This window comes from Nocardia vulneris (assembly GCF_001613425.1).
Classification (GTDB): Bacteria; Actinomycetota; Actinomycetes; order Mycobacteriales; family Mycobacteriaceae; genus Nocardia; species Nocardia vulneris.
The window spans coordinates 227,820-343,162 of the sequence record NZ_BDCI01000017.1; the positions used below are offsets into that span (position 1 = coordinate 227,820).

Sequence of the window (115,343 nt, forward strand, 5' to 3'; positions counted from 1 at the left end):
CCTTCGGCCGGGTACTGCACACGCTGGCGGCCGGCGGGCGGTCCGGCTACCTCTACCACTGCAATTCCGGCACCTACGTCACGGGTTGGACCACCGCCACCCTCATGACCCTGCTCGGTGTCCCCCGCCCCGCCGTCGACAGCGAATTCCTGCTGTCCAACGAGGCATACGGCGCGATCGTCGCGCGCACCGAATACCTCGACGCCGCCTTCGACCAAATCCGCGTCACCTACCAGAGTTTCGACAACTACGTCACCGACGGACTGGGCGTGCCCGGCGCCACGGTATCGCGCCTGCGCGACGTGCTACTCACCCGTTGACGGTCTCATGACCGCCTACCTGCATGAGCAATCCGTTCGCCGAGCCATCGCTATCGGCAGCCGAGATCCGACTCCGGGAGAACACCGTCGCGGAGGTATCCGTCGGCGATATCCCGGACGCAGCGAAGCTGGGCGTTGTCGACGGTGCCGTTATCGAACAGATCGGTGACGATTGCGTTCAGGAGGACGTGCGCCCGCATACCCGCCACCGTGAGCAAGCGGGTGCCGGGCATCGCCTTACGCAGCGCCTCGGCGCCCGCATACGGGGTGCGTGGGTCGCCGGTCGAGTGCACGATCAATGCCGGTATCGCGTTGTGCACCACCGTCGGAGGCTCGGCCGGCGCGGGCCAGAACGCGCAGGGCGTGATGTTGTTCGCCAGTGCACCGAAGATTGGCTGGGTAGGTCGAGCGCGCTCGATATTGGCCCAGTACCAGTGCGGATCGCGGGGTACCGGTGCGTCTCCGCATTCGATGACCGCCTCGGCGGAGGTGTTCACCTCCGTGTCGGTGTTCTCCAAATACCCGCTCAGCCAATCGCCGGGCCCGAGGGTGACCGAGCGGCCGTCCGCGGCGTCGAGCAATTGCCGGACCAGCACCGCATAGGCGTCGTCGACGTAGTAGCTGTGCAGTGGCAGGAACAGCAGCAGGGGCAGCCGGCTGCCGTCGATGGTGTGACCGGCCACGACGATCGGTTGTTCGGCCACTCGGCGCACCAGGCGCTCGATGCGCGATCGCACCTCGGATGCCGTCGTACCGAGGTGATAGCGGGCATCCTGCCCCGCGGCCCACACCGCCCAATCATCCAGCGCCGCTTCGTTGCTCGCGCCCCGTGTGAGTGATTGACCGGAGCCGTAGGTGCCGGGATCGATGGCGCTGTCCAATACCAGCCGGTCGATGTGTGCCGGGAACATCTGCGCGAATACCGCTCCGAGATAGGTCCCATAAGACATGCCGTAGTAGTTGATGGACGGTTCGCCGAGCGCTGCACGGATAATGTCCATATCGCGTGCGGTGTTGCGGGTGGTGTAGGCGGATATCGTGTCGCCGAGCGCGGCGGCGCACCGGGCCGCAAGCTCGGCCTGCAGTACTACCTCGGCGGCGAACCCCGCCATGCCGGGTGCGGGTGCCCGCCGGAACCGATCGACCGGCCAGCGACAATCGACCGGTGACGAACGGCCGACGCCGCGCGGGTCCATGCCGATCAGGTCGTACTGGGCAAGGACCTCGGGCGACAGCACCGCGCCTACCGCCAGTCCCTGGATCAAGCCGGTGCCGCCGGGGCCGCCCGGATTGGTGAGCAGAACGCCACGCCTTCGGGCCGGATCGGTGGCCGCCATCCGCGAGATCGCCACTGTGATCGTGCGTCCCGCGGGCCGCGAGTAGTCCAATGGCACCGTGATGTCAGCGCACTGCACCCCGCCGGCATCGAGCACCTTGCTGTCGCAGCCTCGCCACTCGACCGCCTGCCCTGCGAAGCGCGCCAGCGGTCCGGGTTCGGCGGTGGTACTTCCGGCAACTACGGTGGTACTCAACAGTGCCGCGACGATACCGATCATCACCTGACAGAACAGATTGCTGCGCAACAGATCCCCCTTCCGCGTCACTGTACAGCAGACGCGGACCGAGCGATTTCGGCACACAGGTGAGCCCCGATGGACGGACCCGGGGAGTGCTGTGATGGGGCAGGTGGGAGTGGGCGCTCTCGGCGGGACAGCCAGGCGCGGTGGTCGCGGCGTTGCCGGGTGTCGCGGTCGTGGAGGTGGGCGAGGGCTTGGGCGAGGAGTTCGCCGGGGTGGTGGCGGTGGTTGACGCGTGGGGTGCGGGTCGGGTCGATGTGGGCCGGGGCGATCCAGGCGGTACGGCCCGCGTATGGCGAATCGCTGCCCAGGACAACAGTTTTCCAGCCGTTGGGGCCGTCGTTGACCATGGCGTGGCAGCGGTCGCAGGCGAGCGTGAGGTTTTCGATGTCGGTCGCGCCGCCTTTGGCGTATTCGGTGACGTGGTGGATGGCGCACAGCGAGGCGGGCGCGTCACAGCCGGGGCGGGAGCAGCCGCGTACGGACGCGATCAGGGCCATCCGTTGTGCCGGTGTCGCAAGGCGTTTCGCGCGGCCCACGTGCAGTGGCATTCCCTTGTGGTCGAACACCATCAGGAATGGTTGTGCTTGTTCGGCCAGTGCGAGCGCCTCCGACATCGGAACGATGCCGCCTGTGGCCGTGGTCGCCACTCCGGCGGCCTTTTCGACGTCGTCGACGCTCATGGTCAGGATCGCCGCGACGGGCAGACCGCGGTGCGCGCCGAGCGCGTCGACTCGCACGCCGGGGCTGAGCAGGGCGAGCAGACCGTCGTGGGTGCGTTGCGCGGCGGTTCGGGTGTCCCGCGCCGCGGCGGCGACCATCGCGTTCCGGTCGACGTATTCGCAGTCACCGAACGGGCTTTCGGGATCTTCGGGGTTGTTCATGCCGGGGCGGGCACACTTGGCCAGGACGGCGTCGAGGAGTCCGCGCAGGGTCGGTGTGATTTCACCGTGGATGGTGGACATGCCGTCTGGGCGCTGCGATCCTATGGTGAGGCCGCGCATGCGCTGGCGGTCGCGGTCGGCGGTAAGGTTTCCGTCGGGGTCGAGGTGCGCGAGAATCGCTTCACCTACTGCGGGGATATCGTCGGGGGAACCGGTGCGTGCGAAATCTGCCAGAATCTTTTCTGCCGCTTCCCGTTCCGTGCCCGTAGCGCCGTAGGGAACACGCTTCATCACGGCTGCGATACGCGTGGCATGCTCACTGGAAATCTCGCCGTCGGATTGCGCTGCCGCAGTATGGAACAGTTGCGGGTCATACGAACCGCCATTGAGATCGTGCCAAGTGCCGAGGCTACGTGCCGCGGCGTAACGGCGTGCAGCCTCTCGACTGGACAGCCGTAGGGTCTGCATCAAGAATCGCTTCGTATCTCCCGCACCGACATTCGCGGGTATCGACCGCTCGGTAGTCTCGACGATAACCCGATTCTGCACCGCCGCGAGCTTGCGCGTCACACACTCGAGACCACCCAGCAAATCAGTAATCTCGTTGTCACTCAACGCCGTAAAACGCACGCTAAGCAAATCGGAAACGGCATCCAGCAGCGGCTGCACCACCCGCGTCGCCGGAACTTCCCCCTCCGATTTCATAACCGAATTCTACCCCATCCCACCCTGCCCCTCATCCCAAATCTCTGCCAAATCCGCCCACCTCCAAAACATCCTCACATACGTATTCTTCAGCGCCACAACAAATACCGACGAAGTAACTCAGCACCTTCCATCGAGCCCGGCCCACCAGCCCCGGCCCACCACCAGAGCCGTCCCCCAACTCAGTACCATGCACCGCATGCCCATCAAACTCGAGAACATCGGCATCACCGTTCGCGACCTCGAAGCAGCAATCGCCTTCTTCACCGACCTAGGCCTCACGGTCGTCCACCGCGACACCGTCAGCGGCGAGTGGACCGACACCGCCGTCGACCTCGACAACAACCACGCCAACATCGCCATGCTCCAAACCCCCGACGGCAACGGCCGCCTCGAACTCTTCGAGTACCTACACCCCGAAGCCATCGAAACCCAGCCCACCCGCCCCAACGAAATCGGCATGCACCGCGTCGCCTTCTCGGTAGACGACATCGACAAAGCCCTCGAGACTGCCGCAAAACACGGCTGCCATCCACTCCGCGGCATAGCAACCTACGAGGACCTCTACAAACTCACCTACCTCCGCGGCCCCAGCGGCATCATCGTGATGCTCGCCGAGGAACTGAAGAAGAACTGACGTGCGACCCTCGCCGATCAATTCTTCACGGTGATCGGAACAAGACGCTCGTTGACAAACCACTCACAAGCCGACTCACCACACTGCTTGGCTTTGATCTTCGTCGACCCGGGATACTGTGGACTCCAGACGATATCCGCAACATATCGCCCACCATTAGGGCCGATCCGCGCGCCTCCGCCACCGATTTCCTGCCCATAGGTACTGTCGAACATATTGAAGAAGAACACGAACCCATAGGTGGTCAGCTGCCCACCCATTACCGCCCTGACGATGTAATTCCCACCCACTCGAAGGTCGTTGGGATCAACCGCGTTCCCCGCAAAGTCCGAGAATTCGATCCCCTGTACCTCCGCCTGTGCAACAGGCGTCCCGACCGATAGGGCCGCCGCTATCGAGATCCCCAAGATTCCCAGAGCACGCAGCACCTTCTTCATCGAATACCCCCTAAGACTCGGCACACAACCATGCAAGGAACGAATCGCCCTCGCGGACAGTTGATTTCACCTGCCAATGACGGTACCGAAACGCCGGTCTTTCAGTCAAGGACCGGAGGCGGATGCCGCACAGACCGAGCGCACCTACGCCGCTTGCCCACTGCTTCCCATCGCCGCGCGGATGTCGGAACCGTTGGCGGCGATGAAACTCAGTAGGTCGCAGATGCGGGTGATGTCGTGGGGGTCGAGGTCGGTGCCGGTGGGGAGGACGAAGGTGTCGCGGGCGACGCGGTCGGTGCCGGGGAAGGCGCGGTCGGTTCGGTACGGTGCCATGCGGTGGCAGCCGGGGTAGAAATACCTTCTGGTGTAGACGTTTTCGGCGGCCAGGAGGGCCAGGATGTCGTCTCGGGTCACGCCGATGCGTGCGGTATCGCAGTCGACCACGAGGTACTGGTAGTTGCTGCGTTGCGACTCGTCGATGTCCAGCAGGGTCAGCCCGTCGACGCCGTGTAACCCCTGCCGGTACCGGTGGTAGTTCTCCCGGTTCCGGGCGACGAAGTAGTCCATCGAGTCCAGCGAGGTCAACCCCATCGCCGCCGCCGCTTCGCTCAACTTCGCGTTGGTGCCGACCGACACCACGTTGTCACCACTGGAGATACCGAAATTCCTTAGACGACCCGCCTTTTCGGCTATCTCCGGATCATCGGTGACCAGTGCCCCGCCCTCGAAGGTGTTCACGAACTTGGTCGAATGGAAGGAGAACACCTCGGCGGTGCCGAAACCACCGATCGGCTTGCCCGCGTAACCGCAGCCGAACGCGTGCGCCGAGTCGTAGATGAGCGCGAGCCCGTGCCGGTCGGCGACGTCCTGCATCGCCTCCAGCGCCCTGGGCCTGCCCCAGATGTGCACGCCCAGAATGCCGGTGGTGTCCGCGGTGATCAGTTCTTCGACGCTGCGCGCGTCGGCGCTGCCGGTCCACGGGTCCACATCGCAGAACACCGGCGTCACCCCGAGCCAGGCGGCGGCATGTGCGGTGGCGGCGAAGGTGAAGGCGGGCACGATCACCTCGCCGCGCAATCCCGCTGCCTGCACGGCCAATTGGAGCGCGGAGGTGGCGTTGCAGGTGGCGACGCAGTAGCGCGTGCCGGCGAGTTCGGCGACGCGGCGTTCGAATTCGCGGCTGAGTTCGCCGCCGTTGGACAGCCATTTGGCGTCGAGCATCCGATCGAAACGATCGAACAGCACGGCCCGGTTGCCGATATTGGGCCTGCCGAACACTACGGGCGATTCGAAAGCCGGTGTGCCGCCGAATATCGCGAGGTCGGCGCGGCGCTGTTTGGTCGTCACAGCAGGGCCTCCAGATCGTCGAGCAACACGTCGACCCCGGGCAGGGCATGGATCTGACGTTGCAGGCGGCGCGCCGAGCGGCGAAAGCCCGGCTCGGTCAGTGTTCGAGTGCAGGCCAGCGCTATCGCGTCGACCGAGAGTTGGTCCAGGGGAACCACGGTCGTGGTCCCCGTGGCCGCCGCCTGCCCGGCATTGTGGCGATGGTCGTCGAGCACCGGGATGTTCACCATCGGCACGCCGAGCCGCATCGCTTCTTTCATGCTGTTCAGTCCGCCGTGCGTGACGAACAGGTCGGCGCCTTCGAGCATCAGCGGCTGATCCACGAATTCCACCAGCCGGACGTTCGACGGCAGCGCACCGAAGGCCTCGGTCTTGCCGCCCGCGCCGACGGCGAGGACCGCGGTGCAGTCGACCCGCCCCAGGGCCTCGATCACCGTGCGGACGAACGCATCCGCGCCGGGCAGGCCGTAGACGATGGTGCCGAACCCGGCGAACACGAACGGGCGATCCAGGTCGAGTTCGGCGAGCCAGCCGGGCAGCCGGTCGCTCTGGAATCCCGCATTGGGATGCCGATAGCACCGGGTGTTGGGCAGGATCATCTCGGCGGCAGAGTATTCCGGCGGCAGGAAGTTGGCGTGCAGGTAGTGGTAGAGCCGCGCGCCGCCGGGGTCGGGCGGCAGACCGAACCGAATCCGCCCCTCGTCCAGCGGCGCGGCCGATTCGGCACCGGTCATCGCCTCGACGCCGCCGAACGAGGCGATCGAAACATGGGGGATGCCCAGTACTTCCGCGGCCAGGTAGCCGCCGAGTTCGTCCAATTCGCGGATCACCAGATCCGGTTTCCACTGCTCGGCGAGGGACAGCAGATCCGCACAGGTGGCCTGCCCCATATGGCCCGCGAAGCCCGCGGACATGCGGCGGCCGAGGACCCGGAACACGTCGGCGGCTGCCGCGAAGTCCAGTTCGCTCAGGTTCGCGGGCAGCCAGCTCGCCACCTCCGCGCGCCAGTCGTAGCCGCCGACCAGCTGGGGCAGCCCGTAGGCGGCGATCTCGGCGGCCTGCGGTTGCGGCGCGAGCACGGCCACCTCGTGGCCCCGGACGCGCGCGGCCCTGGCGATCGGCACCAAGGGGCGCAGGTGCCCACTGGCCGGTTGGGTGGTGAAGACGATGCGTGCCATCAGCGGACTCCGGCCAGCTCGGCCAGTGCGTCGACCACGTGCGCGACCGGCGGCTGCGCCCGCATCTCGTCGCGCAGCCGCTCGGACCGCACCCGGAAATCCTTGTCCTCCAGCAACTGTCGCACCTCCTTGCGTACCGCGTCCGGTTCGAGAGCGCCGCCGAACAGCCACCGGCAGGCCCCGGCCGCGGCGAGCTGCTCGGCATTGGCCACATGGTCGGTGAACAGCGGCGTGAGCAGTTGCGGCAGCCCGTAGTGCAGCGTGGTCATCAGCGCACCGCCGCCACCCTGATGGATGACCAGGGCGCAGTCGGCGAGCAGCAGATGCAGCGGGGTGGGGCCGAGGAAGGTGACCGTCTCGCCGTCCTCGGTGAACGCCGGTGCGGCAGTGGGATTCGCCAAGACCAACGTCTCCACCCCGAGTCCCGTCAACCCGGGCAAGACCTGGTCGACGAACGGAATTGCCCGTCCGGCAAGCTGTTCGACCGCGCTGCTGCCCAGCACACAGACTCGGGGCCGCCGAGGTTGCGGCAGACCGACATCCGCGGCCGCGACCGGTCCGTTGAAGGGGGCGAACCGAATCGGTAGTGTCCGCACCCCGGTGTCGTATTGCAGCGATGCCGGGCACGGATCGACGGTGGCCGCGCCCAGCGTCTCCACGGTGTCCAGGCCGAGCTCGGCGCACAGTTCGCGCAGCGCCTCCGGCTCGAATTCCCGGGTCCGATAGGTGTAGTCGATCCCCCAGATATGCCGGACGGCCGGGATGCCGAGCACCGCGGCCACCAGGGGTCCCGCGTAGGTGGTCGGATCGAACACGATCAGATCCGGCTGCCAGCGCCGGGCGAAGGCCAGCAGCGGCCCGACCGCGCGCTGCGCGATCACCCGGTAGGTAGCGACGTTGCCCGCCCCCCAGTGCCGAATATCGTGCCAGCGCACCGGCCCGTCCTGATCGACCAGCCAGCTGAAGTACTTTCCGGCCTGGGCGTGCAGGTCGACATCCTCGCCGACGACGACAGCGGTCAGCCCGCTCTCACCGATCGCGGTCGCCAATCCGGCGGAGCTGGCCACCACCACCTCGTGCCCGCTCGCACGCAGCGCCCAGCCGAGTTGCACCAGCGGAGTCAGATGGGACCGCCACGCCCACGTGCAGATGATGACGCGCATCCACTCCCCTTTCAGGCTTCGGCGACCGAGTCGCGTTCCACCGCAACCGAAGTCCGCGCGAAACTGAGTTCGCGCACCGGTGCGTCGACACTGCCGACCGGCTGCCGGTGCAACGCCGCACGCAGCGGCCCGGACAACCGCACCGTCGTGAAGATGAGGACCGGCAGCGTGATCAACGTCGGCAGTTGCCCGGCGAAGACGGCGACATCCAGCGGCGTGCTGTAGATGATGACCACCCTGGCGATCGCCGAGCTGATGAAGCCGACGCCCCAGAGCAGATTGATCAGCCGCAGCCGGCCGCGGAACTGCGCGTCGTGCGCCCAGCCGCCTTCCCATGCCGCCACCAGCCGCGGGTCGCCCTTGGTCACGAAGGGTGCCACCACATCGAAAACCACTGCGCGCCCGACATAGTTGGTGACCAGCCCGTACACGCCGCCGACGAACGGCATCACCGCCGACTTGGCCAGCACCAGCCGCGGATCGCCGGTGATGAACACCAGCAGCAGCGTGGCGAGCAGCATCACCAGGATCATCACCGAGAACGCGTTCACCCGGCGTTCGGTGAGCACCCGCCACACGGTGCGCAATCCGGCCACGACCGCGCCGATCGAGAGCGCGATGACCGGCGAGACACCGAACACGAGGTGCAGCACCACGAAACTGACCACGGGCGCGGCCATGTCGAGTGCCATCGGCGCGGCCGCGGCGAGCGCGGGGTAGCGCTTCTTCACTGTCGGGCTCATCGGGCACCGCCTTCCACCAGAGGTCCGGTCCGGAACAGTTGTTCGGATCCGTGCAGCGAATTGCGCACGGCCGCATAGCCGTAGTCCCGCATCTCCGCCTCGTATCGGCCGATCGCGGCGACCGGGTCCACCCCGTCGACGAGTGCCAGCGCGAGATGTTCGGTCAAGCCCGCCGCGTCGCGCAGCGCGGTGTTGGCGCCGATCCCGCCCACCGGTGCGGTCGCGTGGATGGCGTCGCCGAGCAGGGTCACCCGGCTGGGTGACCAGTGCACGCCGGGCTCGGTGACCCGGATGGAGAGGGGAAAGACCTCCTCCACCAACGATTCCGCCATGATCCGGCGCAGCAGCGGACTCCAGTCGGTGGTGTGTTCGAGCGCCAGCGCGTGCAGCTGTGCGGGTGTGAGCGCGAAGAAAGCCGGCTCGTCGACCCCGAACACTTCCCGCGGTGCGACCAAGGTCCACTTCAGGTAGCTGCGCACCGGATCGATCGCGCTGCCGGGCGCGAACCGGCGCACCGCCTCGCCGATCTCGGTCTGCGGTTGAAAGATGCCGCACGCCAACGTCTTCGGTCCCGGCGCCAGCACCGGGCGCGATCCGCCGAACAGCACGGGCGGCACCCAGGAAAGGTTGTCCAGGTCCAGGTTCATCTGGCCGTAGATCGCGCGCAGCCCCGTGTCGAGCAAGCCGATCTCGGGGAGCAGTTGCCCGCGCACCGCGGATCCGATGCCGTCCGCGCCGACCAGCACGTCGGCCACCCAGGTGGTTCCGTCGGCAGTGTGCACGCGCACCCGCTCGCCGGTCTCGTATCCGATTACGGCGGTGTCGAAGTGGACGTGGTCGCCGAGCCCGGTCAGCAGGATCTGACGCAAGGTCTTGCGATTCACGACGGTGCTGGCGCGCGCGGGATCGACGGGCCCCCCGGGATGCGCCACCGAGAAGATCTCGCGCAGTTGCTCGTCCAGGCCGATGCCGCGGGACATGTAGAGCGGGTTGGCGGTGGCCATGGCCAGCTCGTAGAGATTATCGGGCAGGCAGGCCGCCAGTGCCGCGCGCCCGTGCGCGTCGATGCGCAGCCGCAGGCCTTGGAACCGCGCGTGCGCGGACGGGTCGCGCTCGAGCACGGTGGCCTCGATCCCGTTCTTGCGCAGCCCCTGGGCCAGGCACAGTCCGCCGACGCCGGCGCCCGCGATCACCACATGCATCAGCTTCCAGTTCCCTTCGCTCGGCCGGACATGGTCATACGGTGCCCGCTACTGTTCGGACATCACTGGATCCGGACTCGGAGCCGCACCGGCGGCCCAGCCGGTGAACAGCCGCCGGGCGGTCCGCTCCCCCGCTGCCGCCGCGCCGGGCAACCGCGCGTACTGCTCTTCCAGGGCGCGACCCGCGGCGGTGACGGCGGCGTGCGGCGCGGCGCACCAGTCGGTCCCGAACAGAATCCGGTCGGGCGGCACCGTGGCGAACAGGCCGGGCAGCGCCGACGGACCGGCCAGCGCGGTGTCGTAATAGAAGCGCCCCAGCTGCTCGCGGATCCGGACCGGATCGGCGCCGAAGAAGCCGTGCGCCAGCGCTTCCACCCGGAACGCCGCGTACGGCAGGAACCCGCCCGCGTGCGCGAGCACGAACGAGATGTTCGGATAGCGGTCCAGGGCCTCCGAGAGCACCAACCCGATCGCGCCCCGCGTCGTGTCGAGCAGGAAGTCGGCGAGCACAGCGGGCACCGACGAGCCGGCCGAGTCCGGCGGCATCATCGGATGCACGAGGACCACCGCACCGCGGCGGTCGAGTTCGGCGAGCACCGGCTCGAACAGCGCGTCCCCGAGGTAGTCGGACCCGGAGTGCGGGATCAGCACGAACCCGTCGGCGCCCAGCGTCTCGCGCGCGTACTCGATCTCGGCCAGTGCGGCGTCGATGTGCGGGATCGGCAGCGCGGCAAGCAAACCGAACCGCCCGGGGTGCGCGGCGGCGAACTCGGCGACGGCCTCGTTGGCTTCCCGGCAGAAGAACTTCGCGGTGGCCGCGTCCGGAAGGTACTCCACCGGAATGGGATTGGAGATCACGGCGTAGTCGATGCGTTGTTCGGCGAGCACCTCGAAGGTCTCGGCGAGAGTCCACGGAATCTTGAACGGCGCACCCATGCGGCGCATCAGCGCGGCGACCCGCGGCACGATGGCGTGATGGTGGACGTCGATGCGCCCCGGTGTCATCGCACGACTCCGCCGTCGGCGTCGAGCACCCGCACCACTCCGGCGGTGCCGTCGACCTCGACCAGTTGTCCGTCCCGCAGCCGCTCGGTCGCGCCCGCAGCCGCCACGACGGCCGGAATGCCGTACTCGCGGGCGATGATCGCCGGATGCGAGAGCAGGCTGCCGTTGTCGGCGATCAACGCGCCGAGGCTGGGGAACACCACCGACCACTGGGCGGTGGTTTCCGGGCAAACCAGCACGTCACCGGCGCGAATCTTGCCGAAGTCCGCGGCTCCCAGCACTATTCGGGCCGGTCCGCGATACTTGCCCGCGGCGGCCGCGACCCCGGCCAGCGTGCCGTCGGCGGCGTCCGCGGCGCCGCGCTGCGCGCCGAACAGGCTCATCGACCAGGTCGCGATGTCCATGACATGGGACGCGGCCGCGGAGGGCGGCGTCATCCCGGGTTCGAGCACGAGCGGGCGTGGCGGCGTCCCATAGTGTTCCGGCCCGGGGTGCGTGGCCGCCCACAGGTGCCTGCCGCGTCCGTCGCGCACGCTCGCGATGCGATCGCCTGGCTCGGTGAGCGAGGCCAGCGCGGTGTGGTGGTCCAAGTAGAAGACGTCGTCGACACACTCGATCGCGCTGCGCGCGATTAATCTTCGGCCCAGGTCCAAGACGGCGTAGCGGACCAGCGCCCACGCGGATACCGCGAGATAGACCTTCTCGTCGCGCACCGGCGCCACCGCTTCGGCCGCCGCCACGGCTCGGTGGAACTGCTCGCGCTGCTCGGCCGGGGCGTCGGCGAGACCCGCTGCTGCCGCGTCCAGCGTCTTGTCGATCCGCGCGCGCAAAGCCGCCTGCTCGCGCTCGAGGTCGAACGGCGCGTCGATCTGCGCGAGTACCAGGTTCAGCAGTATCTCGGGCTGTTCGGCGAAGGTCGGCTCGGTGAGATCGAAGCCGAGCGTGCGATGGCCGTGCGCACGGACATAGTCGGCGAAGGCCGCCGCGAACTCGCTGTCGATCTGTGGCAGCCGGACGGCAGCCTCCCGGGTGCCCGCCGTGAGTGCTTCGCGCACAGCGGGTTTCGCGGCGGCCAGCCGAGCGAGCGCACCGAGCCCCACCGCCGCCGCCATATGCGCGCCGGTCAACCCGCCACGCAGAGACAGGGTTTCGGCAGCCGACCAGCCGAGCAGCTCCCCGGCGAGCACGCCCAGCTGCCCGTTGAGGCAGACACCCGCGCCGGTGAGCCGGAAGTAGGCCATGTGCAACTCGGTGAACAGCTCCAGGAGCGCGGCGAAATGTGTGCGGAACGCGGCGTCGTCCAGCTCCGGCAGGGTGAACGACACCGCGCGCAGTGCCGCGATCCGCTCGGTGAACTCGCGTCGCTGCGTCGAATGCCACTGGGCGACAAGTTGTTCCGGCGCACCGGCGGCGAGATCGCCCGCGATGCGTTCCAGCCGCTCGATCAACGCGGGCATGGTGTCCGGCGGCGTCGTGGTGTAGATCCAGCCGCCGATCGCGTGCACCGACAACTGGTTTCCGGTGGTGAAGGCGAACACACCGGGTGCGGCGGCGGCGAACACCGGCAGGAAGACGGACTCCTGCACGGGCGTCCACGGCGCGCTCACCCGCGCGTCGCGCACCGAGAACCCCTCGGGCACCACCACCGGGATCGGCACCGGTGCGACCGCCGCGGCCAGGGTGGTGATCGGCCGCGCCTGCACGAGCCACAGCCCGGTCTCGTCGAGCGCCCATTCGATGTCCTGGGGCGCTTCGAATTCGGCCGCCACCCTGGTGGCCAGCGCGGCGACCTCGGTGGCCGCGTCGGGAGTCAGACCGGCTGCGCCGGTGCCGGAACGCAATGTGGCCCGTCCGTCCCGCACCGCCCATTCGTCGGCGACGGCGGAGCCGTCCATCAACTGTTCGGCCAGACCGGACACCGCGCTCACCACGGCCTCGTCCGGATCACCGGTCACCGGGTTCACGCTGAACGCCGCGCCCGCCGCGCGCGCCTCGACCATGCGCTGCACCAGCACGCCCATCCGCGGTGTCTGCGCGTCGGCGGCGGCCGACCCGCGGTACACGGCGACCCGTTGTGCGCGCGCCGAGCGCCAGCAGGTGTCCACGGCGGCCAGCACGGCATCGATCCCTTTGACGCCGAGCACCGACTCGTACTGTCCCGCAAACGATTTACCGGCGAGATCCTCTTCGATGCCGGAGGACCGCACGGCGACGCCGACCCCGTTCGCGTCCAGCTCCGCCAGCGCGGTCGCGATCTCCGCGACGAGTTCGGGCACCGCCGCGGCACTCTCCCCTGCCGTCGCCGCCTGCCAGTCGATCGCGAAGCCATCCGGCACCGGATAGCCCGCCCGCCGTAACCGGGCCAGCACGGCGGCTTTCCGGCCGACGCGCTCGGTGTCGCCGAGATCCAGCTGCGCGAAGGCGATGACGTGGCCCACGGCTACTCCGCTCCCGGTGCGCGATGCGCGGCGGCCACCTCGAACACCTCGAACACCTTGCCGCGCGAGCCATCCTGATAGGGCCGCAGCGGCGAGGTGGCGCCGCGATGCGACATCCCGAGCTCCCAGGTGCGGAAGGCCGCGAAGGACTCCCACTCGCTCAGCACCGCGCCGCTGTCGCCCGCGCCGCGCAGCAGTTCGTTGCCGAGCAGCCCCGGCGTGCCCGCCAATTCGGTGCTGATCCGGTGGTAGGCGTCGGTGACCGCCGCGGCGTCGGCCTCGGTGATGGTGAGGTACACCAGCACTCGAACGTGTCCGGTCACGGCGCGGTCCCCTGCCGGGCGGACGCGGCGCCGGTCAGGGCGTGCAGCACCGTGGCCACCGCCATGGAACCCTTGCTGCGGTACGGATGCAGCCGGGCGCGGTGGTGCAGGTGCTGTTCACTGCGCTCGTAGACCCGGAACGAGGCCTCGTCCACCCAGTCGCTGACGATGTAGTACACCGCCGTCTCCTCGGTGCTGCGGGACAGCCACTGCCCCAGGTTGGCCGGTTGATCGGTGATGATCGAGGCGCCGTCGAGCCAGGCCTGCTCGAAGGCGGCCTCCTGCCCGGGGATCACCTCCATGCGCAGCATCACCCGGAACACCGTGCCCGCGATGGTGTCGGTCATCAGATCCCTCCGTCGACGTGGATGGTCTCGCCCGTGACGTACGCGGCGCCGTCACCGGCGAGGAAGGCGACCACGGCCGCGATATCGTCGGTCGTGCCGAGCCGGCGCAGGGCGGTCATCCCTTCGTAGCGCGCGGTGACCTCGGCAGGTAGTTCGACCTCGGTGGCGGTGACGCCGGGCGCCACCACGTTCACCCGGATACCTTGCGGCCCCAGCTCTTTCGCCAGCGACCGGGTCAACCCGATCAGCCCGGCCTTGGCCGCGGTGTAATGCGCGCGCAGCGGGATGCCGACGGTGGCGACGCGGGAGCCGATATTGATCACCGACGCACCCCGGTCCAGCAGCGGCAGCACCTGCTGGGTGACGTGGAAGGCGGCGGTCAGACCCGTGTCGAGCACCCGATGCCATTCCGCCAGCGGCAGTTCCGCGAACGGCACGTGGCTGATCGCGCCCGCGTTGTTGACCACCACGTCGAGTCGGCCGTAACGCTCCCGGCAGGTCTGTGCCAGCGCGACCACCTGATCGGGATCGGTCACGTCGGTCAGCACCAGGTGATGGTCACCGCCGATCGCGGCGAGTTCCTTGGCCAGCAGGTCGACGTGGTCGCCTGGCGTGTGATAGCAGGCGATGACCTGCGCCCCGGCCTCGGCCAAGGTCTTGGTGATCGACGCGCCGATACCGCGCACGCCGCCGGTCACCAGCGCGGTCTTGTTCGCCAGTGCTTGCCCCATCTCGACTCCTCTTGAACTCGGGCCGGTTTCACCCGGCGAGCGCGGTGGTCAGCACCGCGACGACGAAAGCGGTCAGGGCCGACCCGGTACGCACGACGTTCCAGCGCCGCCAGCGCCTGCGCGGGTCGCGATCGGCCCAGTCCACGGGTTGATGCGCCGGATCCAGGCTCGCCACATAGCGATTCACCGGCAGGTTCTTCGTCACGGAGATACCGACGGTGCACAACAGCAGTGCCGAGGAGGTCGCGAAACCGAAACGCGCCGTGGCGGACTCGTCCAGCACGACCGCGTGCACCAGATACGCCAGCAACGCGGTGATGTTCAGCAGCGGCATGGCCGGATCGAAACGCGGCCACATGAATCGCACCCCGCTGACGTACTCCCGGTAGGACTGCACGCCCTGATAGGGCGCGACACCGATCACCGTGGCGAGCATGATCCCGGTCCCCAGCCCGTTCGCGGCGAGCCCCGCCGCCAGCAGCAACGCCCCCGCCGGGCCCGTGGCCGCGGACATCAGCCCGCGCCGCCCGCGGTATGGCGTGCCTCCAGGATCTGCTTGATCCGGCGCATCTCCCGCGGCGAGTTGACGTTGATCCGCTCGGCCATCTGCTCGTCGCTGATCGGCGCGGTCGGCTTCAGGCGGAAGCGCTGGCTCCAGCGCATCCGCACACCCTCCGCGTCCGGCGTGTACTCCCAACGCAGGTACATGAATTCGAACGGCCCGGTCTCCACCCGCCGGGCGTGTACGACACCGCCGTCGGCGTCGAGCAGCCGTTCGGAGACCCAGCTCCAGACCGCGCCGTTCGGGTCCGGGTGCATGGTGAGCCGGAAGCGCACGTAATCCGGTCGCTGCTCCAGTATTTCGACCGCCGCGTACTCGCTGAACAGTCCGGGCCACGCGGACACGTCGTTGGTGTCGGCCCAGACCCGGTCCAGCGGCGCGTTGATCACCACCGCGTTCTCGGTGACCAGACCGCCGGTGGCCGCGTCCGCGAAGACCGCGCCGATCTCGACGCCGTCGGCGCTCATTGCGGCCGCGCCGGGACGAGTTCGGCGGCGAGCTGGGCGTTGACCGCCGCCACCAGGTCCGCCGGGGTGCTGGTGCCGACGACCTGGCCGTCCTCCAGCCGCACCCCGAACCGGCGCCGGATCAGCGCCTGGGTTTCGATCAGCGCCAGCGAATCCAGGCCGAGTTCCTCGAACCCGATATCCGCGATGTCGCCGGTGGTGTCGAACTCCTCGTCCAGTTCGCCGAAGGCCTGGACCAGGATCGGTCTCAGATCGTCGATCGTGAACTCTGCCATCGTCGTCCCTCCTGTTACCTGTGCAACGAGATATGTTGCGGCCGGGCCGTTCATGACGGCCCGGCCAGCACGAGCGCGGCGGCGAAGCCACCGTGGCCGCGGGCGAGCACCACCGCGTGCCGCAGCGGACGCGATCGTGGTCCGTCCACCACCAGGTCGAGTTCGGGATGGGCCGAACTGATCGCCCCCGGTGTCGGCGGGATCGTCTGGTACCGCAGGGCGAGTAGCGCGGTCGCCACGTCGAGCGCCGAACCGCCCGCGTACAGCCGCCCGGTCAGGGTTTTGGGCGCGGTCACCGGCACCGCGCGCCGGCCGAACACCGCGGTGAGCACCGCCGCCTCGGCCGCGTCCAGTTCCGGCACGGCCATCGCGTCGGCGAACACCACGTCCACCTCGTCCGGCGCGCAACCGGCATCGGCCATGGCGCGCACCAGCACTCGATGCAGCCCGGTACCGGTCGCGGGCGTCGTATCGAAGGCGGCGGCGTAGCCGGCGATCCGGCCGTAGCTTTTCGCGCCGCGCGCGGCGGCCGCGGCGGCGGGCTCCACCGTGAACATCGCGCCGCCTTCACCCGGGACGTATCCCGCGGCCGCCGCGTCGAACGGCAGATAGCCCCGCTCGGGATCGGTTGCCGTACTGAGCAATCCGCTCGCGAGCTGGCAGGAATAGGCATAGGGGGACAGTGGTGCCTCGGTGCCGCCGGCGAGCATCAGCCCGGTGCCGCGGCGCAACTCCCGGCGGGCCTGACCGAGCGCGTCCAGCCCGGCCGCCTGCTCGGTCACCACGACCGAACACGGTCCCTTCGCACCGTTGCGGATCGAGACCTGTCCGGTGGTGGCCGCGTAGAACCAAGCGATCGACTGGTACGCACTCACCTCCGCGGGCCCGCCGGACCACAGGCTCGCGATCTCCCGCTGACCGAATTCGTTGCCGCCGGAGGAACTTCCGGTGACCACGCCGACGGATTCGCCTGCCGCCGCGGCCGGTTCGATACCGGCGTCGGCGAGGGCCGCCGCCGTGGCGGCGAGCCCGAAGCCGGTCCAGCGGTCGGTCTGCACCGACAGTCGTCGTGGAATATGGTGCTTGGCAATGAATTCGGGGACCGGTGCATGCAGCACGCTGGGGTAACCGGCGTCGCGATACTGTGCGCTGACCTGGATCCCGCTGGTGCCCGACAAGCAGGCTCGCCAGTGCGCGTCCGCGCCGATCCCGGTCGGCGCGATGACACCGATCCCGGTCACCACCGCGTCCGCGGTACGCGGGCGCGCAACGGCCAGTTCGACACTCATGCCAGCGCCGCCACATCCGAGAGCACCATCGCGGACTGGAAGCCGCCGAAACCGCTGCCGACGGTGAGCACCGAGCGCAGCCGTACGTCGCGCGCGGTGCGCGGCACATAGTCCAGGTCGCAGAACGGGTCCGGTTCGGCCAGATTCGCCGTCGGCGGCACCACCTGATGCCGCAAAGCCAAAGCGCAGGCGGCGATCTCGATCGAGCCGATGGCGCCGAGCGAATGCCCCACCATCGATTTGATCGAGCTGACCGGTACCCGGTACGCGTGCGGCCCGAGCGCGCGCTTGAGCGCCATGGTCTCGTGCCGATCGTTCTGCTGGGTACCCGAACCGTGCGCGCTCACATAGTCGACGGCGGTCGGGTCCAACCGGGCGTCGTCGAGCGCCGCGCGGATCGCGCCGGCCAGCTCCAGCCCGTCCGGGCGTAACCCGGTCATATGAAAAGCGTTGGCCCGCCGCGCTTCTCCGGGCAACGCACAGTAGATGCCGGCACCGCGGCGCCGGGCCCGCCCGGCGGTCTCCAGCACGAACATCGCCGCGCCCTCGGCCAGCACGAAGCCGCTGCGGCGCCGATCGAACGGCCGCGAGGCGCTCGCGGGATCGGCGTCGTCGGCGGTGGTGGCCAGGATCGCGTCGAACGATGCGGACGAGATCGGCGAAATCGGGGCCTCGGTCGCACCGGCCACCGCGACCTCCGCCGAGCCCTCCCTGATCAGTTCCGCGGCATGGGCGACCGCGTCGATACCCGCGGTGCAGCCGGTCGAGATCAGCGCGCTCGGTCCACCCGCGCCGACCGCGCGGGCGACCTCGGCGACCGTCGCCGACGGCACGAGATAGGAATAGCCGTGCGGGGAGAGCGTCCGGGGATCGACCACCCAGCTCGTGCCGGACTCGCTGATCCCGACGAACTCACGTTCCAGGCTGGTGGTCGCGCCCACCGCGCTGCCGATCACCACGGCGGTCTCCGCCGCGCATTCGGCGAATTCCAGTCCACTGTCCGCGACCGCCTCCGCGGCACTGACCAGCGCGAACTGGGTCATCCGGTCCAGTTCCGCGGCCCGGCGCGGGTCCAGGCCGTGCGCCGCGGGATCGAAATCGACCTCGGCCGCGATCCGCGAACGGAAGCCCGAGGCGTCGAACAGGGTGATCGGCCGGGTCGCGGTGCGCCCGTCGACCAGCAGTTGCCAGAAGTCCTTGCTGCCGATACCGCCGGGTGCCACCACCCCGAGTCCGGTGATCACCGGCGTGCGCTCGTCCATGACTAGCCGGACACTTTCGGCTGCGCGGCGTCCGGATCCGGCAGCGGCTCGGTATCGACATGGCCGAGTGCGGGTTCCGGGGCCAGCGGCGCCAACTGGAACACGGCCTCGGCCGGCGCCGAGCCGTCGTTCTGCACCCGATGCCGGACGCCGATCGGGACGAAAACCGCACTGCCCTGGGCCACCTCGACCGGCGCGCCGTCGAGCAGCACGGTCAGCGAACCCGCGACGACATAGAGGAACTCTTCCGAATACGGGTGATAGTGCTCGCTGACGAACTCGCCCGGCGCGAGCCGCAGCACCCCGAGAAAGCCGGAGGTCGACTCGACCGTGCGCGGGCTGAGCAGCACCCGCAGGTCGCCGCCGCGCCGGGCGTTCGGCGCGATATCGGCCGCCGCCACCACCCGCGTCACGGCCGGGTCCACTGGTAGAAGGACCGGGCCATCGCATCGGCCGGGCTGCGCCAGCTCGGTGAATAGGGCTGGATGAAGGGCAGCAGCCCCTCGTTGATCTCCTGGAACAGCGGATGGGTCCGCACCTCGGCGACCCGCTCGGCCACCGCCGCGTCGGCCTCGATCAAATGGAAATACAGGTCGTGGAAGGTGAACAGGGTGCGCCGCCGCACGCCCACCAGGGCGGGGAGTTCGGTCTGGTCCGAGCGCGCGAACAACTCGGCGACCTGCTCGCTGTCCCCCGGTCGCATCCGCGCCACGATCAGACTGAGCTCCGACATCTCGACCTCTCCTCATGTTGCTCAACTGGCCCAATGAGATTCGTGGACTCTGGCACCCCGTGATCGAGGCGCACTGTGGGAGCGATCGAGGACACCCCGTGCGCAGCGCGATCGAGGACGGCACCAGTGATCGTGGAGCGCGCGAACCGACGATCGCTCGCATGTCGACCGAGATCACCGCGCGTGGGCAGGCGCAGCAGCAGCTGCTCGGATTGCTGGCCGGGAAGATGGTCTCCGCGACCATCTGCACGCTGGCGCGGATCGGCCTCGCCGATCACCTCACCGAGGGGCCCCGCCCGGTGTCCGAGCTGGCCACGGCCACCGGCACCGACCCGGACATGCTCTACCGCTTCCTGCGCACCGCCGCCGGCGTCGGCCTGTTCAGCGAGCACGCGGACCGGTCGTTCGGACTCACCGAGACCGGCGCGCTGCTGCGCTCGGACGTGGATGGTTCGCTGCGCTACCTGGCCTACCTCTACGGCGAGGAGAGCGTCTGGAACTGCTTCGCCTACGCCGCCGACACCCTGCGCACCGGCAAACCCGCGGGCCCGGCCTTGCGCGGCGGGCGCGGCTGGTTCGAGTACATGGCCGACAGCCCCGAGTACGCGGAGGTCTTCCACCGCGCGATGACCGGCGTGAGCAACCGGGCGCCGGAGGTGGCCGCGAGCTACGATTTCGGCCGGTACCGGACGATCGCCGATATCGGCGGCGGGCAGGGCCGGCTGCTCTCGGCTATTCTCGCCGCCAACCCGCAGCAGCGCGGCGTGCTCTTCGACACCGAATCCGCCATCGGCGGCGCGGATTCCGTGCTCACCGAGTTCGGGGTGCGCGATCGGGTCGAGTGCGTGGTCGGCGATTTCTTCGACAGCGTGCCCGCCGGGGCGGACGCGTACCTACTCAAGGCGATCCTGCACGATTGGAACGACGCCGACTCGATCCGCATCCTGCGCAACATCCGCGCGGTCAGCACCGCGGACACCCGGGTCTACGTGATCGAGGCGGTGGTGCCCGGCGCCGGCGAATGGCATTTCAGCAAGGCGATGGACATCGCCATGGCGGTGAGCCTGGGCGGCAAGGAGCGCGAGCTCGCCGAGTGGCGAGACCTGTTCGCGCAGGCCGATTTCGAGCTGGTCGACACGGTGCGCACCGCACCGCCGCACTGGTTGATCAAAGCCAGGCCGATACCGCGGACGCAGCGATGAGCGGCTGCCCGTTCCCGTTCGCCTGGCCCGCAGGCCCGGCCCAGCCGGAGGCGCTGCTGCAGGCACACCGCGACCCGTTCCGCACGGTCACCCTGCCCAGCGGCGACGACGCGATGCTGGCCACCCGTTACCAGACCATCCGGGCCTTGCTCGCCGACCCGCGAATCAGCAAGGACCGCAACCGGTCCGGCGTGGCGAAAATGACCACCCGGCCGCAGAAGGTATTTCAGCGCCGGGTCGACATGTCCCCGCCCGCGCATGCCCGGATGCGGCGGCTGATCGCGCGCGAATTCACCGCCGCCCGAGTCGAAACCCTGCGCCCGCGGATCGCGGCCATCGTCGCGGAGTTGCTCGACCGGATGGCGGCCGGTGGCGCGGCGGAGCCGGTGGATCTGAATACCGCCTTCGCGTTTCCGCTGTCGATCCAGGTGATCTGCGAGCTGCTCGGCGTCCCCGCGCAGGACCGTCATCATTTCGGCGACACCAGCAATCCGCCGTGGGACTACATCCGCGAACTCATCGAACGCAAACGGCGGCAACCCGATTCGGATCTGATCAGCGCCCTCATCGCGGTGACCGACGCCGAGGACGGCCGCCTCACCCCCGACGAACTACACTTCTGGTCGACTCTGCTGCTGCTCGCCGGCTACGAGACGACGGCGAACCAGCTCGCGGGCGGTGTCGTGCTGCTGCTGCACCATCGCGACCAATTGGCGCTGCTGCGAGCGGATCCGGCGTTGATCACCGGTGCGGTGGAGGAACTGCTGCGCTGCCAGGTGGTCGGCACCTCGCTGTCCATGCTGCGCTACGTCACCGAGGACGTCACCGTCGACGATCGTGTTATTCCGCAGGGCACCAGCATCATTCCCGCGCTCGAATGCGCCAATCACGATCCGGCGGTGTTCGCCGACCCAGGGCGGATCGACCTCACCCGGCGCGACGCGCAGCAGCTCACGTTCAGCGTCGGGCGGCACTTCTGCCCCGGCGCGCCGCTGGCACGCGCCCAGCTGCAGATCGGTATCGGCGCATTGATCGAACGCTTCCCGACGCTGCGACTCGCGGTCGCGCCCGAGCGCCTCGACCGCGTCGACGACCATTTCTTCCAGGGCTTCCGCACGGTTCCCGTGCGCTGGTGAACAGCAGGAAGGTGCGCATGACCGCCGCAGAACCCGTCCCCTATCCGTTCACCCGGCCAGCCGCGCTGGAACCGCCGCGCGAGCTGTTCGGCCTGTCCGGCTGCCCGATGGTGCCGGTCCGGCTGCCGAGCGGCGACGACGCGGTGCTGGTCACCCGGCACGCCGACATCCGCGCGCTGCTCGTGCATCCGGCGGTGAGCCGCAACCTGAACCGGCCCGACGCCGCGCGCATCAGCAAGCACAACAGCATGTTCCAGGATTCGAAAATGGATCCCGACCCGCCCGAGCACACCCGGGTGCGCCGGCTGGTCATGCAGGCATTCAGTCCGGCCCGGGTCGCGGCGCTGGAACCGTTCGTCGCCGAGGTGGTCGACGAACTGCTCGACGCGATGGAAAACCACGGCGGGCCGGTCGATCTCAATCAGGCGCTGGCGTTCCCGCTGCCGATCCGGGTGCTGTGCCGGCTGCTCGGCGTACCGGAGCAGGACCAGGCGCGCTTCCGCGGCTGGACCGAGCATTTCCTGTCGGTCAGCCAATTCAGCGGTCCCGAGATCGGCGCGGCGATGCGCGAGCTGAACGAGTACATCGTGGCGTTGATCGAAGCCAAACGTGTTGCGCCCGGCGACGATCTGGTCAGCGATATGATCGCCGCGCACGACGCCGACGACGGCACGCTCACCGGTTACGAACTGCACTGGTGGTGCCGGCTGCTGCTGCTCGTCGGCTACGAGACCACCGCGAGTCAGCTGGGCGGCACGGTGGCGCTGCTGCTTTCGCGCCCCGATCAGCTCGCGCTGGTGCGCGACGATCCGAGCCTGGTGCCGCGCGCGGTCGAGGAGGCGTTGCGCTGGAAACTCGTCGGCTCCTCGGTGTCGATGCTGCGCTACACCACCGCCGACATCGACCTGGACGGCTACACCATCGCGGCGGGCACCAGCGTGATTCCCGCCGTCGACGCCGGAAACTTCGACCCCGCGGTGTTCGATCACCCCGAACGCTTCGACATCACCCGCACCGACAACGACCACCTCACATTGAGCCGGGGCCCGCACTTCTGTATCGGCGCCGGACTCGCCCGCGCCGAACTCACCACGGCGATCGGCCGGCTGCTCGCCCGCTTCCCGACGCTGCGACTCGCGGTGCCCGCCACCGAGTTACGCAGACAAGAGGGCGCGCTGCTGGAGGGCTTTCTCGGTATCCCGGTGGAGTGGTGAGATGCGCGTTCTCTGTGTGAACTGGGCGTGGCCGTCGCATTTCATGCCGCTGGTGCCGGTGCTGTCGGCGCTGCGGGCCGCGGGCGCGGAGGTCCGGGTGGCGAGTCAGCCGCTGCTGCAACGGATCGTCACCGACGCCGGGTTGCCCTTCACCCCGGCCGGCGCCGACGTCGACCACTCCGCGATCCGGGCTCGCACGGCCGCCGCCGCGCCGCCGGTGGCCGATATCTGGAACGTCGACGAAAACGCCAGAATGACACAGGTTTTCGCGGTCTTCGCCGAGCGTGCCCGGCTGATGCTGGACGACACCGTGGCCCTCGCCGAACGCTGGCAACCCGATCTGGTCTTCTTCGAGCCGACCAGTTTCGCGGGACCGCTGGTCGCCGCGCTGCTCGGGGTGCCCGCGATCCGGCACATCCACGGCGTGGACATGACCTACCGGGCCAGGGGCGCGACCCCGGCCTTGGTGGCGCCGCTGGCCGAGCAACTCGGCATCGCGCTGCCGAACCTGCTCGGCAGTCACACCGTCGATCCGTGCCCGCCGTCGCTGCAGATCGCGACCGACACCACCTCGACCGCCGTGCGCTACATCCCGTACAACGGGCCCGCGACCATTCCGGCCTGGCTCGCCGAACCGCCCACCGTGCCCCGCATCTGCCTGACCTGGGGCACCACGGTGACCGCGCAGGGCGGGGAATTCCTGCTGCCCGAGGTACTCGCCGCACTGGACGGGCTCGAGCTGGACGTGGTCGTCACGGTGCGGCCCGCCGAGATCGAACACCTCGGCCCGCTGCCGAGCAATGTGCGAGCCGTGTCCGGGCTCGCCCTGCACCTACTAATGCCCTCGTGTGCGCTGGTGATCCATCAGGGCGGTTTCGGCACCATGCTCACCGCGGTCGATGCCGGTGTGCCGCAACTGTTGCTGCCGCAGTTCCCCCATCACATGCTGCCCGCCGAGCAGTTGCGCGGGACCGGCGCGGCAGCGGTGCTGCCGGTCGCCGACTTCGATCGTGCCGTGGTGCGCGACCTGGTGGTCCGCCTCGTCGGAGACAGCCCCGAACGCGCCGCGACGCAGGTGCTGCGCGCCGAGCTACGGGCCCAGCCGACCCCCGCGCAGATCGCGCCCGACCTGCTGGCACTCGGAAAGGGAACACGGTGAGACAAGCAGCCCCGCGCGCACTGACCGACCGCAAAGAGCATGTCCTGGAGTTGCTTGCCGGACCGGGACACCTGTGGCTCGCGACCGCGGCCGAATCGCTCCCGCACCTGGTGCCGCTGGCCTTCGCCTATGGCGAGGGCGACCTGCTGATGGTGACGAAACCCGGCACCAGGACCGTGCGCAGCCTGCGCGACGCGGGCCGGGCCAGGGCCGCGCTCGGCGACACCCGGGACGTGGTGCTCATCGACGGCACCACCACCCTCTTCGATCCGCAGTCGGTCACCGGGCAGCTCGGGGCTCTGCTGGACACGCTGCCGATGGGCCGGCGGGTGCCCGGCAGCGTCGGTCTGCGGCTGCGGCCCGACCGAATCCAGGCGTGGCAATCGATGGCCGAGATCGGCGACCGCACCCTGATGTCGGGTGGTCGCTGGCTGGTCTGAGACCGCCCGCACAGGAGATAACTCCTGGCCGAATCGGCGGTTTCGTCTCTACAGCGCGCCGAGGGCGGCCAATAGCCTGAAATCGCCACCGACCCCACCGATCAGGAGACCTCGATGACGGCACCGACGCCGAAGAAGACGAGCCGGTTCAAGGCGCTGTTGCCGCTGTTCGGCAACGTGATCGTGTCGACCGTGCTGTATTTCGTGCTGCGCGCGATCGGCTTCAGCGAGATCTGGTCGCTGGCCATCCCCGGCATCGTGGTCGCCGTCACCACCACGGTCGGCAGCATCCGGCGGCGCTCGCTGGACGTCATCGGCGCGCTGGTGCTGGTGGAGCTCGTCGTCTCGCTCGGGCTGGCCTTCGTCACCGACGATCCGCGCATCGCCGCGATCCGGCCCGCGCTCTACATGCTGACCACCGGTGGTTTCTTCCTCTTCACCTGTGTGGTCGGCAAACCGGTCATGTATCTACTCGCCACGCCGATGGCGACCAATGGCGGCGAACCCCGCCGCACCGAGGCCTACCACCGCGCGTGGGACGAGGAACCGCGGTTCCGCAAACTGGAACGGCTGATGACCCTCGGCGTCGGCCTCACCATGTTCCTCGATTCGGGTCTGCGCATCGGCATCGTCTACAGCTCCCCCGCCAGCGACCTGGACCGTTCCTTCCTGGTCTCCAACGGCGCCGCCATCATCATGGTCGTCCTGGTCATCGTCATCATGGTCGCCTTCATCCCCCGCCTCTCCAAGATCGTCGACCAGGTCCAGCAGCGCATCCCGGCACCCGCCCCCGCCCCCGAAGTCCGCACGCACTGAAGACCGGTGGTGCTGTCGCCCACCACGGACATCGCGACCTCGGCGTGGCGGCAGCCGGCCAACCCTGGTGGAGTTCCTGCAACCACTCATCGACCAGTGGCGCGACCTGCCGTTCGCGGGCGGACTGGACGGGTTCGTCACCAAGTGACCGGTAGCTCGTGCAGGCCGAACAGCACCGCGTCGTATTTGACTGCCGTATCGGGTAATTCACCGGCCAGTCGTAGTTCGGGTAAACGAGCCAGTACGGTGCTGAACACGATGTCCAGCTCGAGCTGGGCCAGCGCCGCGCCCATGCAGGCGTGCGCGCCGTAGCCGAAAGCCAAGTGTCGCTGCGCGTCTCGGTGGATGTCGAGCGCCTCGGGATTCGGGAACACCGTGGGATCCCGGTTGGCGGCGGCGGCCAAGGGGATGACGCCCGTACCAGCCGGGATGGTGGTGCCCGCGACCTCGATATCCCGGGTGGCGGCGCGGCAGGTGGCCAACTCGGCGACCGAGGTGTAGCGCAGCAGTTCCGCGATGGCGCCCGGCATCGCGGCCGGGTCGGCCCGCAGCGCGGCCAACTGGTCCGGATGACGCAGCAGCGCGAGCAGGCCGACCGAGATGGTGTTCGCCGTCGTCTCGTATCCGGCCAGCAGGATCAGGATGAGCACGATGGTCAGCGCGCGCAGTTCCAGGTGGCCCGGCGCGACGTGCTCGCGTAGCACGCGGGAGATCAGGTCGTCCGCGGTCGATCCGTGTTTACCGCGTACCAGGTGCTTCACGTAGTCGACCAGCGCTTCGAAAGGCGCCGCGCCGCCGTGCGTGATCACGCGCACGGTGAGTTCCTCGAACGACGCGGTATCCGCTTCGGGCACACCGAGAATGCGGCCGATGGCCAGGGCCGGTACCGGCAGCGCGATCGTGCGGACCAGATCCGCGGGCGGCCCTGCGTCGAGCAATCGGTCCAGGCGTTCGTCCACGCAGCGCTGGATGTAGGGACGTAGCGCGGCCACCTTCCGTGCGCTGAACTCGGGGGTGAACATCCGCCGGTGCGCACCGTGCTCCGCGCCGTCCATGCCCACGAAAACCTTTATCCGGCGCAGGTATTCCGACTCGGCGGTCAAGAACGGGAAGCCGGGAGCGCAGCGATCGGCGCTGAGGCCGGGGTCGGTGAGCACGGCCCGGACGTCGGCGTAGCGGGTCACCAGCCGGACCGGCCTGCCGTCGCGCAGGGTGGCCCGCCCGACCGGACATTCTTCGCGCAGGGCGCGATATTCGGCGGGGAGATCGAACGGGTTCGGCCGGCGCATCGGGAATGCCGGATCCGCCGCGTTCATCCGGGGCTCCCCTGCTCGACCAGCGCGGACACCGGCCCGGCACGACGTGGCAGCGGCTCGAGCGCCGCGATGAATTCCGCGAAAGTCGGGTGCTCGTAGAGCAATCCGACCGGCACGCGGCGGCCGAGCAGTGCGCCGAGGGTGGCCACACACCGCACCGCCGCCATCGAGGTGCCGCCCGCGGCGAAGAACGAGGTGGCCGGGCGGGGCGGGTCGCCGAGCAGATCGGTCCACACCTCGGATACCTTCGCGGCCAGTGGATCTCGGCGGCGCACGAGCGAGACACGGCGGCGCACCGTCGTTTCCGGATGCAGCGCCCGGTGCCCGGCACGCAGGCGTGCCCGCTGGATCTTGCCGGTCGCCGTCCGCGGAAAATCGGCGGTCGACAGGACGCGGACCTCGTCGACGGCGAAGCCGAACCGCAGCGCGACCCGTTCCCGAATCGCATCCGCCACCTCGGCATCGGGGCGCACACTCACGAACACCGCCCGCCGTGGCGGCCCGTCCGGGTGTTCGAGCACGGTGAACGCCGCGTAGCCGTCCAGCACGCCCTCGACCTGCGCTACCACCGCTTCGATCTCCTGGCACGGGATATTGCCGCCGTTGATGACCACCACATCGTCGTCGCGTCCCGTCACGACCAGTGCACCACCGGTGACGAAACCTTGGTCACCGGTGGTGAACCAGCCGTCGCGCAGCGCCGCGTCCGCGCCGAGGTAGCCCGTGAACAGCGTCGCACCGGCCACCTGTACCGCGCCGAGTTGATCTTCGTCGCAGACCGAACCATCGGGCCGCACCACCCGAATCCGCACGCCCGGCACCGGCGCACCGGTCACCGCCAGCTCCAGCGCCCCGGCCGCACCCGGTGCCTCGTGCCGCACGCGTTCGTCGGCCGTCATCCGCACCCGCACCGCCGGGATACCCGGATCATCCAGGGACGGTCGCGAATAGACCACGCCGGAACCGGTTTCCGACATGCCCCACGCGGGCCGGAACACGGCACGGGAAAGCCCGTGCGGCGCAAGCAGTTCGATGAACTCGTCGGCGACCGCCGCCACCACCGCCTCGCCACCGTCGAGCACATGCCGCAGCCGGTGCAGCCGCCACCGCCGCTGCGGCGCGCGCCGCAGCGCCGAACAGACCAGCGCGAAACCGAAATTCGGCGCCCAGGTGGTGCCGGCCCGGTGCGCTTCGAGCAGGTCCAGCCACGCAAGCGGATCGGCGAGCACCCGCGCGGTGTCCACCTGCACGAGTGAGCAGCCGAGGAAGACCGCCTGCGTCGCCCACATCACGATGCCGCCGACATGATCGAGGGGCATCCAGTTCAAGGCCACGTCCGAGGCGCGCAGATCGTTGTATTCGGCTGCCGCCCAAGCACGGTGGGCCAGGGCGGCGTGAGTCAGCAGCACGCATTTGGGCCGTCCCGTGCTGCCGGAGGTCAACAGTCCGAGGGCGATGCCGGCTGCCATCGGTGGTGCGGCGGGCCGGTCCGCAGGCCGACCGCCGAGCGGTCTCGCCGTACCATCCGCGCCGACGGTGATCTGAAAATCGACCGGAACGGCGGCCACCGGGTCGTCCACGAGAACCACTGGCTGACCGAGCAATTCGTGTGCCGCGCGAATCCGTTCGCCGACCGCGCTCACCGTACCCAGCGCGCCTGTCCGCCCCACCGGGACCGGCACCGCGCCCGCGAGCACGCAACCCCAGAACGCGGTCAGCTGCACCCGGGCGTCGACGGCGGCGATCAAGACCGGCGTCCCGGGCGGCAGCTGCTCCGCCAGATATTCGCCCAGCGTCCCGGCCGCGCGACGCAGATGCCGATAGTTCTGAAACCGTTCCAGCCCTTCGTCGTCGACGTAGGTGATGCCCCGGCCGAGGTCCTGCGCCGCTCGGTCGAGCGCCGCGGGGAGAGTGCGGGGCCAGTCGGCGGGCGGTTCGGTCGAAGCACCGATCAACAACGCGCGATTCGTTCGGGTCACCGGCTGACCCCCGGTGCGAGATCCAGTGCCTGTGCGGCGGTGCGCAGTACGTCGAGCTGGTCGTCGAGATCGGCGGCGAGCACGGTCAAGCCGAGGGTGGTCACCCCGGCCGCCGCGTACTCCGACATTCGCGCGCCGATGCTGTGCGCGTCGCCGAGCAGTGCGGTGCGCCGGATCAGGTCCAGCGGTACCGCCGCTGCGGCACCGGTCCGGTCACCGGCCGCCACCAGCTGATGGACCCGCTGGACCTGCTCGCCGTAACCCATGTCGGTCGCCACGCCCGCGTAGACGCCCGTACCACGCCCGAGCGCAAGGAAATTCGCGTAGTAGGGCCGCAACGCGACCGCGGCGGATTCGGCATCGGGTCCGACGCCGATGGGGATCGAGGGCAGCACCCGGAAGCCGTCGAGGCTCACGCCGGCCTGGGATCGGCCGATCCGGATGTGGTCGAGCGCCCACGAGACGCGTTCGGGTGCGCAGAACGCGCCGATCCAGCCGTCGGCGATCGCACCGGCCAGCTCGAGCGCGCGCGGGCCGACACCGCCCAGAAGTATGGGCAGGTCGGGGCGTGGTTCGAAGGCGCGCAGCTGCGCGACGGCCGCGGTGCCGTCCGGATCGTCCGGTGGCAGCCGCCAATGCGCACCCGAGTAGCGCACCGGTGCGCCGGACAGCGCGCAGCGCACCACTTCCACGTATTCGCGCAGCCAGGCCAAAGGCCGGCGGATGTCCGCCCCGTACCAGCCACGCGCCACCTCCGCGGCCGATACGCCGAGCCCGAGTTCGAACCGCCCGCCGGACAGTTCGTCGAGGGTCAGCGCGGTCAACGCGGTCAGCACCGGGCTGCGGGCGGGCGCCTGGAGCAGCCCGGAGGCGAGGGTGAGCCGCGAGGTGACCGCGGCGGCGGCGCCGAGCACGCTCACGCCGTCACCGCGAAACCCTTCGGGTGCGAGCGCGTACTCGAGCCCGAGTCGTTCGGCGGCGGGAGCGAGGCGAAGGGCGTGTCGTGGGGTCAGGAACACCGCGAGCCGCATCGTTTCTCCTCGTCGTGCCGGGTACTGCGAGGTCGAACGATCCGCCGCGGCACTCGAGGATCAACCGTGCCGTACTCGACGAGGCCGCTGCCGGTCTCGTACCGCCGCACCCGCACAGCGGTGCTGGAGTGATCTTCGAGCGGGCCCGTGGACGCTGTGCGCACCGACTCTCTCTCGGACGGAGGCGAAGGATGCGCGTCCTGCTGGCGACGTGGAACATGCCGGGCCATCTGTACCCGATGGTGCCGCTCGGCTGGGCGTTACGCGCCAGCGGTCACGACGTCGTGGTGGTGAGCAACCCGGATCTGGTGCCCGCGATCGTCGGCGCCGGTCTGCCCGCCCTGGGCGCGGGCCCGGAGTTCGACTCCTACGCCCGGCTGCGGGACGAACTCGCACGCCGCTCCTGGAAGCCCGCCGCGCCCGAGCCGACCTCGGATCCGGTCGCCGCCGCGGAGCGGGCCCGGCGCCGCCGGCTCAACGGATTCCGGCTCGCCGCGGCCGCCGCGCAGGCGCAGGCGCCCGAAGCGGTCGCGTTCGCGCGGCGCTGGCAGCCGGATCTGATCGTCTTCGAGCCCGCCGGTTTCGTCGGCCCGCTGATCGGGACCTTGCTCGACGTGCCGACCGTGCGACACCTGTGGAGCATCGACTTCACCGCGCCCATCGCGGAATTCGAAGAGGACCTCATCGGCGAACTCGCCGCACCCTACGGGCTGACCCGCATCGGGGTGAACGGCGACAGCACCCTCGATCCCGCGCCGACGCGCCTGCAGGTCACGGATCGTCAAGTGCGCGAACCGATTCGCTTCGTCCCCTACAACGGCCCCGCCGTCCTCGAACCCTGGCTGCTCGAACCGCCCGCCCGGCCGCGGGTGGGCATCACGTGGGGTACTTCGCAGAGCCGCCTCGGTTTCGACCACATGGTGCTCGCGCCCCGCGTGGTGCGGGCGCTCGCGCGGCACGACGTCGAACTGGCCGTCGCGGTCACCGCGGACCAGCGCAAGCTGTTCGACCACATCCCCGACAATGTGGTGCACCTGGGCCCGGCACCGTTGCATCAGCTCGCCTCGACCTGTTCGATACTGGTCGACCAGGGCGGCGCGGGCGGCGTGCTGACCGCACTGGTGAACGGTCTACCGCAGCTGGTCATTTCGCAGATGCCGGACGAGGTCTTCCACGGTCATCACGTGCGCGACAGCGGGGCCGGGTTGAACCTGCCCGGCGGTGATCTCACCGACGCCGAGATCGCGGCCGCGGTGGATCGGCTGTTCGAGGACGAATTCCACACCGCGGCAGGCGAGTTGCGCGACGATATGCTGGCCCGCCCGACACCGCTGGCCGTGGTCGAGCGGCTCGAGCGGCTGGCGCGCGCGGGTGCGCCTCAGCGAGCGGACGCCCCTCGATGACCGACACCTCGGGCATTCGCTGGCTGGCCGGGCTTCCCGTGCCGCAGTGGCGGTTCTGGTATCGCGAGCAGAAGCAGCCCGGCTATCGCGACGGCATCGATACCTTCGCCTTCCGGATCGGCGGCGCAGTGTCCGCCGACGCACTGGATCGGGCATTGCGCTGGGTGCTCGCGAGCCATAGCGCGTTGCGCACCAAGATAATCCGGGTCGGCGCTCGAGACACCCGGGTCGAGGTGATCGCACCGGAAGCGACGCCTTCGGTGCTGACGGTGCGCCGGGGCGAACCCGAAGCCGATTCGGCGGCCGTGCGCGCCTTCGCGGCCACGCCCTTCCGACTGGATGCCGAACTGCCGATCCGCGCACTGCTGTGCACCGACGACAAGGACCGGCACCTGCTCGTCGTGAGCGTGCACCACACCGCGTTCGACGGCTGGTCGGCGATCATCCTGTTCGACGCGCTCGGCGCGGCATACGCCCGTGCGCTCGCGGGACAACCTGATCCGGTTCCGGCACCCACCGACTTCCGTGCCAGTTGGGCCGAACAGGAGCGCTCGGCGGGCCCGGACGAACAGGAGGAACTGTTGCGATGGGGGCGCCAGCTCGTCGGGGTGCCGGATCTGCCGCTCCCGCACCCGGACTCGCCGGGCACCGAACTCAGCAGCGGAGCCGTGGACGAGTTGTGGTTCGCCTTGCCGAGCACGGCGTTTCGCAATATCGGCAGCACCACACCGAGCATGATCATGCTCGCCGCGTGGGCGCGAGCATTGCGAACATTCACCGGCGCAGCCGATTTCGCGATCGGTGTGCCGGTGAACGGCCGGGCGGCCGAGTCGAGCATCAACGCGGTCGGCTGCTTCGCCTCGGCGATCGCGCTGCGGTTCCGGCACGCCGGTGCCGACGATCCGCGCATCGACCTCGCCGCCGCGACCACCGGTCTGCTGCACGCGATGGACTACCAGTTCATGCCGCTCGAACAGATCATCCGGCTCGACCCGCAGCGCGATCCGCGCCGGATGCCGTTCTGCCAGGCCGGGTTCGTGGTGCAGACCGGTGCGAGCGTCACCCTCGCGCTCGCCGGCACCGAGGTCGAGTACCTGCACCGGCCCAAACAGGAGTCGTCGTACGAGTTGACGCTCGAGGTGTGGTCCGGCGCGGAGCCGAAGGGCCGCCTCTGGTACCGCACCGACATCCTGACCCGCGATCGCGTCGAGTCGCTGCGCGAGCTGTGGCTCACCGAATTGTCCCGCTGCACGAGCGCGTTACGGGAGGTGGAGCATGTCCGCAGCCACTGACGACCCACGAGTGGGCGCCTACCTGCGCAGGCTCGGATTCGACGGGGTCCCCGAGCGGTCGGTCGCGGCGCTCGCCGAACTGCACGCCGCCCACGCCGCCCGGGTGCCGTTCGAAACACTCTGGCACACACCGTCGATCGCGGTCGGCGACGCCGTCGAGCGCATCGTCGGCCAGGGCCTGGGCGGCATCTGCTACCACCTCAACGGGGCGTTCGGCTGGTTGCTCGACCAGCTCGGCTACGACGCACGACTGCGTCCGGCGGCCACCCAGAGCCGGTTCGCCCCGAGCGCGCAGCCACCCACCGGCACGCACGTCGTGCTCACCGTCGACAACCTGCCCGCAGCGGACAATCCGGCCGGGCGCTGGCTGCTCGATGTCGGTGCGGGCGAGGGTTTTTCGCGACCGATTCCGCTGATCCCGGGCGAGTACGCGCGCGGCGACTTCCGCTATCGGCTGCGTCCGTCCGATCTCGACCCGCACTGGTGGCGCTTCGACTACGACCGGCACGAGTCCTGCCGCGGCGTCGATTTCGCGCTGACCGAGGTGGCCTACGCCGAACTGGTAGAGATCTATACCCGGATGGCGGAGACCGATATGGCGATCTTCTTCCGCTACGGGTGGGTGAAGCGGCACGACGAGTCCGGTTTCGACGAGTTGATCGGCACGCAGCTGTCGAAGGTCACCGCGGCGGGCCGCGCTGTCCGCACAATCGCTGACCAGGACGACTATTTCGACATCCTGGCCACCGTCTTCCAGCTGACAGTCCCCGAGGCGCGCGCCGAGCGGGCAGCGTTGTGGCAGCGCGTGGTCACCGAATGGTCGGCGCAACGCTTCCGGGACGACTGGGCGCCGGCCCGCGCCGGAGCCGACGCCGACGCGACCCGATGAGTACCGCCTTCGTCCAGCAGATCTTCGCCAGGCCGGATGTGCTGGACTGCCTTGCGATTCCCGCCGAGGTACCCGGTGAATACCGCGTCTACGTCGTGCCCTCGGCCGACGCCGATCCGATCGAAGTGCAGCGCGAGCTGAGCCGGACACCGAAGATCGCGGTCCGCGTAGTGCGCCGGATTCCACGGCGGCCCGACGGCGCGCCCGACCTCGCGGCCCTACCGGAGGCGCAGGCGGCCGAGGACTGGGTGTCGGTGCGCTATCCGCTCGGCCACCGCCGGGTCGGGGTCCACCGCCCCGCGCAGCACCATGCGTCATCCACGGTCCGGCGCCTCGCGCAGGCGGCAGGTCCCGAACTCGTTGTCACCCGGACCGATCCGCGCACTCTCCCGGAGGCGCTGCGCGCGGCGTCGGCCACCGCGCACTCGGTGGTGACCGTCGGGCCGGACGGCGAGACCCGCATGCCCTACGACCGATTGCTCGAGCGCGGACTGCGGCTCGCCGCCGGGCTGTCCGGGCGGGGGTTGCCGCCCGGTGCGAAAGTCGTACTGGCGCTGAGTGATCTCGCCGACTACGTGGTGGCCGTCTGGGGTTGTCTTCTGGGCGGCTTCGTGCCGGTCACCACGGTCGAGCCGAAGCGTGACGACGTGGGTGTGCTCGTCGCGCTGTCGCAACGGTTGTCGGATGCGCCGATACTGACCTCCCCCGCGCTCGCCGAAGCGCTGGAACCGGCCGTCACCGTCGGCGAATTGTGCACGGCGGCAGCGCTGCCCGTGGCCGACGTGCACGCGCCCGACCCTGACGATGTCGCGGTGCTCGTGCTCTCCTCCGGTAGCACCGGGCGCCCCAAGCTGATTCAGCTCACCCATCGCGCGATCGTGGAGAACGCGCTGGCGGCCCGCCAGGTCGACCTGATCCGCGCCGGTGAGACCAGCCTCAATTGGCTGCCCTTCGACCATGCCCCGGCCCTGGTGATGTATCTGCTGCGGGACGCGGTGCTCGGCTGCACGAGCGTGCACGCGAGCACGAGCTACATCACCGCAGCACCGCTGCGCTGGCTCGACTTGCTGGAGCGGCACCGAGTGGCGCACACCTGGTCGGCCAACTTCGGCTACCGGATGCTCACCGCGGCCCTCGAACAGGCGCCGCAGCGGCAGTGGGATCTCTCGGCCCTGCGCACCCTGCTCAATGCCGGGGAACAGTGCATCCCGTCTGTGGTCGAGGGATTCCTCCGGGAACTGGGGCGTTTCGGCGTCACGGCGGCCAACTTCGTGCACATGTGGGGCATGGCGGAAACCGCGACGGCCGCCTCGTGCGCGTACTTCGACGCCGCGGACAATATCGTGACCCACGCCGGCATCGACTACATCAGCATGGGGGCACCCGCGCCGGGCAGCCGGTTGCGGATCGTCGACGAAAACCTGCTTCCGCAGGACGAATACACGATCGGCCGGTTACAGGTGCGGGGCAGCCGAGTGACGCCCGGGTATCTCGACAGTCCGGCGGCCAACGCCGCCGCGTTCACCGTCGACGGCTGGCTCGACACCGGCGACCTGGCGTTCCTGGCCGACGGCAAGCTCGTGATCACCGGTCGCGCCAAGGACGTGGTGGTGGTCAACGGGGCCAAGTATCACAGCCACACCATCGAAGAGCTGGTGCACGAGATCGAGGGCGTCCGGCGCGGGTACGTCGCCGCGGTGGGCATCGCCGATCCCGATCTGGGCACCGAGCTGCTCGGGATTTGTTATGTACCAACAGATTCCGGTGACCAACAGCGGACCGCGGCGCGGATCACCGCGACGGTCGGCGAGCGGCTCGGCCTGCCGGTCGGCGTGATCGCCGCGATCACCGCGGCCGAATTCCCGCGTACCACCGGCGGAAAGATCCAGCGGGCGGTCCTGGCGCGACGGCTGGCCGACGGCGAACTCGCGGACCGCGTCGTCGGCGGGGTCGGCGGTGCGTCCGGAACGACGCCCGACTGCGTCTATGTCACCCGGTGGCAGCCGGTCCCGCCGTCGCCGCGGCACGCCGGCGGTTTGCGTGGACCCATCGTGCTGTTCGCCGACAAGTCCGGTGTCGCCGAGGAATTCATGAGGCAGGTGCCGGGTGAGTACCTGGTTGTCCGGAAGGGCGCCGGGTTCCGGCGTACCGGGGACGGCTACGTCATCGATCCGGACCTCGATGAGCATTGGGCGGCGGTCCGGCCGACACTCGGCACACCGCAGACAGTCGTTTATCTGTGGAGTCTTGCCGCCGAAACCGATTCGTGTGCAGAGCATCTCGTCCGCGCCATCCAGTGCTGCACACATGACGGCGCCGGCCCGAGATTGATCACGGTGAGCCGGGGTGCGCGCGTGCTCACCGGAACCGAGTCCGGCATCGTCGCGGCCGCGGCCACCGCGGCCGTCACCGCCGTGTACCGGCAGGAGTATCCCGGTAGCGAGGCGGTGCACATCGATCTGGCCGAGAGTGCACCGCAACGCACCGCCCGGGATCTGGCCATCGCGCTCGCCGATCACAGCACCGCGTACCCGGAAGTCGCCTGGCGGCAGGGGCGTCCGCATCTCCCCGCCCTGACCGCGGTCGACGCGCCCGTCATCGAACCGAGCCCGCTGCGTGCGAATGGACGCTACGTCGTGCTGGGCGGCGCGGGCGGTATCGGCACCGAGCTGGTGCGTAATCTTGCCGCCACCTCGCGCGCCCAGTTCCTGATCATCGGCAGGCGGGCGCTCGACGCACCGGACAGCACAGCGTTGCAGGATAATTGGCGCAGGCTCTGCGACGCATCCGCACAGGCCGATTACGCGGCCGTCGATCTTCGCGACGAGGCCGCCGTGCGCGCGGCGGTGACGACCGCCGAAAACCGGTGGGGTGCACCGCTGGACGGCGTGATCCACCTGGCAGGCGAGTATCGGCTGCGCCCGCTGCGTGCCGAGCGGCCCGCCGACTGGGATCTCACCGCCACCGGTCACCTGCGCGGCCTGCTGGTGGCCGCGGAACTCGTCCGGGAGCGCCCCGGCTCCCGACTGATCGTCGGCTCCTCACTGATGGGTGAGTTCCCCGCGGCGGGCTGCGCGGCGTACGCCGCCACGAACGCGCTGTCGCGTGCGCTCACCGCGGAACTGCGCCGGCGCGACGGCACGCCGATCACCCGGCTCGCCTGGAGCCTCTGGCGCGAGACCGGCGTCAACGCCGGGAACCGGTACGAAGCCGCCGCGGCCGCACGGGGTTTCCTCGCGCTGCGGCCCGACGACGCGGTCCGCTTGACCGTGGAGACGCTGGGCCGCCCGCCCGGCGACTATCAGATCGGCATCGACCGGCGCGGCACCGATGTGCGCGCCCTCGTCGACGACGCCCGCGACCTCGCGCTGACCGAACCGGCCGGGGCGGCACCGCCGGTGGACCTGACACCGGTGGCCGTGACGACCCTCGGGCACATGATCCGGGCGCTGGACGGATTCACCGGCCTGCCGCTGTCGGCGCACACGCCCCTCAGCGCGCTGGGCCGCACCTCGGTACAGATGGTGCAGGTACACGCCCGCCTGGAGGGCGCGCTCGACACCGCGATCCCGCATGAGATGTTCTTCGCGGCAACCACACTCGGCGCCCTGGCGGGCGCGTTGCACGAGTCGGGTCAACAAGCCTCGGTGTTCGGGCCCGCCACCTCGGCCACATAGCAGGCGACGAGGTCCGGGATGTCGAAGCTGTCCACCCCGACGACACCCCAGTTACAGCGCACCAGCCCGTTCTGGAGCAGCTGCTCGATGGCGTTGTCCGCCGACCACTGCCCCGGCGCGCACAGCTGTTCCGCGCGGGTCATGGTCAGCGTGCGCGAACCCGCGGCGACCGCGGCGTTCAGCAGTGCACGCGCGGGCGCGGCCAGCTCGCGATAGCCCGCCGACACCGTGCGGGTCATGCTCCAGTCGAGGAACTCCAGCTGGTGCAGCCGCCGCCGCGGATCCGCGAGCCGGTCGGCGAGCATGGACAACGACAGCAGTCGATTGGTCACCAGTTTCGCGCCGACGATGCGCAATGCCAGCGGATTTCGATCGCAGTAGGCGATGATGCGTTCCGCGGCATCGGTTTCCGCGCTCATCCGATCCGGACCGATGATCGCGGAAAGTATCTCGTTGCTCTGGCCCGCGTCCGGCGCTTCCAGTTCGATCGGCGCCGCGCCTTCGATACCCGCGACCGCGCGGAAGGTGCCGGTGATCAGCACCGCGCTCCCGGGACCGCCCGCGAGCAGTTGCCGCACCTGGCCACGGGTGGTGACATTGTCGAGCACGATGAGCACCCGGCGGCCCGCGGCCCAACTGCGGAACAATTCCGCCCGCTCGTCGAGTTCATCGGGCAAATGTCCGGCGGCGAAACCCACCGCGCGCAGGAACCGGCCGAGAATACGGAACGAACCGTGCGTGCCTTCCCGAAAATCGACATAGAGCTGACCGTCCGGGAAATGGCCGCGTACCGAATGTCCCGCGTGGATCGCCAACGCCGATTTGCCGACGCCGGGCCCGCCGGTGACGGTGACCACGGCGGCCGTGACGGCCACGTCACTGGTCAGCAGTTCGGTGAGTCGTTTCTTTTCGTCGGCGCGACCGGAGAAATCGGACAGGTCCCGCGGCAATTGCGCGGGCGCCACCGCGGTGCGCACCTCGGCGGTGGCCTGTTCCGGTGCGCCGTCGAGCAATCCGCGCTGCAACTCCTGGATGGCCGAGGACGGTTCGATGCCCAGCTCGGCACTCAGGTTGGACCGCAGCAGGTGGTACACCTCGAGCGCCTCGGACCTGCGGCCGCAGCGATGCAGGCACGTCATCAGGTTGCCGTGCAGCCCTTCGTGATAGGGGTGCTCGCCACACAGGAGTTTCAGCTCACCGATCAGATCCCGGTGATGGCCCAGACGCATCCGCGCCTCCACCCGCAACTGCGTGACCTGCAACAACGACTCACGCAACCGGTTGATCTCCGGTTCCAGAATCGGGCCGGCACAGATGTCGTACAGCGGCGTGCCGGTGCACAGCGCGGCCGCGTTCGAGGCGGACTGCAAGGCTTCCACCACCGCGCCGTCGGACAGCTGATCGCGCGCCCGCTCGGCGAGCTGCTCGAACGCGGCGATATCGAGTTCGTGGTCGGCCAGCCGGATTTCATAACCCAGCGGATGCCAGCGCAACACGTCACGTCCGTTGGCGCCGTGCGCCTGCAACAGTTTCCGCAGTTGATAGACGTAGGTCTGCAAAGTCGCGAGCGCACTGATCGGCGCTTCGTCGTTCCACAGTTCTTCGACCAGAACTCCGGTGGGCACGATTCGGTTTCGCCGCACCGCGAGCAGCGCGAGCAGGCTGCGCAACTTCGGCGCCGTCGGTGTAATCTCACCATCGTCCACGGTGACTTGCAGTCTGCCGAGCGTTGAGACGAACATCCAATCTCCTGGATCTTCCGGCAAATCCCACTGAAACCTGATACTTAGCCCCGCTCAGCACATTCGAACATGGCGGCAACCGGACGACTACCAGCAAATCGGACAATGTGACGCGGATTACAGCTCGGATTCCGTAATTTTGCTAACGCGATGACAATCGAATTAGAAGAACATATAAGCGGTTTCGCGCACGCCCAGGATAAATCAGACAATCCATACAACCGCGACGTTCAGCGCCATCGCTCAGGGCAACGATTCCCCGCAAGCCGCACCCGCTCCCCTAACGACCACACCGATCCCGCCACCACACCTCCTACGAAAGGGTGGCGATCGACGGGTGTCAGGCGCCGACGCCTCGGGTGAGGGTTCGGGTGACTGTGGTGGATAGGCGGGTGCGGAAGGCGGTGGGGGTGAAGGTGGTGGCGTGGGTGCGGATGGTGGCGGGGTCGTAGGTGGTGGGATCGAAATCGCGCAGGTGGCGGGCGAGGCTGTCGATGACGGACTGGTCGTCGCCGGGGGCGAGATACTCGCCGGTGGTGCCGGGGCGGACGGTGTCGAGGGCGCCGCCCGCGCCGACGGCGAGGACCGGGGTGCCGCAGGCCATCGCCTCCACCGGGACGATGCCGAAATCCTCGACCCCGGGCATGAGCAGGGCCTGGCAGCGGCGATAGCTGTCCAGCAGGACCGCGTCGGAGGCGGCGCCGAGAAACGTGGTCTCCGGTCCGGCGATGGACTCGAGGTAGGGGCGGTGCCTACCGTCGCCGAGCACGACCAGCCGGCGACCCGCCTGCTGCGCCGCCCTGATCGCGAGGTCTGCCCGCTTGTAGGGCACGAGACGGCCGGCGAACAGGAAGAAATCCTCGCGCGGCAGCGCCGGGTCGGGAGTGAACCGATCTATCCGCACCGGCGGATTGATCACGGTGGCGGGCAGACCCCACCAATCACGCACGCGGGCCGCGACCGCGTGCGAGTTGGCGATCACCTGTGCCAGCCGCGGCGCGGCCCGCAATTCGGCACGGCGGGCGACATGACCGAGGGCTGCCAAGGCGAGCTGACCGGACCGCCCACCGGCCTCCTGGGCACGAAAAGCGCTGTCCCACGCCCAGCGTGCCGGGCTGTGCACATACGCGATCACCGGTGCGTCCGTGGCGAATACGGCCTGGGTGGCGAACGCGTGATGGCTGACGATCACCGCGTCGAACCGCCCGGCCAGCGGGAGGCGACGCAGCGCCCGGGGCACGAAAGGCAGCAACGGGGCGTGCGCGCGAGTGCCCAGCGCGGCATGCACCCCGCTGAGCCAGCTGTCCTGAATCGAATCCAGTTCTCCCGCACCACATTGCGCCGCGAGCGCGGCCTGCCCCGCACGACTGACGATCGGTGCGAACACCGCGGCTCCCGGCCAGGTGCGGAGGAACTCCGCGACCACCGCTTCGGACCCGCCGTATTCGGTGAATCGCTCATGCACGAGCCCGATGCGCGGTGCGGTCACGAGTGCTGCGCTCCGCCTGGCGAGGCGGCGGCGATCCGGCGTGGCGCGGCGGTCCGCCGGAGCGCCGGGGCGACCGGCCTTCCCACCAAAAGCCCTGTGACACTGCCCTGTTCGAGCGCGCGCCGGTAGACGAGCGCCGCCTCCCGGCACGCGGAGACCGTCGCGTCGATAGCGTCGTCGGTGTGCGCCGCCGAGGTGACGAACGATTGCCCCAGTACCCCGCGGGCCAGCAGTTCCTGCAGGAACAGCGTCCGGAACGCTTGCGACGGCCTGCCGCGCGGATCTCTGGTGAGATAGACCAGGCACGACGGCCGCCCGGCGACCTGGAGGAAATCGGCGATACCCAGCTCGGCGGCAATGGCATTCACCGCGTCGGCGAGCCGTCGGCCGGCTCGTTCCATCCGGCCGATCGGGTCGGTGTCCGCGTAGGCGCGGACCACCGCGCGGAACGCGGCCAGTCCCGCGGATTCCGGCCCGTGCGTGGTCGAGAGCAGGAACACCCGGTCCCGGTCGGTCCGCAGCCCGCCCAGCTCCAGGTAGTCGCGCTTGCCCGCCAACGCCGAGATCGGGAACCCGTTGCCCATCGCCTTCCCCCAGCAGGACAGATCCGGGCGCACACCGTACACCTGTTGCGCCCCACCGGCCGCCCAGCGGAACCCGGTGATCATCTCGTCGAACACCAGCAACGCCCCGTACCGATCACACAGGGCGCGAACACCGTTCAGATACCCGCTGCCGGGCTCGGCCAGGGCGGTCGCCGCCTCCATGACCACGCATGCCACCGGCACCGCGGCCAGTACGTCGGCCAGTGCGCCGAGATCGTTGTACGGGAACTTCACCGTGGCGGTGTCGTCGGTGCCGCTGTCCATCTCGGTGGTGCCGATGAACCAGTCGTCCACCGAGAAGAACGGTTGATCGCACACCGCGACCACCACCCGGCCGGTGGCGGCGCGGGCCAGCCGGACCGCCGCGGTGGTGGCGTCCGAACCGTTTTTGGCGAACTTGACCATGTCGGCCCCGGGGACCAGGGACAGGAAGTCCTCGGCGGCAAGCAGTTCCAGCTCGGTGGGCCGGGAGAAGTTCACACCGTCGGCGATGGCGGCGGTCACCGCCTCGACCACCGGCCGATAGCCGTGCCCGAGCGTCACCGAGCGCAGGCCCATGCCGTACTCGACGTACTCGTTTCCGTCGCAGTCCCAGACCCGGCAGCCGTTGCCGCGCACCAGGATCGGGGCCATGTGTTCGGGGTACTGGTCGGCGCCGCGCGCATAGGTGTGCGCGCCACCGGGTATCAGGTCGTGCAACCGCGCTTGGATGCCGTTGCTACGAGCGAAATCACGTCGGCTGTCGAGACTCGTCACGCGCGTTCCTCATTCCTTCAACACCCGCGTTCGGTGAACGCTTTGAGATAGCCCGCCGATTGGCGCAGGTACATCCACGACCAGAACACCGGCCCCGACGGACTGGGGCTGGCAACCATCGTCACTGCACCGGCGAAGCACTTCTGCACGATGTACCGCGCGCGCGACACATGCGGGGTGAAGGTCACCACGATGATGTGCCGCCAGCCGTATTGCCGTGCCCTGCGGCCGATTTCCTGTGCTTCGCCCTGGGTGGTCCACGGGTCGGGGACGAAACAGCTGACCTGGAAATCGAAGTGCCCGGCGCAATACTTGTCCATGGCGGGGTCGTCGGCGCCGGTGGAGCGCGAGATCAGCAGTTGCCGGGCGTAGCCACGCCGCGCGAGATCCAGTCCCACGTCGAAGCGTTCGTACGGCGTGCCGCCGAGCACGACGATGGCGTCGGCGGGCCGCAGCGGATCCACCTGCGGTCGCACGTACACCGGCCGGCCCAGCGCCGCCATCGCGGCCACGACGGCGATCAGCGCGACGACGCCGAGCAGCGCACGCCGGATCCGGCGCGGCGGCCGCAGCGCATCGGGTGCGGCGGCGACTGCGTTGTTCACGGCCTCACCTCGCCGGCCTGTCCCGGCCGAGCGGCACCGCGCTCACCGCACCGGTGGGTGCGACCACCAGCCGCCAGTACCCGCCGTCCGCGTCCTTGAGCACGATGCCGCCCTCGGCGCGATCGGAAAGCCAAGCGCCGCTGGACAGCACCGCCGCCGCCACCGCGCCGTCGGCGGCTTGGACCTGGAGGATGTCGGTGTCCGGGCGGCCCGCCTGCGCGACCGTGGTCCCGGCGAACCGCGCCCCCAGCATCCGATCCCGGCCGATCACATGCCATCCGGTGGGGAAGGTCGCGGGATCGATATCGCGGGCGGAGCTCGAAATGAGGCTCACCGCAGTGCCTTCCGGACACCCCTGCCAGTCGATCCGCAGTTCGGTGGGCGGCTTGTCCAGATCCGCGTCGAACTGCACGTTCGCCAGATACGGTTGGCGGCAATAGGTCAGGTCCACGCAGAGGGTCCGGGCCGCGATCTTGCAATTGACGAGTCCGAACTGTGCGGGTCCGCCGCGCTCCCGGTGCCCGATCGACAGTGCCGTATCGGCGCCCTCGAACCAGACGTTGGTCAGCCACCAGGCGTTGGCCGCGCCGTCCACCACCAGGTGCCGGTCGGTGGTGCGCGGGTCGGTATCGGAGACGAATTCGACGTTGCTCAAGGCCAATCCGGCGTTGTGGTCGCCGCCGGTGCCGAGCACGCTGATCCGGTTGTTGGTGAATTTCGACGAGGTCACGTAATTCTGGATGCACGAGGTCACCAGCCCGTACCCGAAATTGTTGATATCGCAGTTGACGAACGCGGTGCCGCCCGTGTTCTGATCGAGCACGACGCCGCGCTGTTCGGCATAGCGCGGAAAGTTCTCGCTGAGGTGATTACCGCGCAGCACCACCGATTCGAACGAACACCGGAAGCATTCGGACAACGACACGGCGGTCACCGCCGGGTCGGAGACGAAGATGCCGAGCCGGGCGAAGCGCACGCGCTGCCGCTTGCGCAGGGCGATCAGCGTGCCACCGCCCTCGTAGTTGATCATGCTGACGTCGCCGCCGTCGCCGAGCACCGTGGCATAGTCGGGCAATGGTGGCCAGGACGTCACCCGGTACTGCCCGGCGGGCAGATACAGCACCAGCGGTCCGTCGCCCACCGCGGCGGCTTGCGCGAGCGCGGCGGTGTCGTCGGCCTTCCCGTCGCCCACCGCGCCGAAATCGCGGATGTTGCGGGCGGCGGGTGCGTCGGTGACCCGCGGCGAGCGGAACTCCTCGTCGGCGTCGGACCGGGCCGCACACGCGGCCAAGGGCAGTGCGGCGGCCGCGCCGAGCGAACCGGCGAGCAGGCGACGACGATTCACCGAGTCTTCGCTCATAGGCGCAACCTCTGACTCAGGCGCGGCCGGTCGCCGGGCCGGGATACCGCGATGACGCCCACCAGTGCCGCGCCCGCGGCGCCGAAGGTCGCCAGCGCGCCGCGGAGCTGGGCCGCGTCGGTGGTACCGAGCTCCACGACGCCGATCGTCGTGTCCCCGCGCGGGGCAACCGACAGCGCGTCCGCGGCGGCGGTGACCGGTGCCACCTCGACCACCACATGGTCGAAATCGCATCGCAGGTCGGCCAGCAGCGCCCCGAAACGCTCGGTGGTCAACGCATCCGGCGTCCCGGGATCGGGCGCGCCGAGTGGCAGCAGGTCGATACCGTCGTCGGGTAGCCGCACCACCGCATCGCTCAGTCTCGGTCCGCCGCGCAGGACTTCGGCGAGCCCGGGACCGGTGTGCGCCAGCAGTCGACCGGAGCTGCCCGCACCCGTGGTGTCCGCGTCCACGAGCACCACCCGGGCACCGGTGGCGGCCAGCGATCGGGCCAGCCGCGCCGCGATGTCAGGGGCCGACCGCGCGGAAAGACTGGTCAGCACAATCGTTTTCGGACTCTTCCCGGCGGCGGCGTCGGCGAGGCGGGCCCGTAGCCGCCGCGTCTCCCCCAGCTCGCCCGGTAGGCCGATGTCGAGTATCGCCAGAATCGGCACAGTCGGCCGCTCGGGTGCGCCGGACCCACCGACCCGAACCGGTTCCGCCAGTGCCGATTCCAGCTCGTTGGAGGTGCGCAACCGACGGTCCAGCCGATCGCGGAGCAGGGCCGCCGCGAAGCCCAGCGCGAGGCCGGCGCACAGACCGAGTGCGAGCAGGCGCGTTCGGCGCGGGCCGCTCGGCGCGGCGGGCAGCTCGGCCCGGTCCACCACCGCGACCCGGGTGGCGGGTGCCGCGCCGAGCTCGGTGGTCTCCAATTCGTCCACCAGCCGCCGGAATTGGGCCACCACGGCATCGGCGAGATCGCGCGCCTCCGCGGCTGTGGGCGCGGACACGGTGGCGACGAGCACGGCGGTCGCGGGCGGCGAACTCGCCGAGATCCGGCTGCGCAGTTCGCCGACGCTCAGCCGTAACCCGCGATCGTCGATCACGCGCTGGGCGACGGTGGCGCTGGCGAGCAGGTCCAGATACGACCGGACCCGCTGTTGCGCCGCCAAACCGCCCTGGTATGAGTCGTTCACCGACGTTCCCGTGGACATCGACACGTACATGCTGCTCGAGGCTTTGTACGTCACCGGAATCGTCTGCGCGTAACCCGCGGCGGCGAGCAGGCAGACCAGCACCGCCGCGGTGACGACGAGCCAACGGCGCCGCAGGACGTGCCAGTACTCGATCAAACCCATTGCCCAGTCCTTTGTGTAACGGGGACAACGGATTCGGCCCGCTCCCACGATCGACGCGCCGATAACTGCCCGCGCGAACCGCGGTACAAACCCACCAGCAGATAGATGAACCACACCAGTACGACGGCCTGGAGATATTTGCCGAGCATCTCCATGCTGCCGAGAATGCCGCGCTCGAAGATCACCGGTATCTCGATGAGCGCCAGCCCCAGCACGACGAGGGCGATATACCGCGAGTACAGCGCCCGCGCCCAGGAGGCCAACAGCGCGAATGTGAATGCGGCGCCCACCATGATTCCGGTGTATCCGCCGAGCAGATAGCCTTCGCTGATCCCGCCCTCGGCCAGCGACACCGACACCTGGCTCATGTCCACCGAGGCGCCACGGACGTCGGCGGCCCACGCGGTGCCGGAGCGCAGCTTCTCCGTGCCGAGCAGTTGCGCGGGAATCAGACTGCGCGCAGCGTTTTCGGCCGCCTCGCCCGGGGACAACCAGGACCCGGGCGGGGTGTAGTACACGTCGGTCGCCGCCTCCAGCAGGTCGAACCGGCGCAGCACGCTCAGCACGGGCCGGACCGCGGCGGGATACGCGGCATCGGTGACCGCGGCATCGGCCTGCGTCTGCCCGGTGGCTTTGAGCGACTGCAACCAGCCGAAGCCGCCCATGCCGAGGATCGAGACGAGCAGAATGGCAACGATTTTCGGCCGCGTCCAGCCGCCGAGCGCGAAGCGCACGCCGATCGCCAGCGCGGCGCCCATGATCGGGGTCTTGGATTCGACGGCGACGGTCCAGAGCAGTTCACCGGCCAGCAGCAGGCCGACCGCGGCCACCGTGGCCCGGGCGCTTGCCAACCGCACGAAGACGATGAGCCCGATCGCGCCGATCGTGCCCAGCATCGTCACGAAGGTCAATGCCGGACTGGACGTTTCGACCTCGCCCGCCTTGCCCGCGGTGCCCGTGGCGACCATCGCCGAGCGTCCGAGGGCGCCCAGGAAATACAGCACGCACAGGGTCGGCACGAAGTTCGGATCGTCGGTGATCGTCGCTCGCTGAGGCGCGCGGCGACGGCGCAGCCAGATCGCGAAGGCGACAACCAGGCCCGCGTATACCCACAACCCGAACACCACCGGACGCAGCACCATGGCGATGCCGTGGTCGTATCCGAGGGCGGCGAGGCGCGGATCGGCCACATTGTCGCCGAAACGCGGTTCGGGCCGCACCCACAGCAGCACAACGGGTCTGGCGAGATAGGACATCGCCCAGTACACGGCCTGCGCGATGAGCAGCACCCTGGCCACGCCGGGGACGGTCAGCGCCGCGACCACCATCGTCGCGAGCGCAGCGGCGATCATGATCAGTGCGGTGCCGGCGGCGGTCATCGGTGGCCTCCGGCGGCCGCGCCGGGGCCGGGGAATTCAGGTGAGCGCATCGATGATCTCCTCCGCCCGGTCGACGTAGCGGTGCCGCTCGGCGGTGATCCGCCGGTGGCCGGCCGCCGCGACCCGCTCGACCGCCTCCGGTCGCCGCGCGCATCGAGTGAGGATCTCGCGCAACTCGTTTCGATCGGAGAACAGGAAGCACTCGGTGCCCTCGTCGAGCAGCTCGGCATGTTCGGCCGTCCGCTCGCCGACGAAAAGCCCGCCGGCGGCCGGTATCTCGAACGACCGGCAGGTGTGGGTGTCCCGGTTGTCGGAATTGAGCAGCACCAGGTTCGCGGTGATCGAGGCGACGGCGGCGGCGAAGCGCTCGCCGTACACTCCCCCGCCGAGTTCGGCGGCGGTGCCACGCAATCGGCGCACCCGTCGCCAGCCCGGCCCGTGCACCAGGAAATCGGGACCGTACTCCCGAGCCAGGTCGACGAGCAGCGGCGTGCGGTCGGGGCGGCGAGCGCCGATGAACCCCGCCAGAAATCGCCGGGCGCCCCGGCGGGCGCAGGGATGGTGCCACGCCGGGTCGTAGGCGCTGCGCACGAACCGCACGCCGCGTGCGCCGCGCGCGTGCAGTTCTGGCACATTGTGGCGCTTGGTGGTGACCACCAGATCCCACTCCGACTCGTACGCCAGGTAATCCGCGCTGGTGTTCGCCGGATTCGAGACGTCGTCGGGGCTGTAGTGCACCCGCAGGTCGGCGGGCGTGCTCAACAGGCGTTGCTGGTCCAGATGCACGGCTTTGAACGCGAACAGCAGGTCCGGCCCGAATGCCGCGGCGGCACGGTCGATTCGGTCGTGCAACGCGGTGGTCGTCCAGCCGGCCCGCCGACCGGCGGCCTTGGCGTACAGCCAGCTCGGTGACAGCCGCGCGGGCAGCGTGACCGGGGTGGAATCGATCACCACCACCTCGTGTCCGGCCTGGCGGAATCCGTCGGCCAGCGAGCGCGCGTTGCTGCCGATCCAGTCGTCGCCGACGTACAGAATTTTCATCGCACCGGCTCCTGCGCGACGGGCACCGCGGCGACGCGCTCGCGCACGATCAGCTGCCGGACCCGGACGAGATACCAGAGCGCTACCGCGATCTCGGTGAGCACGGTGCCGTAGACGAGCGCCCACACCGAGTTGTTCCGGAAGGCGACGGCCAGGGCGGACGCCGCCACACAGGTGCCGATGAGCGCGCCGACCAGCACGCCGACCGTGTCCTGTCGCACCGGCAGCAGCGCGGTGGTGATGAAGGAGGTCACCGTCATCGCGGGCAGGATCAGCACCTCCACCCGCAACAGCGGTACCGTGCCGTCGAATCCGCTGCCGAAGATCAGCTGGATCAGCGTCGGCGCCAAGAACCACACGCCTGCCGCGGCCGCGCCCGCGAGACCGGCGCACCCGATCAGCACCTGTATCGCGTTGCGCCAGAACCGGTCGTGCGCGCTGCGCCGGGCCATCCGCGGCAGGAACGCGAATCCGACCGTGTCCAGCAGTGATTGGATGGCGCGCACCAAACGGTCGCCGGCCGAATACAACCCGAGGGAGGCGGCGTCGAGCACCGCCGCGTAGACCACCGGCGCACCCTGGCCGTAGCCGGTCACCAGCAGCCGGGACGCGAAAACCGGTGCGCCGAGCCGCAGGATCGCGCGGACCGCGCGCGGTCGGGCCGGCGGCCCGAAGCGACGCCACGCGTCCGCCCAGGTCCCCGCGACCGTGACGACGGCCGAGATCAGCAGGCACAGCAGCGCCACCGACGCGCTGGGCCAGCGGGGCAACAGCAGCACGAGCAGCAGCAGATAGACGATCCGCCCGGCGCCCTGGTACACCGCCGAGGCCCCGAACCGGCCCTGCCCGATCAGCAGCCAGTCTTCCGAGATCGACCAGACACCACCGGCGAACAACCCCAGCAGGACCATGTGCAAGCGAGCGGGTGCTCCGGCCGCTGTGCCGATCATGAGTAGTACGCCGAGGCAACCGAGAATCGTCAGCCTGATGGCCAGGTAGTCGCCGCGCAGCTGTCCTATCCGTCTTGTGTCCGTGCGTGTTTCGTGCACCCGGGCAGCCAGGAAGGACGTGATCCCCAGATCCACCACCAGCGAGCCGATGAAATAGGCCGACATACCGATCGCCAGCAGGCCGAGTCCCTCGGCGCCGAGCACCCTGGCGATGATCGGCAGGGTCACCACCGTGATCAGGTACTGCCCGTATTTGCCGAAGCTGACGAAACCGATATCGCGCAGCACCACGGCGGCCCCGCGCCAGCGGCGCGGCGCAGCTCGTGCGGCGGTACCGGTCTCAGCCACGGCGCACCCGTGCCACGGTGGTCAGGAAATCCGCTGCGACGTGGGCGGATTCGACGATATCGAACGCACGGGCGCGCAGCACGCCCGCGGCCGCGAGCTTGGTGCGCAACGCGGGATCGGTCATCAGCAGGTCCAGCGCGGAGGTGAGCTGGGCGGTGTCACCGCCCTCGACCAGCACGCCGTTCACGCCGGGTTCGATGATCTCGGCGGGGCCGCCGGGCCGGGACGCGATCACCGCGCAGCCCGCCTGCAGTCCCTCCACGACGACCTGTCCGAACGGCTCGGCCAGCACCGAGCAGTGCACCAGAATGTCGGCCTGGCGCAGGTGGTTTCGCGGATCGTCCACATGCCCGGTGAAGGTCACGGGCAGCCGCAGTGCGCGCGCCGAGCGCTCGAGTTCGCGCCGATAGGGCTCCTCGTCGAACAGCGTGCCGCCGATCAGGAATACCTGGCGCGGCGGCACTTTCACGTCCGCCAGCGCCCGCAGCAGCACGTCCTGCCCCTTCCACGGCGTCAAGCGACCGACCATCGCGACGACCACCTCGGCGGGCGCGCGCTGCGGTGCCCGGTCGGCCGACGGCACCGGATCGGGTTCGATGCCGGGGTACACCACCGCCACGGGTCTGCGCCAGGTGATCAGCGAACTCGCGGTCGAGCGGCTGTTCACCAGGTACCCGTCGCTGACTGCCCAGCCGAGCAGGCGAATACCCCAGGCCAGCCACCGGCCGAAATATTCGCTCGACACCCGGTCGTGCACCGACCAGATCAGGGGGACGCGGGCGCGCCGCGCCGCGACGGCACCCATCAGCATGGCCTTGGTGCTCCCGGCGACCAGCACCTGCACGTCGAGCCGCCGGGTTTTCGTCCCGAGCCTGCGCCCCAACCGGATCAGGGCGAACGCGCCGACGAGCACCTTGCGCAGGCCTGCCGCGTCGATCGTCAGCGATCGGCTGTCGAATCCGTTGGGCAGCACCAGGGTCCGGATGCCGCGGGACCGGACCCGGCGCACCATGGGACCGTTCTCGGTGAACAGCATCACCGGTTCGACGGCGGTGCGCTCGCTCAGCGCGGACAACAACCGCATGGTGGCGAGTTCGGCCCCCGACGGCGCCGCGGTGTGTGCGAGGAACAGCGCCCGGATCATCCGCGTAGCTCCGTGTACAGCGCGTGATGCCGGGCGGCGGCTACCGTCCAGGAGAACGATTCCGCGTGCGCGCGACAGCGGTGCGGCGCGGGTACCGCCCCCGCGAGAGCGGCGACGATACGCGCCGCGAGCGCCTCGGCATCGCCCGCGGCCACGATCAACGACGGATCGAGCCCGCGTACCGCGTCGGGCAGGCCGCCGCAGTCGGTGACGATCGGGGCGCGCCCGCATGCCAGGGATTCGAGGGCGATCAGCCCGAAACCTTCGAGCGCAACCGACGGCACCACGGTGCAGTGCGCCCGTGCGTATTGGGCCGCCAACTGATCGTCCGGGAGCTGCCCGGTGAAAGTGACCGAGCGCGCCAGACCGCTCGACACCACCTGATCCCGCAATTCCCGCTCGGCGCTACCGGTTCCGACGATCACCAACCGGGTACCGGGGTGCGCGGACAGCACCGCGGGCCAGGCTCGAATCAACCGGTCGATACCCATCCGGCGTTCCAGCCGCCGAATGCACAGCACGACAGGCGCTTCGGCCACGCCCGGCGGCGGCGTCACCGCGAATCTCGCGAGATCGACACCGGGAGCGATGACCTCGACACGGTCGGCGGCCACTCGATAGTCGGTCATCAGTACCTGCCGGAACTGCTCGGACAGCACCACGAAGCGCTCGGCGCCCGCATAGCGCATCCGCTCCACGAGATACTTTGCCCGCGCGGTGAATTCGGAGGCACCCGCGACCCGGCTCTCCGCGGCCCACGGCCCGTGGAAGTGCACGACGAGTCGCGGACCGCGGGCGCGACCGACCACCGGCGGCCCGTACAAACAGAAATGCCGATCGAGCACGGCGGGACGACGCGGCGCGGGCCGCACGGCGACGGAGCGACTCGCACGGTGCAGCGTGGAGCCGCCGAGCCCGCCCCAGGACCAGCCACCCGCGGGCGGATCGCCGAAAGCGGCCGCCGACACCTCGGTATCCGGATGCCGCCGAAGGGCGCCGAACAGATCGGTGAAGTACCGGTTGAGTCCACCCGCCGCGGAACCGAACCACTCGGCACCGGTCATATGCACCGTCACCGGTGCGGAGCGCGCGGTCATGTCCGCGTCCTTCGCGCGCGGGCCACCAGGTCCCCGGTCACCGCTCGCGCACGGACCTGCGCCCGGTGCAGGGCCGTCCGCACGAGCCGGCCGTCGGCGGCCAGGACGTCCCGGTGGCCCACGTGCTGGGGATACTCGCCCGCGATCCGGTGGTGGAAGCGCAACAGCTCCACCAGTTTGCTCACCGTCGAGGTCTGGCTGCACAGGTTGAACGTCGAATTACGCCACGCGGCAAGCACTCCCGGCATCCCGAAGAAGTGACCGAGCGAGGCGATCCGGCCGAACAGATCGACGTCCATCGGGAACACCAGATCGCCGCGCAGGCCGCCGACCTGATCGAAGTGCGCCCGCCGGAACATCGCCGCGGCCGTCGGGCCGAATTCGGCCGGGCCTGCTCGCACGATCGTGCGCAGGACCGGGCCCGCCGGATGCGGGCCCAGCAAGCCGGGCAGTCCGAGTCCCGTCTCGAGGACCGCGCCGCCCTCGTCGATCACCTGGAATTTGGCCGAGCTGATCGAGATCGCCGGATCGGCCATGACCGCCAGCTGGGCCGCGAGCGATCCCGGCAGCAGCACGTCGTCGGCGCAGACCACTTTCACCAGCCGCCCGGTGGAGTGCCGGATGGCGGCGTTCCAGTTGGCACCGATCGGCAGCACCCGCTCGTTGCGGAACACCCGAACCCGTGCGTCATCGAACGACCTTGCGATAGCGGGTGTTTCGTCCGAGCTCGCGTTGTCGAGCACGACGAGTTCGCACTCCACGTCCTGCGCCAGGATCGACCGCATGGTCGCCGCCAGGGTCCGGCCCGCGTTGTAGGCGGGTACGCAGATGGACAGCTCGGTCATCACTCGGTTTCCTCATTCGTCGGGGCGTATTCGGCGTCGATCCAGCGGCCGGCCAAGGCCGGGAAACGGGCCTCCAGCTCGGGCCGCAGATCCGGCAGGGTCAGCAGCACCCGGTCGGGCGCGGCGCGCACCAGCTGCGCCGGCGAGATGATCGGCACGTCGGTGCCCGGCATCCGTCTGCCCTGTTTGGCGGGCGAGGCGTCCGCGACCGCCCGCACCAGGCCGCGATGAATCCCGGCCAGGCCGAACAGCGCCACCGCGCGCGAGGCCGCACCGTAGGCGTAAACGGCACGGCCCGCGGCGATTTCGGCCGTCAGGCGACGGTGCAGCGCCCGCGCGTGCGCATCGGCCGCCGACTGCAGCCCGCCGACCACCGCGGGATCGGTGATCCCGGCCTCCGCGGCGAGCATGCCCCGCACCGTGGCATCCGGCGCACGCACCCCGTGCACGGCCGCCACCAGTACGGTGCCGCCGTACAGCGCGAATTCCCACGCCGTGGCCACGCTCATCCCCGCGCGACGCAGCAGCTCGCGCAGCGCGGTCAGCGAGTAGTAGGCGAAGTGGCCGTGGCGCAGCGCATTCCACTGGTGCTGCCGGACGATCGTGCGCAGCGAATGGAACTGCACCAGCAGCACCCCGTCCGGCGCAGTGGCTTTCGCGCGTTCGACGAAGGCACCGTGCTGGTCGGCCTCGTGCATGATGCCGAAGCAGTCGAGTACCACCTCGGCCTCGTCCGCGACCTGTGCGAAGCCGTGCGCCGCCAGGTGCGGCAACCAACTGCCACCGTGCGGGCTGCCGAACTCACGCACCGTCGCACCGCGCAACCAGCCGTCCGCCCGGACCCGGGCGACCGCCGCGGCCGCCTGGTCCCGCAGCGCCTGCGGCTCCACCCCGCGCGGTTCGGCGGTCCGCGTGTCGTCCGCGGCGAGCTGGGCGAGGCCGCAGCTCGGGCACAGCTGCATCGCGAGCGGGTGCGCCGCCTCGTCCGGCCGCACCGGTGCGTCGGCGCGGGGGAAGTGATCGGCGGCGGGCATGCGTCCCAAGTCCAGCACCCGGTGCAACCCGGTCCCCGCGCACGCACGGCACTCGTTCATCGCGGTCCTCCGGCGGGCGGGCGAATCGGCGCGCGCGATGGCGCGCCGTGCGACCGGTCGGGCACCATGGCCTGGTGCGCATCGAGCAGAGCGACCTCGCCGACGTCCTGGTGCTCGTCCCGGAACCGTTCCGGGACGAGCGGGGCCTGTTCACCCGGACCTTCGACGCCGTCGAGTTCGACGACCACCTGGGTACGCCGGGCAAGGCCGCGACGTTCGTCCAGGATTCGCAGTCCCGCTCGGCGCACGGCGTGATCCGCGGTATGCACGGGCGCGCCGGGCGCGGCGAGGCCAAGCTGGTGCGCTGCGCACACGGGGCGGTGCACGACGTGCTGGTCGACATCCGCCCGCAGTCCCCGACGTTCGGACAGCAGCAAGCGTTCCTGTTGGACGACAACGACTTCCGGCACCTGTACGTACCGCCGGGGTTCCTGCACGGCTTCCAGGCGCTCACCGCGGTCGCCGACGTGTGCTACCGGATCGACCGTCCGCACGATCCGGCCGAAGACCTCGCGGTGGCACACGACGATCCGGACCTGGCCATCGCGTGGCCGCACCCGGTGACGGTGGTCTCGGCCCGGGACGCGGCCGCGGGCAGCTGGCAGGCGTTGCTCGCGACGCTGGCGCACGCTACGCCCCGATCCTGACCCGGCACAGCGAGTCGTCCAGCACGCCATCGTCTTTCAGCGCGGTCAGCCGCGCGAGCCGGGTGAACCGCTGGAAGAACCCGTCCGCGGTGAGGCCGCGGGCCAGGTACTCCCGGTACAGCTCCGCGGCGCCGTCCGGAACGCTCCACTCGGCCTGGAAAGCCAGCTTCTCGCGCGCTTTCGTGAAATCGACGCGATAGGACCGCGCGTCGGAACCGGAGGTACCGGCGATCACCAGCCGGGCGCCGGGCACCACCTCGACGACGGCACGGGCGATCTCGGCCACGGTCAGGTTGTTGACCTCGGTGCCGATGTTGTAGGCCGCGCCGTGCACCGCCTCGAGCGGGGCGACCAGGCAGCGGGCGAAAGCGCGGGCGATGTCCTGCGCGTGCACCAGCGGCCGCCACGGCGTCCCGTCGGAGAGCACCTTGACCTCGCCGGTCAGCACCGCGTAGCCGACCAGGTTGTTCAGCACGATATCCGCGCGCAGGCGCGGCGAGAAGCCGAAAGCCGTTGCGTTGCGCAGGAATACCGGCGCGAATCCGGAGTCGGCGAGCGCGAGCAGATCGTCTTCTACCCGGACCTTGCTCTCGGCGTACGGCGTCAACGGCCGCAGCGGCGCGTCCTCGGTGACCAGTTCGTCGCCCGCCGCACCGTAGACCGAACAGGTCGAGGCATACAGGAATCGGCGCACCCCGGCCGCTTTGGCCAGGCGGGCGAGCCGCACCGAGGCGTGATGGTTGATGTCGTGGGTGATCCGGGGCGCGAGCGCGCCCAGGGGATCGTTGGACAGCGCGGCCAGATGCACCACCGCGTCGAACCCGGTGAGCTGATCCACCGTGACGTCGCGCAGGTCCACCGCGAGCCCGGGCGGATCCGCCGGTGCCGCGCCGAGCACACAATCGGCGAAATAGCCGACGTCCAGCCCGGTCACGTCATGCCCCGCGGCGCGCAGGACCGGCACCATGACCGTGCCCAGATAGCCCTGATGTCCGGTGACGAGCACACGCATCTTCACATACCTCCGAAACTGACGACGGTCTTCTCGGCCACGAAGGCCTCGGCGTATTCGGCATGGCACTGCACCCCGCGCACCCGGGCCGCGGCGAGGAAGGCGTCCTCGGCGAACCAGTCCCGATCATGTTGCGAGGGATAATGTTTCACCAGCAGTCGCGCCTTCTCCGCGGCGACGCCGGCGGGCAGCGGATGGAACAGGGTGGGGCGCGGGGTGTCGGTCTCCCACTTGAGGATCTCGTAGCCGAGCGTCAGGTGATCCCGGAATTCGGTGGGCACCAGTTCGGCGAGCAGGCGGTGATCCTGGTGCGCATCGGCACGATTGGGCGCGAACACGAGATCCGGCTCGCCACGGCGGCGCAGCGCGGCCACCGCGTCTTTGACCCGGTCCCAATGCGCGGGTGCGCGTCCGTCGGGCACGTCCAGCACGGTCAGCTCTACCGTCGCGCCCGCGCAGATCGCCGCGAGCGCGGCGCGCTCCTCGGCCTCTCTGACGGTGCCGCCGCCACTGAGCACCAGCGCCCGAACCGCTAGTCCGGGAGCGTTTTTCACCAGCGTGAGCAAGGTGCCACCCACGCCTATGGCGATATCGTCGCAGTGCGCTCCCAGCACCGCGATCTCGGTGATCCGCTGCGGGCGTAGCACATTCACGAAACGCCCTCGAGGCTCTCGCTGCCCTCCCAGATCATCCACGGCCGATCGCCGCGGTGGTAGCCCTCGTCTAGTTCCGCGCGTTCCTTGAACGTATCGGCGGGCTTCCAGAATCCGAGATGCTGATAGCCGAACAGCCGGCCCTGGCTCGCCAACGCGCCGCAGGCGTCCTCGACCAGATCGCCGCCCGGCGGTAGCAGGTCGAGCACCTCCTTGGTCAGCACGAAGTAGCCGCCGTTCTCCCAGATGGGCAGTCGCGCAACCGGTGTGATGTTCTTGATCTCGCCCGCGGCGTTGATGTCCACGCAGTGGAACGACGACTGCGGCGGGACGATCAGCATCGACGCGGCGGCCCCGGACGCGGTGAACTTCTCGATCATCTGGTCCAGGGGCGCATCGGTGAGCACGTCGGCGTAGTTGGCGAGGAAGTACCGCTCGTCGTCCAGGTGCCCGCGGACCCGGCGCAGTCGTTCGCCGATGGCCGAGTCGACGCCGGTATCGACGAAGGTGATGGTCCAGTCGCTGATATCGGACTGCAGCAGTTCGACCTGCCCGTCCCGGATGACGAAATCGTTGGACACCGACTCCTGATAGGTCAGGAAGTAGTTCTTGATGTGGTTGGCGCCGTAGCCGAGGCACAGGATGAAGTCCTTGTGGCCGTAGTGCGCGTAATACCGCATGACGTGCCAGATCAGCGGGCGTGGACCGACCATCTGCATGGGCTTGGGGATGACATCGTCGGTGCCGTTGCGCATGCGCATGCCGTAGCCACCACAGAACAGGACAACCTTCATGAGAGCTCCGCGCGACGCAGGGTGGGCAGTGGGTAGACGAGTTCGCCGCCCCAGTCGCCGATATGGCGGAGCTGCGCGGTGATCTCGGTTTCGAGATTCCAGGGCAGGACGACCACGACATCGGGCCGGTCGTGCTCGATCCGCTCGGGCGGGTGGATCGGGATCCGGGTGCCCGGGGTGAATCGCCCGTGTTTGTACGGGTTTCGATCCACGGTGTACTCGAGCAGGTCGGGCCGGATACCGCAGTAGTTGAGCAGGGTGTTGCCCTTGCCCGGCGCACCGTAGCCGACCACCCGTTTGCCCTGCCCGCGCGCGTCGAGCAGATAGCGCAGCAGGTCGTGCCGGACCGCCTCGGTGCGCGGACGCAGGGCGGCGTACCCGCCGACCTCGTGCAGGCCGGCCTCGGCTTCGACCGCGAGCGCCTCGGCCACCCGCCGGCCGGGAACCGCGACCGCATCGGGCCGGGCCCAGATCCGCAGCGAACCCCCGTGGGTGGCCAGATGTTCGACGTCGACCACCGTCAATCCCGCGGTGGCGAGCGCCCGTTGCGCCGAGAGCACCGTGTAGTACTGGAAATGCTCGTGGTAGATGGTGTCGAACTGCCCGAGCCGCACCAGGTTCAACGCGTGGTGCACCTCGATGGCCAGCCAGCCGTCGTCGGTCAGCAGCTCGCGCAGCGAGCGGGTGAAGCCGAGCAGATCGGGGATGTGGGCATACACATTGTTGGCCACCACCAGGTCCGCGGGACCGTACTCGGCGCGGACCTTCGCCGCCGTCTCCTCGTTCAGGAACGCCGACATCGTCGGCACGCCGCGGGCCAGCGCGGCCGCGCCGACGTTCACCGACGGTTCGATGCCCAGGCACGGCACGCCGGCCGCGACCGCGTGCTGCAGCAGGTAGCCGTCGTTGCTGGCCACCTCGACCACGAACGATCGCGAGCCGAGCTCGAAGCGGGTGATCGCTTGATCCACAAAGGCTTTCGCGTGCCGCACCCAGCTGTCGGAGTAGGACGAGAAGTACGCGTACTCGGTGAAGGTGTCCTGCGGCGTGATCAGGGCGGGGATCTGCAACAACAGGCAGTTCGCGCACAATCGCAGATGCAGCGGATAGTTCACTTCGGGGTGGTCGAGTTCCGCCGCGGTCAAGAATTTCTCGCAAGGTGGACAAGCGCCCAGATCGAGCACGCTTACCAGCGGGGATTCACAAAGCCGACAAATCACGCATGCTCCCACTCGGATCGACCAGCACCTGAAGCGGCGGCAACGCCACAACAAATCGGGTGGAACAATACCAATAACCGCCATTCTCCCCGAGCTAGCATACTCACAGCAACGCTCGCGTATTTTTGGGCTTCTGCACACCGCGCGAGCTCGGCGCAACCATAACCTCATCGAAACCAGCAGGCAATAGGAACCTTTCATACCTGCTAGAACCCGACAGTAGCACCGGGGCGCGGGCCGTTCCGCCCCGTTAAGCCCCACCTGAAATCAACGCTTCAATAGTCACAGCTTCACTGAACCCATAAACCAATGGCCAGCGAGTTTTCGCAAAGATATAGCTATCATCTCTCCCTGTGATGTGCGTCGCACTGGATTGTGCGCCCGTTCTCATCCAGCGATCGATCTGCAACACTCGCTTCGCGGTTCTGTTCGGAAGCAATTCCCCGGCGGTTTCAGGGGAATCGCTTCAGCGTTTATCGCCACGCTCGTCGATGAAATAGGAACGTCTCCATGCGTTTAGATATGTGCGGGTCAGGGGTTGCTGTGGATCCGCCGTCGGCCGCGCGGCGAGGACTGCGCGCCGGCCGGGTCCGAGCCTCGGGCACAACAGAGTTCGCGACCGTCTGGCCGGCGTTGCTCTACCTGTTCGCCCTGGTCGCGCTCGCCGCACTGCTGTTGCCACTCGATACCACCCGCGACTTGCTGGCGCTCGCGCTGCCGGTCGGCCTGCTCGGTCTGCTCGGCAGCCGGACGCTGTTGCGCCGCCGCGCCGAACGCGCCGGCGCCGATCGCCCGCACCCCACTTCCGTCCTCGTGGTCGGCAATCCCGCAGCCGCACAGGCGGTCACCGCCGCCTTGACCGCCGATCCGGCCTCGAACTACCGGGTGATCGGCGTGTGCACCCCGGCACCGGTCTGCGCCTGTTCCCACGGAATCGGCGCCGCCGGTCGGCCGGCGCCGATCGTCGGCGACCTCCGATCGGTGACCGAGGCGGCCTACCGGACCCGCGCCGACGCCGTCGTGCTGACCGGCGGCGACGTCTGCGCGCCCGACGAATTCCGCAGGCTCGCTTGGGACCTCGAAGCGCTCGGCGCCGAACTGCTGCTGGCGACCGGTTTGATCGACGTCGCCGCGGACCGGGTGACCAGGCACTCGGTGTCGAACATGACGGTCCTGCACATCGCGAAACCCCGCCATCCCCTGGCCAGATCGCGGTCCAAGGCCGCCTTCGACCTGTGCTTCGCGTCCCTGGCACTGCTGGCCACCGCGCCGACGCTGCTCGTCATCGCGCTGCTGATCAAACTCACCAGCCCGGGCCCGGTGTTCTACCGTTCCGAGCGGATCGGCATGCACGGCAAGCCTTTCGCCATGATCAAATTCCGCAGCATGTACCTCGACGCCGACGACCACGTAGGGGCGCTGATCGATGAGGCGGGCGGCAACCCGGTGTTCTTCAAGCTCGAACACGACCCGCGCGTGACACCGGTCGGCCGGATCCTGCGCAAGTACAGCCTCGACGAGCTGCCGCAGTTCCTCAATGTCCTGCGGCGGGAGATGAGCGTGGTCGGTCCGCGCCCGCAGGTGCAGCGCGAGGTCGACGCCTACGACGACGCCATGCGGCGCAGGCTCCTGGTCAAACCCGGGATCACCGGGCTGTGGCAGGTGAGCGGGCGGTCCGATCTATCACTCGAGCAGTCCATGCGGTTGGACGTCAGTTACGTCGACAACTGGTCGATGCGGCTCGACCTGACGATCCTCGCCAGAACGATCACCACCGTTGCCAGCGGCGACGGAGCGTACTGACCGTGCCGGGCGGCGGCCCGATCCGGGTGCTGGTCGAGAACGGCGAGTACGCCCTGCGCAATCGGGGTGATCTCGCGATGATGGCGATCACCGTGCGGCGGCTGCGGGAACGCTGGCCGGACGCGCGCATCGGGATGCTGACCGACCAGCCGCGGGTACTGCGGGCGCTGCTGCCCGAGGCGGAACCGGTGTGCGCCGCGTCCGGCGGACGGTGGGCGCGTTCGGGTTTCGCGAGCGAGGTCGGCCGAGCGACGGGCACGAAATTCACCGGCCCCGCCGCATTGCACTGGCGAGCGGCGTCGGATGTGCCGAAAGAACGACTGCGCCGGCTCCGCGCGGCGGCGATGCCGATGATCCGGCGCGGCGACGCCCTTGCGCCGGATCTCGAAGCGGCGCAACGCCCGGCGGCGCTCGCCGACGCGTCCCTGGTGATCGCGCAGGGCGGCGGCTACCTGACCGATGTCGACCGGTACCAAGCCCACCGCGCCCTGGATCTGCTGGAACAGGCTGCCGCCCTGGGGATTCCCACCGTCATGCTCGGCCAGGGCATCGGCCCGATGCGGGATGCGGCGCTGCTGAAACACGCGGGCGCGGTCCTTCCCGGTGTCGACGTCATCGCACTGCGCGAGGGGCGGCGCGGCCCCGGCCTGCTCGCCGACCTCGGCGTTGCTCCTGGGCGCATCCTGGTAACCGGTGACGACGCGGTCGAATTCGGTTACGGGCTGCGACGCGCCGGTCTGGGCACCGATCTCGGTGTGTGCCTGCGGGTGGCGGACTACTCGCGGGTGGGCGATGCGGCCCGCGCCGTGCTCACCACCGTGTTGCGTTCTTGTGCCACAGAATTCGATGCGGCACTGGCTCCGTTGATCGTCAGCGAGTACGACTCCGAGGACCGTCGCGCCACGCTGCCGCTGCTCACCGGCGCCGATCGCGTCCGTCCCCCGGTGCGCCGGTCCGGGACGGCCACCGATGTGGTGCGTCAGGTCGCCGGGTGCCGCGTTCTGGTGACCAGCACCTATCATCTCGCGGTTTTCGCGCTGTCCCAAGGGATTCCGGCCGTCGCACTCTCGGCGTCGCAGTACTACGACGACAAGTTCCACGGTCTGGCGGGCATGTTCGGCACCGGCTTGCGCATCGTCCGGCTCGACGACAGCGCCCTCAAGCAGCAGCTGACCGACGGCGTCCGGGAACTGTGGCGGGCAGCGCCCGAATTGCGTGATCGCCTGCAGGACAAGGCGACCGAACAGATCGCCGCCGGACGGATGGCGCTGGAGCGGGTGTTCCGGCTGGTCGAGGGAGGCACGCCCGCGCCGGTCTCGAACCGGTCACCCTGAGCGCAGCGCGCTCACTGCTGCGCGCGAGCCTGGATCTCCGCCAGGTTGGCACGCATGCCCGCCGACCACTCCTCCAGCCGGCGCGCGACGATGCGCCCCTCGAGCTGCGGCGTCGCGGTGATCGCCACGACCAGCCCGGACGGCGCGGGCCCCATCCGCGCCCACTGCCGCACGATCACGCCCTCCCGCGCGGAGTCGATTTCGAAACCCCAGGTGGCACTGATGCCGTCCGGGCCGACCACGTTCCACACCCAGCGGCGTTCGGGTTCGACCTCGACGACCTCGCACATGGTTTCCCAGGCCCCTAGCGCGGGATGACGGCTGTGTCCACGGAACCGCGCGCCGAGGGCGACCCGGTCGGCGTCGCCTTCCCAGCGCACCGCTTCCAACTCGGGCGAGCAGCGCACCGGCAGCTCGATGTCGGTGACCAGGGCCCACGCCGTCGCCGCGTCGCAGGAAATCCGTTCCGCCACTTCGATAGTGGGACAGTCGCGATACCGCACCGCACCCCTTCCCGCCTGCTCCGCGCCGGCTTCCTTATACGCTATTGCATAGAACATAGAGGAGGGACCGGACTCCGGTCCACCAAGCCGAGGAGGCGCATTGCGTATCGGGGTGCTGATCGAACCGCGGTTACCCGGTGCGGTGGAGTTCGCGGTCGCGGCCGAGGCGGCAGGGGCCTCGTCGCTGTGGGTCGCGGAGGTATGGAGCTACGACGCGTTGACCGGGTTGGCCTATCTCGCGGCCCGGACCTCCTCGATCCGGCTGGGCACGTTCGTCGTTCAGCTCGGGTCGCGCACTCCCGCGCTCCTGGCGACGTCGGCACTGAGCCTGCACGAGCTCTCCGGTGGCCGGTTCGACCTCGGCATCGGCGTGTCCGGGCCGCGGGTGATGGAGGGGTGGCACGGCGTCCGGTTCCGCCGCCCCGTGCGCACCACCCGCGAAACCATCGAGATCATCCGGACGGTGAGCCGCGGCGAACGGCTCGCGCACACCGGCGAGATCTACCCGCTGCCGTTGCCGGACGGGCCCGGCCGGGCGTTGCAGCCCATGGTCCGCCCTGCGCACGTACCGATCTACAACGCGGCCATGGGACCACAAAACCTGCGACTGACCGGCGAACTGGGCGATGGCTGGCTGGGCAACGCCTTCATTCCCGAAGCCGCCGAGGTGTTCCTGGAGCCGTTGCGCGAGGGCGCGATTCGAGGCGGTCGCGAGCTGACCGACCTCGATCTGGTGGCGCCGGTCGCGGTCGAGATCACCGGGGACGAGCAGGCGACCGCGCGCATGGTCGACAAGCACGCCGAAGGTTACGCGTTCACCATCGGCGCGATGGGCGTCGGCGGCCGGAACTTCTACAACGACGCCTTCACCCGGCTCGGCTTCGGTAAGGAGATCGAGCAGGTCGCCCGGCTCTGGCAGGCCAGCGACAAGGAGTCCGCCCGGCGCGCGGTGCCCCGCGAGCTCGGCGCGCTGACCAACCTGATCGGCACGCCCGCCGATATCACCGAACGGCTGCGGCGCTACCGGGCCGCCGGCATCACCGGCCTGCTGGCCAAGCTCGACGGCGACTACGCACAGCAACTCTCGACCTTGCGGACCTTGCTCGCACTCGCCTCCCGGCTCACGGACTGACCGGGCCCCGCGCTCCGGGGTGCGCCGGTGCGTCGAACACCCGCACCGACGGGTGTTCGGCACTGTCCTGCGGCCAGCCCGGGTCGCCGGTGCACGCGAAAGCGACCCAGGCGGCGTGCATCTCGTCCGCGACCGACTGTGCGGGATTCGGCCCGACCAGCGCGGGCACCGCGTCGAGCGTGTCGAACACGAACGGGAGCTCCAGGGCGTGGAACGCGCCGAAATCCTGATCGACTCGGCGCCAAGCGAATTCGAAGGCGAACACCGGCGTGCCGGTGGCTGCCTGGGCATGCGCCAATTGCCTTGCCGGGAAACGGAACGCGCGATCGGTGAGGACCGCGGCCAGCAGGTCACCCGCCGAAGCCCCGGGCTGTCGCGCGATATAGGGCTCGAGGCAGGACGCGTCGAGTCGATACCGCGCCAGCACGAAGGGCAGCGCGTCCATGGTCAGCGCGGCGGCGACGCCGGTCGGGACGATGAAGAGCCGGAACTCCTCGCTGGTGTGCCCGATGAGCAACGGGATCCCGCGGGCCGACCCGGCGGCGACCGCGTCGATCGGCCGCTCGTGCAGCACGACGCCGTCCAGCACCGGGAACAGGCTCATCGAGGCGAGTCCACCGGTGATCACCGATGCGCCCCAGCGCGCCGGATCGGTATCCGCGATCAGGTCCGCGACCGTCTTCTCCTGCGCGGCGATCAAGGCTTCCGGCTGCACCGCCGCGAAGTCCGCCGCGGTGGGCGCGATCGCGAGCGTCGCGGCGATCTCGGCGGACACCTTGCGCGCGTCGGCCTCGGACGCCACGACCTCGCCGTTGCCGCTCTGCATGATCGCCTTGGCGAACAGTCCGGCCGAACGGGGGGACGCGAGCAGCGCGGCGATGCTCATCGCACCGGCCGATTCGCCGAAGACCGTCACGTTGTCCGGATCGCCGCCGAAACCACGGATGTTCTCCTGCACCCAGGCGAGCGCGTACTGCTGATCGAGCAGACCCCGATTGGACGGCGCGCCGTCGAGCACCGCGAAACCCGCCGCGCCGAGCCGGTAGTTGAGCGACACCAGCACCACGCCGTCGCGCGCGAACGCGGCACCGTCGTAGGCGGGCAACGCATTCGAGCCACGGGTGAACGCACCGCCGTGGATCCACACCATGACCGGCAGTCCGGACCCGCCCGGATCCGGTGTCCACACATTGACATTGAGCGCCTCCGCGCCCGGCACCGTCTGGATCCCGAAGATCGCGGCGAGTGCCGGCGGGTACGGCGCCTGCGGGCAGCTGCCGCCGAATTCGACCGCCTCGCGCACCCCGTCCCACGGCACCGGCGGCTGTGGCGCCTGGAACAGCGCCGCCCCCACCGGCGGCGCCGCGTACGGCACACCCAGGAAAGCGCTGATCCCGTTGACAGTCCGGCCGCTGATCTTGCCGCCCGTCACCGCGACGACAGGTTCCATCGTCACTCCTCACTTCGCGTCGCGCACGTCGCCGTCCCTTGCGGGCGATGAATACCCTGTCTACCGCGTCCCGCCGCGGCGCGATACGGAACGCGCGTATCCGGTGCGTCCTAGCGGGTGGTGCGCGGATTTCCCGCGATCGGCACCCCGTTGCGCTCGGCCTGCGCCACCGAGGCCGGTGAATCCACACTGCGCGCGGCAGTGCGCGGCAGCACCGGCGGCCGTTCGACCACGGAAAGTCCGTCCGGCGGTTGATAATCGGCGAGCACGGCGGTCCCCCACACGTACGGGTCGGCCTGCGGGCTGCCGAACGGCGACCAGGCCAAGCGCGTGTGCCCGGTCTTGTCCGCGGTATCGGAGTCGTAGACGAGGATGTTCAGCGCGAACTTGCCGGGATCGACCGGCGCGGGTAGTTCGGCCAGCGGAATCTTCACCTCCACCGTGTAGCCGCGATACGGTTCGCTCACCCGGGCGGCGACCCGCATGCCCGGTGCCGTCGCGCCCGCCGCGCCCTGATCGTTGTCGGCGTCGCGCTCGGCGGCCGGGCCACCCCCGCTCGCGGTGTAGGGCAGGATGCCGGTCTTGAACGTGGTCGACGTGTCGTCGGAGTCGCCCCGGGGATCGAGCGCGATTTCCACCGCGTCGGTGCGCCAGTGCCGCTTGACGTCGTCGGCCGCCAACTCCGCGCCCTTGCGGTCGTCGGTGACCTCGACCAGCACGTACAGGTCGTCGGCGTGCCTGGACAGTTTCGCCGTCGCCGTGCTGTCGCCGCCGCCCTGCCAGACCGCCAGCGGCAGTGCCGGACCCGGGTATTCGCCCGGACCCTCGACGCCGTCCAGCACGGGCGCGACCGGTACCGCGGGGATGACCGTGCGCGGGTTCGGCGGATAGCCGGGCTGGGCGTGATTGGCCAACCAGGGCAACTCGATTCGCTCGGCCCAGTCGCGGAACTCGGCGTACAGCGGCCGCAGTCCGGTTTGCCGCAGCACCGGCACCTCGACGAAACGGCCGTCCTCGGCCAGCACGGTGAACCAATCCGAACCGAGCTGCCGCGGATCCGCGGGCACCCGCGGCGGCATCGCCGCGAAACCCTGGGTCAGATAAAGACGGGCCGCATCGCGCTCGACCTGCGCCCAGCTCGTGCCGTGCGCCCGCGACAGCCCACCGGACCAGACGCCCAGGACCGGAAGGCCGCTGGCCGGATCGATCTGCCGACGCTCGGCCGCGTCCGGCCCGAGCAGTGTGTCGAATCCATAGTTCTGCGCCAGCAAGCTCCTCGGCTGCCACACGCGCAGTCCTTCGGCGGCGAGCTGGCCCGGAAAGGCGCGCGGGTCGCCGGCGGCGCGGAACGCCTCGATGCCGAGGCGGGCCGAAAGCTGGTGACCGCCATGCTGGTTGAACGGCCGCGGGTCCATCACCACGATGGTGTGCGGGGTGGTCGCGCGGACCAGTCGCACGAGGCGCGCCAGAGTGTCCTCGGCATCCCAGACGCGCGCGGTCAGCGGCGCGGAGAGGGTGTACCAGAAGTCAGGTTTGTCGAGGTAGAAGATGTTCTCGATGCCGACCGACGCGGTGGCCCGGCGTTCCTCGACTTCCCGGAGCAGACCCAGTTCGGGCCCCTCCTCGAGGCCTGCCGCGTTGCCGCCGCCTTCGCCCCGGGTGATCGTCACGACGCCGGTGCGCCAGCCCAGTTCTTCGCGCCAGCGCCCGAAGGTGGACAGGTTGCTCGACTCGTCGTCGGGGTGCGCACCGATGAACAGCACGTCGGTGTGGGCCGGATCGGTCTCGGCACGCCGTGGCGCGGCGGCGGACGCGTCGGCGACGAACCACGTCGCGGCGACCCCCGCCGCCAGCACGGCCCGCCTGCTCAGCCGGGCCCCACAGCCCGCACCTGCGCGCCCCATCCAAGCCTCCCGTCCGCCGCACCGTACGAAACCAGAGATAGTAGAGCAGCCGGTTCCCCCCGACCCTGGTCCGCCGCACGCTGATCGGAACTCCGGTCGCCCGGCACGGAGATGACGTGACGCACTCCACAATTCACCGGTTGAAACCTCGACGACCCTCTCCGGCCAGCAGGACTCCGATATCGGACCGGTCAACAGAAGGTCACGAGCATCGCCCGCGCCCCAGAAAATGTTGCCAGAAGTTTGCCTATGCGTTTTCCTTTATCTGAAGGGGAACCCATATTTGCCGGGTTCGAAGCCACACTACGACCCGACAAGGATTGAATACGAATGAAAATGGTTGCCTTCCGGCGCGGACACGCCGCCGCCGCGGCATGCACGAGTGCGATAGCAGTCGGATTGCTCATCGGCGCGCAGGGGATCGCCGGAGCCGACGCCATCACCGACAAATCCCGGGTCGTCACCACCGCCTACGGCGACCCCATCTGGCTCTGACGCCCGCAGCCCGCGCCATGAGGGCACCGACCGCGCGGACAGCGAACCGCATGGCATGACGGCCTGTTCGACCAGAAAGGTGCGTGATCGACCATGGATGTTCTCGCGGCCCTCCCTGCGGTACGTACACCGACCTGATGACGTTGCCTTCCAGAGATCTTCGGCCGCGGCGGTGGGCGGGGTGGGTTGTCGCGGTCGCGGGGGTGCTGAGTTTGGTTGCGGCGCAATCGACGCTCGCAGTCACCTGGTTGGTGCCGGTCGCCGACTCGGTGCGGGGCGGTGACCGGCTCCGATTCGACAGCAGTCGCACGCTGCCGGAGGTCGATGTGACTCCGTGGTGGGCGCCGAGCGGCTATCCGTACGGGCTCGATCACCTAGGGGTCGTGCTGGTCGTCGTCGGGGGCTCGGGTGTCCTCGTCGCGCCGGCGCTGCTCACGCGATTCGCAGCCACGGCGGTGGGGCGGGCCGCGGGGCCGATCGTCGCGGCGGCACTGCTGTTCAGTTCGGCGACCTCGGTGTACCTGGTCCTGCGGTTGCGCAACTTCTGGCAGGACCGGATCGCCACCGGCGGCGGATTCCGTTTCGGCCCGGCCTTCTGGACACTCTCGGCGACCGCCGCCCTGGCCGCCATCGCCCTCGGTCTGTACGCGTCCACACGGACAGACGAGTGAGTGCGCTCAGGACGCGCTTCGCTCGGTGGTGCGGGTGGCCAGCAGCGTACGGGTGATGTCGACGAGGCGCGATTCGGGAATCTCCTGGGCGCCTTCGGCGTCGACGATCACCGCGCGAGGGTAGATGCCGCGGACCACGTCGGGTCCACCGGTGGCGGTGTCGTCATCGGCGGCGTCGAACAGGGCTTCGACCGCGATGTGCAGGGCGCGGTCCGCATCGATGTCGCGGGTGTGGGTCTTCTTCAGCGACGACTTCGCGAACAGCGAACCGGAGCCGACCGCGGCGTAACCGAACCGTTCCTCGCTGCGGCCGCCGACGACGTCGTAGGAGAAGATCCGGCCGGCCCGGTCGGGGTCGGTGGCATCCAGGTCGAAGCCGACGAGCAGCGGGACGACCGCCAGATCCTGCATGGCCGCGGGCAGGTTGTCGCGCACCATCTTCGACAGCCGGTTGGCCTTGCCCTCGAAGGTCAGCGGCGCGCCCTCGATCTTCTCGTAGTGTTCGAGCTCGACCGCGAACAACCGGATCATCTCGACGGCCGTGCCGACGGTGCCCGCGAAGCCGGCCGCCGAATAGGTGTCGGTGATGAAGACCTTCTCCATGTCCCGGGTGGCCAGCAGGTGGCCCATGGTGCCCCGGCGGTCGCCGGCGAGCAGCACCCCGCCGCGATAGGTGACCGCGACGATCGTGGTGCCGTGCGGCGCGATGTCCTGCGCCGTGCTCGCGCGGCCGAACCGGTGCGACGGCAACAGTTCCGGTGCGTTCCGCTGCAGGTATTCGGAGAACGAGGACGATGCGTGCCCTTCGTCGAACCAATCCGCCATCGCAGCCCTCCTCGATACCCAACGCCGAACCCGGGTATCGACCCTACCCGTTGCGCGCGCACCGCACGCATCGTGCACGCATCGTGCGCGCACCGGAAGCGCCCGGTGCTCAACCTGATTCGTACCGGAGGTGACCGAGCCGGCACACCCGCCGCCCGGATCGCGTCGACCTGCGGCGTTACCGAACACCCCCGGACTCGTGTCGGGGTCCCGTACACCGTCAGGTATGACGCACGCGCAGCCGTGTCCTCCCAAATGACGACCCCGCCAGCGACCCGCGGGCGATGTCCGGAGCGGGCCTGACCACGCAGAATCTGTGGTGCCGGTCGTGATCACAAGCATTCTGTAGGAAAACTGTTAGGCGCAGCGGATTTGATACAGGTGCGACAGATGCGGGTGCCCACCACGACCCGCCCCAGAGTTCTCGAGCCACCTGATGAATGGAGAAGACAGTGCCTGCGACGTTCCAGAGTCCCGTCACCGTGGCCACCGTGAACGCAGCGCACGACTACTGCGACCGTGGCTGGACCGTCACCGAAACCGCCAACGGCGTCTGCCTGATCACCGACGAGCACGTCGCCGCCGTCGAGTTGACCGGCGCGCTCGCCGGTGAGGTCTCCCGCTTCCTGCACGCGAACAACCTGCTCGGCCCGGTGGTCGAACTGCCGGGCGCGCAGCGTCGCGAATTCCATCTGGTCGTCGGCGCCGCGAAGGCGGCGCTGGCCATCGCCGCGCTGCGCGACGCCGGCGCCGTCGTGCACACCGACGGCGCGAGCATCCCGCTGCCGCCGACCCGGCTCGCCCACGGCGCCGCGTGCTGGAAGATCGCCCCCGACGAGGCCCGCTGGGTTCCGCCGGTGGTAGCGATCGCCGCCGCGGCCCGCGCCAGCGCCACCCACCGCGCGCGCCGGCTCACCACCGTGGCCTGCTGAGCGGCTTACGCCGCGCAGAAGCGGGTTCGAGGCCCGGGTGACAGTCCTCACATCTCTCCGCATCAACGGTTCCATCCACGGCAAATGCTCAGTTACTGTGCAGGACAGGAGACGGGCACGAATCTTGTCGGGGTGCACAAACAGACCGGAGACTCTCTTGCCGACGTGAGGGCGGTGGCTTTGGTGACCAGCAGCCGATCGATGGTGCGCTCCTGGTGGCGGTACCGGGTCGATTACCGATGGCTGATCGAGACGTTCGAGGCGCACTCGGCGCTCGGGCCGTTGAAGTTCATGATGGGCTGGGGCGGCATCGTGATGGGGTCGATCACCCTGCTGGCGCTGGCCTCCCAGGGCGGCCAGCGCGGCGTCGCGGGTGATATCCAAGCCGTGGTCGTCGCCATCACCGCCGCACTGTGGACCCTGCGCTGGTGGCTGTTCGCGTGGCCGCGCGAAGCCGAATCGCTCATGTGGGTCGCCGTGGTCGATATCGCCGTGACCGCGAACAATGTGATGGTCCAGGACCGGTTGCTCGGGGCGATGGGCTGCGTGCTGCTGGTGACGACCGGCGGGTACATCACGATCTTCCACGGTCCACCGGTGCTGGCCCTGCACGTCGGCTTCGCCGTGCTGTCGATCCTTGCCCTGGCCGCCATGATGGTCGCCGGCGGGCCGGGCGGCAGCGGGCACGGCCGGGGCGATCTGGCCCTGGGCGCGGTGGTCGTGCTGGTCATTCTCGTGGTGACCGGCGTGGTGCTGCCGGTCGTCCAGTTCTGCAACTGGCTGCTGCGCCTGGACGCGCTGTCCGATCCGCTGACCAAGGTGCTGAACCGGCGCGGCCTCGACTCGCACCTGACCAGGTTGTTCCGCGCGCGGGGCCGCGATCACGGCGTCTACGTCGTGACGCTGGACCTCGATCGGTTCAAGTCCGTCAACGACACCTTCGGTCATTCGTTCGGTGACGAAGTGCTGGTGCGCACGGCCGAATGCCTGCGCGCCGCCGCACCGCCCGGCGCCGTCGTCGTGCGCACGGGCGGCGAGGAATTCGTGGTCGTCGGCCGGTTGCACGGCGCCGACCTCGGCGCCGTCGCCGAACGCCTGCGGCAGGCGGTCGAGTCCATGCCGCGGCTGCCGCAGACCATCACCGCCAGTGTGGGCGCCGCCCGGATCGATCCGGTCCGCACCGGAGACCATCGGCGCGTCCCGATCGACCGCACCGTGTTCCACACCGCCGACTCGGCGATGTACCGCGCAAAACAGTTGGGCGGTAACGCGGTCGTGATCGCCGAACCGGTGCCGCGGCCGGAACCGGTGCGCCGGGAGACGCGGGAACGACGGTGAGCGGGCAGGTTCACGTATTGCCAGAATTCGCACAGTCACATTGAGTCAATTGTCAATAGCGCGGTGTGTGCGCGATGCATTGGGATTGACCCATGGAACGAGTGCACCTGCCGTTTTCCCGAGGCGCCCGCACGTTGCCGACCCAGCTCCGGCAGGTCGCGGTGCTGCAGCGGGCCGGGGTGATCGACCTGCGCCGCCCCGATCAGATAGTCCGGACGAGCCGGTCGGTGCGGACGCTGGGGCCGATCGCGGGGACGGTGGAGATCGCGGCGCTGCGCTACCCGGACCGGATCGCACTCATCGATGAATCGGGTCTGCTGACCTATCGCGAACTCGCCTACAGCACCAACGCGCTGGCCCAGGCCTGGCTGACCCAGGGCGTGTCCGCGCGCACGCCGATCGGCGTGCTGTGCCGCGATCACCGGGGCATGGTGCAGGCGTTGATCGCCGGGGCGAAGATCGGTGCCCGGGTCGTGCTGCTGAACACCGGCTTCGGCGCGACCCAGCTCGCGGACGTGGTCGCCAGGGAGGGCGTCGGGGCCATCCTCGCCGACGATGAATTCGCCTCGGCCACAGCGGCTCTCGGCCCTGAGGTGCGGCGTCTCGACTTACGTGCCGCGAAGAACAGCGTCGTCACCCGGCCGCCTGCTCCGGCCACGCAGGGCGGCTTCGTGATCCTTACCGGCGGCACCACGGGTACCCCCAAAGGTGTGCCGCGCAAGGTCGAAACCCCCTTGGCCGCAGCGCAATTCCTGGATCGGGTGCCATATCGCAGCGGGGGTGTCACCCTGCTGTGCGCTCCCCTGTTCCACGGGACGGCGTTGACGCAGTTCATCATGTCGCTCTCGCTGGGCTGCACGGTGGTGTTGCACGGCCGGTTCGACGCCCGTCGCGCTTTGGCGCAGATCCAGGAATACCGCTGTACCGCAGTCGTTCTGGTGCCGACGATGTTGCGCCGGATACTCGATCTCGGTGCCGAGGAGATCCGCGGCTACGACACGAGCAGCCTGCGCATCGTCTTCTCCGCCGGCGCCGCGCTGCCTTCGGCGCTCGGGTCCCGGGCCATCGAGCTGTTCGGTCCGGTGATCTACAACTTCTACGGCTGCACCGAGACCGGAACCGCGACCATCGCGACCCCGCAGGACTGGATCGCGGCGCCGGGCACCGTCGGCAAACCGCCGGTCGGCATCGTCGTGCGGTTGTACGACAACGGCCGGCCGGTGACCGAACCGGGCGCCAAAGGCACTGTGTACGTCGGCAATTCGATCGCCTTCACCGGTTACTCCGGAGGCGGCGGCAAGAACATCATCGACGGCTTGATGAGCACCGGCGACGTCGGGCATTTCGACGCGGACGGCCGGCTGTTCATCGACGGCCGCGACGACGACATGATCGTCTCCGGCGGCGAGAACGTCTTCCCCGGTGAGGTCGAGGATCTGCTCTACCGGCACCCGAAGATCACCGAAGCGGCCGTGATCGGCGTGCCGGACGAGGAATTCGGCCAGCGCCTGGCCGCCTTCCTGATCGCGCACGGCGATCTCAGCGGCGACGAGGTCCGTGCCTATGTCCGGGACCACCTCGCCCGCTTCAAGGTCCCCCGCGACGTCCGATTCGTCGAGGATCTGCCCCGCACGCCCACCGGCAAGATCAACCGCAGCGCCCTCGCCGCCCTGGCCTTGACCTGAGCACTCATCGGACGCGCTCCGACCGGGCGAGATCTCGGCCGTGTCACACTTTCCTGCGCTCATTCGTCAATGCGGTGCCGGGCAACGAACAGCCCGTTTCCCCGGCGCGGACCGCTACCGCGCCACCGAACGCATTCCGGAAAGTCAGGACCCAACATGACATTCGCCGATCTTCGCAACGCCGTGCAGGGCCGGGTACTGGTTCCCGGTGACGCGGACTTCGCCGCTACCGCACAACCCTGGAATCTCACCGTCACCCAACCGGTAGCAGCGGTGGTCGAGGCCGCCGACGCGGCCGATATCGCAGCAGTGGTGCGCCACGCCCGCACCGCGAACATCCCCGTCCTCACCCAGCCCACCGGCCACAGCGCGACCGGCGGCGCCGAGGACGCAATCCTGATCCGTACCGGCCGCCTCGACAGCGTGGTGATCGACGCCACGCAGCGCATCGCGCGCGTCGGCGCGGGCGCGAAGTGGGGCCAAGTACAGGTCGCGGCCGGCGCACACGGACTCACCGGACTCGCAGGCAGCAACCCAGTCGTCGGGGTCACCGGTTACACACTCGGCGGCGGGCTCAGCTGGTTCAGCCGCAAACACGGCTGGGCCTCGGATGCGGTACGCGCCTTCGAGATCGTCACCGCCGAGGGCACCCGCGCCCGGATCACCGCCGACACCGATCCCGCACTGTTCTGGGCACTGCGCGGCGGCGGCGGCGATTTCGCCGTCGTGACCGGACTCGAATTCGACCTGTTCCCCGCACCCGGCCTCTACGGCGGCCGGACAATGTGGCCGGACACCCACACCGCCGAAGTCTTCGAGGCGTTCCAGACACTCACCGCCGGTGCGCCCGACGAACTCTCGGTGTGGTTCCACCGCTTCCAGTTCCCCGACGCACCACCCATGGTCGCGCTCGATGCCGCCTACCTCGGCGACCCCGAGGTCGGTCGCGCCCTGCTCGCCCCGCTGGACGCGATCGGCGGCGCCGTGGCAGACAAGCGCGGCCCGCTCCCGGTGGCGCGACTGGGCGAGATCACCACCGAGCCCACCGATCCCAGCCCGTCACTGTCACACGGTGAACTGCTCACCGATCTGGGCGACGCCGTGGTCAAGACCCTGCTCGACCAGCCCGTCGCACCACTGGTGAACATCCAGGTCCGCCACCTCGGCGGCGCGCTCGCCACCACCCGCCCCGGGAACGGTGCGCGCGGGCCGGTAGCCGAACCGTATCTGCTGTATCTGCTCGGGCTCGGCCTGCCACACCTCGCGGATGCCGTGCGCGCCAAACGATCCGAAATCGTGGCAGCGATCGGCGGGCACCTCGGCGGACGCAAGCCCTACACCTTCCTCGGCTCCGACGAGTCCGCCGCCGCGGCCTTCGACGAATCCACGTTGGCCCGATTGCGCGAGATCAAGCAGACGCGCGATCCGCACTCGGTGATCCGCGCGAACTACCCGGTACTCGGTTAGGTTCCGTCTCGAAGTCCCATCCGCGCCTGCCCAGTTCGGTATACCTGCCGCAGGAGTTACCGGGATAGTGCTGAGCACGTCGTGTGCCGTACCCGGCTTTAGGCGCACGTCAGGTGCGCGGAGTGGGTTTCCGGCGTGGTCATCTGGCTGCGGTTGCGTCTCGAGCGGCTTGGGAAAAAGAGGACGGTTCGGGGAGCGGACCGGTTGGTCTGGACCAAGCGACAGATAGGTTGAGGGTCACAGAGGCTTCGTACGGTTCACAGGGTCTATAGCTGCTGTGAACCGTATAGAAGGTCTGTGGCCCCACGACTCGCCCAGCAAACACGCCGAGCCACAACCCGACCCACTCGAAACCGCTGATACTTCGTCAAGGAACTCTCGAAAACAGCACCACAGCCAGACGACCACGCCGGAACCCCACCTCCACGCACCTGACGTGCACCTAAAGCCGGGAACCCCACCTGACGCGCCCAGCATTATCCCTGCAACTCCCGCGGCAGGCACACCAATCTGAGCAGGTCACACTTCGGCAGCCAGCCAACAAGCCCAAACGCAAGCAAACCAAGCGACAGTTAGCCCCGTGTCGACACGCGAAAGCCACACACCTGCACCACTTCTCGGGATTCACACCCCTTCTGGCCGCCCAGAAAAGGTGTAAATCCCGAGAAGCGGTGCAGATGCCAAGAAGCGGGCGGAGCCGGTGCCCTGTTGGAAGAAGGCGGGACGCCCGCCGAAGTGGACGGAAAACATCAGCTCATCGATGGGATCCGGTGCCGCACGCGAGTGGGGTCACCGTGGCGCGAAGCGTCGGTCGCGTACGGGCCACCCGCTTCGGCAAACTCGCCGTCCGATACCAAGCCACGATCGATATCGCCGTCATCAACCAATGGATTCGGCACCGGTGAGGAGGGCCGCAGGCCCGCCTAACCACCTCGATACAGAACCTAGGCCACTGCCCAGCCCGCACCACGCGACGGGGCATTAAGTTATCGATGCTTCCTCTGCTACTACTGCATCGCCACCACCCTGCCCATGGTCGGCATTCGGCAAGTGTTCAACTCTCGCATCGATTTTATCCAATGTCCCGGAAGCCTACCCAGTATCGGTCGAGCCTTGCTAAGTTAATGACTATTCTTCCACTCGATGCGCGGCTCGGCGCGACGCGACCGGCCCTGCGCGGCAGGGTGGCGTCAGCTCAGTGAGGAGTATCGCCATGAGTCGAATCAGTAGGCGAAACGCGTTGAAGGTCGGTGCGACGCTGGGCGCGGCCGGCGCGATCGCGCGGGTGGCACCGGCGCGGGCACAACCGTGGAGCTGGTCACCGGACGGCTCGGTGGCGGGCAGCGGGGCCGGCGCGGACCCCCTGACCGTGTGGGATCCCGAGGCCGATCCGGTGGTCGCGGCACTGCTGGAACGCAACGAGGTGGGCCGGGTGAACGAGCTGTTGCGGACGTGGACTCGCAACGGCCAGCCGCTGCCCGCCGGATTGCCCACGGAGCTACGCGATTTCATGGAGTACGCCCGCCGGCTCCCGCAGTGGACCGATCCGGGCAAGCTCGGCACCGCGGTCGAGTTCAACAAGAAGCGGGGGCTGTATCTCGGTGTGCTGTATGGCTTGGCCAGCGGCATGATGAGCACCGTCATTCCCAAAGAGGCGCGGGCGGTCTACTACTCCAAGGGGGGTCACGATCTGAAGGACCGGATCTCCAAGACCGCGAAGCTCGGCTACGACATCGGCACCGCGAATGCCTATGCGCCCGACGGCGAAATGATCGTGACGTGTGTCAAGACCCGGCTGGTGCACGCCGCCGTGCGGCACCTGCTGCCGCAGTCCCCGCACTGGGTGCATGCGGCCGAGGAAGACATTCCGATCAGCCAGAACGACCTGATGGTGACCTGGCACAGCCTGCCGACCACCGTCATGAAACACCTGCGGGCATGGCAGGTGCCCATACCGGCGCACGAATCGGACGCCTTCCTGCATTCGTGGCAGGTCTGTGCGCATATGCTCGGCGTCCGCGACGAGTACATACCCAACTCGTGGGCGGAGTCGAATTCCCAAGCGGCACAGGTACTCGACCCGATTATCGCGGCGACTCCCGAAGGCGCGGCGCTGGCCGACCGGCTGTTGCGACTGGGCGTGAACCTCGATCTCGCGATCCTCAGCAAGCCCGTGCTCGGCGCGTTCACCCGATTCCTGCTCGGCGACAAGATCGCCGACGGTTTGGCCATCCCCCGGGAACCGGTCTGGGATCCGCTGCTCCGGGTGAGCTGGGGACCGTTCATCGCGGTGCGCGAAGGGTTGCTTCCGGTGGTGCCGCTCGCGCCGGACGCCTACTGGCTCTTCGACGAATTCCTGCGCCAGGCGGCCCTGATCTACCTGGCCGAACTCCGGCTGCCGATCAGCATCGAAATACCGCAGATGAATCGGGACATGAATCAACCGCCACGCTGAATTTGCGGCTGATTCGCTCGAATAAACGGCGGGCCGATTCCCGTATCGCGATAATCCAGTTCAACACCTGCGGCGTACCGCGCCGTCCGCACAAGGAGAAGGTAATGAGCTGGAGTAAGAACAACCGGCAGCTGCATCGTTGGATGTCGATGACTTTCACGGCGACCGTCGTCATAGCATTCGTCGCGGCCGCCCTCGGCTTGACCGAATCCGCGGAATGGATTTTCTACCTCCCGCTTCCGCCGCTTTTCCTGCTTTTGGGCACCGGCTGGTACATGTTCGTCCAGCCGTACCGGGCCAAGCGCCGTCTGGCCCGACAGCGCTGAGTGCCCGAACGCATACAACGGAGTGCAGGTGGTAGTTCCTCCGCAAAGGGCGCGGCAGTCGCCATCGGCCTCGGGTCGCGCCATCGGCGTCACCGACTGAGGAGGATCACCATGCTCTACGCACCCCGCCGTCCCGGCTCCGTCCTGCGCAAACTCACCATCGGTGCGGCCATGGCCGTCGCGCTGATCGGTGGCGGCGGCGCGGTGGCCGGCGCGGAACCCGCCGTCACCGAGCAGGAAGCGCTGGACGCGGCTCGCAACGCGCTGATGGGCGCGACCGTGCAGTCCATCGAATTCGACACCTCGGACGGCACGCCCAAGTGGGAGATCGACGTCAAGACCCGGGACGGCGGCGGCTACGAGGTGGCGGTCGACGCCCGCACCGGCACGATCGTTTCCATCGACGAGGACAACGACTGACCGCTCCCGCTGGAGCAGCCGAACGACGCCGGGTTACTTTGTAGCGATCACCCCGCACGGGGTGTCGGACAAGCGAGGTAGCCCGGCGACACGGGCGGCAGGAGGCCGGGGTGCGACGGTGGCAGGGCACCGCGCTGCTCCGACCCGGCACCCTCGCCTTCGCCGGTGCCATCGGGACCACCGCCGCGCACGCGCACCACGCGGTGCAGCTGATGACCGCCCCGACCGAGTTGCTCGTCGTGGACGGAAACGGCAAGCAGCACAGCGGAACTCATTTCATCATCCCGGCCGATGCGGTACACCGCATCGAAACGGGCGCGGCCATCGGCACCGCCGTGTTCCTGGACCCCGACAGCGAGCCCGGCCGCGCGGCGCACCAGCGAGCCCGCATCGACGGCTGGAACGCGGGTTTCGGCTTCCCCGCCCACACCGTAGGCGAACACGGGCTCGACACCTTCGTCACCGCCGTGACGACCGCACTGCTGCCCGCCGAGCACCGGACCGACCGCCACCCCGCCGTCGAGGCGGCGATGGCACTGCTGCCCGACCTGGTCGCCGCCGGCACGGTCAGCACCCGCGACCTCGCCGGACACATCGGTCTCTCCGCGACCCGATTGACCCACCTGTTCACCGAGCAGGTCGGAATTCCGTTGCGCCGCTTCATTCTCTGGCTCCGGCTCGGCCGCGCCATCGCCACGGCCGCGGCGGGCGCGGACCTCACCACCGCCGCGCATGCCGCCGGGTTCGCCGACAGCGCCCATCTCACGCGCACCTGCCGCGAGATCTTCGGCCTGCCGCCGTCGGCGCTGAGCCGGAACCTGCGCTGGGACATCGCGTATACGCCGTAGCCGAAACGTTCAAGCCGGCACCGGCCGGCCGCCGCCACGATCGTCACCATGACCAGCACGACCCGCACGCCCACCGCGTGGCAACAGCTCACTCGATACGCCTACGTCCCCTTCATGTTGCTCGGCCTCAACGGGGTCGGCATTGCGCTCGCTGCCGCGCACACTCCCGAATACTGGCTGCTGTCGGTACTCGCGGTGGCCGTCGCCGCCTCGTTCCTGGTGGAACGGATCATCCCGTACGAGCCTGAGTGGAACGGTGAACAGAGGGACAGTCGTCGTGACCGCATCCACACCGTGGTCAACGAAAGCCTGCTCCTCGTCAGTGTCGCCGCGATTCCCGCGCTTGCGGCGATCGTGCCCGCGCCCGACCTCTGGCCGAGCGGTCTGCCGTTCGTGCTGCAGGTGCTCCTCGCGGTGCTGATCGCCGATTTCGGCATCACGCTGGTGCACCTGGCCAGCCACAAGATCGGCCTGCTCTGGCGGTTCCACGCCGTCCATCACAGCGTCACCCGCTTCTACGGGTTGAACGGTCTGATGAAGCATCCGCTGCATCAGACCGTCGAAATGGCCGCCGGCGTCGCGCCTTTGCTCCTCGTCGGATTGCCGGTCCAGGTCGCCGCCGCGCTCGCCCTCGCCGTCGCAATCCAGTTGCTACTGCAACACTCCAATGCGGACTATCGAGTCGGACCATTCAAATATGTGCTGGCGCTCAACGAAGGTCATCGCTTCCACCATCTGAAATGGGCAGGTATCGGTGACGTCAACTTCGGCCTGTTCACCCTGCTGTGGGACCACCTGTTCCGCACGTTCTCCTACGACCCGGACCGCCGCTTCACCAGCACCCACCTCGGCATGGCCGCCAAACCCGACTACCCGATCGACTACCTCGCCCAACTCACCTACCCCTTCACCCCCGCGGGCGGCTGCGCGACCTCGGCAACCCGCGCAATCGCCGGACGGGGGCAACGGCGGTCGGGATAATCGGGGGAATGCCTGGTGCGGGCATGCTGGTCGAGAGGGGACGCCGGTGGCGGAGGCACGATCGTTCGCAGTGGGCACGATGGCCGGGGTCAATCCGCCGCTGAGCGCCGGGCGCTTCGTGGTGCGGATGGCCCGGCTGGGCAAGCTCGATTCGGTGCTCACCCCGGATCATCTGATCAGCATCTTCCCGCGGGCCATCTGGGATACCGACTTCACCCCGCAGGCGAAGGCGATCGCCAGCCCGGACGAGCAGTTCGATTACGCGCCGCTGCTGGCGCATCTGGCGGCCGGGGCCGGGCGGGTGCAGTTGGGTGTCGGGGTGGTGGACCCGCACCGCCGGCATCCCGTGCTGCTGGCGCAGACCTTCGCCACGCTCGCGCACATGACCAAGGCCCCGCCCATCCTCGGCATCGGGTCGGGCGAACGGGAAAACCTCGACCCGTACGGGTTCACCTGGAATCGCCCGGTCGACCGCCTCGAGGAGGCGCTCCAGGTGATCCGCGCGGCACTCACCTCGACCGGCCCGCTCGAGTTCGCCGGGAAGTATTACCGAATCGACCGGGCCCCAATGGATCTGAAACCGCCGCCGGGCCGGATGCCGCAGATCTGGATCGGCGCGCACGGCCCCCGGATGCTCGAGCTGACCGGACGGTACGCCGACGGCTGGTATCCGTGGGAGACCCAGTCCCCGCCGGAGTACGAGCGAAGGCTGCGACTGGTGCATGCCGCCGCCCGGGCCGCCGGACGCGACCCGGAGGCGATCGTGCCCGCGCAGATGATCCAAATGCTCACCGCGCGAACTCCTTCGGGACTCGAGCGGCTGCTGCGCGCACCCGCGGTCCGCTATCTCGGCTTGCTCGCGCCGGACGCCGTGTGGGCGCGCTGCGGCGCGAAACATCCATTCGGCGAAGGTTTCCGCGGGCTCCTGGATCTGATGCCGCACCAGCTGACCCGGGCCGAGGTCCAGGCGGCGATCGCGGAGGTACCGGACGAGGTGCTGCACGAGTGGCTCATGATCGGCACTCCCCCGGAGATTCTGCGCCGTATCCGCGCCCTGTCCGACGCGGGTCTGCGACATGCCATCGTGTTTCCCACGGCCGCTTTGGTTTCCGGCGCGGACGCGGCCTTCGGTTACGGCGTCGTGCTGTGGCTGGCGGCGCGCCTGCGGCGTCAGGCGGGGTGAGCGGGCGGATCGACCCGGCCGACCTTGGTCCACCCGGTCCAGCCGCGCTCCCGAAGCAACTCGACCAGTCGCCGCGCAGGCGGCGCGGCCGCGAAGGCGAAAGCGTCCAGTAGCTCGGCCAAACCGGGCGCGATGTCGAGGTCGTCGACGTGCGCCGCACCCTGGGTGTCGGCGATCCGGGCGAGGTATCCCGCCATCTCGTCGGCCGATTCGATCAGCCCCGGATCGTCGGTCACGTCGAGCGCCCGGCCCAAAGTCAGGTAGAAGTCGAGGAACTCCGGGTCGTCGAGTTGTTCCTGCTTGCGCGCCAACCACTCCGGGATCCGCTCGGGCGCCTGGGCCGCCAGGGGAATCCACCCGTCTCGTTCGACCGCGACGATCCGTTCGTCCACGCCCAGTGCCCGCAACCGGTCGAGGTACTCGACCACCTCGGCGGGCAGCGCCAAACCGTCCCCGGCGGCGAGGCGGGCGATCTGCCGCCGATGCCGTTCACGCTCCCGGATCTCCGCGCGCAACCGCGCGTCGATCTGCGCGACGGCCGCGGCGAACTCCGCGGGTTCGGCCTGCACCAGCTCCGCGACGCGGGCCAGCGGCACCCCGGCCGCGGCGAGGGTCCGGATCTTGATCAACGCGATCACGGCGGCCGCGTCGTAGCGCCGGTAGCCGGAGTGGTCGCGCCCGGGTTCCGGCAGCAATCCTTTCGCGTGATAGTGCCGCACCGCGCGCACCGTGACACCCGCGTGCGCGGCCAGTTCGCCAATGGTCAGCATCGGACCAGTCTCTCGGTCCGGGCGCATCGCGTCATCCGGTCGCTGTCGCGTTCCGGATGAGCCGGGCGATATCCGCAGGGTGGGTGCGGACCAGGCGATGATCCGCGTCCAGCCAGGACACGGTGATGTCCGGCCGGGCGCGCACGAGTCGCTCGATTCCCGCCCGCCACAGCCGATTGTGGCGCGCCGCCCGGCGTACACCGCGCGCGCCCGCGATCGTGGTCGACATGATCATGCTGATCGGGCAGTCGATGGCGCGGTAGCGGTCCAGGATGTCGGCGCGGATCGCATCGATCTCGAGGTTCAGGTCGAAGACCTCCGCGGCGGTCAGCGCCGATCCGGTCACGGAATCCGCTGCCATGGCCCGGAATTCCGCCATATCCGCCGGTCCGATGAACGGCTCGGGCAGCGGATTCGCCCCGTCGACGAGGACCAGCTCGGCGACGGTACCGGGATACCGGGCGGCGTAATGCACGGCCGAATCAGCGCCCAGCGAATACCCCACCAGCACCGGCGGCCGCAGACCTCGACCGGGCAGTTGGGCGAGCACCGCGACGAGATCGCCGAGGAACGCCTCGAATCTGTACCGCGCGCCGGGCGAACTCGCGCCGTGGCCGCGCAGGTCGAAGCTCACCACGTCGTACTCCTGCCGCAGCAACGCGATCAACTCCCGCAGGTCGCGCCGGGTTGTCAGCAGCCCGGGACACAGGACCAGAGGGCGCCCGTGGCCGCCGCGGGAAACGGAGAGCGCGACTTCGCCGTTGGGTACCGTCCAGTGCTCGAGGTCCATGCCGACCAGCGTGCGGCATTGACCCTGCGTCAGGGTCAAGCGCGTGGGTGACCGGTCATTCGGGCTGCTCGACCGGCTCGTCCTCGTCGAGCTCGGTGCGGACCGCGCCGAGCACGGCGCGCAACTGCGCGAGGTCGGCACCGGTACACGCCTCGAGGTCGTCCGGGAACAGGGTGCCGGTGTGGCGGCGCTTGATCTCGCGGATCTGCTGGGCCGCTTGCTGATCGCACACTTCGTGCGCCATTTCCTCCAACTGCGGCACTATGCGGTCGAACCAGGTTCCCCCGGCGGACCGGTGCGATGCCGCGCTCTGCCGCGCGGCCATGGCGTCGGCCGAGGTGACCGTTGGATACTGTTCGCGCTCCACCCCTCAAGGGTGACCGAATTCCGATACGACTGTCCCAGGAACAAGATTCATTGCTGAGGGATTGCCCGGCACCGACCGTCGCGATGCCGCGGGCGGCGGCTGCTACGGAACCCTGCGCCCGAAGTCGGCGCGTAATCCCGCGGCGTCGAATTCCTTGCCCGCCAAGCCCGGTAGCGCTCCGGAGGACAGCACCGTGGCTTTCTCCGGCGTCCACGCGAACCACGTGTGGGTCGGATAGTCGAGCAGGAGCCGGGCCGCGGCGGGCCGCGCCAGGGTCGTTTCCTCCACCCCGGTCGCCATGGCGCGGGGCCGATACGACGGGCGCGGCTCCAGCTGCATGGTGTCGGTGGCATCGCGGCCGGAAACCCGCACCGGCACAGCGATATACGATTCGACGCCGGCCTGTTCGAGGTCGTCGGCCCGCGAGTTGGTCGCGTACACCACGACCGGCGTGCCGACCCGTTGCAGTCGCACCGTCGCACCGTCGGCGGCGGGGTCCTGCGAGCGCAGGAACGAGCCCGCGAGGCGCTGCGCCGCCGATGCGTCGATCGCTCGGTCGATCGCCGCCGGATCCGGTTCGGTCACCCAATTCTGTACCGGTGCTCCATGATTCGCGCAACCAGTGAGCACCAGACCGGCCGCGATCAGGCCGGCCAGGCGTCGGCCGTTCATCGGGCCGCGATGCCGTAGTCCTCGCCGAACCACACCCAATCCGGGTTCTGGGTATACGAATCGAGGGCCTGGGTGACGCTGCGGCGCGAGCTCGGCCACGGATCGCCGTAGGTGATGGTGCCCGCGTCCGCGTCGAAGCCGTAGATGACCTGCGCGTGCCCGCCACCTGCCGTCCATGCGATACCCGTGAGAATCGGCCGGTTGGCCGAGATCTCGTCGACCACCTTCGTCATCGACAGCGGCGCGCCGACGGCCGCGCCGAAGCCGATCTTCCGGAACGCGGCCGCGATCTCTTCCAGCGAGGCCTGCTGGTCGGGGCAGCTGCCGGCGGCGTCGGCACCGTGCACCAGTGCGCAGTACCGACTTTGGCTGATCGGCTTGTGCAGGTACGTCGCGATGGACGAGCCGTCGGCCGCCCAGCACCACTGCGCCGCGGTCTGCGTCTGTTGCAGATACGGCAGGGTCTGCGCGCCGAAGACGGCCGAGCGCGGTTCCGGTACCGGCGGCAGGCCCGGCGTCACCACCAGGCCGTAGGAACGTCCCGCGGCCCATTCGGACCGGTCCGGATCGGCGGCCGCGGATCCGTGCACCGTGAGTGCCAGGCACAGGGCGGCCGGGCCGCACAGCAGTTTCCATTTCGATGCCACAGCCCGTCCTTCCGAATCCCCCTGCTACTTTCCGGCGGAAATGTACTGGCACGCTACACATTCCCATTTCCGGCCGCAATATGTGTGCCGGTCCGCAGCGGCAAATTGGGCGAGTTGCCTGAATTTACTTGCGAGACATTGCCGTTAACGATTCCTTAAATGAATCACCGTGAGTTATACGTTGCCGCCGCGCGAACAACGTGAAACACTCCGTGTTCAGTTCGCTGCTAGTTCCATTTGGAAGCGGTCGATCGCATACTCCCCTGCTCTGTTCGACGCTTCCCGTCCATTTATCGGCTGGAGGAACCTTGCAAAAATCGCGCTTGTCCACTGCGGTCGTCTGCGCAGTGGGGATCAGTCTCGCCCTGCCCGCCCTCGCGCACGCGGAGCCGGAGAAACCCGAAATCGCCCATCATGCTTTCGGCCTCGATCGGACGGCCGCACGCGACAGCCTCAGCCGGGACACCACCGTCGGCCTGGCACTTCCGGTCCAGGTCGGCGCGATCGGTGCGCCGCCCGCCTCGTATTCGTTGCGGCAGTACGCTTTACCGCCCGGCGATCAGGGGCCGGTCGGCTCGTGCGTCACCTGGGCGACCGGTTACACCGGCTACGGCATCCTGATGCACGAACAGCAGATCGCCGGCAGCCCGATGGCGCCGATGTTCATCTACTCCCAGATCGCGAAGGGCGATGACGAAGGCACCTACGCCGGTGTCGCGTTGCCGTTGGAGCAGCAACAGGGCATAGACACCAAATCCGACTATTGGCAGGGTGATTTCGACTATACGACCCAGCCGGACGCGGCGGAACGCGCGAATGCCGCGCACTACAAGCTGTCCGGCGCCAAAGACCTCACCAAGGGCGATATCGTCGCGAACATCAAGAGCGCGATCGCCGCGGGCCTGCCGGTGCCGTTCGGCTTCGAGGTCAGGGAAAGCTTCGAAAGCCTGGACGGCGCCAACAGCAATTACAATCCGTCGCGCAGCGAGCGCATTCTCGGCGGACACGAGGTCACCATCGTCGGCTACGACGCCAAAGGCGTGACGATCGAGAACTCCTGGGGTGCGAACTGGGGCAACAACGGGTTCTTCACCGCCCCATGGTCTTTCATCACGGGTAGCGATGTGAACGAGATCCATTCGATGGGCCGGCTCACCCCCGCCTGATCGTCGCACGACAGCGGCACCGTGGCGGACGATCCGCCACGGTGCCGCTCACGTCATTTCGGCGGCAACTCGCCCAGCTGCGCCAGCGCGCCGCGGTGCAGATGCTCGATGATGTTGCGCGGCTTGTTCTTCGGATCACTGCGGTAGTACGCGGCGCCGGACTCGTACACGACATACGCCGCGCCACCGTAAACCGACATACCCTCCGACATGCTCGGTGCCCGGAAGCACGACAGGCGCGCCGTATCGAGCGTGCGGTCGCCGGCGCCGCGCCGGACCACGTAGATATTGCTGCGATTGGGCCGGCCGTAGGACGTGCTGTACAGGAACAGATCGTCGGTGACGGCCAGCCCCTGCGTCTTCTCGGGCACCTCCCACGGACCTTCGCGACCGGTCAACTCACCGTTCGGGCCGACCCGATAGGAATACATCGCCCCCCTGGTGTCGGTCTCGAACTGCCCGGTCCACAGCGAGTCGCCGTGCTTGCCGAGAAACGAGGACCCACCGTCGACGACGATGTCATCCCCCACCTGCGCCAGATGGGCCGAGGTGCTGATCGCCTCGCGTAACCGGCCCAACGGGTACTTCCGGACCCGCTTGCCCTGACTGCCGGACACATACGCCCAGCCCTGCTGCTCGAAGACCGCGATACCGCCCGCATGGGTCGCGTCGATCCGCGCGGCACCGACCCCGGCGGCCCGTCTTCGCGTCGAGACCGATGATGTAGGCGTCGTCCTGACTTTTCGGCGCGTACGCGGTGATCAGCAGCAGATCGTCGGTGCCGTTCCAGCGGGACCAGGTGGCCAGGCCCTGCGGGACATGGGTGTCGAGATCGGGCACGGTGTGACTGCCCGCGAAGTGCTTGTCGTAGGTGTCGGAGGCACGTGGACCGTTGTAGAAGGACTCTTCGGACGTCACGTGGTCGTCGCAGGTGATGGTGGCGTCCGGCGCGGGCTCGCGCGCGGCGGCGAGCGTCGGCGCGGCGAGTGTGACGGCCGAAAGGAGTGCGACCACACCGCCTCTCGTCACGGTTCTGCGTTCGGTGCTGTGTCGATCGATGGTCATACGGTCATCGCTCCCTCGCCGGTCGGCAGATCCTCGCGTAACACGTCGGGTCGGCGGGCGGCCGCCCGGCAACCATGCTGCGATCTGCGGATCGTTCCCGCAATGGCAGGCGCACCAGCGTGACCGCGCACCCGTTGTGCACAATGCCGAAATCCGTCACGAGATATGTGGACACACCGACCACTTAGCCGTATGCTGCCACAAATGGACATCCCGTCCACTTTATCGGAGGGTAAGAGATGACCGGATCATTCGCGGCAGACGGCGGCACTCCCCTCGCGCGTGCCCACTTTCCGGCGACGCAGCGGTGGACCTACCTCAACCACGCGGGCATCTGCCCGCTCCCGCAGCCGTCGGTCGACGCGATGCACCGGCGCGCGACCGAGGTGTCCTTGGACGGCGAATTCACCTACGCGGCACACAGTGCGGAGATCGAACGGGTGCGGTCGGCGGCGGCGCGGCTGCTGGGGGTACCGGGGACCGACGTCGCGTTCGTGAAGAACACCACGACCGGGCTCGGCATGATCGCCAACGGACTCGACTGGTCGCCCGGTGACCGGGTGGTCGTGCCGGATCTGGAATTCCCGTCCACCCTGTATCCCTGGCTCGCGCTGGCCGATCGCGGCGTGGTGGTGGATCGGGTCCGGCCCGTCGGACCGGGCGGAAAACTCCCGGTCGAGGCATTCGCCGAACGCATCCAGGCGGGACCGCCGCCGAAACTCGTCGTCACCAGCTGGGTGCAGTTCGGCCGCGGCTGGCGCGTCGACCTGGCCGAGCTGGGCCGGGTGTGCCGGGCGGCCGGCACCCTGCTGTGCGCGGACGTGATCCAGGGCCTCGGCGTGATACCGGCCGAATTGGCCCGCTGGGGCGTCGATTTCGCGATGGCGGACGGACACAAATGGCTGCTCGGCCCGGAGGGCAGCGGCGTGCTCTACGTCCGCGGTTCCCGGCTGGACTCGCTACGTCCCCTGGAACCGGGCTGGAATTCGGTCGCGCACCGGGAGGACTGGGACAACCTCGAGCTGGTATTCGACGACACCGCACGACGATTGGAAGGCGGCATGCCCAATGTCACCGGCATCGCCGCGCTGGGCGCCTCGATCGACCTGCTGCTCGACGCGGGCATCGACGCCATCTGGGCGCACGTCGATCAGCTGTGCGAGCAGGCGTGCGCGGAACTCACCGCGATCGGCGCCACGGTGCTGACGGATCGTTCCCCCGAGGGCCGCTCCGGCATCGTCTCGGTACATCTCGACGGAGCCCCGATCCCCTTGCTGGCCAGTCGCTTACAAGCCGCAGGCATCGCCGTCTCGGCCCGGGCGGGCGGGCTGCGCGTCTCGCCGCACGGCTACAACACCCCCCGGGACATCGACCATCTCGTGCGCACCCTGGCCACCCTCATCCGCAGCTGAGGCGCGGCCCAGCGACGCGCGGCCGCACGCGGGGTACGACCCGGGCCGCGGCCGCTGTGGTGGAATGACCGGGTGGGACCCGACCGCGGGCGCGGACCCGCCATGACAACCGCTCGCTTCGTCGCGGCGCTGCTGCTCGGCACCGCGCTCACCGGCTGCGCCGAGCGCGGCCCGGAATCCGTCCCGCTGACGCCGTCCACCGAATCGATGGTGAGCGCACCGTCGGCCGAGGCGGTGGTCGGCCGCGACGGCAGCACACTGCTGTTGCGCGGACAGCCCTGGTGGCCTGCGGGCTTCAACGCCCCGCAGCTGGCCACGAATTGGGCGATCAATGTCGGCTGCGGCGCACAGGTCGATCTCGACGACTATTTCGGCAAGCTGCCGCCGAACGCGTTGACCCGGGTCGGTATCTTCCAGGCCCTCGCCGTCAGCAAATCGACCGGGCAACTGGACTTTTCGGCCGCCGACGCGGTGTTCGCGGCGGCACAGCGGCACGGTCAGCTGATCCTGCCGGTGCTCGCACCGCAGAACGGCGACTGTGACGACCAGACGTTCAAGCAGCGCAGCTGGTATGTGCACGGCTGGACCGAGACGACGCCGATACCCGGGCGGAACGTGCTCAGCGCTCGCGACTGGATCACCGCCGCCGTGCACCGGTGGCGCAGTTCGCCGGTGCTCGCGGGCTGGGAGGTCGTCGGTGAGCCGGAGCCGAGCATGTGCGGCGCGGGTAACTGCTCCGAACGGGCCCGCAGCTGTCCGCGCGACGCCGCGGTGGTGCTACGCCGGTTCATGGACGATTCCGGCGCGCTGATCCGCTCCCTCGATCCGCAGCGCCTGATCTTCGCGGGTTTCATCGGCGGCGGCCAATGCGGCACGGCCGGTACCGAATACGCGGATGTCGGGATGTCGCCGCAGATCGATGTGCTGGAGTACCACGACTACTCCGACGACGACGTCGCGCTGCCCGGCGACCAGCGCGACGGCTTGGCGACCAGGCTGCGGCAGGCGCGAGAACTCGGAAAACCGTTGCTGGTGGCCGAGATCGGCGAGCACGCGGGATCCTGCCGCAGCCTGTCGGCCCGTCGCGACAGCATCGCGACGAGCATGGCGGGTCAGCGCGCCGCGGGCTCGGCGGGCGCGCTGGTCTGGGCATTCGTGCCCGATCCTCGGCCCGAGCAGTGCACCTTCGACGTCGGCCCCGAGGATCCGCTCTGGTCGCTGATCGCCGAACGGAGCACCGTCGGCTGAGCCCGTTCAGGACGCGCCGAGCACCCGGTACAACCGCCAATCGGGCTCGCCCGCACCATCGTTGGGCACCTCCAGGGTCAACGTGGCGATCTCCGCGCCGTTCTCGTAGAGCGTCGGATAACGCCGGTTGACCGCGTCCGACACGCCGCGTCCGGTGGCGGGCACCGCGAGGATGTACCGCACACCGCGTTCGGCCGGCCGGTTGAGCACCCGCACGAAATCCCGGTCCGAGGGCACCACGAACTGGTCGGGGCGCGCCGAGGCGATCACCACCGAGAACCCGTAGACGGTGTCCATCAGCACCGACCCGCGCGGCAGGTTCAGCGCATCGAGATAGTCGGCGACCTTACGTCCGGTGCCGAAGGTCGCGGCGATCCGGCGTTTGTCGGCGTAGCGCGCAGAGGCGTTGTCCCGCTGCGGAAACACGACGGCCCCGAGGGCGTACTCCTGCACCGCCAGGTCATGGTTGTTCATCCCCGCCACAGTCACCGGCAGTCCCGCCCCCAGCAGCGCCACGGTCGCGACCAACGCCGCCACCGGCGCGTTGCGCCGCGGCGGCGGGGCGAGGGCGTGCGGGCCCAGACGATGGCTCGGCGGCCGATCCCGCGCCGGTGCGATACACAGGGCGAGCACCGCCGCCAACGGGATGGCGGCCACATAGAAGCGCAAGAACGCGAACGTCGACCCGGCCAGGTAGCTCATCGTCTGGAAGGCGAGCACCGCGCCGCACAACAGGATCGGGACGGCCACCGCCAGATCCCGTCTGCGCGCCGCGAGCGCGCAGGCCAGCGGCAGCAGCAACGGCAGCGCGGGACCGAGGACCAGCATCGAGGCGATCGAATAGTACAGCGCCGCGGTCTTTTCCGCGGCCGACGTGGCACCGGACTGGGCGAGGATGGCGGTGTTGCCGTATTGCGAGGTGAACTGCTGGAACGCCTGGCCGGTGATCAACCAGCTCGTCCCCGCCCACACCACGAACGCCAGCGCGATCGGGGCGAGCAGCACCACCAGATCCATGGCGACACCGGACCATCGGTACTCGGTGCCGCGCCTGCGCCGGCCACTCAGCACACCGACGAGCAGCGCGGCGGCCGCCGCGGGCGCGACCGCGTCGTAGCGGGTCAGATAGGCGAGCCCGAGCGCGATACCGCAGGCGGTGAGATCGTGCGCGCCGTCGGTGTGCACCCAGCGCATCAGCCTGCGCACCGCCCAGCACAGGCAGAACAGGAACGGGGCCTCGCTCATGCCGTTGCCACCGTAGAACACGATCATCGGGTTCAGCGTGAAAAGCGCTGTGACGCAGAGGGTCAGCCACGGCGGCGCCGCCCGATCCGCGCCGATGCCGTGGATCATGGTGGCCGCGCCGCCCATGAACAGTGCCGACATCAGCACGCCGGACAGTCCCCAGGTGGTGATCGCCGGTGCCAGCGGCTCGAACGCGACCATCGGCAGCTGGGCCAGCGATGTCAGCGGGGTGAAGACGAAGCCGATGGCGGACAGGTGCGGATCCCGGCTGAACAGGGCCGCCTGGGTGGCCGAAACCCGGCTCAGCGCATCGCCCATCAGGAAGCCGCGGCCCGCGGTCAACCAGGTCCCGGTCACCAGATACAGGGCCGTGACCACGCCGAAGATCAGGACCGGCCGGCGCACCCGTCCGGCGTTCATTTCGCCGCCTCCGACGACGTGCCGAGGCCGTGAAAAGTCTTCTCCCAGTATGACGGATTGCGCAGCAGCTGCCAGCAGCCCTTGGTCGCGGCGATGCTCATCAGCAGCCAGTACAGCGGCGAGGTGAGGCAGGCCACCAGCAGGTCGGGCCGGTTGTTCTCCCGGCAGGCCAGCAGGTTCATGTAGATCGTCGCGGCGTTCCCGATGACCAGCGCGATCAAGGCGGGGAAATAGACGACGGCGGGGAACAGCCGGCCGATCACGCTGGGCTGACCGAGGATCCAGGCGATGCTGATGAACCAGAACACCAGATTCAGGCAGGCGATGATCGGCGTGCCCGCGAGGATCAGGGTGAACCGGACGAAGCTGACCGTACCGATGCTGCGCCACAACCGGATCGGGCGCCGGGTGTGCACCAGCCAGCTCTGCAGGTAACCCTTGTACCAGCGCGACCGTTGCCGGACCCAGTTGATCGGATCGGGATTGGCCTCCTCCAGCGTGACCGAGTCGATGACCGCGGTCGAGTATCCCGAGGCGGCGATGCGCACGCCCAGGTCGGCGTCCTCGGTGACGTTGTACGGATCCCAGGCGCCGATCGCGGTCACCACCTCGCGATTGAAGTGATTCGAGGTGCCGCCCAACGGAATCGGCGCGCGGCTGCGCATCAGGCCGGGCAGCAGGAACCCGAACCACAACCCGTAGTCCATGGTGAACCAGGCGGTGAGCAGATTCTGCTTGGCGTTGTGGAACGCGAGCTTGGCCTGGATGCAGACCACCGACGGCGGCAGTTCGGCGAAAGCCGCGACCACCCTGCGCAATTGGAGCGGATCGGGGATGTCCTCGGCGTCGTAGATCGTGACGATATCGCCGGTGGCCCGGTGCAGCCCGTAGTTGCACGCCTTGGGTTTGGTACGCGGATCGGCCGCCGGGACCAGCACCACGGTGATGTGTTCGTTGCCGCCCGTGCCTATTCCGGCGGCGCGCGCCGCGTCGATGGTCGGTGCGTCGTCCTCCTCCAGCAGCAACAGCACCTGGAGCCGGTCGCGGGGATAGTCGATGGCGCTCAGCGCACCGATGAGATCGCCCACCACCTCGGGCTCACCATAGGCCGGAACCAGAATGGTGTAGGGCGGCAGTTCGGCGTCGGCGAGCGCGCGGGCGCGGTCGTCGGCCACGGTCATGATGGCGTCGCGGTCCATGCCGCGGGCGAAGATCAGGATGCGATCGCCCAGCACCGCCAGATAGCCGAGCGTGCACACCGCGACGAGCACGGTGAGCGTCTCCAACGGAAACAACCCCGCGCAAATGAGGACCACCAGCAGCGCGAACAGCAACGTATTGCGCTGCCACGGCAGAAACGCGACCGACGCCGAGGCCAGTGGATCGGACTCGCGCAACCCGTGCACCGCCGAATGCAGCGCGCGGGCCTTGAACGGCTCGGATTCGGGATCGAGTGCGGCCGTCACGACGGTTCGGTCCTGGCGCGCACGATGTTCTGGGCGAGTGTCGTCAGCATCTCCCGGTCCTTGTGCTCGGAATCGGCTGCCACCGAACTGGATTGCGAGTCCAAGACGATGGCGTTGCCCCGCAGGAACTGGTTCATCAGATTGTCGAAGTTCGCCGTGATCGAGCGTTGCGGCACCGGGAACTCGGCTTCGGGCAGATGGTTGTCGGCCGCGATCAGGCTGATCCGTTCCGCACCGCCCGCGCCACTCCAGTTCCAGCTCAACCAGGTCCAGCTCAGCAGCCTGCGGTCGTCGAGCACGGTGTTGAGGCGTGCGGTGATGCCGTGCCCGAGGTCGATCAGCGCCGGTGGGCTGATCCGCGGCTGCACCAGTCGATAGAGCACGAATTCCGGGTAGCGGTCGATCGCGTCGCCGTCGCTGGAACGCACCGTGTCGATCGCCACCCGGCGGCGCCGGGATTCCTTGTCCCAGTCGGGATTACCGCGCTCGGCCCGGATCATCCTGCGGGTGAACACCGCGTCCTGTCCGAGATACCGTCGCGCCCACGGGTATTCCTGTTCTTTCAGTAATTGCCAACCTGGCGGGGCCGCGTCCGGTCGGGCGATCACCAGACCCGGCACCCGGGGAAAGCTCCGGTCGTAGTCGGCGGGTAGCGGGATGATGGCGAGCAGCACCGCGACGATCACGACGGTCAGTGCGGCACTGCGCGACTGGGCCGCGGTGAGCGGTTCCAGCTGCCGATCCAGCGGTTTCATCGATCGGCCGCGACGCACGTCGACATACATCACGAGGCAGACCGTGAACACCGCCACCACCGAGGGCACCGCCTGATACGTCAGGATCGGCGCGGCCGGAAACCACACTCGCAGCACCGCGAGGAGCACCCCGCCGAGCCCGAGCACACCCGCCGCGGCGACCGCGGCGCGCGTGCGGGTGCGGGCCGACCCGATGCCCGCCGCGAAGGCCGCAAGCAGCACGGTGCCGACCCCGGCGGCGACTCGGTCGCCGCCCAGCGCGACCATGAGCATCGCGTACGGCGGCGGAAAGGCCGCGAGCAACAGCAGCCAGGCGGGCCAGAACCGGAACACCGGTCGCAGGCCGAACAGCAGCACGCACGCCGAGATCAGGAACAACCACGCGGCCAGCACATCCAGGTGCAGCAGTTCGTACTGATAGCGGTAGCGGGGCACCAGCAGACCGAGCACCGCGGCGCTCGTGCCCAGCCCGATCAGTCCGACGATGATGTCGGTCTGCCGATCGTGGATCGGCAGTTCCGGGCCGCGGCGCAGCGCGATGCCGATGGCGGCGAAACCCGCGAGCACCGGCAGGACATAGATGTAACCGAGGTAGGAACCTTCCCGGATGTCCTGCACCAATTCGGCCCAGGTGAACCAGAAGGCGGCGGCGGTGGCCACACCGATCAGCAACGCCCACCGCAGGACGACGCCTGCGACGGTCGCGCGTGCGTGCCGGGGCCCCGCCGAGCGTGCCATCTCAGCGCCTGCGGCGACGCAGCATCAGCAGCACCACCGCCGCGACGAGTACGCCGACGGCCAGCAGCACGCCCGCGGCGATCGCCAGCATCCGGGCGACGGAATCGCTCGAGATCGCCGCGCCGGTCGCGGCCGGTGCTACCGCCGCGGGGTCGAAGAACTCCGGTTCCCGGTCGCCCGTCTGGAACAGCACCGACCCCGAAAGCCGGTACCAGCGGCGCGAATCCGCGTTCAGCCAATCCAGGGCCCGGTCGAGGTGCTCCGGCGCCTCGGTCGAGGTGGCGACCACCACCGTGCGCCCGCCGGACCAGGTCGTCTGCAGCGACCCGAACGGAACCGTCGGATCGATCCGCACGGCGGCCCGGGTGCTGTCGTCGGTCACGGTCAGCGTGTCGTCGTCCTGGCTGAGCGGCAGCCGGATCGAGTCGGGCAGATCGCCGGTGGCCGTGATCAGCACGGCGGGCTGTTTGCCGCGTGCGGCGGCGTCGAAGCCGACCAGTTCGGGCCGCAGCGGCACCGCGGTCAGCCGCTGCAATCCGGTGAGGATCTTGACCGCGCGCAGGGTGTCGGTGAATCCCGGTGTGCGCAAACCGACTTGGAAGCCGGGCAGCAGCGCCTGGGGCAGCGCGCCGAAGCCCCCGGGTACCGGCGGCGCGGCCGCGGCGCTGGTGACCTCGCTGTCGGGATCGATCGTCAGCGTGACCGGTTGTTCGAGACCACAGCCGTGCGTGAGCCCGGTCTGATGGAAGGTGACGGTCAGCGTCGTGTAGCGGCCGAGCACCTCGTCGGGAAGATCGATCCAGCGTTCGATGCGCCCGCTCGCGTCCACCGGCCAGCTGTCGATATACCTGCTGCCCGCTGTCACGGTGATATTGCCGCTCAGCGTGCTGGGCAGCGGAGTGTAGTTGCCCAGCAGGCGAATTCGGATGTCGCGGGACGCGCGACCGAGGCGGGTCTGGTCGATGCCGATATCCACGCTCACCGCGCCGATCGCGGTCGCACTGAGCTGAGTCTCGCCGAGCGCGAGCAGCGTCGTGGAGTCCGGCGCGAGCTGCGGCGCCTGCGGCAGGGCGACGGCGGTCGCGCCCGAGGTGATCGCGATCTTCGTCAAAGCACTGGTGAGCAAACGGATTTGGTCATCGAGGGCGGACCCGTTCCCGGTGATCCGCAGGACCGGCTGGGCGCCCGCGGTCACCCGCAGCCCCGCCTCGGGCGACTCCGCGATCTCGATCTGCCGCTCCAGCAACCCCGGTGCGTGATCGGGAACCGCCGCGCCGGCCTGCACCGGTCGCACGTCCACCGTCAGCGGTTGCCCGTGGTAGCGCGCGATCAGCGCGGTCGTCAACGTGAGCACCGCGGCGCTTTCCGTCTCCGACGGCGTGGCCGGGACGTACACCGTCAACTGCCGCAGGACCGGCGGCAGGAATTCGGCGACGGTCGCCGGTTGCGCCTCCGCGCCGAAGTATCCGACCGCCGCGTCCGAGAGCGTCATCGGACGTCCGAGCCAATCCGTCACGCAGGTGCCCGGTTCCGAGACCAGCGACGAGGTGAGCGTCACCGAGATCGCGTTGTTCTCCGGTTCGGCCCCCGCCAGCGAGAGCCGAACCGGGGCCCGCGGGTCCTGCGGCACCTCCACCCGGTCGAGCAGGCGCGTACCGGAGTGCACCTCGAGCGTGCCGCGCGCCACATGCGGCGGTAGCTGGATCGTGCCTGTCAACGCGGTGGGTGCCATACCGGGCAGCAGCGGCAGGGCGATGCTGCGCTCGAACTGCTGCCCGGGGAAGGTCAGGGCGGTGCCCATGCCGAGATCGGACAGCGGCAAGCTCATGTCCCCGGCCGCGGGCGCCGAAGGAGCCTCGGCCGGGACCGGCGGTGCAGGCGCTGGTTGACCCACTGCGACCGGTGGCGCGACGGCCACCACGGCCAGTGCCACGCCCACCCCGAGCAGGCACATCCTGCGTGCGCGGCGCCCAAGCTGTAAGCATGCCCCGAAAGTCACGCGCGGCCTCCTGCGAGTCGGTCCCGGTCGGCAGTCCGTTGCTGGCAGATTGCGCGGACATGCCGCACCACCCGAGCGGAGCCTATAGCCGAGCGCCGGCAATATCGCCTCGACATGCCCGAGCGGCGGGCCGCGGGCCGCCGCGGCTAGCCGGTCACCGACCTCACCATTCGGCGAACGACCCGTCCTTGCGGTGCCAGATCGGGTTGCGCCAGCGATGACCCAGTTCCGCGGCGCGGGCCACGGCGGTCTCGTCGACCTGGATGCCGAGGCCCGGTGCCCGCAGCAGGTCGACGTACCCGTCGCGGTAGGCGAACACCGCGGGATCGACCAAGTAGTCCAGCAGGTCCGAACCCTCGTTGTAGTGGATGCCGAGGCTCTGCTCCTGGATGAGCAGGTTGGGCGTAGCGAAGCCGACCTGCAGACTGGCGGCCAAGGCGATCGGACCGAGCGGGCAATGCGGAGCCAGGGCCACGTCGCGGCTCTCGGCCAGCGCGGCGATGCGGCGGACCTCGGAGATACCGCCCGCGTGCGAGAGATCGGGTTGCACCACGGCGACGCCCTGATCGAGCACGGTCCGGAAATCCCAGCGGGAGAACAACCGTTCGCCGGTGGCGATGGGAATGCTCGTCGCGGCGGTGACCTCGCCGATCCGCTCGCTGACCTCCGGCACCAGCGGCTCTTCCACGAAGAACGGGAGATACGGCTCCAGCAGCGGCAGCACCCGTCGCGCCATCGCGACCGACAAACGGCCGTGGAAGTCCACCGCGATATCGAACTCGTCGCCGGTGGCCGCGCGCACCGCGGCCACCCGGTCGACGATGGCGGTGGTGGCGCGCGGGGTGTCGATCGCGTCGAGTTCGGCCGAGCCGTTCATCTTGATCGCGGTGAAGCCCTGCTCTTTTCGTTCGACCGCGGCCGCCGCGACGTCGTCGGGCCGGTCGCCGCCGATCCAGCTGTACACCCGGATCCGATCGCGCACCGCCCCGCCGAGCAGCTGCCACACCGGCACGCCGAGTGCCTTGCCCGTGATGTCCCACAGGGCCTGATCGATACCGGCGACCGCACTCGACAGGATCGGACCGCCCCGATAGAAGCCGCCCTTGGTGAGCACCTGCCAGTGCGCTTCGATCGCCATCGGATCCTTGCCGACGAGATAGTCGGCGAGTTCGCCGACCGCGGCGGCGACGGTGTGCGCCCGCCCCTCGATCACCGGCTCACCCCACCCGGTGATGCCCTCGTCGGTATCGATGCGCAGGAAACACCAGCGCGGTGCGACCAGATATGTGGTCAATGCGGTGATCTTCACCGGGATTCCTTTCGTACGCTCCAGCCGCCGTCGACCACCAGGTTCGCGCCGGTGATGAAGGAGGCGTCGTCGGAGGCGAGGAAGGCCACCGCGGCGGCGACCTCTTCGGGCGCACCGAGCCGATCCAGGACGGTGGCGCGGGCGGACAGCCTGCGGCCTTCCTCGTCCACGTCGTCCCACACCGGGGTGAGGACCGGCCCCGGCAGGATCGCGTTGAAACGCACTCGCGCACCGCCGTATTCGACGGCGAGCTGCCGGACCAACGCGGTCAGGCCGCCTTTCGCCGCGGCATAGACCGGGTAGCCGGGCAACCCGAATTGCGCGTGCACACTGGAGATCGCGACCACGTTCCCGGCCCGCGCACGCAGATCGTCGATGAAGGTGTGCACGCCGAGGAACAGCGGCGTCAGATTGATCGCGAGCCCGTCGTCCCACTGCCGCCGGGACAGTTCGTCGGCGGGGATGGTGGCCTGCCGGGATGCATTGCTGCACAGCACATCCAGCGGCCCGAACACCTCGTTGACCCGATTGCGCAACCACACCCACGATTGCTCCTGCGACACGTCGCACCAGACGAATTCGGCGCGCTGACCCGCGGCCCGGATCTTCGCGGCCACCTCCTCGCCCGCCGGTTCGGCGATGTCCGCGATCACCACGGCGGCGCCCTCGGCGGCCAACCGCGAGGCGGTGGCGGCACCGATCCCCGAGGCGCCCCCGGTGACCACCGCGACGCGTTCTGCCAGACGACTCACAGGCCTTCCTTTCATCGTTGAATGTCGGTGCCGCTCAGCAGGTCCAATTCCCGGCGCGACGGCAGGCCCGCCCAGTCGCCGGGCACGGACACCGCGAACGCGCCGCAGGTGGCGGCCAGTCGCAGGCTGTGCCGCACCGACGTGCCGTCCAGCACGCCCGCGAGGTAGCCGGCCACGAATGCGTCGCCCGCGCCCACCGGATCGACCATGGTCACCGGAATCGCCTGCTGCCGGATCACCCGGCCGCGGTGCAGCGCCAGCGCGCCGTCGCCGCCGAGTTTGAGTACGACCTGCGAGGGGCCCAGCGCGGCAAGCGATTCGGCCATCGCCGACGCGCTCGCGGTAGGCACCAGCAGCGCGGCCTCGTCGAGGCCGGCGAAGACGATGTCGCAGTGCGACACCAGCTTTGCCAGTTCCGCGGCGGCATCCGCCCTGGACCACAGCGCACTGCGATAGTTGATGTCGAGCGAAACCGGCACGCCCGCTTCGACGGCCGCGTCCAGCGCGGCATGCACCGCGTCGCGCGCACTCGCGCTCAGCGCCGGGGTTATCCCGGTCAGATGCAGGACGCCCGCGGCGGCGATCTGTTCGGTGTCCACCTGTGCGACCGACAGTTTCGACCCAGCCAATCCGCGCCGATAGTAGGTGGCCCGGATGTGGTCGGCGGTGCGGCGTTCCCGCACCATCAGACCGCTCGGCAGCTCCGGGTCGATCCGGCAGCGGGAGACGTCGACGCGTTCGGCCCGCAATCGGTCCAGCACCATCGTGCCCACGGCGTCGTCGCCGACGCTGCCCACCCAAACACTGTGGTGCCCAAGCCTGCTCACCCCGATCGCGACGGTCGCCTCCGCGCCCGCGAAGTCCATCCGCAGCGCCGCACCGGGTGCGAGCGGCCCCGGCTCGACCGCGGCCACCACCCCCACCGCCTCGCCGAGAGTTACCAGAGTGCCCCTCATGACATTCCGCTCCCGAACTGCCGCGCACATCACGACAACCCCGCGCGCAGTACGGACACGCGTTCCCGCAGTGCGTCCAGATCGCCACCGGCGCAGGCGTCGCCGATCAGCGGTGAGCCGATGCCCAGCGCCGTGGCCCCGGCATCCAGATATGCCTGCGCCTCGTCGAGTCCCACGCCCCCGGTGGGGACCAACGGAATCTCCGGCAGCGGCGCCCGGACCGCCCGGAGGTATTCGGGCCCGCCCGACGAGGCCGGAAAGAGCTTGACCATGGTGCTGCCCGCGGTCCACGCGCGCTGGATCTCGGTGGGGGTGAACGCACCCGAGATCACCGGGACGCCCAGGTCGAGTCCCGCCGCGATCACCTCCTCGCTCACGATCGGGGTGATCAGGTACGCGGCGCCGGCCTCGACCGCCCGGGCCGCGTCCGCGGCGGTGCGTACCGTACCCGCGCCGATGCGGTACGCGAAGCCCGCGCACGCACGGATCGCGTCCAGGGCCCCGGCGCTGGTGAGCGTGAATTCCACTGCGGTGATGCCTGATTCGTGCAGCACGGCGGTGACCTCGGCGAACCGCTGCGCCGTGGGTGCGCGCAGGATCGCGATGACCGGCGTTGCCAACTCCAGGGGATCCTCAGCCATGATTACGCACCAGTGCGGTGTCGGCGTACCGGACGCCGGGCAGACCGACCGCGCCCGGCACGCAGGCGAACAGCCGCCCGGAGTCGGGCTCGAGCACCGCGGGCCCCTCCGCGGCGGTGGTGATCACCAGCACGTCCAGATCGGGACCGGCGAAAACACAGCTGGAGACCTGCGAGGGGCCGACGTCGACGACCGCGCGCGGCTCGCCGTCCGGATCGAAGGCACGAACCTGTCCCGCACCCCAGACCGCTACCCAGACCCAGCCCGCGGCATCGACGGTCAGCCCGTCCGGGTCGCCGTCCGCGAATCGGGCGAAGGTCCTTCTGCCGGTGAAGGTTCCGGTGTCCAGGTCGTAGTCGAAGGCATCGACCCGCTGGGTGGGGCTGTCGGCGTAGTAGAAGGTCGCACCGTCGGGACTCCAGCCGAGGCCGTTGGAGATCGTGACGCCCTCGCGCAGGATGCTCATCGCACCGTCGGGATCGAGCCGGTACAGCGCGGCGCTGCGCGCGATACCGTCCTCCGACATCGTGCCCGCGAGCAACCGCCCGCGCGGATCCACCTTCGCGTCGTTGAACCGCCGCCGGTTCCCGTCGTCCGGCAACGGAATTCCCGCGACCCGGCTGACCTCGCCGTGGTCGATCCGGTAGATGGTGTCCTTCGCGGTCGCGAGCAGTGCACCGGACAGGCACGGCACCACCGCGCTCACCGGCGGCGCCAAACTCACGGTCGACCGGTGCGTGAGATCGAGCGTCGCCCGGTCGAGGGTCGCGCGATGGATGTGCCCGCCCCGGATGTCCACCCAGAGCAATTCCTGAGTCCGGCTGTCCCACACCGGACTTTCGCACAGGTGTCCAGCCGCCGGGGTGCACGGTTGCGCGCGCAAATTGATCATGATCCACTCCTGAGAGGTCGACTCGGTGACGGGCGTCAGGTCGGCAATCCGACGGCGCGCTCACCGCTGCGCCGCTGCTGGATCACCACGGCGGCGACGAGCAGCGAACCCTGCGCGACGTTCTGCCAGAAAGTGTTGACGCCCACCACGTTCAGGCCGTTGTCCAGCGCGCCGAGCAGGACGACGGCGAGCAGCGTGCCGCCGACCGTGCCCTTGCCGCCCTTGAGAGCGCAGCCGCCCAGCGCCGCCGCGGTGATCGCCTTGAGCTCGAGCCCTTCGCTGCCCGAGACCGGCTGCCCCGATCCAGTGCGCGCGGTCAGGATGATGCCCGCGATCGCGGCCACCACCCCGGCCAGCACGAATACCGCGATCAGGTACTTGTTGATATTGATGCCGGAAAGCCTTGCGGCGGTGTCGTTGCCGCCGATCGCGTAGATGTTGCGGCCGATATCGGTGTACTTCAGCAGCACGTGCACCGCCACCGCGACGATCGCGAGGATGATCACCGGCACCGGTAATCCGATGATCTTGCCGCGGGCCAGGAAGATGAAGACGTCGTTGTCGAGCACGAAGCCCTGCGCCTTGCCGCCCGAGATCAATTGGGCCAGACCCTTGTACGCGGCCAAGGTGGCCAGGGTCGCGATCACCGGATTCACCCGGCCGTACACGATGATCAATCCGTTCACCAGCCCGAGCACCAGCCCGATGCCGATCGCGGCCAGGATGCCGAGGAAGGCGTTGCCCGAGGTCGCGGTGAACGCCATCGCGCTGAGCACCGAGGCGACCCCGGCCTGCGAGCCCACCGAGATGTCCAGGGCGCCGCAGATGATCACCACCGTCTGCACCACCGCGAGCAGGCCGAAAACCGTTACCGCGTCACCGATTCCGGCGAGGTTTGCCGGATCGAGGTAGCCGTCGTTGAGTGAGCCGAAGATCGCGACGATGACCACGAGCGCGCCGATCAGGCTGAGGTTTCCCGGACCGATCGCGTGCAGAATGCGCCGCGGTGTGAACGCGGCGACATAGCGATTACGCTCGGGCACTTGGGCATTGGCCGGTGCCACCGGCACCGCTGTGAGTTGTTGCTCCGTCATTGGTTTCCTAGAGATGTCAGGTCCGCGGCCATGGCCAGCGCCAGCACCGCCTCTTCACTGGCCGCGCCGCGGTCCAGTTCGCCGGTGACGCGCCCCTGCTGCATGACGACGATCCGGTCGGCGAGGCCGAGCACTTCGGGTAGTTCCGAGGAGATCACCAGCACGGCGACGCCCGCCTCGGCCAATTCCTCGATGATGCGGTAGATCTCGGCCTTGGCGCCGACATCGACGCCACGGGTCGGCTCGTCCAGGATCAGCACCTTGGGTTTACGCGCGAGCCACCGGGCCAGCACCACCTTCTGCTGGTTGCCGCCCGAGAGTTTGCGCACCTCCTGCTCGATCGAGGGCGTGCGCACCCGCAACGATGCCACGTATTGCTGCGCGAGCCGGCGCTCCGCCCCCGCCTTGACGAACCGCAGCCGCCGCAACCGATCCAGCATCGCGAGCGAAATGTTGTCGCGCACACCGCGATGCAGCAGCAGCGCCTGTGCCTTGCGCTCCTCCGGTGCGTAGCCGACCCCGGCCCGCACCGCGTCGCGCGGCTGGCGCAACCGCACCGGCTTGCCGTCGATCCGCACCGTGCCGGAGCGGATCGGCAGATCCCCGGCCAGCGCACCGGCCAGCTCGGAGCGGCCCGCGCCGACCAACCCGGCCAGCGCCACCACTTCCCCGGCCCGCACCTGCAGGCTCACGTCGGACACGTCGTCGGTGGTGACCGCGTCCACGTCGAGCACGACCCGGCCGGGCGTGGCCGGACCGCGCGCGAACAGCGTGGACAGATCCCGGCCGACCATCATGCGGACGATCTCCTGATCGGTGGTCTCCGCGGTCGCGCGCACCCCGACCAGCGCACCGTCGCGCAGCACCGCGACCCGGTCGGCGAGGCGGAAGATCTCCCGCATCCGATGGGACACGTAGATCACCGCGAGCCCGCGCTCGCGCAGCCGCCCGATCAGCGCGAACAGTGACTCGGTCTCGTGATCCGACAGCGAGGAGGTCGGCTCGTCGAAAGCGATCACCTTGGCATCGGTGGTCAGCGCGCGCATGATCTCGACCAATTGCCGCTGTGCCGCAGTCAGTTTCGAGCCCACCGTGCTCGGATCCAGATCCCGGTCGAAGCCCAGCCTGGCCAGATCGGTGCGCATCCGCTCGTGCAGGGCCGCCCGGTCGAGCAGCCGGCCCGCCCGGCGCGGCAGCGCGCCGAGGTAGACGTTCTCGGCGACCGAGACATGCGGCACGATCTCAGGTTCCTGGCCGATCACCCGGATCCCGGCCGCCCGTGCGGCGGCCGGGGTGGCCTGATCGAGCAGCACGCCGTCGAGTTCGAGCCGGCCGCTGTCCGGGCGGTGATCGCCACCGAGAATCCGGATCAGGGTCGATTTACCCGCACCGTTCTCCCCCATCAGCGCGGTCACCGCGCCGGCCGGGAAGTCCAGGCTCACCTCGCGCAGGGCGGGCACCCCGGCGAAGCTCTTGCTGAGGCCGGTGGCGCGCAGGCCGCTCAGCTGCATGTGACGCCCGCCTGCTGCCAGTTGCTCGCGTCGACCATGGTGGTCGGGGCGAAGGCCTCGGCGGGCATGGCCTTGCCGTTCTTCAGGTAGTCGTGCATGGTCTGCACCGCCAGCGCGCCGACGTCCTTACCGTTGATGAACAGGGCCGCCTTGAAACCGGTCGGCTTGCCGCCGCGCCACTCCTTGCAGGCCAGGTAGGCACCGAGCCCGACGCCGAGCACGTTGTCCGCGGCGTATCCGGCGTTCTGGATGGCGGCGACGCCGCCGCTGACGTTCTCGTCGTTGCAGCCCATGACGATCCAGTTCTTGACCGACCGGTTGCCCGCGACGGTCGCGGAGATCTTGTTCTGCGCGTCCGACGGGGTGTTGTCGGTGCCGACCTCGATCACTCGGACGTCCACGCCCGCAGCCTCGCGGAACGCCTTCTTGTTCGCCTCGACCCGGTCAGTGCACACGGTCACGTCCTGCTTCCAGGCCTCGACGATCGCGGTCTCCTCCGGCTTCCAGCCCGCCTTCTTGAAGTCCTGCCCCGCCCGGCGGCCGACCTCGGTGCCCATCTGCGCCCCACTGAAGCCGACCCGGGGTACCAGCTGGTCCTTGGCGCATTTCGACGGATCGGGCCCGGTCGTGCAGACCTGGTCGTCGGAGGTCAGCAGCGCGACGCCGCCGGTCTTGGTCAGCTGGGCGACCTGCGGGCCGACCGACGGGTCGGGGACCACCACGATCACGCCACTGGCCTTCTGGTTGATCGCGTTGTTGACCTCGGTGACCGCCTTGTTCGCGTCGTTGCCCAGGTTGACCACCTTGAGATCGATGCCGAGTTCCTTCGCCTTGGCCTTGGCACCCTCGGCCTCGCCGATGAAGTACTCCTGATCGCCCTGCTTCTGGGCGTAGACCAGGCTGATCGCGCCCGTTTGCTGCTGCGGCCCCGCGGCGGGCGACGCACTTTCCTTGCCCGACGAACAGGCGGTAGCAGCCAGGGCGAGCGAGATTCCGCACAGCACGGCACTGGTCCAACGTCGTCGATGGGTCCAGGACATGGGCACTCCTAGTGATCTGACGCATACTCGCGTCGCATAGTGATGCGGGTTACAGTAAGACTTCCACTAACTGTTGTAAATACTGTTGGTCGAAGTAGTTCGGTATGTTGACGCCACCAGCGCAGGAGGAGACCCGACCGTGTACCAGCTGACCGCGCGCGACATCCGGCGCCGCAACAGGTTCGGCGTACTACAGGCGGTGTACGCCGCCGACGGCCATATCAGCAGGCAGGACATCGCCCGCGCGACCGGGCTCTCGTTCGCCACGGTCGGCAATATGATCGCCGAACTGCTCGACGTCGGCGTGCTCGTGGAGCTCGGTCACGACGCGCCGGGTATCGGCAGGCCCCGGGCCCGGCTTGCGATCAATCCCGACCGCGGCCTGCTGGTCGGCGTCGACATCGCCGAAACAGCCATCCACTTCGACCTTTTCGACCTGGCTATGACAGCGTTGCGCGCGGTGGAGATCCCCGTCGACCCGGCCGCCACCGAACCGCACGATGTCGCCGCGCTCATCATTCGCGGCATCCGCGAACTCACCGCCGGCGACGCCGACAAGGTGCTCGGCGCCGGCTTGAGCGTGCCGGGCCTGGTCGAGCCCGAGGGCGGGATCTCGGTCTTCTCGCCGTACTGGCACTGGCACGATGTGCCGCTCAAGGAGCTGCTCGACGATCAGCTCCCGCATCCGCTCTATCTCGACAATCCGCTCAAAGCCAGTACCGCGGCGCATCTCTGGTTCGGCGCGGGCCGCGATGTGGACGATCTGATCGTGGTGACGCTGCGCGCGGGTGTCGGCATCGGCGTGGTGGTCGACGGGATGCTCTATCGCGGTGTCAGCAACAGCGCGGGCGAGTGGGGCCACACCAATCTCGTGCTCGACGGGCGCGAATGCCGTTGCGGGCGAAAAGGTTGCGTGGAGGCCTACGTCGGCGCGCCCGGGATCGTGCGCACCCTGCGCGAACTCGACCCGGCCAGCCCGATGCTCGCGCCCGACGATGCCGCCACCATCGCGGCGATCGCCGCGGCGGCCGGCCGCGAGGACCCGGTCGCCCTGGCGGTGATCGACCGGACCGGCCACTATCTCGGTGTCGCCGTGGCCAATCTGGTCAACCTGTTCAATCCGCGCACCATGGTCTTCGGCGATCTGATCGCCGATCATCTCGGCCCGCCGCTGCTCGAGGTGACCCGGCGGGTGGCCGCCCATCACGCGATGACCGACCCGTTCGACGCGGTGACACTGCAACTCTCGGCGCTGCCGCACAATCCGGCCAGTCTCGGTGCCGCCACCTTCGCCCTCGACGGATTTCTCGCCGACCGGGAAACGTTCGGCTCCATCGCCGCCCGCCGCGCGCTGCGCACCTCAGCGACCTGACGGTCCGAGATCGCTGCGGCTCAACGGGTTTCGATGTCGGGTCGGCGCAGTTCCCGGGCGAGCAGCGAATCGACCAGATCGTTGAGGTCCTCGACCAGTCCGGCCGCGCCGCCACCGTGCGCGAGATTGTGCAGCTCCAGCGGGTCGACCTGGCGATCGTAGAGTTCGTATTCGAACCCGTCGCGCGGCCCGTCGAGCTGCTCCGGAGTGGAGTATCGGCCGAAGCTGTAGCGGGCGGTGATCGCGCCGCGCAGACAGTACCGGCTGCCCGGCAGCTGTCCCCCACTGGATTTCGCATCCGAGGTGAGCAGGATCGCGTCCCGGACCGTGCGCGCCGGATCGGCGAGCACCGGAACCAGATTCCGGCCCGGCCCCGAACTCGCTGCGGCACCGTCGATCCCGGCCAGCGCCGCCAGCGTCGGCACCAGATCGATATGAGAGGTCAGCGCATTCGCGGTTCTGCCGTGCCCGGCGGGCGCCCGGGGATCGGCGATGACCAGCGGTACCCGGTTGTTCTCCCGGTAGATCATCGCCCCCTTCTGCCGCAGGCCGTGGGCGCCACCGAGTTCGCCGTGATCGGCGACCTGCACCACCACGGTGTTGTCCGCGGCTCCGCTGCGCTCGAGGGCGGCCAGCACCAGACCGCTCAATTCGTCGGTGCGGCGCAGCAATTCGAGATACCAGTTGCCCCAGCGCTGCCACTGCCGACGAGCATCCGGCGAATCGAGTTCGGTCGGCATCGGCCCGCCGACGATGCCGTTGATGGTGCGCCACCGGCTCTGCACCCGCGGCTTGGTGGTCAGATCGGATTCGAAATTCGGCGGCACGTCGGCGCCGTACTCCGGCACGTCCTCGAACCGGTAGAGGCGCGGGCAGAACATCATGTCGTGCGGATTCACCATGCTCACCACACACAACCACGGTTCGGGATCGCCGCCGTGGCGTTGCAGCCAGTCGACGGCGCGGCCGACCACGCCCGGGTCCTGCTGGGTGCCCTCGTTCGGGCCACCCGCGGCCAGGATGTCGTAGGCCTCGTCGAACCCGTACCCCGACAGCGCCATCGGATCGGCGGCCACCGAGTCGGACAGATGCCATTTGCCGATGTAGGTGGTGTGGTAACCGGAAGCCCGCAACACGGTGCCGAGGGTCGGGACGGCGGTGTCGAGGTCGGGACTCCAGGTCTGGATCGCGCCCAGCACCGTCCCCATCAGATCGTTGCCCTGCACGTTGTCGAGCATGCCGCTCACCGGGGCGTGCAGTCCGGTGAAGAGGGTCGACCGCGCGGGCGAGCAAGGCGCGGTGGGTGTGTGATGCATGGCGAAGCGCACGCCGTTCGCCGCCAGCCGAGCCCGCGTCGGCAGCTCGAACCCCGGCGGCAGTACCACCTCCGCTCGCTCCTGATCGGTCATGAGCACGAGGATGTTCGGCCGCGACCGGGGCGCCGCCCGCGCCGCGGCCGCGCGGAGCAACGGCACCGCAACGGGCGCGGCGGCCATCATGCCGAGTACGCGGCGCCGATCCAGGCGTCGGCCGGGCGTCTCGGGTCGATCAGAATCGGCTACGTTCATGGCGAACCCTTCGCTGTGCACAGCGATTGTTCCGCATTTCGTTTCGCCACGCGAAGTACTCGGCGATGCCCGGTGTGGTCAGCGCGGTCCGACCAGCCACGCCCGCGGGTTGCCGTGCTTTAGCCGCAGCAGGAAATCGACCCAGCCTGCCACGCCGACGGCGTAGTCGGCACCGTAGGCGCTCCCCGTCTCGTCCGCGGCCAGCAGCTGTCCCCGATGCCTTCCGGCCCGCACCGCGAGCGCGGCGGCGACCCCCTCGGCCCGCACTCGCGCGCGCTCGTCACCGGTCGCCGCGAACAGATCGAGCAGCAATTCACCGCTGCCCGCGAGACCGTGGCACAGCGTGGGCCCGGCCCGCCAGCGGCGCGCCCACACCGCGTCGGCGGCGCGCTCGGCCCAGGACAGTGCCTGCCGGTCGCCGCTCGCCCGCCAGTACTGCAGCAGGAACGTGCCGATGCCCGCCGATCCACTGCACCAATGATCGAGCAGGCGCGTCGGATCCCGCGGCCCGATCGGCCACAGCGCGCCCGTATCCGTGTGCACGACTGCGCCACACAGACTTTCGGCCGCTTCGGCGGCGAGCTCCAGCCACCGCGGCTCGTCCAGCCGACTGCCCGCGGCAAGGAGGAACGCGCCGATTCCCGCGGTGCCGTGCGCGAATCCGTAGTCGACGGAGCCCGCGTAGCGGGAGTCGTAGTCGCGGGGCACCGGCCAGACCAGCACACCGTCGCGGCGCTCGGCGCGTTCGGTGAGCACTGCCGCGTACTCGGCTGCGCGGTCGCGGAATTCGGCCCGGCCGGTTGCCGACCAGAGCAACAGCGCCGCGCCTCCGGCACCGGCGAGACCGTGGGTGACATCGTTGTTCGGCCAGTCGCGCGGAACCTCGTCGAACAGCTGCGTACCTGCGCGGACCAGACGTTCGGAATCCAGGATCCGGCCTGCCGCGCACAGCGCGACCGCGGTACCGGAGCGGCCGATATACAGTCCGGGCACCGGGTTTCGTGCGGTCGTCCGGTCGGCGATCCAGTCGGCGGCGATCGGCAACGCCGCGAGCACTCGCGCGTCGCCGCGGATCTCGGCGACGCGGGTCAAGGTGGCGAGGACACCGGCCGCCCCGTGGTAGACGTTGCACGGATCACTGCGTTTGCCGCCGTTGCTGACCGGCCACAGCCGGTCCCCCGCGGGCGTCATCGTGTCCAGGAGATAGTCGACGCCGTCGTCCAGCAACCGATCGATATCGGTCGTCCGGGGCCGGGGTCGCGGCGGGTCTTGTCGGTCGCAGGTGAGAAAGTCGCGGACGCGGTCGAGCGGCCAGCGCTCGGCCGGGTCGTCCGCGAGCAGGCCGAGCAACAGCGGACGCGCCGTGGCGATCTCGCGGTCGGTCTCGGCGGCCAGCGCCAGTAATCGCGCGATGCGTGCGGCTTTGCTCCTGGCCGGCGGATCGTCGGGCGCGAATTTCGGCTCGGCGCCCAGGCACAGCAGGAACAGCAGTGCGCCCAGCGCATGACGATCCGCCGCGAAATCGGCCGCGGCACCCGCGATCTGCTCCGGTGCCGCGTAATCCGGGGTCCAGCCGGTCATCCGGGTCGCGCCGGACCGGCTCGCGAACTCCAGGTCCACCAGCACCAGCGAATCGTCCGGGCGCACCATCACATTCGAGGCCGAGAAGTCCTGCAGGACGACACCGCGGGCGTGTACCGCGGCCAGCAACTCGGTGAGCCGCAGCGCCGTCGAGCGCCAGTCCGGTGCACCGTGCCTGCGGCTGCGCCACTCGAAAAAGGTGGTGCCCGCGATCATCTCCTGCACCAGGAAAAGGTCGTGCTGCTGCTCGAAGAGGGCGAGTCGGCGCGGTGCCAGCGGACTCAGCAACTCCAGCATCTCGGCTTCGTTGCGCAGCGCGTCCTGCACGTTCCAGCCGTGCGGACCGTCGCCGACGCCGGCCCGCGCCTGTTTGACTACCACCTCCGCGCCGGTGAGCCGATCGGTGGCCTCGAAGACGCCGCCCTTGTTGGCGTGCACGATCGCCCGGCGCACCTCGAACCGATTCGCCAGCAGCACACCGCCCGTCGCGTTGCCCGTCGCGCGGGGCCGGCCGAAGGGATCGTCCGCCCATGCCGGCGGCGCGAACCACGCGTCGCGCCGGTCCTCGACCTTGCTGCCGTCCGGCGCGGTCAGCACCGGCAGGTAGTCGCCGGCACCGCCGATGACGTCCTCGCCGAGGAACTCCCCGTAGCGGTAATGCACCAGACTGCCTGCCGCATAGGGCCGGTCCGACAGAATCGCCGGACCGGCGAGCCCGGCGGTGGCTTCGTGCAGCAGCGCAGCCAGGACGCGGAGCTGTGCGTCGTCGCGGGGATAGACGGTGATGAATTTGCCTGCGCCACCGCGCGGATAGTCGGCCGAATTCAATCGGCGCACCTGCTCTAGCGAGGCGGCGAATTTACCCGAACATTCGGTGCGCAGCACAATGTCGAGCGTGCGGTCGAGTACGGTGGCGGCCGAACCGACCGTGGCCGAAATATGCAGCTTCCACCCCTGCCGGGGCGGGTGGTAATTTACCGGGCTCAGATGGCACCAGACGCTGTCGGTCCGGATTCGACGATCGGAGCGCCCGGCAAGGTGGCGCTGCGCCAGATCGGCGAGCGTCGCCCCGGCTACCGAATCCACCATCCGTCCCCGATTCCTGTGCGCGGTGGCACCTTTCACTGTGCGTGCGGAGGGGACAGCACTCCCCTCCGCGACGTCACACGGAAAACCGCTGGATCACTGATCGCCGTGGCAGGCCGAGCCCCGGGTGGGGTCCGGCCAGATGACCGCGCCGGCGCCGTGATCCCGTTCCGGCAGCGTCTGCAGCGCAGCCACATCCGTGCTCAGCTGCTCGATTTCTCGCTCCATCGTCGCTTCCTTTCTCGAATCGGGTCGATGCAGGCCCGACAGCAACCGGTTGAATTACCGGACGCGCCATCATTGTTCGGCGAGCGGTAGCCGAATTGCCATGCGCCGGTCCGCTCACCGAACCAGCGGGTCGCTGTGGCTCCGGCACCGCACTACCGTGAACGGCACTCAACCGAATTATTCTGGGGGAAGGGGTTTCCCGTGGACGTCAGTCAAGGTCCGGTAGGAATAATCTGGGATATCACCTACGCGTGCCCGCTGCGCTGTGTGCACTGCTATTCCGAATCGGGCCGGCGGCCGACCCTGCATCCGGCGCGCGACCAACTCTTCCGCATGGCAGCGGCGTTCCTTTCCCTGCATCCGCAGGAGGTGGCGATCGCCGGTGGCGAACCGTTGCTGGTGGACGGCGTCTTCGAGATCGCCGAACGCTTCGCACAGGCGGGCATCTCCGTCATCCTCTACACGAGCGGGCTACCCGTGGACGCGCACAAGGCCGAGGAATCGTTGCGGCACTTCAGTACCGTCGCGGTCAGTATGGACGGCGCCACCGCCGACGTGCACGACCGCATCCGGGGCCGGGCGCGCGCGTTCGAGCGGGGCCTGGCCGCGGTGCAACTCCTCGACGACACCGCGCGCCGGATGAAAGCCGAGGGGCAGACCCCCGGCACGCTCGGCATCGAGGTGTCGATCATGCGCAGCAACCTGCATCAGGTCGAGGAGTTCTGCACGACCATCGCGCCCCGTTTCCCCGAACTGCGGCATCTGGTGTTCACCGTGACCATGCCCGCCGGGCTCGCCAATCGTGCCGGGTTCGTCGAGCACGAACTGCTGGACGACACCGAATCCCAACGCCTGCTCAGCTCTGAGTATCTCGCGCACCTGCGCAGTATCGCGCCCGCGGGACTGGATATCCGGATCGACGACCACTGGCACGACATGATCCACCCGGACCATGTCGCCGCGGGCAGCGTCCTGCCCATCATGCACGTGCGGCCCGACGGGGAAGTGCACGCGATGCCGATCTACGAGGGCACCGTCGGCAGCGTCCTCGATGAACCTCCGATGGTCCTGTGGGAGCGCGCACTCGCGCGCTGGTCCGATCCTTTCGTCGTCCGGACCCTCGCCTCCGTCCGCACCATGCGCGACTGGGCCGAAGCGGCCCGCCGCCTGGACTACCATTTCGCCGCGCCGGTCGACCGGGCGCGCCTGGACCGCCGCCCGGCCTTCACCCCCCTTGGCGTTCCTATCGCGAGCAAAGCTCCTGTCGCATAAGGCCTTTCTCGTCAGGTCAAGGATGCGGCGGCGGCCTCCAGGTCGTCGATGGTGCCGGACATGATGGTCCGGATGTGCGCGGTGAGGTGGTCGGTGGGCCAGTCCCACCACGCGACGGCGAGCAGACGCGCGATGTCGTTGTCGCTGTAGCGGGTTCGGATCAGGCGGGCCGGATTGCCGCCGACGATGCCGTAGTCGGGCACCGCGCCGGTGACCACGGAGCCGGTGCTGATGATCGCGCCGTGCCCGATCCGCGCACCGGGCATCACGGTGACGCCGTTGCCGAACCACACGTCGTTGCCGACCACGGTGTCACCACGATTCGGCAGGTCGGTGAGCAGGTCGAAGTGCTCCGCCCAGGACCCGCCCATGGTGGGAAAGGGAAACGTCGACGGGCCGTCCATCCGGTGGTTGGCGCCGTTCATGATGAACCGCGTGCCGGTGCCCAGCGCGCAGAACTTTCCGATGATCAGCTTCTCCGGCCCGTAGTGGTACAGCACATTGCGGGTTTCGAACGCGGTCGCGTCGTCCGGGTCGTCGTAATAGGAATAGTCCCCGACCTCGATCAACGGCGAGGTGAGCAGGGGCCGCAGTTGCACCACGCGCGGCTGGCCGGGCATGGGATGCAGCACGGTCGGGTCGGCGGGCAGCCGCACGGGACTGTCGGGCACGGTGGAACTCCTTCGGTGCGTGGGTAATCGGTCGATCAGACGGAGACGCAGGTCCGCAGGGCGAGATGCGCGCCCTGCCAGCGCGCGCGCAGCCGCCGATCGTGGCTGACGATCACGAGCGCGCCACGGTAGTCGGCCAAGGCTGTCTCCAACTCCTCGACCAGGCCGGGTGAGAGGTGGTTGGTGGGTTCGTCGAGCAGCAGCACGTCGACGGGCTCGGTGACCAAGCGCGCCAACGCGAGTCGCTGCCGCTGCCCCGTGGACAGATCCGCCACCCGCGCGGTGAGCCGGGTGCGGTCGAACAGGCCGAGCGACATCAACACCTCGGCGTGCTGATCGGCCCCACCGCCGCGGCCCCGGCCGAAGGCGGACAGCAGTGTCTCGCCGGGCGCGGCGGGCGGCGGTTCCTGCGCGAGATATCCGACCCGGCCGCGCCGCAGCACCGTGCCGCGATCCGGCGCGAGAGTGCCGGCCAGCACCCGCAGCAGCGTGGACTTGCCCGCCCCGTTCGGCCCGGTGATCAGCAGACGCTCGCCCGCCGCCACCGTGCCACTGGTCCGTTCCAGTCGGCCCTCGACCGCGACGTCCGTGGCCTCGAGCACCGCGCCCTGGGTTCGTCCCGCATGCAGTGCGGGCCGGAAGCGCAACGGTTCCGGCGGCGCCGGTACCGGTTCGGCGAGGTGCCGGCGCAACCGTTCCTCGGCGTTGCGGACCCGGCTCGCCAGTGATTGCTGGACCCGGCCGCCGGCGCGGTCGTAGCTCATCTTGTTGTTGTCCTTCATCGCCCGGCCCGGGGCGACGCGACGCGCGGTGGTGGCGGCGAACTCGCGCAGCCGATCGACATCGGCCTGCCACTGCGCGTGGGCTTGCACCCAGCGTTCCCGCGCCGCCGCTTTCTCGGCCAGGTAGCCCGCGTAGCCGTTGCCGTAGCGGACGACGCGCCGCCGGTCCGCATCGACCTCGAGCAGGGTGGTCGCGACCCGCTCCAGGAAGGTTCGGTCGTGCGACACCGTCACGGTGGTCCCGCGCCGGGTGCGCAGATGGTCTTCCAGCCAGGTCAGGGCGTCGTCGTCGAGGTGGTTCGTCGGCTCGTCCAGCAGCAGTACTTCCGATCCGGCGGCCAGCACCGCGGCCAGGCGCAACCGGACCTGTTCGCCGCCGGACAGTGCGCCGACAGTGCGCTCGCGCCGGACCAGTCCGAGACCGAGGCCGTGCAGCGCCCGTTCCACCCGCGCGTCCGCGTCGTAGCCGCCGCGCAGTTCGAAAACCGTGGTCAGCTCGCCGTATTCGGCCAGCCCCGATTCGTCGCCGGAGCCCATCGCGGACTCGAGCCGGCGCATCCGGTGCTCGATCGCACGGAGTTCACCCAGGGCGCGGTCGATGACCTGTTGCACGGTCAGCTGTGGTGGCAGGTACTCGTCCTGCGCGAGGTAGCCGACGCCGCCGTCGGCGTGGACGACGATCTCGCCCTCGTCGGGCTGTTCCCGGCCGGCGAGCAGCCGCAGCAAGGTGGTCTTGCCGGAGCCGTTCTCGCCGATGATCCCGGTGCGCTCGCCCGCGGCGAGCACACAGGTCACCTCATCGAGTACGCGACGGCCGTGGAAGGACTTGGTGACCGCGTGCGCGGTGATCTGGGTTGGCATGGGCACACTCCGAAGCATTCGAGGACGCGGTGACCGAGCACCGCAGGACCGGGTGAACACTTCGAATGACCATCGGCCTACCTCACTAGTGCGACGAATGTTGCGTTAATATGGTGCCACAGCCTGTCCCTCCAGAGCAACCGGGTCGTCGACATTGCCTCCTCCATCAGCTGATTCACCCCCGCGGCCGCGCCCGGGCGGCCGCACCGCGCGCATCCGGGATCAGGTCCTCGACGCGGTACGCGCGGAACTGACCGAGCACGGCTATGACGCGCTCACGGTCGACACCGTCGCCGCGCGCGCGGGCGTGCATCGCACCACGGTGTATCGCCGCTGGCGCGATGTGGCCGGACTGATCACCGACGTCTTCGCCGCGGCGAGCGATCTCGACTGGCAGCCGCGCGACACCGGCACCCTGCACGGTGACCTGACCGCACTCAACCAGGAGATCCAGGACTCGCTGACCGAGGAATCCTCCATCGCGGAGGCGCTGATCGCGGTCTCGTTCCGCTCCGCGGCGGCGGCCGACGCCCTGCGGCAACTATGGGAAGGCCGGTACACGCAATCGGAGATCGTGGTCGAACGCGCGGTCCGGCGCGGCGAACTCGAGCCCGGTATCGACGCCCGCGCCTTGCTGATCGCCGCGACCGCGCCGCTCTACCACCAGCTGATATTGCTGCGCACCCCACCCGATCCGGGCCTGCCCGCCCACGCCGCGGCGGCCGCCGCGCTGGCCGCGCGCGCGGGTGCGTTCAGGGAAACCGAAGGGGCTGCGGCTAAACCGCGTCGACGGCCAGCGTCCCGAACCGACTGACGTTGGCGTGATTGTGCCCGTCGGGACTGGTGATCACGACCTCGGACGGATTGGTCAGCGCGAGGCAGCAGTAGTTGTCACCGTCGCGCTGGATGCTGAGCGAGAGCAGCCGCCGCTCGGCGGACTGCTGCCACTCGTCGATCGCCTCGTACAGCCCACGCATGGACGGACTTTCGAAGTAGAGGAGATTGCGCTTGTTGGTGTCCGACATGAGACCGCCTCCATCCGCGTCGCGGGGAATCCGTGACGCCTCCCCGTCCATAGTGCGCTACACCGACATCCGGTCGTCGCCGAAGACGCTGCGGAACACGTCACCGCCGTGACTCGTGGCCACCGGCTCGCCTTCGACCACGCGGAAGGTGCGGGTACCGTCCGGCAACCGCTCGGCCCGCAAGAACAGCTCGGCCCCGGTCTGCCCGTCGTGGAACTCCCGGGCCAGATCGTAAAGATGGGTCACACAAACGATTTTCACGCCGGCATCGTGCAGCGCACGCAGGATCGGCCCGCCGATCTGGGTTCCTTCCCGCTCGTTCGTCGACGCGAAGGGCTCGTTGCACAGCAGCAGGGCGGTGGGCCGGATCGCATCGGTGATCTCCCGGATCCGCGCCAGCTCCTCTTTCAGCCTCCCGTAGGTCATGGTGGCGTCGTCCTGGGTCCGGAAGTGGGTGAAGATGCCGGAGCGCACATCCGCCGCGAAACTGTCCGCGAGCACGAACATTCCGGCTTGCAGCAGCACCTGGGCGAGGCCGACGCTGCGCAGAAAGGTCGATTTGCCACCGCTGTTCGCGCCCGTGACGAGGATCAGCGAACGCCCCGATCCGTCGACCGTGTTCGCACCGACCGGCGTATCCGAGGACAGGACCAGGGTGGGATCGCGTAATTCCCGGCAGCGCAGCTCAGCTCGGCCGACCGGCAGCGGCTCGGGGAAGCACAGCGGATACCCCGAGGCCGTCAACCGCTCGTGCAGGTTCACACAGCCGAGATAGAACGCCAGCTCGGTGCGCAGCGACCGGAGGAAATCGGCGATCAGATCCGTGGCGTGCGAAACGATTTCGGCCACCGGATACAGGCCGCGCCCGATCAGCCGGGCCAGGTACTCCGCCCCCTTCTCGTCCTGGCCGGGGATGGTGAAGCCGTGCCGCGCTCGCCGATCGCCGCCGAACAGGCCACGCCGCGCCGGTCGCGGTGGCTCGCGCAGCACGATGCCGACCGGCCGGTTCCCCGTACCGAGCCCGGCGCCCAGTGCTGTGCCGTGCTCGAAATGCAGTGCGTCGATGTGCGATTCGACCGCATCGAGCACTTCGTCCCGGAACGACGAGGTGACCAGCGCCGACAGTCGCGCGAAACCCGCCGACCGCAGGCCGAGGGCCGTGCATGCCGCACGCACCTGCCGGAGGTGGCCGATCAGTTCGGCGAGCGGTTCCAGTGAGAGATTCAGCTTGGCTCGCGGCGCACCAGCACGGCCGATCGTCCAGCGGCGCACGCTCTCGCTCGCGCCCACCAGCGCGTACAGGCGGCGGACCGCGGCCGGGTCGGCGAGGCAGTCGGCGAGCACTTCCTGGCGATACCTGATCGACGCCGGATCGGTCGACGCGTGCACCATGACCGACTCGACGCTCTCGCGCAGGAACGGATCACCGGCCGCCATCGCGTCGAACACGATGGCCAGCTCGAGATCCCGCACCACCGTCGGGCCGTGCCGCACCGTGTGGGCCCGAGCGGAATCCGGTTCCAGCAGCCCGACTCTCATCGCGCGATCCGTTCCGCTATCGCGGTGTAACCGAGTCCGAACAGATCCGCGATCGCGGCCGCGTGCGCCTTGCCGTCCGCTGGTCTGCGTACGATCCGGAAGGTGCGCGTGGTGGGATCGGCACCGACACCGGCCACCATGCTGACCACGGCCGGGTGCAGGTTCGCCAGCTCGTCGAGGAACGTGACATACACCGCGACCGCGCCTCGCTCGATGATCCGGCGCAGTACCGCACCGCCGATCTGCAGCGCGTCGGCCGTGGTGGTCGAGCTGAACGTCTCGTTCATGATGATCAGCGAGCGCGCGGTGCAGGCCCGGATCGCGCCGTGCACCTCGGTGAGTTCGTCGTGCAGCTTGCCCGCCGAGTGCTCGACGCTTTCGGTGCGCTCGAAATGGGTGGACAGGCGGTCGGCGAGCAAGAGCGTGGCACCGGCCGCGGGCACCGGACAACCGAGCGCCGCCAGATAGGCGAGCTGACCGAACATGCGGGCGAAGGTGCTCTTGCCGCCCTGGTTCGGCCCGGTGACCACCAGCACTCGCTCGCTGCCGACGAGCCGGAAATCATTGGGCACCACGGATTGCTCGGCGCCACGCAGTTGCACCGCCAACGCGAGATCGTATCCCCCGGTCACCGCGATCTCCTCGAACCGCTCGGTCAGCCGCGGACTGCTGAACGTGAACCCTTCGCCGGTCAAATGATCCACGAATTCGAGGAAGGAGAGATAGAACCGCAGCTCCTGATAGAACGATTCGACGGAGGGGTCCAGGAACTCGGGGTGCGCGGCGCAGAACTGCGCCAGCTCGGTGAATTCGGCCGGGAACAGTTCAGCGACACGGTCGGTGATCTGTTCTTCCACGTAATGCACTGTGGTGGAAAGGATTTCCGGCGGAGCGGGATCGGGACGGAACCCCTGCACGAGCGGCGCGAAGGCCTGCTCGACGGTCGCACTGTAGTCCTGCGCGTTGTCGTCCCGAGCCACCGCGACCTGCTGGCCGTCGATGGAGATGGTGTAGCGGACGGCGTCGAGCCGGGTCTGGACACGCGTCGCAGCGGCCATCAGCTTCTCGAATTGGTCAGTGGCCAAGTATGTTTCGAGATAGGCCTGCCAACTCCGCAATCCCCGTGAGGTGCCGGGCACGGTCGAAAGCGCCGCACTCAGCGCCCGCAATGCGCTGCCGTAGCCGACCACCGCATCGAGATACAGCCGGTGTTCGGTGCGGCGATGCGGCTGTTCGGCCGACGCGGTCGCGAACGCGTGCACGATACGCAGCCGCGTCGCGAATGCTTCGAAGAGTTCGCGCAGCTCCGCGCGACCGAGATCGCGAAATATCTCCTGCCGGAACGTCACGGTGT

The 115,343-nt window shown here is 69.2% G+C and carries 105 protein-coding genes (2 of these 105 cut by a window edge); 34 read left to right on the forward strand and 71 right to left on the reverse strand.

The genetic code is table 11. The annotated features are described in order from the left end of the window. Window positions 1-320: the 3' portion of a tyrosine-protein phosphatase gene (locus tag NVU01S_RS18780; RefSeq protein ID WP_052280319.1), read on the forward strand. It extends 460 nt beyond the left edge of the window; 320 of the gene's 780 nt are visible here — the last part of the coding sequence; its start codon lies beyond the left edge, outside the window; it ends in the stop codon at window positions 318-320. A gap of 50 nt (window positions 321-370) precedes the next feature. Here the strand turns inward: NVU01S_RS18780 and NVU01S_RS18785 are convergent, their stop codons facing one another. Continuing rightward, window positions 371-1,903, reverse strand: a complete 1,533-nt coding sequence (locus NVU01S_RS18785) for an alpha/beta fold hydrolase (protein WP_209444765.1) — start codon at window positions 1,901-1,903, stop codon at window positions 371-373. A 17-nt stretch (window positions 1,904-1,920) separates the two neighbouring features. Next, a complete protein-coding gene (locus tag NVU01S_RS18790; protein WP_244467149.1) occupies window positions 1,921-3,486 on the reverse strand; it encodes an HNH endonuclease signature motif containing protein in 1,566 nt (521 codons plus the stop codon). Between the two features lie 199 nt (window positions 3,487-3,685). Between NVU01S_RS18790 and NVU01S_RS18795 the strand changes: the two genes are divergently transcribed. Further along, a complete protein-coding gene (locus tag NVU01S_RS18795; protein WP_043666759.1) occupies window positions 3,686-4,123 on the forward strand; it encodes a VOC family protein in 438 nt (145 codons plus the stop codon). 17 nt (window positions 4,124-4,140) lie between these two features. On the opposite strand, the gene NVU01S_RS18800 is transcribed toward NVU01S_RS18795, so the two are convergent. The 18 genes from NVU01S_RS18800 to NVU01S_RS18885 all read right to left on the reverse strand — a co-directional run bounded on the left by NVU01S_RS18800 (window position 4,141) and on the right by NVU01S_RS18885 (window position 19,625). Further along, on the reverse strand, window positions 4,141-4,560 hold the full coding sequence (locus tag NVU01S_RS18800; protein ID WP_043666458.1) for a hypothetical protein: 420 nt from the start codon (window positions 4,558-4,560) through the stop codon (window positions 4,141-4,143). Window positions 4,561-4,704: 144 nt separating this feature from the next. After that, complete coding sequence (locus NVU01S_RS18805) at window positions 4,705-5,907, reverse strand: aminotransferase class I/II-fold pyridoxal phosphate-dependent enzyme (RefSeq protein WP_043666460.1); 1,203 nt, start codon at window positions 5,905-5,907, stop codon at window positions 4,705-4,707. After that, a complete protein-coding gene (locus tag NVU01S_RS18810; RefSeq protein ID WP_043666463.1) occupies window positions 5,904-7,085 on the reverse strand; it encodes a glycosyltransferase in 1,182 nt (393 codons plus the stop codon). Before NVU01S_RS18810 ends, NVU01S_RS18805 begins: the two co-directional genes overlap by 4 nt. Further along, a complete protein-coding gene (locus NVU01S_RS18815) occupies window positions 7,085-8,248 on the reverse strand; it encodes a nucleotide disphospho-sugar-binding domain-containing protein (RefSeq protein ID WP_043666466.1) in 1,164 nt (387 codons plus the stop codon). The genes NVU01S_RS18810 and NVU01S_RS18815 overlap by 1 nt, the downstream gene beginning before the upstream one ends. Window positions 8,249-8,259: 11 nt before the next feature. Further along, window positions 8,260-8,991, reverse strand: a complete 732-nt coding sequence (locus NVU01S_RS18820) for a VC0807 family protein (RefSeq protein ID WP_043666469.1) — start codon at window positions 8,989-8,991, stop codon at window positions 8,260-8,262. After that, window positions 8,988-10,193 carry an FAD-dependent oxidoreductase gene (locus NVU01S_RS18825; protein ID WP_043666472.1) on the reverse strand — a complete coding sequence of 402 codons (1,206 nt, stop codon included), beginning with the start codon at window positions 10,191-10,193 and terminating at the stop codon, window positions 8,988-8,990. Before NVU01S_RS18825 ends, NVU01S_RS18820 begins: the two co-directional genes overlap by 4 nt. Window positions 10,194-10,241: 48 nt before the next feature. Beyond that, on the reverse strand, window positions 10,242-11,198 hold the full coding sequence (locus NVU01S_RS18830; protein WP_043666476.1) for an amidohydrolase family protein: 957 nt from the start codon (window positions 11,196-11,198) through the stop codon (window positions 10,242-10,244). Next, window positions 11,195-13,636: a PEP/pyruvate-binding domain-containing protein gene (locus NVU01S_RS18835; RefSeq protein WP_052280320.1), complete on the reverse strand. Its 2,442-nt coding sequence runs from the start codon at window positions 13,634-13,636 to the stop codon at window positions 11,195-11,197. The genes NVU01S_RS18830 and NVU01S_RS18835 overlap by 4 nt, the downstream gene beginning before the upstream one ends. Window positions 13,637-13,638: 2 nt before the next feature. Further along, window positions 13,639-13,959 (reverse strand): antibiotic biosynthesis monooxygenase family protein, encoded by a 321-nt coding sequence (locus tag NVU01S_RS18840; protein ID WP_043666479.1) that lies wholly within the window; start codon window positions 13,957-13,959, stop codon window positions 13,639-13,641. Continuing rightward, window positions 13,956-14,306, reverse strand: coding sequence for an antibiotic biosynthesis monooxygenase family protein (locus NVU01S_RS18845; protein WP_043666482.1), 351 nt, complete (start codon window positions 14,304-14,306; stop codon window positions 13,956-13,958). Before NVU01S_RS18845 ends, NVU01S_RS18840 begins: the two co-directional genes overlap by 4 nt. Then, window positions 14,306-15,037, reverse strand: a complete 732-nt coding sequence (locus NVU01S_RS18850) for an SDR family NAD(P)-dependent oxidoreductase (RefSeq protein ID WP_043666484.1) — start codon at window positions 15,035-15,037, stop codon at window positions 14,306-14,308. Before NVU01S_RS18850 ends, NVU01S_RS18845 begins: the two co-directional genes overlap by 1 nt. Window positions 15,038-15,065: 28 nt before the next feature. Continuing rightward, window positions 15,066-15,551 carry an anthrone oxygenase family protein gene (locus NVU01S_RS18855; RefSeq protein ID WP_043666487.1) on the reverse strand — a complete coding sequence of 162 codons (486 nt, stop codon included), beginning with the start codon at window positions 15,549-15,551 and terminating at the stop codon, window positions 15,066-15,068. Continuing rightward, on the reverse strand, window positions 15,551-16,066 hold the full coding sequence (locus tag NVU01S_RS18860) for an SRPBCC family protein (RefSeq protein ID WP_209444766.1): 516 nt from the start codon (window positions 16,064-16,066) through the stop codon (window positions 15,551-15,553). The genes NVU01S_RS18855 and NVU01S_RS18860 overlap by 1 nt, the downstream gene beginning before the upstream one ends. Next, window positions 16,063-16,341 (reverse strand): acyl carrier protein, encoded by a 279-nt coding sequence (locus NVU01S_RS18865; protein ID WP_043666490.1) that lies wholly within the window; start codon window positions 16,339-16,341, stop codon window positions 16,063-16,065. The genes NVU01S_RS18860 and NVU01S_RS18865 overlap by 4 nt, the downstream gene beginning before the upstream one ends. Before the next feature lie 50 nt (window positions 16,342-16,391). Next, window positions 16,392-17,630, reverse strand: coding sequence for a beta-ketoacyl synthase N-terminal-like domain-containing protein (locus NVU01S_RS18870; protein WP_043666492.1), 1,239 nt, complete (start codon window positions 17,628-17,630; stop codon window positions 16,392-16,394). Next, on the reverse strand, window positions 17,627-18,892 hold the full coding sequence (locus NVU01S_RS18875) for a beta-ketoacyl-[acyl-carrier-protein] synthase family protein (protein ID WP_043666495.1): 1,266 nt from the start codon (window positions 18,890-18,892) through the stop codon (window positions 17,627-17,629). The genes NVU01S_RS18870 and NVU01S_RS18875 overlap by 4 nt, the downstream gene beginning before the upstream one ends. Window positions 18,893-18,894: 2 nt before the next feature. Continuing rightward, complete coding sequence (locus NVU01S_RS18880; protein ID WP_202804938.1) at window positions 18,895-19,305, reverse strand: cupin domain-containing protein; 411 nt, start codon at window positions 19,303-19,305, stop codon at window positions 18,895-18,897. Then, complete coding sequence (locus NVU01S_RS18885; protein ID WP_043666500.1) at window positions 19,302-19,625, reverse strand: TcmI family type II polyketide cyclase; 324 nt, start codon at window positions 19,623-19,625, stop codon at window positions 19,302-19,304. The genes NVU01S_RS18880 and NVU01S_RS18885 overlap by 4 nt, the downstream gene beginning before the upstream one ends. A gap of 161 nt (window positions 19,626-19,786) precedes the next feature. Here NVU01S_RS18885 and NVU01S_RS18890 point away from each other — a divergent pair, with 161 nt between their 5' ends. The 6 genes from NVU01S_RS18890 (at window position 19,787) to NVU01S_RS18915 (ending at window position 25,592) form a co-directional block, all read left to right on the forward strand. Further along, window positions 19,787-20,827 (forward strand): methyltransferase, encoded by a 1,041-nt coding sequence (locus NVU01S_RS18890; protein ID WP_063775939.1) that lies wholly within the window; start codon window positions 19,787-19,789, stop codon window positions 20,825-20,827. Then, entirely contained in the window at window positions 20,824-21,963 is a 1,140-nt protein-coding gene (locus tag NVU01S_RS18895) for a cytochrome P450 (protein WP_043666503.1), read from the forward strand. Before NVU01S_RS18890 ends, NVU01S_RS18895 begins: the two co-directional genes overlap by 4 nt. Window positions 21,964-21,980: 17 nt before the next feature. Beyond that, window positions 21,981-23,177 (forward strand): cytochrome P450, encoded by a 1,197-nt coding sequence (locus tag NVU01S_RS18900; RefSeq protein WP_043666770.1) that lies wholly within the window; start codon window positions 21,981-21,983, stop codon window positions 23,175-23,177. 1 nt (window position 23,178) lies between these two features. Beyond that, window positions 23,179-24,336, forward strand: coding sequence for a glycosyltransferase (locus tag NVU01S_RS18905; protein WP_043666505.1), 1,158 nt, complete (start codon window positions 23,179-23,181; stop codon window positions 24,334-24,336). Beyond that, entirely contained in the window at window positions 24,333-24,776 is a 444-nt protein-coding gene (locus NVU01S_RS44240) for a pyridoxamine 5'-phosphate oxidase family protein (RefSeq protein WP_043666507.1), read from the forward strand. The genes NVU01S_RS18905 and NVU01S_RS44240 overlap by 4 nt, the downstream gene beginning before the upstream one ends. 114 nt (window positions 24,777-24,890) lie before the next feature. Then, complete coding sequence (locus NVU01S_RS18915) at window positions 24,891-25,592, forward strand: VC0807 family protein (protein WP_043666509.1); 702 nt, start codon at window positions 24,891-24,893, stop codon at window positions 25,590-25,592. A 137-nt stretch (window positions 25,593-25,729) separates the two neighbouring features. Here NVU01S_RS18915 and NVU01S_RS18920 read toward each other — a convergent pair whose 3' ends face one another. Genes NVU01S_RS18920 through NVU01S_RS18930 form a run of 3 tightly spaced genes read right to left on the reverse strand, consistent with a single transcriptional unit; the run spans window position 25,730 to window position 29,918 of the window. After that, window positions 25,730-26,908 carry a cytochrome P450 gene (locus tag NVU01S_RS18920; RefSeq protein WP_043666510.1) on the reverse strand — a complete coding sequence of 393 codons (1,179 nt, stop codon included), beginning with the start codon at window positions 26,906-26,908 and terminating at the stop codon, window positions 25,730-25,732. Further along, window positions 26,905-28,887, reverse strand: coding sequence for a non-ribosomal peptide synthetase (locus NVU01S_RS18925; RefSeq protein ID WP_052280322.1), 1,983 nt, complete (start codon window positions 28,885-28,887; stop codon window positions 26,905-26,907). The genes NVU01S_RS18920 and NVU01S_RS18925 overlap by 4 nt, the downstream gene beginning before the upstream one ends. Beyond that, window positions 28,884-29,918, reverse strand: a complete 1,035-nt coding sequence (locus tag NVU01S_RS18930; protein WP_043666512.1) for an LLM class flavin-dependent oxidoreductase — start codon at window positions 29,916-29,918, stop codon at window positions 28,884-28,886. The genes NVU01S_RS18925 and NVU01S_RS18930 overlap by 4 nt, the downstream gene beginning before the upstream one ends. Before the next feature lie 191 nt (window positions 29,919-30,109). Between NVU01S_RS18930 and NVU01S_RS18935 the strand changes: the two genes are divergently transcribed. From NVU01S_RS18935 to NVU01S_RS18950, 4 genes are read left to right on the forward strand one after another with little or no spacing between them, the layout of a single operon-like run. Next, window positions 30,110-31,321: a nucleotide disphospho-sugar-binding domain-containing protein gene (locus tag NVU01S_RS18935; protein ID WP_052280323.1), complete on the forward strand. Its 1,212-nt coding sequence runs from the start codon at window positions 30,110-30,112 to the stop codon at window positions 31,319-31,321. After that, complete coding sequence (locus tag NVU01S_RS18940) at window positions 31,318-32,613, forward strand: condensation domain-containing protein (RefSeq protein WP_043666514.1); 1,296 nt, start codon at window positions 31,318-31,320, stop codon at window positions 32,611-32,613. The genes NVU01S_RS18935 and NVU01S_RS18940 overlap by 4 nt, the downstream gene beginning before the upstream one ends. Next, window positions 32,597-33,502 carry an arylamine N-acetyltransferase family protein gene (locus NVU01S_RS18945; RefSeq protein ID WP_082031916.1) on the forward strand — a complete coding sequence of 302 codons (906 nt, stop codon included), beginning with the start codon at window positions 32,597-32,599 and terminating at the stop codon, window positions 33,500-33,502. The genes NVU01S_RS18940 and NVU01S_RS18945 overlap by 17 nt, the downstream gene beginning before the upstream one ends. Next, window positions 33,499-37,179 (forward strand): SDR family NAD(P)-dependent oxidoreductase, encoded by a 3,681-nt coding sequence (locus NVU01S_RS18950; RefSeq protein WP_043666516.1) that lies wholly within the window; start codon window positions 33,499-33,501, stop codon window positions 37,177-37,179. Before NVU01S_RS18945 ends, NVU01S_RS18950 begins: the two co-directional genes overlap by 4 nt. Here NVU01S_RS18950 and NVU01S_RS18955 read toward each other — a convergent pair. From NVU01S_RS18955 to NVU01S_RS19015, 13 genes are all read right to left on the reverse strand, one after another. Next, window positions 37,137-38,921, reverse strand: a complete 1,785-nt coding sequence (locus NVU01S_RS18955; RefSeq protein ID WP_052280325.1) for an AfsR/SARP family transcriptional regulator — start codon at window positions 38,919-38,921, stop codon at window positions 37,137-37,139. The genes NVU01S_RS18950 and NVU01S_RS18955 overlap by 43 nt on opposite strands. Window positions 38,922-39,261: 340 nt before the next feature. Continuing rightward, complete coding sequence (locus tag NVU01S_RS18960) at window positions 39,262-40,410, reverse strand: glycosyltransferase (RefSeq protein ID WP_043666518.1); 1,149 nt, start codon at window positions 40,408-40,410, stop codon at window positions 39,262-39,264. Beyond that, window positions 40,407-41,771: a glutamate-1-semialdehyde 2,1-aminomutase gene (locus NVU01S_RS18965; RefSeq protein WP_043666520.1), complete on the reverse strand. Its 1,365-nt coding sequence runs from the start codon at window positions 41,769-41,771 to the stop codon at window positions 40,407-40,409. The genes NVU01S_RS18960 and NVU01S_RS18965 overlap by 4 nt, the downstream gene beginning before the upstream one ends. A gap of 17 nt (window positions 41,772-41,788) precedes the next feature. After that, entirely contained in the window at window positions 41,789-42,274 is a 486-nt protein-coding gene (locus NVU01S_RS18970; RefSeq protein ID WP_156161487.1) for a YdcF family protein, read from the reverse strand. Window positions 42,275-42,380: 106 nt separating this feature from the next. After that, complete coding sequence (locus NVU01S_RS18975; protein WP_043666524.1) at window positions 42,381-43,736, reverse strand: glycosyl hydrolase family 28-related protein; 1,356 nt, start codon at window positions 43,734-43,736, stop codon at window positions 42,381-42,383. After that, window positions 43,733-45,073 (reverse strand): Wzz/FepE/Etk N-terminal domain-containing protein, encoded by a 1,341-nt coding sequence (locus NVU01S_RS18980; protein WP_043666527.1) that lies wholly within the window; start codon window positions 45,071-45,073, stop codon window positions 43,733-43,735. The genes NVU01S_RS18975 and NVU01S_RS18980 overlap by 4 nt, the downstream gene beginning before the upstream one ends. After that, window positions 45,064-46,452 carry a hypothetical protein gene (locus tag NVU01S_RS18985; protein WP_043666530.1) on the reverse strand — a complete coding sequence of 463 codons (1,389 nt, stop codon included), beginning with the start codon at window positions 46,450-46,452 and terminating at the stop codon, window positions 45,064-45,066. Before NVU01S_RS18985 ends, NVU01S_RS18980 begins: the two co-directional genes overlap by 10 nt. A gap of 36 nt (window positions 46,453-46,488) precedes the next feature. Further along, window positions 46,489-47,493, reverse strand: a complete 1,005-nt coding sequence (locus NVU01S_RS18990) for a CgeB family protein (protein WP_043666534.1) — start codon at window positions 47,491-47,493, stop codon at window positions 46,489-46,491. After that, the gene (locus NVU01S_RS18995) at window positions 47,490-48,734 is read right to left on the reverse strand and encodes a lipopolysaccharide biosynthesis protein (protein WP_043666783.1); all 1,245 of its coding nucleotides are present in this window, start codon (window positions 48,732-48,734) and stop codon (window positions 47,490-47,492) included. The genes NVU01S_RS18990 and NVU01S_RS18995 overlap by 4 nt, the downstream gene beginning before the upstream one ends. Window positions 48,735-48,783: 49 nt before the next feature. Beyond that, window positions 48,784-49,935 carry a glycosyltransferase family 4 protein gene (locus NVU01S_RS19000; protein WP_043666537.1) on the reverse strand — a complete coding sequence of 384 codons (1,152 nt, stop codon included), beginning with the start codon at window positions 49,933-49,935 and terminating at the stop codon, window positions 48,784-48,786. Continuing rightward, entirely contained in the window at window positions 49,932-50,999 is a 1,068-nt protein-coding gene (locus tag NVU01S_RS19005) for a glycosyltransferase family 4 protein (RefSeq protein WP_043666786.1), read from the reverse strand. Before NVU01S_RS19005 ends, NVU01S_RS19000 begins: the two co-directional genes overlap by 4 nt. Window positions 51,000-51,028: 29 nt before the next feature. Continuing rightward, a complete protein-coding gene (locus NVU01S_RS19010) occupies window positions 51,029-51,877 on the reverse strand; it encodes a glycosyltransferase family 2 protein (RefSeq protein ID WP_043666789.1) in 849 nt (282 codons plus the stop codon). Then, window positions 51,877-52,971, reverse strand: coding sequence for a class I SAM-dependent methyltransferase (locus tag NVU01S_RS19015; protein ID WP_043666540.1), 1,095 nt, complete (start codon window positions 52,969-52,971; stop codon window positions 51,877-51,879). The genes NVU01S_RS19010 and NVU01S_RS19015 overlap by 1 nt, the downstream gene beginning before the upstream one ends. 74 nt (window positions 52,972-53,045) lie before the next feature. Between NVU01S_RS19015 and NVU01S_RS19020 the strand changes: the two genes are divergently transcribed. Continuing rightward, window positions 53,046-53,618 carry a dTDP-4-dehydrorhamnose 3,5-epimerase family protein gene (locus tag NVU01S_RS19020; protein WP_043666792.1) on the forward strand — a complete coding sequence of 191 codons (573 nt, stop codon included), beginning with the start codon at window positions 53,046-53,048 and terminating at the stop codon, window positions 53,616-53,618. On the opposite strand, the gene NVU01S_RS19025 is transcribed toward NVU01S_RS19020, so the two are convergent. Genes NVU01S_RS19025 through NVU01S_RS19040 form a run of 4 tightly spaced genes read right to left on the reverse strand, consistent with a single transcriptional unit; the run spans window position 53,602 to window position 57,297 of the window. Further along, a complete protein-coding gene (locus NVU01S_RS19025; protein WP_043666542.1) occupies window positions 53,602-54,630 on the reverse strand; it encodes an NAD-dependent epimerase/dehydratase family protein in 1,029 nt (342 codons plus the stop codon). The two genes, NVU01S_RS19020 and NVU01S_RS19025, sit on opposite strands and share 17 nt — an antisense overlap. 2 nt (window positions 54,631-54,632) lie before the next feature. Continuing rightward, window positions 54,633-55,283 (reverse strand): PIG-L deacetylase family protein, encoded by a 651-nt coding sequence (locus NVU01S_RS19030; protein WP_043666545.1) that lies wholly within the window; start codon window positions 55,281-55,283, stop codon window positions 54,633-54,635. Beyond that, window positions 55,280-56,077, reverse strand: coding sequence for a sugar phosphate nucleotidyltransferase (locus tag NVU01S_RS19035; protein ID WP_043666548.1), 798 nt, complete (start codon window positions 56,075-56,077; stop codon window positions 55,280-55,282). The genes NVU01S_RS19030 and NVU01S_RS19035 overlap by 4 nt, the downstream gene beginning before the upstream one ends. Next, entirely contained in the window at window positions 56,074-57,297 is a 1,224-nt protein-coding gene (locus tag NVU01S_RS19040) for a class I SAM-dependent methyltransferase (RefSeq protein WP_043666550.1), read from the reverse strand. The genes NVU01S_RS19035 and NVU01S_RS19040 overlap by 4 nt, the downstream gene beginning before the upstream one ends. A 543-nt stretch (window positions 57,298-57,840) precedes the next feature. Between NVU01S_RS19040 and NVU01S_RS19045 the strand changes: the two genes are divergently transcribed. Together NVU01S_RS19045 and NVU01S_RS19050 are read left to right on the forward strand one after the other, a co-directional pair. Further along, entirely contained in the window at window positions 57,841-59,100 is a 1,260-nt protein-coding gene (locus NVU01S_RS19045) for a sugar transferase (protein ID WP_244467150.1), read from the forward strand. Window positions 59,101-59,102: 2 nt separating this feature from the next. Further along, window positions 59,103-60,434 (forward strand): polysaccharide pyruvyl transferase family protein, encoded by a 1,332-nt coding sequence (locus NVU01S_RS19050; RefSeq protein ID WP_082031917.1) that lies wholly within the window; start codon window positions 59,103-59,105, stop codon window positions 60,432-60,434. 11 nt (window positions 60,435-60,445) lie between these two features. On the opposite strand, the gene NVU01S_RS19055 is transcribed toward NVU01S_RS19050, so the two are convergent. Next, on the reverse strand, window positions 60,446-60,907 hold the full coding sequence (locus NVU01S_RS19055) for an SRPBCC family protein (RefSeq protein WP_244467151.1): 462 nt from the start codon (window positions 60,905-60,907) through the stop codon (window positions 60,446-60,448). 130 nt (window positions 60,908-61,037) lie between these two features. Between NVU01S_RS19055 and NVU01S_RS19060 the strand changes: the two genes are divergently transcribed. Continuing rightward, window positions 61,038-62,069, forward strand: a complete 1,032-nt coding sequence (locus NVU01S_RS19060; RefSeq protein ID WP_052280328.1) for an LLM class flavin-dependent oxidoreductase — start codon at window positions 61,038-61,040, stop codon at window positions 62,067-62,069. Here the strand turns inward: NVU01S_RS19060 and NVU01S_RS19065 are convergent. Beyond that, window positions 62,059-63,519 (reverse strand): carboxylesterase/lipase family protein, encoded by a 1,461-nt coding sequence (locus tag NVU01S_RS19065; protein ID WP_043666559.1) that lies wholly within the window; start codon window positions 63,517-63,519, stop codon window positions 62,059-62,061. The genes NVU01S_RS19060 and NVU01S_RS19065 overlap by 11 nt on opposite strands. 110 nt (window positions 63,520-63,629) lie before the next feature. Further along, on the reverse strand, window positions 63,630-65,423 hold the full coding sequence (locus NVU01S_RS19070) for a sugar-binding protein (protein ID WP_052280329.1): 1,794 nt from the start codon (window positions 65,421-65,423) through the stop codon (window positions 63,630-63,632). Window positions 65,424-65,753: 330 nt separating this feature from the next. On the opposite strand from NVU01S_RS19070, the gene NVU01S_RS43430 reads away from it, so the two are divergent. After that, on the forward strand, window positions 65,754-65,918 hold the full coding sequence (locus NVU01S_RS43430) for a hypothetical protein (RefSeq protein ID WP_156161473.1): 165 nt from the start codon (window positions 65,754-65,756) through the stop codon (window positions 65,916-65,918). Window positions 65,919-66,055: 137 nt separating this feature from the next. Continuing rightward, entirely contained in the window at window positions 66,056-66,589 is a 534-nt protein-coding gene (locus NVU01S_RS19075; protein WP_156161474.1) for a hypothetical protein, read from the forward strand. Window positions 66,590-66,595: 6 nt separating this feature from the next. Here NVU01S_RS19075 and prcB read toward each other — a convergent pair whose 3' ends face one another. After that, window positions 66,596-67,414, reverse strand: coding sequence for a proteasome subunit beta (gene prcB / locus NVU01S_RS19080; protein ID WP_043666564.1), 819 nt, complete (start codon window positions 67,412-67,414; stop codon window positions 66,596-66,598). Window positions 67,415-67,866: 452 nt separating this feature from the next. Here prcB and NVU01S_RS19085 point away from each other — a divergent pair, with 452 nt between their 5' ends. The 10 genes from NVU01S_RS19085 (at window position 67,867) to NVU01S_RS19130 (ending at window position 79,049) form a co-directional block, all read left to right on the forward strand. Beyond that, the gene (locus NVU01S_RS19085) at window positions 67,867-68,346 is read left to right on the forward strand and encodes a hypothetical protein (RefSeq protein ID WP_156161475.1); all 480 of its coding nucleotides are present in this window, start codon (window positions 67,867-67,869) and stop codon (window positions 68,344-68,346) included. 183 nt (window positions 68,347-68,529) lie between these two features. Continuing rightward, the gene (locus tag NVU01S_RS19090) at window positions 68,530-69,684 is read left to right on the forward strand and encodes a GGDEF domain-containing protein (protein WP_082031927.1); all 1,155 of its coding nucleotides are present in this window, start codon (window positions 68,530-68,532) and stop codon (window positions 69,682-69,684) included. 92 nt (window positions 69,685-69,776) lie between these two features. Then, a complete protein-coding gene (locus NVU01S_RS19095) occupies window positions 69,777-71,369 on the forward strand; it encodes an AMP-binding protein (RefSeq protein WP_043666572.1) in 1,593 nt (530 codons plus the stop codon). Between the two features lie 156 nt (window positions 71,370-71,525). Further along, on the forward strand, window positions 71,526-72,836 hold the full coding sequence (locus NVU01S_RS19100; protein ID WP_043666573.1) for an FAD-binding oxidoreductase: 1,311 nt from the start codon (window positions 71,526-71,528) through the stop codon (window positions 72,834-72,836). 1,213 nt (window positions 72,837-74,049) lie between these two features. Then, window positions 74,050-75,291: an oxygenase MpaB family protein gene (locus tag NVU01S_RS19105; protein WP_043666576.1), complete on the forward strand. Its 1,242-nt coding sequence runs from the start codon at window positions 74,050-74,052 to the stop codon at window positions 75,289-75,291. 104 nt (window positions 75,292-75,395) lie between these two features. Beyond that, window positions 75,396-75,617 (forward strand): hypothetical protein, encoded by a 222-nt coding sequence (locus NVU01S_RS19110; protein WP_043666802.1) that lies wholly within the window; start codon window positions 75,396-75,398, stop codon window positions 75,615-75,617. A gap of 111 nt (window positions 75,618-75,728) precedes the next feature. After that, a complete protein-coding gene (locus NVU01S_RS19115) occupies window positions 75,729-76,037 on the forward strand; it encodes a PepSY domain-containing protein (RefSeq protein WP_052280330.1) in 309 nt (102 codons plus the stop codon). Between the two features lie 110 nt (window positions 76,038-76,147). Next, complete coding sequence (locus NVU01S_RS19120; protein WP_043666580.1) at window positions 76,148-76,885, forward strand: helix-turn-helix domain-containing protein; 738 nt, start codon at window positions 76,148-76,150, stop codon at window positions 76,883-76,885. A 48-nt stretch (window positions 76,886-76,933) separates the two neighbouring features. Further along, complete coding sequence (locus tag NVU01S_RS19125; RefSeq protein ID WP_043666583.1) at window positions 76,934-77,866, forward strand: sterol desaturase family protein; 933 nt, start codon at window positions 76,934-76,936, stop codon at window positions 77,864-77,866. A 46-nt stretch (window positions 77,867-77,912) separates the two neighbouring features. Then, the gene (locus NVU01S_RS19130; RefSeq protein WP_052280331.1) at window positions 77,913-79,049 is read left to right on the forward strand and encodes an LLM class flavin-dependent oxidoreductase; all 1,137 of its coding nucleotides are present in this window, start codon (window positions 77,913-77,915) and stop codon (window positions 79,047-79,049) included. Here NVU01S_RS19130 and NVU01S_RS19135 read toward each other — a convergent pair. From NVU01S_RS19135 to NVU01S_RS19155, 5 genes are all read right to left on the reverse strand, one after another. Beyond that, window positions 79,037-79,819, reverse strand: coding sequence for a MerR family transcriptional regulator (locus NVU01S_RS19135; RefSeq protein WP_043666587.1), 783 nt, complete (start codon window positions 79,817-79,819; stop codon window positions 79,037-79,039). The two genes, NVU01S_RS19130 and NVU01S_RS19135, sit on opposite strands and share 13 nt — an antisense overlap. Window positions 79,820-79,850: 31 nt before the next feature. Then, window positions 79,851-80,609 carry an alpha/beta fold hydrolase gene (locus NVU01S_RS19140; RefSeq protein ID WP_043666811.1) on the reverse strand — a complete coding sequence of 253 codons (759 nt, stop codon included), beginning with the start codon at window positions 80,607-80,609 and terminating at the stop codon, window positions 79,851-79,853. Between the two features lie 55 nt (window positions 80,610-80,664). After that, window positions 80,665-80,976 carry a hypothetical protein gene (locus tag NVU01S_RS19145; RefSeq protein WP_043666590.1) on the reverse strand — a complete coding sequence of 104 codons (312 nt, stop codon included), beginning with the start codon at window positions 80,974-80,976 and terminating at the stop codon, window positions 80,665-80,667. Window positions 80,977-81,078: 102 nt separating this feature from the next. Next, window positions 81,079-81,648, reverse strand: coding sequence for a hypothetical protein (locus NVU01S_RS19150; RefSeq protein WP_043666593.1), 570 nt, complete (start codon window positions 81,646-81,648; stop codon window positions 81,079-81,081). Continuing rightward, a complete protein-coding gene (locus tag NVU01S_RS19155; protein ID WP_052280333.1) occupies window positions 81,645-82,295 on the reverse strand; it encodes a papain-like cysteine protease family protein in 651 nt (216 codons plus the stop codon). The genes NVU01S_RS19150 and NVU01S_RS19155 overlap by 4 nt, the downstream gene beginning before the upstream one ends. A gap of 323 nt (window positions 82,296-82,618) precedes the next feature. Between NVU01S_RS19155 and NVU01S_RS19160 the strand changes: the two genes are divergently transcribed. Then, window positions 82,619-83,461 (forward strand): C1 family peptidase, encoded by an 843-nt coding sequence (locus NVU01S_RS19160; RefSeq protein ID WP_209444768.1) that lies wholly within the window; start codon window positions 82,619-82,621, stop codon window positions 83,459-83,461. A gap of 53 nt (window positions 83,462-83,514) precedes the next feature. Here NVU01S_RS19160 and NVU01S_RS19165 read toward each other — a convergent pair whose 3' ends face one another. Continuing rightward, window positions 83,515-84,078 (reverse strand): hypothetical protein, encoded by a 564-nt coding sequence (locus NVU01S_RS19165; protein WP_169815265.1) that lies wholly within the window; start codon window positions 84,076-84,078, stop codon window positions 83,515-83,517. Next, the gene (locus tag NVU01S_RS19170; RefSeq protein WP_052280335.1) at window positions 83,981-84,526 is read right to left on the reverse strand and encodes a hypothetical protein; all 546 of its coding nucleotides are present in this window, start codon (window positions 84,524-84,526) and stop codon (window positions 83,981-83,983) included. Before NVU01S_RS19170 ends, NVU01S_RS19165 begins: the two co-directional genes overlap by 98 nt. Before the next feature lie 239 nt (window positions 84,527-84,765). Here NVU01S_RS19170 and NVU01S_RS19175 point away from each other — a divergent pair, with 239 nt between their 5' ends. Both NVU01S_RS19175 and NVU01S_RS19180 read left to right on the forward strand, forming a co-directional pair. Then, the gene (locus NVU01S_RS19175; RefSeq protein ID WP_043666596.1) at window positions 84,766-85,938 is read left to right on the forward strand and encodes an aminotransferase class V-fold PLP-dependent enzyme; all 1,173 of its coding nucleotides are present in this window, start codon (window positions 84,766-84,768) and stop codon (window positions 85,936-85,938) included. Window positions 85,939-86,040: 102 nt separating this feature from the next. Then, window positions 86,041-87,186, forward strand: coding sequence for a glycoside hydrolase family 5 protein (locus NVU01S_RS19180; protein WP_082031920.1), 1,146 nt, complete (start codon window positions 86,041-86,043; stop codon window positions 87,184-87,186). A 6-nt stretch (window positions 87,187-87,192) separates the two neighbouring features. On the opposite strand, the gene NVU01S_RS19185 is transcribed toward NVU01S_RS19180, so the two are convergent. From NVU01S_RS19185 to NVU01S_RS19240, 12 genes are all read right to left on the reverse strand, one after another. Next, a complete protein-coding gene (locus NVU01S_RS19185; RefSeq protein ID WP_043666599.1) occupies window positions 87,193-88,851 on the reverse strand; it encodes a glycosyltransferase family protein in 1,659 nt (552 codons plus the stop codon). Beyond that, window positions 88,848-90,317, reverse strand: a complete 1,470-nt coding sequence (locus NVU01S_RS19190; RefSeq protein WP_043666600.1) for a glycosyltransferase — start codon at window positions 90,315-90,317, stop codon at window positions 88,848-88,850. Before NVU01S_RS19190 ends, NVU01S_RS19185 begins: the two co-directional genes overlap by 4 nt. Beyond that, complete coding sequence (locus tag NVU01S_RS19195) at window positions 90,314-91,810, reverse strand: exosortase/archaeosortase family protein (protein WP_052280336.1); 1,497 nt, start codon at window positions 91,808-91,810, stop codon at window positions 90,314-90,316. Before NVU01S_RS19195 ends, NVU01S_RS19190 begins: the two co-directional genes overlap by 4 nt. Before the next feature lies 1 nt (window position 91,811). Beyond that, window positions 91,812-93,638, reverse strand: coding sequence for an amino acid adenylation domain-containing protein (locus tag NVU01S_RS19200; RefSeq protein WP_082859548.1), 1,827 nt, complete (start codon window positions 93,636-93,638; stop codon window positions 91,812-91,814). 334 nt (window positions 93,639-93,972) lie between these two features. Further along, window positions 93,973-95,118, reverse strand: a complete 1,146-nt coding sequence (gene dgoD / locus NVU01S_RS19205; protein WP_043666604.1) for a galactonate dehydratase — start codon at window positions 95,116-95,118, stop codon at window positions 93,973-93,975. Further along, on the reverse strand, window positions 95,115-95,870 hold the full coding sequence (locus NVU01S_RS19210; protein WP_175068903.1) for an SDR family NAD(P)-dependent oxidoreductase: 756 nt from the start codon (window positions 95,868-95,870) through the stop codon (window positions 95,115-95,117). The genes dgoD and NVU01S_RS19210 overlap by 4 nt, the downstream gene beginning before the upstream one ends. An 11-nt stretch (window positions 95,871-95,881) precedes the next feature. Beyond that, on the reverse strand, window positions 95,882-96,826 hold the full coding sequence (locus NVU01S_RS19215; protein ID WP_043666608.1) for a sugar kinase: 945 nt from the start codon (window positions 96,824-96,826) through the stop codon (window positions 95,882-95,884). 29 nt (window positions 96,827-96,855) lie between these two features. Beyond that, window positions 96,856-97,467 (reverse strand): bifunctional 4-hydroxy-2-oxoglutarate aldolase/2-dehydro-3-deoxy-phosphogluconate aldolase, encoded by a 612-nt coding sequence (locus NVU01S_RS19220; protein WP_052280337.1) that lies wholly within the window; start codon window positions 97,465-97,467, stop codon window positions 96,856-96,858. Continuing rightward, complete coding sequence (locus NVU01S_RS19225) at window positions 97,460-98,359, reverse strand: SMP-30/gluconolactonase/LRE family protein (protein ID WP_043666612.1); 900 nt, start codon at window positions 98,357-98,359, stop codon at window positions 97,460-97,462. Before NVU01S_RS19225 ends, NVU01S_RS19220 begins: the two co-directional genes overlap by 8 nt. 35 nt (window positions 98,360-98,394) lie before the next feature. Next, on the reverse strand, window positions 98,395-99,453 hold the full coding sequence (locus NVU01S_RS19230; protein ID WP_156161477.1) for an ABC transporter permease: 1,059 nt from the start codon (window positions 99,451-99,453) through the stop codon (window positions 98,395-98,397). Continuing rightward, window positions 99,450-100,964 carry a sugar ABC transporter ATP-binding protein gene (locus NVU01S_RS19235; RefSeq protein WP_043666615.1) on the reverse strand — a complete coding sequence of 505 codons (1,515 nt, stop codon included), beginning with the start codon at window positions 100,962-100,964 and terminating at the stop codon, window positions 99,450-99,452. Before NVU01S_RS19235 ends, NVU01S_RS19230 begins: the two co-directional genes overlap by 4 nt. Next, a complete protein-coding gene (locus NVU01S_RS19240) occupies window positions 100,955-102,004 on the reverse strand; it encodes a substrate-binding domain-containing protein (protein ID WP_052280338.1) in 1,050 nt (349 codons plus the stop codon). Before NVU01S_RS19240 ends, NVU01S_RS19235 begins: the two co-directional genes overlap by 10 nt. 139 nt (window positions 102,005-102,143) lie before the next feature. Here NVU01S_RS19240 and NVU01S_RS19245 point away from each other — a divergent pair, with 139 nt between their 5' ends. Then, window positions 102,144-103,376 carry an ROK family transcriptional regulator gene (locus tag NVU01S_RS19245; RefSeq protein ID WP_043666616.1) on the forward strand — a complete coding sequence of 411 codons (1,233 nt, stop codon included), beginning with the start codon at window positions 102,144-102,146 and terminating at the stop codon, window positions 103,374-103,376. 20 nt (window positions 103,377-103,396) lie between these two features. On the opposite strand, the gene NVU01S_RS19250 is transcribed toward NVU01S_RS19245, so the two are convergent. The 3 genes from NVU01S_RS19250 to NVU01S_RS45240 form a co-directional block, all read right to left on the reverse strand. Beyond that, window positions 103,397-104,944, reverse strand: coding sequence for a sulfatase family protein (locus NVU01S_RS19250; RefSeq protein ID WP_156161478.1), 1,548 nt, complete (start codon window positions 104,942-104,944; stop codon window positions 103,397-103,399). A 78-nt stretch (window positions 104,945-105,022) separates the two neighbouring features. Then, entirely contained in the window at window positions 105,023-107,614 is a 2,592-nt protein-coding gene (lanL, locus tag NVU01S_RS19255) for a class IV lanthionine synthetase LanL (RefSeq protein ID WP_052280339.1), read from the reverse strand. A gap of 93 nt (window positions 107,615-107,707) precedes the next feature. Next, entirely contained in the window at window positions 107,708-107,839 is a 132-nt protein-coding gene (locus tag NVU01S_RS45240) for a hypothetical protein (RefSeq protein WP_256656732.1), read from the reverse strand. A 201-nt stretch (window positions 107,840-108,040) separates the two neighbouring features. Here NVU01S_RS45240 and NVU01S_RS19260 point away from each other — a divergent pair, with 201 nt between their 5' ends. Continuing rightward, the gene (locus NVU01S_RS19260; RefSeq protein WP_244467152.1) at window positions 108,041-109,111 is read left to right on the forward strand and encodes a radical SAM protein; all 1,071 of its coding nucleotides are present in this window, start codon (window positions 108,041-108,043) and stop codon (window positions 109,109-109,111) included. Between the two features lie 11 nt (window positions 109,112-109,122). On the opposite strand, the gene NVU01S_RS19265 is transcribed toward NVU01S_RS19260, so the two are convergent. Together NVU01S_RS19265 and abc-f are read right to left on the reverse strand one after the other, a co-directional pair. After that, window positions 109,123-109,731 carry a CatB-related O-acetyltransferase gene (locus tag NVU01S_RS19265; protein WP_063775940.1) on the reverse strand — a complete coding sequence of 203 codons (609 nt, stop codon included), beginning with the start codon at window positions 109,729-109,731 and terminating at the stop codon, window positions 109,123-109,125. Between the two features lie 86 nt (window positions 109,732-109,817). Beyond that, window positions 109,818-111,425 carry a ribosomal protection-like ABC-F family protein gene (gene abc-f, locus NVU01S_RS19270; RefSeq protein WP_063775935.1) on the reverse strand — a complete coding sequence of 536 codons (1,608 nt, stop codon included), beginning with the start codon at window positions 111,423-111,425 and terminating at the stop codon, window positions 109,818-109,820. 154 nt (window positions 111,426-111,579) lie between these two features. Here abc-f and NVU01S_RS19275 point away from each other — a divergent pair, with 154 nt between their 5' ends. After that, complete coding sequence (locus tag NVU01S_RS19275) at window positions 111,580-112,239, forward strand: TetR/AcrR family transcriptional regulator (protein ID WP_043666625.1); 660 nt, start codon at window positions 111,580-111,582, stop codon at window positions 112,237-112,239. On the opposite strand, the gene NVU01S_RS19280 is transcribed toward NVU01S_RS19275, so the two are convergent. The 3 genes in view from NVU01S_RS19280 to NVU01S_RS19290 are tightly spaced (at most 57 nt apart) and all read right to left on the reverse strand, a layout consistent with a single transcriptional unit that may run on beyond the window. Then, entirely contained in the window at window positions 112,202-112,450 is a 249-nt protein-coding gene (locus NVU01S_RS19280; RefSeq protein ID WP_043666831.1) for a hypothetical protein, read from the reverse strand. The genes NVU01S_RS19275 and NVU01S_RS19280 overlap by 38 nt on opposite strands. A 57-nt stretch (window positions 112,451-112,507) precedes the next feature. After that, entirely contained in the window at window positions 112,508-113,989 is a 1,482-nt protein-coding gene (locus tag NVU01S_RS19285) for a MutS-related protein (protein WP_043666628.1), read from the reverse strand. Beyond that, on the reverse strand, window positions 113,986-115,343 hold the 3' portion of the coding sequence (locus tag NVU01S_RS19290) for a MutS-related protein (RefSeq protein WP_043666632.1). The gene runs 163 nt beyond the window's last position; the window shows 1,358 of its 1,521 coding nt (coding positions 164-1,521); its start codon lies off the right edge, out of view; its stop codon occupies window positions 113,986-113,988. The genes NVU01S_RS19285 and NVU01S_RS19290 overlap by 4 nt, the downstream gene beginning before the upstream one ends.

Coding starts and splice junctions, on each gene's coding strand:
- NVU01S_RS18790 (WP_244467149.1), bottom strand. CDS start 3,486: ATGAAATCGGAGGGGGAAGTTCCGGCGACGCGGGTGGTGCAGCCGCTG.
- NVU01S_RS18795 (WP_043666759.1), top strand. CDS start 3,686: ATGCCCATCAAACTCGAGAACATCGGCATCACCGTTCGCGACCTCGAA.
- NVU01S_RS18800 (WP_043666458.1), bottom strand. CDS start 4,560: ATGAAGAAGGTGCTGCGTGCTCTGGGAATCTTGGGGATCTCGATAGCG.
- NVU01S_RS18810 (WP_043666463.1), bottom strand. CDS start 7,085: ATGGCACGCATCGTCTTCACCACCCAACCGGCCAGTGGGCACCTGCGC.
- NVU01S_RS18815 (WP_043666466.1), bottom strand. CDS start 8,248: ATGCGCGTCATCATCTGCACGTGGGCGTGGCGGTCCCATCTGACTCCG.
- NVU01S_RS18820 (WP_043666469.1), bottom strand. CDS start 8,991: ATGAGCCCGACAGTGAAGAAGCGCTACCCCGCGCTCGCCGCGGCCGCG.
- NVU01S_RS18825 (WP_043666472.1), bottom strand. CDS start 10,193: ATGCATGTGGTGATCGCGGGCGCCGGCGTCGGCGGACTGTGCCTGGCC.
- NVU01S_RS18830 (WP_043666476.1), bottom strand. CDS start 11,198: ATGACACCGGGGCGCATCGACGTCCACCATCACGCCATCGTGCCGCGG.
- NVU01S_RS18845 (WP_043666482.1), bottom strand. CDS start 14,306: ATGACCGACACCATCGCGGGCACGGTGTTCCGGGTGATGCTGCGCATG.
- NVU01S_RS18850 (WP_043666484.1), bottom strand. CDS start 15,037: ATGGGGCAAGCACTGGCGAACAAGACCGCGCTGGTGACCGGCGGCGTG.
- NVU01S_RS18855 (WP_043666487.1), bottom strand. CDS start 15,551: ATGTCCGCGGCCACGGGCCCGGCGGGGGCGTTGCTGCTGGCGGCGGGG.
- NVU01S_RS18860 (WP_209444766.1), bottom strand. CDS start 16,066: ATGAGCGCCGACGGCGTCGAGATCGGCGCGGTCTTCGCGGACGCGGCC.
- NVU01S_RS18865 (WP_043666490.1), bottom strand. CDS start 16,341: ATGGCAGAGTTCACGATCGACGATCTGAGACCGATCCTGGTCCAGGCC.
- NVU01S_RS18870 (WP_043666492.1), bottom strand. CDS start 17,630: ATGAGTGTCGAACTGGCCGTTGCGCGCCCGCGTACCGCGGACGCGGTG.
- NVU01S_RS18875 (WP_043666495.1), bottom strand. CDS start 18,892: ATGGACGAGCGCACGCCGGTGATCACCGGACTCGGGGTGGTGGCACCC.
- NVU01S_RS18885 (WP_043666500.1), bottom strand. CDS start 19,625: ATGTCGGAGCTCAGTCTGATCGTGGCGCGGATGCGACCGGGGGACAGC.
- NVU01S_RS18890 (WP_063775939.1), top strand. CDS start 19,787: ATGTCGACCGAGATCACCGCGCGTGGGCAGGCGCAGCAGCAGCTGCTC.
- NVU01S_RS18895 (WP_043666503.1), top strand. CDS start 20,824: ATGAGCGGCTGCCCGTTCCCGTTCGCCTGGCCCGCAGGCCCGGCCCAG.
- NVU01S_RS18900 (WP_043666770.1), top strand. CDS start 21,981: ATGACCGCCGCAGAACCCGTCCCCTATCCGTTCACCCGGCCAGCCGCG.
- NVU01S_RS18905 (WP_043666505.1), top strand. CDS start 23,179: ATGCGCGTTCTCTGTGTGAACTGGGCGTGGCCGTCGCATTTCATGCCG.
- NVU01S_RS18915 (WP_043666509.1), top strand. CDS start 24,891: ATGACGGCACCGACGCCGAAGAAGACGAGCCGGTTCAAGGCGCTGTTG.
- NVU01S_RS18920 (WP_043666510.1), bottom strand. CDS start 26,908: ATGAACGCGGCGGATCCGGCATTCCCGATGCGCCGGCCGAACCCGTTC.
- NVU01S_RS18930 (WP_043666512.1), bottom strand. CDS start 29,918: ATGCGGCTCGCGGTGTTCCTGACCCCACGACACGCCCTTCGCCTCGCT.
- NVU01S_RS18935 (WP_052280323.1), top strand. CDS start 30,110: ATGCGCGTCCTGCTGGCGACGTGGAACATGCCGGGCCATCTGTACCCG.
- NVU01S_RS18940 (WP_043666514.1), top strand. CDS start 31,318: ATGACCGACACCTCGGGCATTCGCTGGCTGGCCGGGCTTCCCGTGCCG.
- NVU01S_RS18945 (WP_082031916.1), top strand. CDS start 32,597: ATGTCCGCAGCCACTGACGACCCACGAGTGGGCGCCTACCTGCGCAGG.
- NVU01S_RS18950 (WP_043666516.1), top strand. CDS start 33,499: ATGAGTACCGCCTTCGTCCAGCAGATCTTCGCCAGGCCGGATGTGCTG.
- NVU01S_RS18955 (WP_052280325.1), bottom strand. CDS start 38,921: ATGTTCGTCTCAACGCTCGGCAGACTGCAAGTCACCGTGGACGATGGT.
- NVU01S_RS18970 (WP_156161487.1), bottom strand. CDS start 42,274: ATGGCGGCGCTGGGCCGGCCGGTGTACGTGCGACCGCAGGTGGATCCG.
- NVU01S_RS18975 (WP_043666524.1), bottom strand. CDS start 43,736: ATGAGCGAAGACTCGGTGAATCGTCGTCGCCTGCTCGCCGGTTCGCTC.
- NVU01S_RS18980 (WP_043666527.1), bottom strand. CDS start 45,073: ATGGGTTTGATCGAGTACTGGCACGTCCTGCGGCGCCGTTGGCTCGTC.
- NVU01S_RS18985 (WP_043666530.1), bottom strand. CDS start 46,452: ATGACCGCCGCCGGCACCGCACTGATCATGATCGCCGCTGCGCTCGCG.
- NVU01S_RS18990 (WP_043666534.1), bottom strand. CDS start 47,493: ATGAAAATTCTGTACGTCGGCGACGACTGGATCGGCAGCAACGCGCGC.
- NVU01S_RS19000 (WP_043666537.1), bottom strand. CDS start 49,935: ATGATCCGGGCGCTGTTCCTCGCACACACCGCGGCGCCGTCGGGGGCC.
- NVU01S_RS19005 (WP_043666786.1), bottom strand. CDS start 50,999: ATGACCGGTGCCGAGTGGTTCGGTTCCGCGGCGGGTGGACTCAACCGG.
- NVU01S_RS19010 (WP_043666789.1), bottom strand. CDS start 51,877: ATGACCGAGCTGTCCATCTGCGTACCCGCCTACAACGCGGGCCGGACC.
- NVU01S_RS19015 (WP_043666540.1), bottom strand. CDS start 52,971: ATGAACGAGTGCCGTGCGTGCGCGGGGACCGGGTTGCACCGGGTGCTG.
- NVU01S_RS19025 (WP_043666542.1), bottom strand. CDS start 54,630: ATGCGTGTGCTCGTCACCGGACATCAGGGCTATCTGGGCACGGTCATG.
- NVU01S_RS19035 (WP_043666548.1), bottom strand. CDS start 56,077: ATGAAGGTTGTCCTGTTCTGTGGTGGCTACGGCATGCGCATGCGCAAC.
- NVU01S_RS19065 (WP_043666559.1), bottom strand. CDS start 63,519: ATGGAACCTGTCGTCGCGGTGACGGGCGGCAAGATCAGCGGCCGGACT.
- NVU01S_RS19070 (WP_052280329.1), bottom strand. CDS start 65,423: ATGGGGCGCGCAGGTGCGGGCTGTGGGGCCCGGCTGAGCAGGCGGGCC.
- NVU01S_RS43430 (WP_156161473.1), top strand. CDS start 65,754: ATGAAAATGGTTGCCTTCCGGCGCGGACACGCCGCCGCCGCGGCATGC.
- NVU01S_RS19075 (WP_156161474.1), top strand. CDS start 66,056: ATGACGTTGCCTTCCAGAGATCTTCGGCCGCGGCGGTGGGCGGGGTGG.
- prcB (WP_043666564.1), bottom strand. CDS start 67,414: ATGGCGGATTGGTTCGACGAAGGGCACGCATCGTCCTCGTTCTCCGAA.
- NVU01S_RS19095 (WP_043666572.1), top strand. CDS start 69,777: ATGGAACGAGTGCACCTGCCGTTTTCCCGAGGCGCCCGCACGTTGCCG.
- NVU01S_RS19100 (WP_043666573.1), top strand. CDS start 71,526: ATGACATTCGCCGATCTTCGCAACGCCGTGCAGGGCCGGGTACTGGTT.
- NVU01S_RS19105 (WP_043666576.1), top strand. CDS start 74,050: ATGAGTCGAATCAGTAGGCGAAACGCGTTGAAGGTCGGTGCGACGCTG.
- NVU01S_RS19110 (WP_043666802.1), top strand. CDS start 75,396: ATGAGCTGGAGTAAGAACAACCGGCAGCTGCATCGTTGGATGTCGATG.
- NVU01S_RS19115 (WP_052280330.1), top strand. CDS start 75,729: ATGCTCTACGCACCCCGCCGTCCCGGCTCCGTCCTGCGCAAACTCACC.
- NVU01S_RS19125 (WP_043666583.1), top strand. CDS start 76,934: ATGACCAGCACGACCCGCACGCCCACCGCGTGGCAACAGCTCACTCGA.
- NVU01S_RS19135 (WP_043666587.1), bottom strand. CDS start 79,819: ATGCTGACCATTGGCGAACTGGCCGCGCACGCGGGTGTCACGGTGCGC.
- NVU01S_RS19140 (WP_043666811.1), bottom strand. CDS start 80,609: ATGGACCTCGAGCACTGGACGGTACCCAACGGCGAAGTCGCGCTCTCC.
- NVU01S_RS19150 (WP_043666593.1), bottom strand. CDS start 81,648: ATGAACGGCCGACGCCTGGCCGGCCTGATCGCGGCCGGTCTGGTGCTC.
- NVU01S_RS19170 (WP_052280335.1), bottom strand. CDS start 84,526: ATGACCATCGATCGACACAGCACCGAACGCAGAACCGTGACGAGAGGC.
- NVU01S_RS19175 (WP_043666596.1), top strand. CDS start 84,766: ATGACCGGATCATTCGCGGCAGACGGCGGCACTCCCCTCGCGCGTGCC.
- NVU01S_RS19180 (WP_082031920.1), top strand. CDS start 86,041: ATGACAACCGCTCGCTTCGTCGCGGCGCTGCTGCTCGGCACCGCGCTC.
- NVU01S_RS19185 (WP_043666599.1), bottom strand. CDS start 88,851: ATGAACGCCGGACGGGTGCGCCGGCCGGTCCTGATCTTCGGCGTGGTC.
- NVU01S_RS19195 (WP_052280336.1), bottom strand. CDS start 91,810: ATGGCACGCTCGGCGGGGCCCCGGCACGCACGCGCGACCGTCGCAGGC.
- NVU01S_RS19200 (WP_082859548.1), bottom strand. CDS start 93,638: ATGAGCTTGCCGCTGTCCGATCTCGGCATGGGCACCGCCCTGACCTTC.
- NVU01S_RS19215 (WP_043666608.1), bottom strand. CDS start 96,826: ATGAGGGGCACTCTGGTAACTCTCGGCGAGGCGGTGGGGGTGGTGGCC.
- NVU01S_RS19220 (WP_052280337.1), bottom strand. CDS start 97,467: ATGGCTGAGGATCCCCTGGAGTTGGCAACGCCGGTCATCGCGATCCTG.
- NVU01S_RS19225 (WP_043666612.1), bottom strand. CDS start 98,359: ATGATCAATTTGCGCGCGCAACCGTGCACCCCGGCGGCTGGACACCTG.
- NVU01S_RS19230 (WP_156161477.1), bottom strand. CDS start 99,453: ATGACGGAGCAACAACTCACAGCGGTGCCGGTGGCACCGGCCAATGCC.
- NVU01S_RS19235 (WP_043666615.1), bottom strand. CDS start 100,964: ATGCAGCTGAGCGGCCTGCGCGCCACCGGCCTCAGCAAGAGCTTCGCC.
- NVU01S_RS19240 (WP_052280338.1), bottom strand. CDS start 102,004: ATGTCCTGGACCCATCGACGACGTTGGACCAGTGCCGTGCTGTGCGGA.
- NVU01S_RS19250 (WP_156161478.1), bottom strand. CDS start 104,944: ATGAACGTAGCCGATTCTGATCGACCCGAGACGCCCGGCCGACGCCTG.
- lanL (WP_052280339.1), bottom strand. CDS start 107,614: ATGGTGGATTCGGTAGCCGGGGCGACGCTCGCCGATCTGGCGCAGCGC.
- NVU01S_RS45240 (WP_256656732.1), bottom strand. CDS start 107,839: ATGGAGCGAGAAATCGAGCAGCTGAGCACGGATGTGGCTGCGCTGCAG.
- NVU01S_RS19265 (WP_063775940.1), bottom strand. CDS start 109,731: ATGCCCGGCCAGCCGCGCGTGGTGCAACTGCGGCCCCTGCTCACCTCG.
- abc-f (WP_063775935.1), bottom strand. CDS start 111,425: ATGCCAACCCAGATCACCGCGCACGCGGTCACCAAGTCCTTCCACGGC.
- NVU01S_RS19280 (WP_043666831.1), bottom strand. CDS start 112,450: ATGTCGGACACCAACAAGCGCAATCTCCTCTACTTCGAAAGTCCGTCC.
- NVU01S_RS19285 (WP_043666628.1), bottom strand. CDS start 113,989: ATGAGAGTCGGGCTGCTGGAACCGGATTCCGCTCGGGCCCACACGGTG.